This is a genomic window from Maribacter corallii, from assembly GCF_047345415.1.
In the GTDB taxonomy this organism is placed as follows: Bacteria; Bacteroidota; Bacteroidia; order Flavobacteriales; family Flavobacteriaceae; genus Maribacter_C.
This window is the reverse complement of record NZ_JBLFEP010000006.1, coordinates 230,686-346,028: the sequence shown is the minus strand read 5'-3', so window position 1 is coordinate 346,028 and position 115,343 is coordinate 230,686. Positions and strand designations below refer to the sequence as shown.

Below are 115,343 nucleotides of genomic sequence, written 5' to 3'. Positions count from 1 at the left end.
AATAGCCATGAAAAAACTACCAATTGTACTCGCACTGTTTAGTCAAGTCATTGGGGCCCAGGAATCCCTTCACAACCTGGGAAATCTCAAGATACACGAGAACGGGGCTATTGGTTTTCATTCCAACCTTATCAATAATGGTTCCTTCGATGAAAACTTAGGTTTAGCGGGATTTTTCAATGGCACCAGCACATCCATTTCCGGAGCGTTTCGTCCTGTTTTTAATGATCTGGAGGTCATGGTGAGACAAGATCTTTTCCTTGAAGTAGGGATAGGAATCGAGAGGCATCTCAATTTTATCGACGGCACGATTACAACTCCTAGAGCTATACCGGATGTGACCACCGACTTCTTAGAGGAAGCTATCTATTCCGGTCAACGTGACGCCGCCAAGGTAGATGGTTACGCCGCGATGGTCGAAAAACAGCAGTTTCTATTTCCTGTAGGAGATACGGAACGCCTTCGACCCCTTCAGCTAGAGTTAGCAAACGACTCCATAACCGCTACATGTGCCTATTTCTTTGAAAATCCCAATACACCCAAAATCCTGATTGATAACTTTGACACCCAAATTCTAGGCGATAATGTACAGGCCGTCAGTACTGCCGAGTTCTGGCATTTGAAAGGTATCTCCTCCGGTAAGGTAGAGATCCAATGGGATGACCGGAGTACTATCGGCAACTTCGTTGATCGCATTGAACAGCTAACCATAGTAGGTTGGCATGTTGGTAAAAAAGAATGGCATGATCTGGGCATTGCTGCACAAAATGGGGATATGGCTTTCGGCAGAATGGTTTCCGACTACTTCGATCTCGCAGTATATCCCATTCTGACTTTCGGAAGAAATACCAACCCAATGAAACCGTTACGCGACAATTATTTAATTACCTTGAATAATGACGGTATCAACGACTATCTGGTCATACCAGCAGTGGAGCAGTCTCCAAATAACCTGCTTAAAATATTTAATCGCTGGGGCCGAGCGGTCTATATTGACGAAAATTATCGCAACGACTTTAATGGAAAAAATAATACCGACGTAGCACTAAGAAAAAGCAAAAACCTTCCTATTGGCCTCTATTTTTACGTCATTGAACTGAAAGACCTCGATACCTCCCATCAGGGATATCTGTACATCAACGAGTAACCATACCGCGGTTGAGGTCCCATTTTTCCATCTCCGGTAATATTTATTTACCTTTAAAACGGTATCCATATAATACAATACCTTTGCTCGCGTTTTGTATAGGTGACCAGTGAACGAAATTAACATTTATGAAACGTAGATCATTCATTAAAAAAACGGGTATATCGGGGTTTACCTTGGCCCTTGCCCCGAACATTTCCTTTTCATCGAACAAAGACTTCGAGTACTCCATACTAGAGCTAATGGGAAAAACCGATATCGAATTGGTCGGTAAAGGAATCAACCTTAGGCCCTTAGCACATGACGCGTTTGTTGAAATGAAAAAGGCCGCCTATAGTGATGGTATTGACCTTAAAATTGTATCTAGCTATCGTAATTTTGGCAGACAAGAGGCCATTTGGGAGCGCAAATATGAACGATATACGCAAGAAAACGGTATGGAACCACTCGAAGCAATCGATAAGATTATCGAGTATTCTACAGTACCAGGCACCAGTCGGCACCATTGGGGAACCGATGTGGATATCGTCGACGGCTACCGCAAAGTAGAAGGAGATGTTCTGCTACCATCAAAATTCGAATCCGGAGGACCGTATGAAGATTTTAAAAAATGGATGGACGAGAATGCCAATACCTTTGATTTTTATCTAGTGTATACTAATGACCCTAAGAGAAAGGGATTCAAATACGAACCTTGGCACTATAGTTTTGCGCCTATATCAGTACCTATGTTGACCGAATTTCGCCGAAAAAATATCATGCAACTATTGCAACAAGAAGAATTTCTCGGTTGTGAGCATTTTACCAATGGGTTTATCACTAATTATATTCAGAACAACATTTTAGGGGTCAACAAAGAACTTCTTTAAAAACGCTTTTGATTTCTGAGTCTTTTTGTATCTTCCATGACTAACTAAACACTAGTCATCATGAGAAGAGGAAGCTGGAAAATCCGGATCTTTATCGGCTTGGCAATCGTCGCATTCGCCTTCGTCAAAAAGTGTAACAATACCGAAGAAAACCCGTATACCGGCAGATCACAGCATATCACCATGAATGCTGATCAAGAGATTGCCATCGGTCTTGAAAGTGCTCCGCAGATGGCGCAACAGCACGGAGGACTCTACCCGGACGAACGTCTGCAATCCTTCGTCGATGCGGTAGGCAATAAACTGGTTCAGAATAGTCTTGCCAGAGAGACACCCTATAAATACGATTTTCACTTGTTGGCAGATGACCGTACGATCAATGCTTTTGCCCTACCTGGTGGCCAATGTTTTATTACCTACGCTTTGTTTTCACAGTTAAATGAGGCACAACTTGCCGGGGTTTTGGGCCATGAAATAGGTCATGTAATTGGTCGGCATTCCGCGGAGAGAATCGCTTCTAGCGAATTTTGGAGAACGGCCACCATGGGGGCTACCGTAGGTGCTGGGGATATTGGCAATGTTGTTGGTGGAATCGGTCAAAACACCCTACTTAAAAATGGAAGGGGAGATGAGCTAGAAAGTGATGATTTAGGGGTCTTGATCATGATGCGATCGGGTTATGACCCAAATGAAATGATCAAAGTAATGCAAATTCTGAAGACCGCCGCCGGACCCAATCGCGTGCCGGAATTTCAAAGTACGCATCCGGATCCAGAGAATCGCATTCAAAAAATAAAGGAATCCATCGCCAAATACCGCGGTCAGCAATAATGTTAATTCGCTCCAAAAGCTTGTAAATCAGGCATTTTTTCGTAATTTAGGGTATCCCAAGAACTTATCGCGACCCAAATTTAACCCTTGTAGCTTTATATGAATTCAAAATAAATCTATATGGGAGCTCTTCTGCATTTTAAAAACCTCTACGCGCGGGCATTCGAAGATTGCAAGCCTGAAATAGTTGTAGTAGTATTGAAAATATATTCCGTATTTTGTGCGTTGATGATCTTTATGGCAATTTATGCCTTATCCGATAGGGCCTTAAATGGCTGGGATTTCTAAAAAATACCTTTTTTGCTCCTTTACCTGAACACTATATGAAGTGAAAAATGGATTTAAAAAAAGCCCATTCGGGAATTCCCGAATGGGCTTTTTAATTCTCGTCGGTTTTGACAAGGTTGCTTGATTGATGAATTCTTCGTCAGTACTTACGTCTGTGCATTGAGCACTGCCAATACATCTTGGGCATTTGATAGTTTCGCATGTTTTTCAATGCTCCAGCCCTTGTTGCAGCGTTTTTTCAAATCCGCTCCATTTTCAATGAGAAGTTCCAAGATTTCTGCCTTATTGTAGCGTGCTGCAAAAATAGCGGGAGTCATTCCCAAGGATTTCTTGTTCACATCTTCCCCGAGGTTGATCAGTTTCTTAACGGTCTCTAACTCGCCTTTCATAATAGCTTTGCAAAAAGAACTCAATTCGGCTTTGGCGAGCGCAGTGACCGTAACTGCGTTAGTTTCCCTTTGATCGTGATTTGCCTCCACAGAGGCAGTAGCCATTAGCAATAGTGCTGTAGCTACGGTGAGAACAGTTTTTTTCATGATGAGTGATTTAAAATCTGCCAAATGGCAGATAGATTGATGAATAGATTTTACCTATATAAATATAGACGACCCCAATAGCTTTTTGTTTCATGATTAACAGTTAAATAACTAAAGTTTAACAACTTGGGCGATTTTAACTTAAAATATTTAACAGATTGATTCTCCTTTATGAAATACCTAAAAAGGTTTGGCTATTTCTAGTGTTACTTGACAAATCGTACTACTTTTGAAATTCAACCTCATTCGTTTTTGACCATTAAGAAATGAAGGAGACAAACAACTGAAACTCTTTCGACGATTTAAAATAGGCCGATGAAAAAAAAAGTGATCCTAATGATATTAGATGGGTGGGGTAAATCTCCCGACCCAAAAGTGTCTGCAATCGAAAACGCGAATACTCCTTTTGTAGATTCCCTTTACCGCAACTATCCGAATGCCAATTTATTGACCGATGGCATGAACGTAGGATTGCCGGAAGGCCAAATGGGCAATAGCGAAGTGGGTCATATGAACTTAGGGGCCGGTAGAATCGTATATCAAGACCTCGCCAAAATCAATTTGGCCGTAAAGGAGAATACTTTAAGAGATGAGCCGGTGCTTCAAGATGCCTTTGCCTATGCAAAAAAGGAAGACAAGGCCATTCATTTTTTAGGTTTGCTAAGTGATGGTGGGGTACATAGTCATACCTCACACCTAAGAGGCCTAATCGAAGCCGGCGAATCAGCCGGGGTTAAAAAAATGTTCGTTCATGCCTTTACCGACGGACGGGATGTGGATCCCAAAAGCGGTAAGGGATATGTAGAAAATCTATTACAGTTCTGCCAAGATAAGAATGCTTCCCTGGCCTCGGTCATTGGAAGGTACTATGCCATGGATCGGGATAAACGCTGGGAACGTGTGAAACTCGCTTATGATCTATTGGTCAATGGCGCTGGCACAAAGACCACCGATGTTTCTGCTGCCCTTCAAGAAAGCTATGATGATGGCATTACCGATGAGTTCATCAAGCCTATTTCGGTGGTAAATGACTTGGACATGGAATCAACGAAAATCTCGGAAGATGATGTTGTGGTCTTTTTTAATTTCAGGACCGACCGTGGTCGTGAGTTGACCCAAATGCTGAGTCAAGCCGACTTTCATGAACAAAATACCCATAGGTTAAACCTGCACTATGTAACCTTGACCAATTATGATGATTCCTTCGAAAATGTACATGTGGTCTATGACAAGGATAATATTCAAGATACCTTGGGTGAGGTACTGTCAAGTCATGGCAAGAAACAGATACGGATTGCGGAAACTGAGAAATACCCGCACGTAACCTTCTTTTTCAATGGGGGAAGAGAAGTACCTTTCGAGGGGGAAGAACGTATTCTTTGCCCTTCCCCAAAGGTGGCCACCTATGATCTTAAACCCGAAATGAGCGCTTTCGAAATTCGGGACGCCATCATTCCCGAGCTTGAAAAAAGCGAAGTCGACTTCGTCTGCTTGAACTTTGCAAACCCTGATATGGTTGGACACACCGGTGACATGAACGCGGCGATTAAGGCCTGCGAAACTGTGGATAGCTGTGCCGAATCGGTCATTTCGGCCGGATTAAAAAGCGGATATAGTACTATTGTAATCGCAGATCACGGTAATTGTGAGACGATGATCAATCCTGATGGATCTCCGAATACAGCGCACACCACCAATCCGGTACCCCTAATTTTAGTGGACCAAGAATTAAAGGAAATCAAAGACGGCGTACTAGGGGATATTGCGCCTACCATTCTAAAACTTATGGGAATCGACCAGCCCGAATTAATGAGCTGCAAGTCGTTAATTTAGATAACTGATTTCAAATCTTTACCTTTGCGGGCTATGATTATCGTCAAAACAGCAGAAGAAATTGAACTGATGCGCGAAAGTGCATTGATTGTCTCAAAGACCTTAGGTATGCTCGCCAAAGAGGTAAAACCAGGAGTCACGACCTTGCAGTTGGATGCCCTTGCCGAAACCTTTATTCGCGATCATGGCGGCGTACCGGGCTTTCTCGGTCTTTATGACTTTCCCAATTCGCTTTGCATGAGTCCGAATGCCCAAGTGGTTCACGGTATTCCTAATGACACCCCGTTGCAAGAGGGTGATATCATCTCCATTGATTGTGGTGTTCTAAAAAACGAATTCTACGGTGACCATGCGTATACCTTTGAAGTCGGTGAAGTACAGCCAGAAGTAAAGAAACTGCTGCAGGTTACCAAAGAATCCCTCTATGTCGGAATTCGAGAGTTCAAGATAGGCAACCGCGTGGGTGATGTAGGCTATGCCATACAAAAATATACTGAGGACCGCGGGTACGGGGTAGTTAGAGAGTTGGTAGGTCATGGTTTGGGTCGAAAAATGCATGAAGATCCGGAAATGCCGAATTACGGTAGACGAGGTCGAGGAAAGAAGTTTGTTGAGGGCATGGTCGTCGCTATTGAACCGATGACCAATATGGGAACCCGACGTATTAAGCAATTGAATGATGGTTGGACCATTTTGACAGGCGATGGCAAACCAAGTGCACACTTTGAACACGATGTGGCCTTAATCGATGGTAAACCCGAATTATTATCCACTTTCGCCTATATCTATGAAGCGCTGGGCATTGTAAGTGACGAAGAAGAGGAATTTCGGCAGAAAAGCCCGCAATTATAGACGCACAAGGGGATGAAAAAACTCTTTAAGCTCATCCTAAATAGCCTTCCTAGGCCTCTTCTGATCAGGTTAAGCTATTTCATTCGGCCTATACTCGCATTTGCCATGCGAGGAAAAAACCATACCGACCCGATTGACGGCAGAAGATTCAGAAGTTTTCTTCCCTACGGTTATGAAAATCCTAGAGCGAATGTACTATCACCCTCCACACTCTCCTTGGAACGACACCGCTTGTTATGGATTTACCTGAAAAACGAAACCGACTTTTTTACTGCCCGACATAAAGTCCTTCATTTTGCCCCAGAACAAGCATTCTACAAGCGTTTCCGAAAATTAAGGAACCTTGATTACACTACAACCGATTTGAATTCACCATTGGCCAATGTGAAGGCGGATATCTGCAATTTGCCTTTCGATGATAATTCCTATGACGTCATTTTTTGCAACCATGTACTAGAGCATATTCCCGATCATACCAAGGCTATGCAAGAATTGTATCGTATTCTAAAACCGGGAGGTTGGGGTATTTTTCAGATTCCCCAAGATTTGAATCGAAGGGTCACCTTTGAAGACAACTCGATTACCGATAAAAAGGAACGGGCCAAGATATTCGGTCAGTATGACCATGTGCGTATTTACGGTCTGGACTATTTTGACAAGCTTCGAAGTATCGGGTTCCAGGTAGAAGAAGTAGACTATACTTCCGTACTAACACCGGAAGAAGTTTCGCGATATCGATTGGCCAAAGGTGAAATTATTCCGCTGGTAAAAAAGCTTAGTCCAGAATCAACTTCCTAAAACCTTCGGTCATATATTCTTTGGATTCGCCGGCCTCGTTCAAATAAACAATATACGCATCCAGCTCTTTTTCGGTTTCTAACAGATCTATTACCTCATCTAAATCCATGGCCATAAAAGCAGTGGCATAGGCATCTGCCTCTGCGCATGTTTTTGCGAGCACATTCGTTCCCAAAGTGCTGGAGTTTTGGGTAAAACCTGTTTTTGGATTTATGGTATGTACATACTTTTTACCGGTTAGGGAGTCTATTCTGAATTTTCGATAATTACCTGAAGAGGCCAAGGCCCGGTCTTTCAAATGAATGGCACGTTTCAACCTCCTACCCGCTTCTGCTTGGGGATCTTCGATTCCTGCCGTCCAAGGCTTCTTCTTGATCTTATTTTCGCCCTTGGCCACTACTTCCCCACCGACTTCCAGTAGGTAGTTCTCTATCCCCTTTTCGTCCATCAGTACGGCAAGCCTATCGATAGCATATCCCTTGGCGATCGCATTGAAATCAAACCGCAGTTGGGGATCGCTCTTCTGGATCGTACGGGTATCAGTCAGTGTTACTTTCTCAAAACCAACATACTGCATCAGGCTATCCACAACAGTGCTATCCATTTGTAAGCGATTCCCTGGTCCAAACCCCCAGGCATTGACCAAAACGCCTACAGTGGGATCGAAAAAGCCCTTAGTTTTCCCATGTATCTCTTTAGAAAGTTCGAAAACCTCTTTGAACATTATGTCAACTACAATCGTTGAATCACCTTCGTTGATCTTTGATATATCCGAATCAAGTAGGTAGGTCGACAAGGATCGATTTACCACCTCAAAAACGGAATCGATCTCCTTTTGAAAATCCAGCTGGGTTTCAGATTGGTAAATCAGATGATAGGAGGTCCCCAGAGCTCCTCCTGAATTGGCGTTCTGTATGATCTTGGGCGCATCTTCCTTACAAGCGTAGAATGTAGCGACTGCCAACACAAGGGTTAAAGCCATGTTGCAAATACGTAAGACTTCACTGTTGTGCATCAATCGCATTCGCCCTAATCGCGTACTAAATCTTAACAAGTCCATCATAATCCACAATATATTCCTCATTCAGGTATACAGGTAGGTTGTAGTCTGCTGCGTTCACCAAACCGACCCCAGCGTAATAGGTATCCGCTTCGAACTTTAGGGCATGCTCTTTCATCTTGTTCAAGTCGGACCGATACAACTCGATATCCTTAGGATCACCAGGATATTCAATACTTTTTACTACGATGAAATGCAACTTTTTCTCCCGGAGGCAAACAAACTGAGGGTTCTTTTTGAGTTCGCTATTGACTGCCATGAATTCAAACCCCTCAGATTCCAACTGTTTACCGACAATGTTCATGGCCAGGTTATGTAGTTCTTGTTCTGTTAGCGATTGCATTTTATACGTAATTTAATGCCTTTTAGAATATGGCATCGATTCATAAAAAAACCGATAGCACGCTATCGGTTTCAATTCTTATTTGCATCAGGTATGGTCCTAAATTCACCACAACCGGCCTTTAGCCACCGAAATCATCAAAACGGATATGTTCATCTGGGATACCGAAGTCTTCACCCATCTTCTGTACCGCCTTGTTCATTAATGGCGGACCACAAAAATAGAGCTCAATATCTTCGGGAGATTCATGGTGGTTTAAATAGTTGTCAATAACACAATTGTGTATAAAACCAACGAAACCGTCTCCAGGGGCATCTATATCCTCTTTTACCTTCCAATTATCTTCTTCCAAGGGTTCGGAAAGGGCCAAGTAGAACTTGAAATTTGGAAACTCCTTTTCCAACTCATAAAAGTGGTCTAGGTAGAAGAGTTCTCGTTTAGAGCGTCCGCCATACCAGTAAGACACCTTTCGGTTGGTTTTCAACGTTTTGAATAAATGATACAAATGTGAACGCATGGGCGCCATTCCTGCACCTCCGCCTACATATAACATTTCAGAGTCCGATTCATTGATAAAGAACTCACCATAGGGGCCTGAAATAATAACATCGTCACCAGGCTTTAAATTGAAAATATACGAAGAAGCAACACCCGGGTTGACATCCATCCAACCGTTTTTGGAACGATCCCAAGGTGGCGTTGCAATACGCACATTCAACATAATCTCTCGACCTTCAGCCGGAAAAGAAGCCATTGAGTAGGCTCTTTCAACCGTCTCGGGATTTTTCATCACCAAGGGCCAAAGATTGAACTTGTCCCATTCCGCTTGAAATTTATCCGGTGTCTCATGTTCTTCGGGGTGTGCGGTGATATCCATTTCAGAGAACTTGACCTCGCATTCAGGAATCTCAATTTGAATATAGCCACCTGCCTTATACCCCATATCCTCAGGAATCTCAACTACAAACTCCTTGATGAAAGAGGCTACATTGTAATTACGAACTACTTTGGCGGGCCATTTCTTAATTCCGAATACCTCTTCAGGAATGGTGATTTCCATATCTTGCTTCACCTTGACCTGACAGGCCAAACGCGCACCATGTTGCAATTCTTTACGGGAAAAATGTGGTGTTTCAGTAGGTAGCGCCTCGCCACCACCGGATAGCACGTGACATTCGCATTGAATACAAGTTCCCCCGCCTCCACAAGCAGATGGAAGAAAAACTTTTTGATTACCCAAAGTAGACAATAGGGTCGAACCCGAGGCCACCTCGATTTTCTTCTCACCGTTGATCGTTAAGGTCACCGGACCAGATGGAGAGAGTTTTTGTTTGGTAAACAGTAGAATTGCTACCAGTAGTAATGTCAAAATCAGAAACGCAATTACCGTTATTAGAATGGTACCACCGGTACTTGTAGCTAATATCATTTTTATTCGTTTATTACATCGTTATAAGAGACTGCTTTTTCATCGTCTTCAATCCCTTCTTCAATTCGTTCTTTTCCTTCGGTTTCCTCTACTGTGGTAGGAGTCGTATCCTCGGGTGGCTCGTTATCTCCTGTTAACATGCCTCCAAAACTTTGAAAACCAATACCCATCAAGCCCGTAATAATAAAGGTGATACCCAATCCTCTCAGAGGTGGCGGAACATTGGAATATCGTATCTTTTCACGAATCGCGGCAATCGCCAAGATGGCAAGGAACCAACCGATACCTGAACTTATACCGTAATTCAGCGCCAAGCCCAAAGAAGGTATATCCCTAGCCTGCATAAACAAAGACCCACCAAGAATCGCGCAGTTTACGGCAATCAATGGCAAAAAGATCCCTAAGGAATTATACAGTGAAGGTGAAAATTTCTCAACCACTATCTCTACCAATTGCACCATTGTAGCAATCGTGGCAATAAAGAGGATGAAGGACAAAAAGCCTAAGTTATAATCGGCATATTCAGGTCCTAACCATGCCAAGGCCCCATCGCGGAGTAAATACTGATCAAGCAACCAATTTAAGGGTACTGTCACCGCAAGAACGAATATTACCGCAGCTCCCAGGCCGACGGCCGTGGCAACTTTCTTTGAAACCGCAAGGTAGGAACACATGCCCAAGAACACGGCAAATACCATGTTATCTATAAAAATCGACTTAAAAAATAATTCTAAATGTTCTAACATAATCGTATCCTTAAAAGCCTAATTAATTTTCTTCTACCAATGCCGGATTCCTTGAGCGCTGTACCCATATGATAATCCCCACAACGATCAACGCCGCTGGAGGAATAATCATAAATCCGTTGTTTTCATAACCTATGGCATATAGGCCCGTCTTAGCAATAGGATCGCCCAAGACCTGTATTCCGAACAAGGTGCCGGATCCCAAAAGTTCCCTGAAAAACCCAATGATAATCAATATAACACCGTACCCCAAGGCATTTCCGATACCGTCTAGAAAAGATCTCCAGACGCCATTACCTAGCGCAAAGGCTTCAAATCGCCCCATGATAATACAATTGGTAATGATCAATCCCACAAATACCGATAAGGTTTTACTCAACTCATATTGATAGGCCTTCAAAACTTGATCTACTACAATTACCAAAGTCGCCACCACAATAAGCTGCGCAATAATCCGGATCTTAGAAGGAATGATATTTCGCATCAACGAAATAACCACGTTACCTACGCCCATAACAAAAATTACCGATACCGCCATTACCAAGGAGGCCTTTAGCTCGGCCGTAATCGCCAAGGCAGAACAAATACCCAATACTTGAATCGTAATCGGATTATTGTCCGCTAAGGGATCGAGAATCAGATTTGTATCTTTTTTTGAAAGTAATGCCATCTTAATTGTTTCTTATCGTTTCTAAATAAGGCTTGTAGGCTTTTAAAGTCTCCTTGATCATGCTGGAAACGCCGTTGCCCGTTATCGTCGCACCTGCAATGGCATCGACCTCGTTATCTTGTTTATCATCATTTAGGGGGTCATTGTTCGTTTTCGATACAGTGATACCGGAATAACTCTTACCATCTAAAAGCGATTCCCCTATAAAATCATCCATGAAGAAACGCATCTTGATGTTGGCACCCAAACCTGCCGTTTCCGCTTTGTGGTCAAAATAAACCCCTTGAACCACCATTTCCTTATCGACTGAGATAAAGCCCCAAATGGCATCCCATAAGCCCTTACCGTACATTGGCAAGACATAGATCTCTTTCCCCTCTTTCTCACCCACAAAAATCGGTAGCCGAGCTTCGTCTCCGGCTTTTAATGCAGCTAATTGTTTCTTTACATCTATCGCGAACGCCGTCTCGTCTTCGTTTACTTTGCCATTGACCAAAACGTACTGCGTTTTGATTCGCTCGATAAACTTATCTTCCACGACATCGGTAGGTATGAAATTCACACCGCTATCCGGCGTATTCTCGTTCACACCCATGGCATAGAGAATATTCTGCTGTTTCTCAAACCGTTCATTCTCCTTTATTCTTTCACTGAGTCCCGAGGCCAAAAAGGCCAACACAGAACCTACGACGATCACCATGACCACCGCAAACAAAATAGTGTATCCGTTTTTATCCGTATCTATTGCCATCTCTAAACTGTTTCCGCTTTTAGTTCTTTAGCCGCACTGTCACTATCTTTTGGTAAGACGACAGCGTTCTTTAATCTTTTCATTCTTCGTTTTACATTACCTCGAATCACGTAATGATCGATGGTTGGTGCAAAAACGTTCATCAATAGAATAGCCAAGAAAACACCCTCTGGATATCCAGGGTTGAACACTCGGATCATCACCGACATGAACCCGATGAAAAAACCATAGATCCATTTTCCGCGATTGGTTTGTGAACCTGTTACAGGATCGGTCGCCATATAGACGATACCGAAGGCCAATCCACCGACAAGTAAATGCTTCCAAAAATCAAATTGCATCAAGCCGTAAAACTTACTGTACTCCGCAATCCATCCCGCATCGACAATTCCATTGAAGATAAGACCCATTGCCAAAGAACCGATAACGGCACTGACCATAATACGCCAGCTGGCAATTTTTGTAAATATCAAGAAAAGGCCTCCAAGTAGAATCAAAAAAGTAGAGGTCTCCCCTACCGAGCCGGGAATAAAACCGAAAAACATGTCAGAGAGACTATACTTGGCCTGATACGCAGCTTCATTACCTTGGGCCAAATAACCCAATATGGTCTCTCCGGAAATCGCATCCACCGAACCGGCCTGCGTAACCCCATCCTTAGCGCCGTGTACCCAAACCTTATCACCGCTCATCCAAGTAGGATAGGCAAAGAACAAAAAGGCCCGAATCGTCAGGGCAGGATTCAAAATATTCATTCCCGTTCCTCCAAAAACTTCTTTTCCAATGACTACACCAAAAACAACGGCTACCGACAGCATCCAAAGCGGAGTATCTATAGGCATAATCAATGGCACCAACATTCCCGTTACCAGATATCCTTCTTCAACTTCGTGGCCTTTGATCACAGCGAAAATGAACTCCACCAAAAGGCCTACACCATAGGAAACCACCACCAAAGGCAATACTTTGACAATTCCTATCCAAAAATTATCCCAGGTTAAGAAATGTTCCATTACAGAAAAGTTCTCCGGAAAACCGTTGATAGCCGAGTAGTGTTGGTACCCTGCGTTGAACATTGAGAATATCAACACCGGTATCAACGCCATAATTACCGTGTTCATGGTACGCTTCAGATCGTCAGCTCCCTTTACATGGGTACCACCGGCATGAGTGGTTTCGTTAGGAGAAAAAAGAAAAGTATGAAAGGCATTGAAGGCTGGAGCCATTTTTTTGCCCTGATACTTCATCTTCAACTCATGCATTTTGCTTTTTATGCTCATAACTTATCCTATTTCTTGTTGTAGTAAATCCAATCCTTCACGGATAATCTGTTGGTGTGGTTGTTTGGAAACACAAATGAATTCCGTCAATGAGAAGTCCTCGGGGGCGACCTCGTATAAGCCCAATTGCTCCATTTCATCCAGGTCTTTGACCATACATGCCTTCAGCAATTGCATCGGATAAATATCCAGCGGAAAAACCTGCTCGTATTGTCCAGTCAAGACAAATGCACGATGTTCACCGTTCGTGTTGGTGTTTAGATCGTACTTTTTCTTGGGTTGCAACCATGAAAAGGTCAGCGCCCTTGTAGTAGAAATTTTATTGAAAACCGGCTTGTTCCATCCGAACAACTCATAATCATCTCCTTCGGGAATAGCCGTCACGGTGTTGTTATAATACCCTAGATATCCATCAGGACTACTTTTCGCACCGGTAAGCACATCGCCATTGATCACTCTGATATTTTCAGAATGAACGCCACTACCATACAAGAATGTTGAGATTTCAGTCCCGATTTTGGTGGTGTAGTATTTTGGAGTCTTAACGGATGAACCTACCAAAGCAATGGTCCGCTCCGCATTGAAAACACCGGTCAGTAAATATTCTCCGATGATCACCAAGTCTTGCGGGGTAACCGTCCAAACCAGCTCTCCCTTATTAATTGGGTCTATTTTATTAATTTGGGTACCTACAAGTCCCGCAGGGTGTGGTCCGGAAACCTTATGAAGTTCGATTCCCTGAATTCCGGCCAAAGGCGAATTGCCATTTTTACCTATGGAAACATGCACTTTTCCGGCGGTAAGTTTAGAAAGTGCTGAAATTGCCGCTTGTAACTCCGCTTCCTTTCCTTGTAACACATAATCCAAATCGGCAGCTAGGGGTGCGGTGATGTATCCGGAAACAAAAATGGATTTCGGATTGGTATCCGGATCGGCAATGACGTCATAGGGCCGTTGCTTGATAAAAGGCCAACATCCGCCTTTCAATAAATGGGCCTTGATATCCTGCGAGGTCGCTGCCTGGATATCCAGCTTGGAGTGCTCTAAGACTTGTTGCTCTTTATCGGCTAATATTTTCAAAGTCAAAATCCGTCTTCTCGCCCCTCTTTCGATTTCGATCAGTTCTCCACTCACAGGTGACACGAACAACATACCTTCAATGTTTTTGTTGTAAAAAAGGGCTTCCCCGGCCTTGACCTCGGCACCTTGTTTCACCAACATTTTTGGTGTTATTCCATGAAAATCATCAAGTTTGATAGCGTAAACGTTGCTTGAAACAGCTTTGGAAGTAGTCTTTTCGGCTTCGCCGATAAGGTTGATATTCAAGCCTTTTTTAATCCGGATGTCCTTTGACATATATCGTAGACCTTAGGTTAACAAAATTTGGTGCGAAAATAATACTTAAAGGATAGTTTTCATAATAATTGCCTATAAATTTGGGCATTACATCGAGCATAATTTTTTAGGTATGCTTTTTGTTTACCTTTACCGAAAAAATAGGTTTTAAATGCATTTAAATCTTAAACAGATTGCATTTCTGTTCATCACCCCATTGCTTTTTGCCCAAGTCCAGGAGGAAGTCAACCCACCGGATCATATCAGATCTGTAATCTTCGAAGGGCCTACCGGCGACCAGTTTCCAGTCGTTCAACTCAACGAACCCATTTACCTTGAGTTCGATGATACCACGGCGAGCGAACAGGACTATTACTATAAACTAATACATTGTGATTATGATTGGACACCATCACAACTGCTCAAATCACAGTATCTTACCGGGGTCGACAACCAACGCATCATCGACTACGAGAATAGTTATACCACATTGCAACCGTACAGCAATTATCGTCTGACCATACCCAACGACAATGTACGCCTCAAAGTCAGTGGCAACTACGTTTTAGAGATTTACAATTCAACTTACGAATTGCAGTTCTCTAGAAGATTTGTAGTCTTCAAAGATGTCGTAAAAGTGGGTGCAGTGGTTAAAAGATCTCGTGATTTCGAGTTTTTGGATGAAAAACAGGTCGTTCAATTCAAAATCAATTCGGGCAATTTCCGGTTGGTAAATCCGAAAAAAGAAGTAAAGGTCGCCATCATACAAAACTATTATTGGCCCAGTGCCCTTTACAACATCAAACCCCAATTCACATTGGGCAATGAATTGGTCTATAAGTACGACCAAGAAACCAGTTTTTATGGTGGAAACGAGTTTTTGAATTTTGACACCAAAGATTTGCGCGCACCAAGTTCCGTCATTTCGCATATTGAATTGACCGACATTTATCAACATTATCTGTTTGCCGACAGATTCAGAAGTGTTCGTGAATACACTTATTTTCCCGACATTAATGGCGATTATGTTGTTCGCACCTTACAAGGAGATGATGAGTCAAGAGAAGCGGAATACACCAACATTCACTACAGCCTACCCTATTCAGAAGAACTGAATCTCGATGATGTTTATGTTTTCGGAAAGTTCAATAATTACGCCTTTACCGATGAAAACAAGATGACCTACAATGAGGAAAATGGGATGATGGAAACAGCCATTAAGTTGAAACAAGGCTTTTACAACTATAAATACGTCATCAAGAAAGAAGATGGAGCGGTTGATCTGAACACTATTTCAGGGAGTTTTCATTTTACAGAGAATACTTACCTAATTCTGGTCTACTATCGCGATTTCGGTCAAATTTACGATAGCATCATCGGAGTGGGGTCTACAAACTCGCGGGATATTAGTAATTAGGCTATATTTGACCATCAATTGATTTTGATGGACAACAAACCAACACTTCAACACACAGGAAGATACCAGTTAAGATACAGGGGTACCGAATGCGCCAACTGCCAACACCCTCTGGATATCAGCGATCGCTACTGCCCTAACTGCTCACAAGCGAATAGCACAAAAAAACTTACCCTAAAAGATTTTTTCGATGAGTTTTTCTCGAGTCTGATATCCTATGACTCCAAATTATTAAAAACACTTTCGGCCTTATTAATCAGGCCCGGTCGAATCACAAAAGACTATGTCAGGGGCAAAAGAGTCTCGTATACAAATCCCTTTCGGTTTCTATTGAGTTTGGCCATTGTATACTTCCTAATGCTGAATTTTACCGGAGATTTTCAAGCACTGGATAAATTCGGGGCGGATGCAGATGGTGATTGGATCAGAGAAGATGGACCCCTGAATTTCAGCGCAGAATTCAAGGATATTCCGGCTGAAGAACAACAGACATTAGAGACAGCCTTGGACTCCTTAAAGATTTGGGAAAATTTCATGAATAGCGATTCCATATTGCTTAGTGACCCCCAAAAACATTTCAAAAAAACAGAGTCAGATGGATTTATAAACCGATTTTTCGGAAAACGCGAATTTTTTAATGCCGTTTTTAATGAAGATAAAATCTATCAATTTGATGCAATTATAAAGAAGTACGACTTAGAAGATTCAAGAATGAATCGTTCCGCTTTTAGGGCGGCTACCAGTTTTAATCGTTTTAGAAAAGAACCCGGAAGTTTCGTTAGCAGCATGATTTCGAAGCTTCCGTTCGCCGTATTTTTCTTCCTTCCAGCTTTCGCCATTTTCATTTGGTTGGCGTACATCAGAAAAAAATACACTTATACCGATCATTTGATCTTTGGTTTTCACATTACCTCATTGTTGTTTATCTTGCTCATTGTTAGCTTTTTAGTAGACTCAATTTTCGATACGCTCAGTTGGTGGTTTTTCATTTTGGTTTTCGGACTGTACCTCTTTCAAGCAATGCGGAAATTCTACGAACAAGGCATCTTTAAAACTCTTGTTAAATATCTATTTTTAAATTTTGTTTTCTTTATTTTAGCAATGTTGACTATAGCTATTTTGTTTACAGGAGGAGTATTTACCTATTAGACCGAACGACATCATGATCACACAAGTTACTAAAGGCATAAAAGTCTCAGTCAATACCACTTTCGAGGGCACGTTCTTCAAGAACTATAAAATGCATTTCGCATTTGGCTATACCATTACCATAGAAAATCAGAGTCAAGATTCGGTTCAACTCACCGGACGTCATTGGCAGATTTACGATGCCCTCAACGAAATGGAAGTTGTGGACGGGGAAGGTGTAATCGGCAAGAAACCGGTCATTCGTCCGGGTGAATCCCATACATACAACTCCGGTTGCCTACTCGCCTCTCCCATAGGGGCCATGAAGGGATATTACAATATGGTCAATTTCTCATCCACCGAGAAATTCAGGGTCTACATTCCCACCTTTAAGTTCAGCGCACCCTTTGCGTTAAACTAGGTCTTCGTTTAGTTTTTATTCGGGTTCCATTTTAGTACCTTTGTGCAAATTTTCAACACCTAAAATCAGCACTATGGGTAAAGGTTTTTTTCAAGTACCAACCGCAATCAATGAACCGATAAAAAGCTATGCGCCAGGCTCTCCTGAACGAGAAGCGGTATTAAAGCAATATAGCTCCTATTATAACGGCACCGTAGAGGTACCGATGTATATCGGCAAGAAAAAAGTCAAGTCGGGCAAGACAAAGCCCATGTCACCGCCACACGATCATAAACACAAGGTCGGCACCTATCACCTTGCCAATAAATCTCACGTATCGGATGCTATTTCATCTGCCTTAAAAGCACGTGATGCATGGGCAGATCTGACTTGGGAACAACGTGCGGCTATATTTTTAAAGGCTGCCGAGCTCATTGCCGGACCTTATCGAGCCAAAATCAATGCGGCTACCATGATCGCCCAATCAAAAACCATCCACCAGGCGGAAATAGATGCCGCATGTGAGTTTATCGATTTCTTGCGTTTCAATGTGGAATACATGTCCCAGATTTATGAAGAACAACCCGATTCTGCCGAAGGTATTTGGAACCGTGTGGAATACCGGCCCTTAGAAGGTTTCGTGTATGCCATTACTCCGTTCAACTTCACGGCCATAGCCGGAAACCTGCCGGCCAGTGCGGCCATGATGGGCAATGTTGTCGTTTGGAAACCTAGTGACAGCCAGATTTTCTCCGCAAAAGTCATTGTTGATATTTTCAAAGAAGCCGGACTACCTGATGGCGTTATCAATGTGGTATATGGAGATCCCGTCATGATTACCAAAACGGTATTGGACAGTCCCGATTTCGCCGGAATCCACTTTACGGGCTCCACACATGTGTTCAAGGAACTATGGAAGCAAATCGGAACGAACATCCATAAATACAGGACATATCCTAGAATAGTAGGGGAAACCGGTGGAAAAGATTTCATTATCGCCCATCCTTCTGCAAAACCAGAGCAGGTTGCTACAGCTATTACACGAGGAGCATTCGAATTCCAAGGACAAAAATGTAGTGCTGCCTCTCGGGTATATCTTCCAAAATCAAAAGCAAATCGCATTCTGGATTTGGTAAAGAAAGATGTGGAATCATTTAATTCACCTGGGTCACCGGAAGACATGTCAAATTTCATCACAGCGGTCATCCATGAAGGTTCCTTTGACAAATTGGCCAAATACATTGATCAGGCCAAAAAAGACAAGAAGGCAAAAGTATTTGCTGGTGGAGGATACGATAAATCAAAAGGGTATTTTATCGAGCCTACTGTTATCGTTACTACAGATCCAAAATACACCACTATGGAAACCGAATTGTTCGGACCAGTGGTTACGGTGTACGTCTATGATGATAAAGACTGGTCAAAGACATTGAAGTTAGTTGATTCCACCTCTGAATACGCTCTTACAGGAGCGGTTTTATCAACGGACAGATATGCGATCGATGAAGCGACGAAGGCATTGCAAAACTGTGCGGGTAACTTCTATATCAACGATAAACCGACAGGTGCGGTCGTAGGCCAACAACCCTTTGGGGGTGCCAGGGCATCAGGTACGAATGACAAAGCTGGGTCAGCGCAGAACCTATTGCGATGGGTCTCGCCGCGATTGATCAAAGAGACTTTCGTAACTCCTGAAGACTATAGATATCCGTTTTTAGGATAGTACAAACTGAATGAAATGGAGTATTAGGGCGCAACCAATTGGGTTGCGCCCTATCTATTTAAAAATTAAGCGATGAAAACGGTTGTATGTATACTCCTCATAAGTGCATTCTTTCTCGCATGTTCGGGCAAAGGCTCTTCGACCAATGCCGCATGTGGAGTTGATAATCCCATTGAGGATTTGGCGTGGCTGAAAGCCTATGTTGATGAAACAGAGGATAGCTCGGAGGAATTATCCAGGTATTTATACGTACTAAAAGGTATCTACAACGAAGAAACCGTCTTTATTTTTGACAATTGTTGCCCTTTTTGCAATACGATTGTGCCCGTTTATGATTGTGAGGGTAAATCTCTAGGCTTCCTGAACGATAAGGTCAATCGATCGGAAATCAAGCATACTGAAATCATATATCAACCGGATAATTTTGCTTGCTCTACCGATTAGGTGCCGTATTTTTACAAAAGACCGATATTCTTCAAGAGACGTCTTTCAAAAGGTTCTTAATTTCACTACTTTTGAAGGTACCGTTCAATTGTACGGTAGCTATCACTCTAAATACTAACACAATGAAAATGAAATTTTTAGCAGCGTTGGCCCTCGTAGGGTTTGCGTTTACGACACAAGCACAAGACAATTTAGCACAGAGCACGATCCAAGCGGTATTGACTGGAAATCAAGCACAAGTGGTTCAACTGGCGGAAGCCTTTTCGGAAGAACAGTACGACTGGAGACCCATGGAAGGGGTTAATTCAGTTGGGGAAGCCTTAATGCACGTGGCAGGGGCAAATTACTATCTGGCTTCAAAAATGGGATTTCCTCCACCTGAGGGAGTTGACATGATGAAATTAGGAGAAGTAAAGGGCAAGGAAAATATTATTGCCGCACTGAAAAAATCCAATGAATTTGTTTTGGCAAAGATCATGGAGGTAGAAACCGGAGCACTCACGGAAGAAGTGGATTTTGGTTTTGCCAAAATGAACAAGTTAGGCGGCTTATTGGCCATGATGGAACACAACGGAGAGCATAAAGGACAATTGATTGCCTATGCCCGCTCCAACAATGTGGTTCCACCTTGGAGCAAGTAAAGACTTTAATATAATCTTTTTCGAAAACCTTCTGTTATCATAAATCAGGAGGTTTTTTTATGCAATGTAAGTACTATAAATTCGTTAAATCGATAGTAAGACCCGCTCAATACAGGTTTATGATGCCCAGATTCACCATGAAGACGTTTCTTAAAATACTTTTTGCACCACTTTTGTGGTTGCTGCACGCCTGTAGCCCCTTGGGAAATCCCGTTGATGAGGAAAAATCCGATAATCACTATTACAACAACAAAAAAACTGACATCCGTTATAGCCCCATGGGTAATTGGTTTGAACTTGGCAATGCTCCTATGCATGCCGATGTAGAGAGCTTTGAAGTACTCACCCGATTTATCAGTCGTGATAAGAACCGTGCCTATTTCAAAGAAGATGCCTTTGGTTCCGATCAAGTCGACCTCGGAAGTTTTTTTGTCAAAGAGGGCGGTAAAATGGCAGATATCGGTTTTGACAAATCACAGGTCTATGTCTTTACAAAGGTCTACGGAACCCAAAAGAAATCCCCTAAAATAACCATAGTGGAAGGCGCCGACCCAGAAACCTATGTGCGCACCGATTGGGATTGGGCCAATGACAGTAAAAACCATTTTTATCGCAATCAATTAATTTCCGTCGATTTCGATAGCTTTCAAACCCTGTCCGAAAGTTTCAGCAAAGACAGAGACAGCGCCTATTTTCAGCGAAATGGCTTTTTCAGTGCCATCGATGCAGATGTGAAGAGTTTCAAGGTACTGCACAAGTACTATTACGCGCAAGATAAGCATCATGTTTTCTATGCCGTCTTCGCCGAACAGGAAACCGATCCCGAATTACGCCAAATACCGATAAAAGATGATGAAAAAGTCGCCCTGTTGAACGAAGCCTTTATACAAATCGGTAATCAAATATACTTTGGCACCACGCCACTACAACTGGATGCAGCATTTACCGAGATCCTGAGCACCTATTACATCAAGGACAAAAGCAAGGTCTATTATCAAGACCGTTTGCTGGAAGATGCCGATGCCGAAACCTTTGGCACTATCGGGAAATACCAAATAGGGGATAAAAAAGGCCCTTTTAGAGCTGGGGAACGACTTGAAAAGAAAAAAAGCAACCAATAGCCCATACATACGTCTTCCAGGAAAGAAACCAAATGTACCATACACACCGAATCCTTGGAGCTCTCATATTTTGTTGCTTAATTTCCTGTAATGATACAGACGACACCGTAATGGCCGGTTGCGGCTTTGACAACCCCAGACAAGAACTACCCTGGCTCAAAGCACGTATTGATAGTATGGCACGAAGCACTTCGCCCGATATGGTCTACTGCTATGTCGTTCAGGGAACCTATGAAAACAGAACCGTATTTCGCTTTGAAGATTGTAACCCTGTAATCGACAAAGCAATTTTCACTCTCAATTGCGATGGCAATCAAATCGACTCCGACCAAGGCTTCACCTCGAGGCAAGACATCAAAAACCTAAAGATTATCTGGAAGCCGGAAAACTTTGCCTGTCCCATAGATTTTTGACTCTTTACCTACACTTCAAAGAATCTAAGGTAGGGGCTTAAAGACCTTTTCGCTGACGGCTTCCATACCTGCAGATTTAAGTTTTACCTTTGAATGCGTACAATGACCTATGCAACAAACCGAAAAATTTCGTGCTTTTTTCGTAGTACCGCCTGAGGTTCAATTGCTCGACCTCTCGGGCCCCGCCCATATCTTCTATGAGGCAAGAACCTACGGAGCACCTATAGAAAACTATTTCATTGGCCTGAATACCAGTAGGGAAGAACTGTCAAGCGCAGGGGTATCACTAGGAAGGTTGCAAGACTATCAGACCTTTAGCCTCAGTAGCACGGACTGGATTCTCCTTCCCGGTCTAGAATCGCATCTTTTGTTCGATAAAGCATTTGAAACCGGAAACCGGCCCTTTTTCGATTGGCTTAACACACAACACCGATCCGGTGCCAAAATATGTTCGGTATGTACGGGTGCCTATTTACTGGCTCAGGCAGGACTACTCGATGAAAGGGAATGCACTACCCATTGGAAGTATGTTGAAGATTTTCGTGCCCGTTTTCCAAAAGCCAAATTGCAAAAGGACCGCTTGTTCGTAAAAGACGAGCACATTTATACAAGCGCCGGAGTATCTTCAGGCATAGATTTATCTCTTTTTCTTTTAGAAGAATCGTTTGGACCCGATTTTGCTGCCAAGGTAGCCAAAGAGGTGGTTATTTATCTCAGAAGAACCGAAAAAGACCCGCAACTCAGTGTCTTCTTGCAATACCGAAACCATTTGGAAAACCGAATCCACACCGTCCAAGATCTGCTTGCGCAACAGTTGGAAAAGAAAAAAAATATCGAGGAACTAGCCGAATGCGTAACTATGAGCCCTAGAAATCTCACCAGACTTTTTAAAAAGACTACAGGTATTACCATAGGTGAATATCTGGAAAAGCTAAGAGTCGAAAAGGCCCTTTTATTACTTTCTAAAGGGTTCGATGTTGAATCAATAAGCCAAGAGTGTGGATTGAACAGTTCAAATCAACTCAGGGCCTTACTAAAGAAGCACACCCAAAAACTACCCTCGCAGCTGCGCCTCTAATGTCCTTAAGTTGCGCAAGAATGTCCTTTGACCACCTTTATTCGACCATTAGTTTTGTAAAAAATTTAACATGAGAAACATTATTGTCTCCTTGCTGTTGTTCGTTGCAACAGTCTTGACCGCCCAAGAAGTTCAAGTCGATCAACAGTATATATGTCCACCCTGCAATAGCACATGTGATACGAGTACCTATTCGAAACCTGGAGTCTGTAGCCACTGTAATATGGTGCTTGTTCGAAAAGACCTTTCAAAAACCATTGCCTTTTACTTGCAAGATGGTGTAGAAGTATTGGATTTTGCCGGACCTATGGAAGTTTTTGCGTATTCAGGCTACGAGGTTTTCACGGTATCGGAGCACAAAAAACCAATTCAATCACAAGGTATTTTGACCGTGCTACCGGACTATAGTATTGAAGATGCCCCAAAAGCGGATATCTTGGCTTTCTTCGGAGGCAATGCACAAAAAGCTTATAAGAACCCCAAAGTAGTGGAATGGGTACAGAAGCAAACCAACATTCAATATCATTTCTCCGTTTGCACAGGGGCTTTTGCGTTGGCCGAAGCTGGTATCCTAGACGGTCAGGTCGCGACTACCTTTCACAATGCCCTACAAGGACTCAGGGAGAATTACCCAAAAGTCGATGTTCGGAGCAATGTACGTTTTGTCGACAATGGCAACGTCATTACCACTGCAGGCATTTCGGCCGGTATCGATGGTGCCCTACACTTGGTTGCCAAACTCCAAGGTATTAATGCGGCCAAAAGAACGGCATATTATATGGAATACGACAATTGGGGTATGGATAACGGGTTAGTTCTCTCTGGTGACAATCCGTATACAGAAAGAATTTCGATTGAAGATTTGAAGACATACACAGGTTCGTACCAATATAAGAATGAGGCTACCCTGAGCCTTGAGCTAGATTCAAAAGGACAATTGTACGCGATGGTCGACAATACAGTATACCCAATCTATTATGAATCGGAGGACCTATTTTCAGATGTGGGTGGAGAACCTGTCTTTTTTAAAAGAAATAGCACTGGTAAGATTATCGGATATGCCCTGACTTCCGAAGGCAAGCTCTTCAGAAAACTGGAATAAAGGGGTTATCCTTTAAATTTTAACGGTAGGTACACCACCTTTTTTGTCGCAAAGAAATCTTCTTCAAAATAGTCGGCCAGATCAAAAATTTCGGCAGTCTTATATGTCTTTAATTCTTCGTCCAGATCACCTCCCTTTAAGTACAGAATTCCGTTTCGTCTTTCGTGTACCGATTCCTTTTTAATCTTTCCCTTTACCCAAAACGTAAAGGTAGGCATAGCTGCAACGGCCCTGCTTACAATAAAATCGAATCGGTCGTTCACTTCCTCCACTCTAGAATTTATGGGGATAACATTTTTAATTCCGAGACCGTCAACAACTTCCTTGACCACTTTGATTTTCTTACCTATGGAATCTACTAGTGTGAAATGGGTCTCCGGAAATAGGATGGCCAACGGAATACCAGGAAAACCACCACCGGTACCCACATCCAAGACCGTACTTCCGGCCTTAAATCCCTGCACTTTGGCTATCCCCACAGAATGCAGCACATGTCTGAGGTACAACTCGTCGATATCCTTGCGGGAAACGACATTTATTTTCAGGTTCCAATCTTGGTACAACGCCTCTAACTGACAAAACTGCGTGCGTTGCTCTTCGTTTAGATGGGGAAAATATTTGAAAATTATTTCTGCATTCATCGAACGTTCCTTATTCGACAAAAATAGTATATTAGATGCTGTTAAAATTTAGCTTTTTAAGAAAGCTTTCAAACCATTTTAGGCCATTGGCCCTATCTTTACCAAAAATTTGTAATCTATGGATTCTACCAATATCCGATTTTCAAGAAAAGATTCCGCTCAATTTTTTAAAACCCTGAACAAAAGGGTAAACGATTATTTCAAGGAAAATAAAATCAAAAAAACGGGAAACTGGAAATTGCACTTGAAAACGATTGTCATGTTCACCATGTTCTTGGCGCCCTACTTTTTAATATTGACACTTGGTCTTCCAATTTGGGCCAACCTCATGTTGACCATTGTTATGGGCGTGGGCATGGCCGGAGTTGGAATGAACGTCATGCACGATGGAAATCACGGCTCGTACTCCAACAAAAAATGGATCAACAAACTAATGGGTAGTAGCATTTACATTCTAGCTGGCAACGTGTACAATTGGCAGGTACAACACAATGTATTGCATCACACCTATACCAATATTCATGAGCATGATGAAGATATGGAAGCCGGTCGGATTTTACGTTTTTCAAAGCATGCCGAATGGAAAAAACACCATAAGTTTCAACATTTTTACTCTGTTTTCCTATATGGCCTACTCACCTTCAATTGGGCAATTACGACTGATTTTCAGCAAATGTACCGCTACATGAAGCGTAAACTGAGCTACGGAAAACTCCCTAGTCCAGTTGTTAATTGGAGCACCTTGGTCATTACCAAATTGCTCTACATCACCATTTGGATCGTGCTTCCTTTGATTTTTGTGGACATGGCCTGGTGGATGATTCTTTTAGGCTTCTTTATTATGCACTATGTTGCCGGGGTCATTCTGAGTGTTGTCTTTCAATTGGCACATATTGTACATGAGGCTGAGACCCCCTTACCGGATGAAGGCGGTAATATGAAAAACACTTGGGCAATCCATCAATTGTTCACCACAGTGAATTTTGGCACCAAGAACAGGATTGTCAATTGGTTTACCGGTGGATTGAACCACCAAGTAGAGCATCATATTTTTCCGAATATCAGCCATGTGCACTACACAAAGATTTCGAAAATCGTAAAGCAAACGGCAAAGGAATTCAATCTGCCCTACCATGAATACAAGACCACGCGAAAGGCTATTATTTCCCACTTTCAGCATTTAAAGGAATTGGGCAAGCGTCCAGCACTTCAGTATTGATTTTAGCTTTCAGCAAAAAATTATGGAAACCGTCAAGCATGCTTGGCGGTTTTTTAGTCTCAAGCTCTTTCCCTAAAACAAGGTTTCAACACAATGTGATTAAATATTGTAGAATACCTTCTTTTCTTGCTTGAAAGAATAGCAAAAGTTTTAATTTTGAAATCGAAAAATCGAGGCTTGGACCAAAAGTTTCCGCAGAACGGCAAAGGGTTTGTTCATGATGACAAGGAATCTATTGAGTTTGAGAAGATTTCCGCCTTTGCGGAAATAAAAATTTAACGTAACTAAAATGAGCAACCAACTTTCGGACAGAATCAACAGTGTCACTCCTTCGGCAACCCTTGAAATGGCGGCTAAAGCCCGTGAATTAAGAGCAGCAGGAAAAGATATTATCGGGCTCAGCCTTGGTGAACCCGATTTCAACACCCCCGACTATATTAAGGAGGCCGCGATACAGGCCATAAAAGATGGTTATAATTCCTATACACCGGTAGACGGTTATGTTGAACTGAAAGATGCCATCATTACCAAGTTCAAACGGGATAACAACCTCACCTACGAACTTCCACAACTTGTAGTTTCCACAGGGGCAAAGCAAGCCCTTTACAATGTAGCACAAGTAGTTTTGAACAAAGGGGACGAAGTCATCCTACCTTGCCCCTATTGGGTCAGTTACAGTGATATCGTCAAATTGGCAGATGGTGTGCCCGTAGAAGTACCTACGTCAATCGAGAATGATTTTAAAATGACTCCCGAGCAATTGGAGGCGGCCATTACGCCTAAGACCAAAATGCTGTGGTACAGTTCACCTTGTAATCCTAGTGGTTCTATTTACAGCAAGGAAGAATTACGTGGCCTTGCCGATGTACTTCAAAAACACCCACAGATTGTTGTGGTCAGTGACGAGATTTACGAACATATCAATTATGGCGTAACGCCACATGCCTCTATGGCAGAGTTTACCGACATGTATGAGCGTACGGTCACTGTTAACGGTGTGGCCAAAGCTTTCGCCATGACCGGATGGCGCATCGGTTATATCGGAGCTCCTGCATACATCGCACGTGCCTGTAATAAGTTACAAGGTCAAGTGACCAGTGGCGCCAATTGTATCGCGCAGCGCGCCGTGATTACCGCACTATTGGAGTCACCTGAACGCGTGCAGTACATGGTCGATGAATTCAAGGAACGACGGAAAATCATTTTAGGGCTGCTCAACAGCATCGATGGTTTCGTATGCAATGAACCAGAAGGTGCTTTTTATGTATTTCCTGATGTCACCGCCTATTTTGGGAAGACCTTCAATGGCACTATGATCAACAATGCTTCGGACTTTGCCATGTACCTCCTCGAGGCCGCCAACGTTGCAACCGTTACCGGAGATGCTTTTGGCAATGGCAACTGCATCCGTATTTCTTATGCCGCTTCGGAAAAGGAAATCAGGGAAGCCGTTTCAAGAATAAAGGCCGCACTAGCGTAGCTACGTAATTCGAAAAGCACTAATTCCTAAGTATACTCGGAAGCAACTAGAAAAGGTTGGACTTCATCTGGATTGATCGCCAGTCTGCAAGTATTCCACTGATCTATTCGTTTAGAGGCAAATTGTTATTTTTCGTTGTAACTTCCTAGTTATAAAGACAAACGCAATTCTTTAGCCGTGGAGCGGAATTTTATCATTCATCAAGAAGCCAAAACATATCAATGGTCGGGAGAATGTTATCTATCGATTAAATCTTTTCACAAAGGAAAAGCCGATTATGAAGTCAAACAACGGGCTTACGTAGTTGATCAAAAAAACTATCTTATCCTGAACGAATGCACTGCGTATCGATTGACCATTGATAGTAGGGAAACCACTGGCTCTTTCTGTGTATTCTTTTCTCCAGAATTCGTTGCCGAAGTGGTCTCGGAGTGGCATTCTTCAGATCGACAGATGCTAGATCAGAATCCTAAATCATATGGTGGCCTACGCCTTTTCGAACGGAACTACCCGCACCAAGGGCCGGTTTCCTCTTTACTCCACAGCGGAAGGACAAAATCAGAGGCAGGAATGTCGTTAATAGAGCAAGACGAATATTACCTTCGCCTGCTAAATGCAATTCTAGGCCAAAATTACCAAAGTCAAAAAGAAACCTATCGATTGCTTGCCAAAAAGGAATCCACTCGAAAAGAGATCTATCGCAGGATTATTTTCGTTAAGGACTATATCGATGCAAACTATCGGGAAGATCTTCGTTTAAAGGATATTGCCACGATAGGTCTGCTCTCGGAAAACCATCTTTTGCGTAACTTCAGTCGCTTTTTTGGGGCAACCCCTTTTCAGTATATTTCGCAAAAAAGAATCCAGGAAGCGCAACAATTGTTACTGCAAGGCGAAACCCCGATTAAGGATATTGCCATTCAAATAGGGTATACCAGTATGAGTAATTTCAGCACCTATTTTAAGCGGATGACGGGGATGTCTCCCAGTGAATTTCGAAAAAGGTGATATATAGTAACTGATTTTTACATCAGGTTGTTTTCTTTGAAGAAAAGATAGCAAAATGAAACTAGCGATTACCATCGTACTGTATGCCTTGGTCGGCCTCATACCAAAAACAGACAACATGATTGAACTACTGAAAAACCTTATTGAAAAAAATGAAGCGGAGAAAGCCATTGTTTTACTTGAAAAACGTCCTGAAATTCTGGATCTTGAGGATGAGAACGGTAGTTCTGGACTAATGATCATCGCCTACAGCGGAATGGGAGACGTCTTAAAAAAAGGCGTTGAACTCAAAAAAACCTTTTCCTTTTATGAGGCGATCGTGGTTGGCAAAACCGAAAATGTAAAGGGCTTCCTTGACCAATCCGCCTCTGAGATTTGTAATTCCCGTTCCAAGGATGGCTTCAGCCCACTATCCCTTGCGGCATTTTTCAATAGGACCGAAATCGCCAAATTATTGATCGAGCACGGTGCCGACCCAAATTTGGCAGCGACCAACCCTTCAAAAGTCAACGCCCTACACTCAGCGGTCGCCAGAGAGAATTATGAGCTATGCCTATTATTTATCGAGAAAGGTGTTCACATCAACGCGACACAGACCCAAAATGTGACCGCTTTGCATTCAGCAGTGCATCGTGGAAATCTTGAATTGACGAAACTTCTAGTGGAGAACGGCGCGCGCTTAGATTCAAAAATGGACAATGGAGATACGCCGCTGTCGATTGCCAAAAAAGAGGGGCATGCTCATATTGCCGAGTACCTAAGTACAAAGGAAAACTAAAAAAATTGTTCTCGCACTTAGGACATCACACCTTGGCCCTACTTTCTTTAACTCCTCCGCATACTCCAAAAATCAACCGGGATTTCGCATCCAATCCTGTTTTCGATCACTTGCAAGCCTTATATTTACGGTATATCTCCTAAATGACCGTAAAATGAAAAAACACATCTTAGTTGCAGTATTCGTTGTCGCCGGATGCTCCATCATGTTCGCCCAAAAAGATAAAAAAGACCTCATCGAAAGCATTGAGTCCAAAAAAGAACACTATTCAAAAATTGCCATGGAACTTTGGGAAAATCCAGAATTGGGATATCTCGAAGAAAAAAGTTCGATGCTTTTACAGACTGAGTTGGCGAAAGAAGGCTTTACCATAAATAAGGGAGTGGCCAACATTCCGACAGCCTTTACGGCCTCCTACGGTTCAGGTAGCCCTATTATTGGAATTCTTGGCGAATTCGATGCCCTTCCAGGGATGTCACAGGCAGCAACGCCCCTTAAGAAGCCTAGAATCGAAGGAGCACCCGGGCAGGCCTGTGGGCACCACCTTTTCGGCACAGGGTCTATGGCCGCAGCAATCGCGATCAAAGACTGGTTAAATGATTCCGGAAAATCGGGCACGATACGATTTTATGGTACCCCAGCGGAAGAAGGAGGGTCTGGAAAAGTTTATATGGTCCGTGCCGGTTTGTTCGACGATATCGATGCAATTGTTTCATGGCATCCTGGGGATGCGAACGCTTCAAACCCAAGCACCAATCTCGCCACCATTTCAGGGAAGTTCCGCTTTAAGGGAAATTCTTCCCATGCCGCGGCAGCCCCAGAGTTGGGCCGATCCGCTTTGGATGGGGTCGAAGGTATGAACGACCTGGTGAATATGCTGCGGGAACACACGACGGAGTCTACACGTATTCATTATGCAATTACCAAAGGAGGTGACGCACCGAATATTGTTCCGGCGGAAGCAGAAGTCTATTATATTGTGCGCCACGCCAATCGAGAAGAAGTGAAAGCGGTTTGGGATCGTGTCGTGAAAGCAGCGGAAGGCGCCGCCATCGGTACCGAAACCGCAATGACCTATGAAATCATCGGAGGCACCTATGACAGGCTTCCCAACGAAGCATTGGCCTCATTAATGCACACCAATATGAATTTGGTTGGTGGTGTCGCCTATAATGAGGAAGAATTGAAGTTTGCCGAAGAGATTCAAAAAACCCTTGAAACCAGAAAACCCCTGGCCAGTGCAAATACCGTACAACCCATGAAATTCACCTATGGTAAAGCGTCCGCGGATACTGGGGATGTCAGCTGGAATGCACCACTCGCGGCCATCAGGGCGGCTACTTGGGTTCCTGGCACACCACCTCATAGCTGGCAAGCCGTTGCCGCCGGGGGTACCTCCATCGGATCCAAAGGAATGCTGGTAGCGGCCAAAACAATGGCCTTGACCGCATTGGACATTTACAAGTCCCCAAAATTGTTAGATGCCATCAAGGCGGAATTTCAAGAGAGAAGAGGAGCCGATTTCAAATACGTCGCTTTATTGGGGAATCGGGAACCGGCCTTGGATTACCGCAAATAACGAGACCGATTTGTAATGCCAAAAACTGTTTATCGCATCTACGTCATCGAACTACATAAGCGTGTATTTACTGAAAATGCCCGCTTTCGAGCCGCCAATCCTCAATTCAATGGTGTTCTGGAATGTTTGTATGTAGGGATGACAAGTAAGACGCCAAAAGTGCGTTTTGAACAACACAAAACGGGGTACCGCAATAGCAAAGGACATAACCTTTCATCGAATATCGTCCGAAAATACGGCTCCTATTTAAGACCGAGCCTTTACAATCATATCGATCCGATTACCTCAAGAAACGAAGCCCTTAAAGCAGAAGCGGCCCTAGCTTTGGAACTAAGACGAAAACGCTATGCGGTGTGGTACAATTGAAGTATACCATGCAAAGCCGTTTCCAGGCTATTTCTGCACCAAGTACATACGGAACATAAAGCTTTAGGTGCGTTTCCAAAAATAAGGTGTAAGCAAGATCAGGACCGTAAAAAGTTCCAAACGACCGGCAAGCATCAAAAAGCCGCACCACCATTTTCCAATGTCGGGTAGCCCATTAAAATTACTTACAGGATTCAAACTGCCCAGTGCCGGCCCGACATTACCCAAAGAGGAAGCAGCTCCTCCAATAGCAGAGACGAAATCAAGCCCCATTGCACCAAGACCCAAAGCCCCAATAATGAAGAGCAGCATATACAGCACAAAAAAGGCAATAATGTTATAGACGATATGTTCTTTGATGGTCTTGTTATTATAGCGTACCGGAATAATCGCATTCGGATGTAGGGTGCGTTTGAACTCCAACAAACCGTTTTTGATGATCAATAAATGTCGCATGACCTTAATTCCCCCTGCGGTAGAACCGGCCGAACCCCCTAGAAAGAACAATCCGAAGAAAAAGATAGTCAAAAAGGGAGTCCAACTCGTAAAATCAGCCGAAACAAAACCTGTAGTAGTGACGACCGCAATTACTTGAAAAAGCGCATGCCGAAACGCACTTTCGCCTTCCCCGAGTACCATCGGGTGATATTCGGAGACCTGTACATTGGCTGTGGAATAAATGACCAAGCCTGCCAAGACAGTAAACAATAGAATAAAAATGGTATAAAACTTAAATTCCTCGTCCTTAAGAATTCGCTGTACCTTTCCTTTGAATGCAAAATAGCTTAGTACAAAATTCGTTCCGGCCAAAAACATAAAAAGGATAACGATATATTGAATGAGCGGTTGATCGTTCCAGAAGGCCAAACTAGCGTTCTTTGTGGAAAACCCACCTGTAGATAGGGTCGCCAAAGAATGATTGATGGCGTCGAAAAAACTCATCCCCGCCAATTTCAACAACAAAGTTTCTGCGGCCGTGTATCCCACATAGATATACCAAAGACGTTTTGCGGTATCCGTAATTCTTGGGTGTAATTTGTCGGCGCTGGGCCCAGGGGCCTCAGCAGCGAATAGTTGCATACCACCGATTCCCAGCAGGGGTAAAATGGCAATCGCCAAGACAATGATACCCATACCGCCGATCCAATGGGTTAGGCTCCGCCAGAAAAGGATGCCTTCTGGTAGTGATTCAATATCATCCAAAATAGAGGCTCCGGTAGTGGTATAGCCCGAGATCGTTTCAAAGAAGGCATTGGTCACGTCTGGTATGGCCCCAGAAAACAGGTAGGGCAACATGCCGCTAACCGACATCACTAACCACCCAAAAGTCACGATGAGATAGCCTTCTTTTCGCTTTACTTCTTTTTTATGTCCGCGAGTGGTGAACATCGCAAATACCCCAATAAACATGGACACCATAGAGGCAAGAAAAATATCTAGGGTAGCCCCGTCTTGGTAAACAGCACTTAGTACGGCCGCTAGAAGCATGAACCCCCCGTTAAAGAGGAGCAGTAGCCCCATGATATGAAAAATGATTTTTTGATTTAGGCCCATCAGAGGAACAGTCTTTCAATTCTAGGAATCGCCTCCGGTAAACAGCAGACCACCACTCGGTCACCAGCTTGTATGCGAAAGCCTCCAAGTGCAATGATTCCCTCACCATCACGCACTACCCCACCGATTGTTGCCGCTTTAGGGAAATCGAGGTCGCGAATCACATTCCCCGTGACCTTGGAATTCGATTTGACCACAAACTCCAAAATTTCTGCGTTCAGATTATTGATGCGCATTAGGGCAACAACTTCCCCTTTTCTGATATACCTAAAAATATTGTTGGCCGCCAAGAGCTTCTTGTTGATGAGGGTATCAATACCAATGGAATGGGAGAGTTGAAAATAATCCATGTTCTCCACCAAGGCAATTGTCTTCTTGATATGCTTCGATTTAGCGACCAAACATGACATGATATTGGTTTCTGAATTTCCGGTCACCGCGATAAAAGCGTCCATGGATTCGAGGCTCTCTTCCTCCAATAACTCCACATTTCGTCCGTCTCCATTAATGACCAATGCATTCGGTAGCTCATCGGAAAGGTCAAATGCTTTTTCCTTGTTTTGTTCTATGAGTTTCACATTGAATTTTTTTGAGCAGAGGTCGCGGGCCGCTTTATAACCGACTTTGCTTCCGCCCAGTATCATGACATTCTTGATCTCTTCTTTTTTCTTGCCGGTCAATTTATAAAGCTCATCGACCCCTTCCGAAGTGGTAATAAAATATACTTGATCTCCTTCTTTGAAGACCGTATCACCTCTTGGAATGACCGTATACTGTGTACCCAAACGCTGCAAGGCAATGGGCATGAAATGCAGTTCAGGAAAAATAGTGGCTGCTTCCTTGACCATTTTCCCCACGAAGGGTGCAGATTTAGGGAGAGATACCCCCACCATGATCAGTTTTCCATCCTCGAATTCATAGGTATCGTTGAAAGCTGATTTATTCAACAACAATTGAATTTCAGTGGCCGCCAACTCCTCAGGGGAAATCAGTTCATCGATACCCAGTTCCTCAAATTTGACGACATCCCTATTATCGACAAATTCGGTGTTCGATATTCTTGCGATAGTTCTTTCGCACCCTAATTGCTTCGCCAGCATACATAGGGTAATATTGGTCGTTTCGGAAGAAGTCACCCCGATAACCAAATGCGATTGATCAACCTTAGCATCTTGCAGAACGGAAATGGAGGTGGCATCGCCTTTTAGAACACGAATATCTAGATGACCGTCTGCATAGGCCAAACTTTCTTTATTCGTATCGATCAAGGTGATGTCTTGTGACTCGTAAGAGAGTAGTTTTGCTAAATGGAAGCCAACCTCGCCAGCCCCAGCAATTATGATTTTCATCTATTGTAGTATATGGTTGAAAAGAGGTCGGATAAAAATCCAAATCCCCTTTTTGAGAGTGGTGTCATCGGGAACACGATAGTTATGTTACAGCCCATCTATAAAAGATTTGCAACTATTTGGATACAAAATTACACAAATTTATACTGTACCCCTAGAATTACCTTAGTTATAACATTTTGATAAGCGCTTTATTGCACCGCCCCTCAGTAGAAAGCAGTCGTTATGTCGTATCTTTGCCGAAAATTGCTTGAATGTCGGAAAACATCAGACCCTATAAAGACTCCGAACTGGGTAAAAAGGAACAGGTCACGCAAATGTTCGATTCTATCTCGAACAACTATGATGGCCTGAATCGCGTCATTTCTTTTGGAATCGATATCAAATGGCGAAAGCGTGTGGTGGCTATTCTTAAGAAAAAGCAACCCAAGACCATACTCGATATTGCAACAGGAACAGGCGACCTAGCTATCAACCTCATGGAAACGGGGGCTAAAAAAATCATTGGTCTCGATATTTCACCCGGTATGCTAGAGGTCGGGAAAACCAAGGTCGCCGATAAGAAGTTGAGCGACACCATTGAAATGGTCGTAGGGGATAGTGAGCAGCTCCCTTTTGCCGATAATTCATTCGATGCCGTAACCGTGGCCTTCGGTGTCCGCAATTTCGAGAACTTGGAAAAAGGCTTGGCTGAGATCTTTAGAGTGCTTCGCCCAAAAGGTACGTTCGTGGTCTTGGAAACATCCGTGCCGACCAAATCACCATTCAAGCAAGGCTATGCTTTTCACTGCAACTACATACTGCCATTGGTGGGACGTCTATTTTCAAAAGACCGCTCCGCTTATCGCTATCTTTCGGCGTCAGCAGCCGTTTTCCCTCATGGAGAGGACTTCAACAATATTTTGCGTAAAATCGGGTTTATAGAGGTAACGAACAAACCCCAAACTTTTGGGGTTGCAAGTATTTACGTAGCCACGAAGTAAACTATGCGCACTATTCTGATTTTATTTTTGGGCTTACTGTCCCTCTCTAAGCCGTTGCATGCACAATTCAACGAAAGGCCTGTGTTGAATATTGAGAACAAAGACAAAAAGTTCTTGAACTATGGCTATTATTTAGGGTTCAACCAGTATGACTTCAAGTTCGATTACAATCGCGATACCGAAGATATTCTAGTAAATAAAACGCTTGGGTTCACCGTAGGTTTAATCGGTGAAATGCGCATTAATGAGTTTCTAGACGTTCGTATTGAACCCGGTCTGGCCTATAATGCCAGAACATTGGGTTTTCCAGGCTTCACTGAGGAACGCGATGCGGTTAGAGAGGTAAAATCAACGTATATAAATTTTCCCTTACTTCTAAAGGTGAGTACAAGGCGTTTGGGTAACTTCAAACCGTTTCTTGTCGGAGGAGCTTCGGCTTCCTTGAACTTGGGGAGTAATGAAACGGCCTTGGACGATAATGCCTCAGGCACGTTTCGCATGACCAAATGGGTGTACAACTACGAACTGGGTTTCGGTATCGATTTCTATCTCGAATACTTCAAGTTCTCGCCATCCATACGAGGGGTTTTTGCCATTACGGATGAATTGGTACCCGATAACGACCCCAATAGTCCATGGACGTCGAACATCGGAGCCCTAAGAACACGTGGGCTTTTTATTAATTTCACTTTCGAATAAGTACCAGCTACGTTTGATATCCTGATACAATACCTCAAACCACCTTTCAAGCACCACACTTTTTAAGCTAGCAGGCGAGCACTAAGCTCCCCGTCCTTATCTCCTTATCTCGTTCAATAAAATGGCTGTTGCCGTTGCTACATTGAGGCTTTCCGTAGTATGTTTTCCAAATTGGGGAATACTTATTTTTTTGGAAACTAGCTGTTCTATTTCCTTTGATATCCCATGTGCTTCATTGCCCATAATCAAAATTCCGTTCTGGGGTAGTTCTTCCGAATACGCGGAGACTCCGTTCATAAATGCACCGTAAATCGGTGTCGGGCACTGATCCAGAAAATCGGCGATATTCCTGTAAACGATATTTACACGGGTAATAGAGCCCATAGTGGCCTGCAGCACCTTAGGGTTATAGCAATCGACCGTTTTTTGGGAACACACCAAATGTGCAATACCGAACCAATCACAAAGTCTGATAATGGTACCTAGATTTCCAGGATCTCTGACATCGTCTAACACCAGGACCCAATCACTGAAATCAATTTCCTTTTCCTCAGGAACATGAAAAACACCCAATATGCCATTCGGGGATTTCAAAGCGCTCATTTGTGCTAGCTCGCGTTCCGAAACGCGTGTAAAAATGGTATCATCATCAAGTAAATCAGCATTGACACCGTATACCGCATACGGCTTTATGCGCGACCTCAAAACCTCATTTACACCCTTGATTCCTTCAACAACAAAGAGTCCGTTTTGATTTCGGTACTTTTTTTGATGTAAGCTACGTATTAGTTTTATTTGCCCTTTAGCAACCATTCCATTACTGTGTTTTTTAATGTATTTTTGATTTCTATGAGGAGTGTATTGCACGTTACAAACTACACCGCTAAAATAAGCGTATTATTACTAGCTTTTGCAATAACGTCGTGCAACTCACTTCGTAGAGTTGATGAGGATGAACTTCTGATTACCAAAAATACCCTATCGAACAATAGCGAAAAAATCGTTGACGAGTCCATTGAGACCCTGATTATCCAAAAACCGAATACAACCTTACTGGGATACCCCTTGCGACTAAACCTCTATAGTCTTGCAAAGGTCAATCCCGATTCATCATTCAACGATTGGCTCTACCGAAAGGAAAAGAGAAAAAAACGCTTGGATAATTTCTTCTCGGAGAAACAGGTCCATAGGCTGGGGGAATCTTTTCTAGTGAAAGGCTTGAGCGAATGGCTAAAGGAAATAGGTGAACCACCTGCGATTTTAGACACGGTTTTAACCGAAAAATCATTAGAACGCTTAAGTGCCTATTACAGTAGTAAAGGGTATTTTAACAATAGTACCAACTATACCATCGATAGTTTAAAGCGCAAACGGCGAATCGCGGTAAACTATAATATCGATCTAGGGAAGCCCTTTATGTTGGATACCGTTTATAATGATATTTCCTCCAAAGCCATCGATTCCCTGTATAATTTAAATAAATCCGATTCATACGTCAAGCAGGGCCAACAATTCGATATTGATGATTTCAATAATGAACGGGAGCGATTGACATCTATTTTTAGGAACAATGGGGTGTGGAATTTTCAGGAAAGTGCCATTAGCTATGATGTAGTTACCGACACCACCCGGTTGGGCAATGACCAACAAATGAACATCAAGTTGAACATAGATGACCTCAAAACGAGAAATGCCAGTTCGGTGACCACCCAGGAGTATAAAGTGGCCTCTTTTGACAAAATCAACGTCTTTACCGACTTTTTGAACGAAGGGGAAAGCGACATGCAGTTTCAGCGATTTGGGGATTACACCATTTTTTACAAGGGCAAACTACGTTTCAAGCCAAGAACCTTGACCAATGCCATCTTTTTTGAGAAAGATAGCATTTATCGTGATCTTGACCGTATACGCACATTGCGCCAAATAAACAGCTTGAACGTTTTCAAATACCCATCGATCAATATAGAAGAGGATAGCACGCGTACCCAATTGACCGCAAATATCTATTTAACGCCAAAGCCTAGATATTCCTTTCGCGTGAACCTTGATGCGACCCACTCTAGTATTCAGCGTGTGGGTCTGGGCCTGAACCCCTCTCTTCAAGCACGTAATCTATTCAAAGGAGCTGAAAACCTGAGTCTCTCGGGGCGATTGAATATAGGTTCATCCAACGATCAGACGATACAAGACAATCGATTCTTCAATTTATTGGAATGGGGTACCGATCTGAACCTCGATCTTCCCAGAATTTGGTTTCCTCTTGTCAAGACCCGTAAATTGATCCCAGATTATATGCTCCCCAAAACACGGGCGAGTATCGGGGTCAGCTCACAAAAGAATATCGGTCTGGACAAACGTACCTTCAACACGGTTTTGGGTTATAATTGGACACCGAACGATTTTAAAAGACATAATGTTGAATTGTTCAATGTACAATTTGTCAACAACCTAAACACAACGCGATTTTTCAATGTGTATCGCAACAGCTACCAACAACTCAATCAAATCGCCAATGACCCCGAGGTTTTGCCCTTGGTAAATTCGGAGTATTTCAATGAAGAAGGGAATTTGTCGACCCCTAGTGAAGTAGCAGTACCCGAGGAAGCTGGGACGGACAGGTTCATTGCGGATGTCAATACAGGTGTTATCCCCATTTCTAGCCAAGGCCTCTCTATCGAAGATTTCAACAATGTTCAAAGCATAGAGGAGCGACAAAATCGATTGACCGAAAACAACCTTATTTTCGCGACCAATTATACCTTCAACATCAATAACCGACAAGGACCAACTGACAATAAGTTCTACCAGTTCCGTTTTAAGGTCGAAAGTGCTGGAAATCTCCTATCAGCGATATCTTATCTCTTTCCTTTTTCACAGAACGAGGATAAATTGGAGGTTTTCGATGTGGCCTATTCACAATACATCAAGACCGAATTCGATTATGTAAAGTACTGGGATCTTTCACGGGCCAACGTATTGGCGATGCGTAGCTTCTTTGGTATCGCTATACCCTACGGAAATTCAGATAACATACCTTTTGTACGAAGTTACTTTGCCGGAGGCTCCAACGATAATCGAGCATGGAGACCCTACTCCCTGGGCCCGGGAAGGTCGAGTGCCCTGAACGATTTCAACGAAGCCAACCTCAAACTCGCATTTAATTTGGAATATCGTTTTCCTATTGTCGGTAATTTCAAAGGCGCATTGTTCATAGATGCTGGTAATATCTGGAATGTTTTTGATAATGTAGACGACCCCGATTTGACCTTTAACGGGTTCGATTCCCTAAAGGATATTGCCCTTGGTTCGGGTTTCGGGGTCCGGTATGACTTTACCTATTTCGTCTTACGGGGCGATCTTGGCTTCAAAACATATAACCCTGCGGAAGAGACCTCAAAACGATGGTTCAGGGAATACAATTTTGGTAATTCGGTGCTGCAAATTGGTATAAACTATCCCTTTTAGTATCTTAAGAAAAGTTTTTGGATTGCCCCCCAAGTCCAGTACCCTACGTATGCCATACTATGAAATTCTTCTTTCTATCCATCTTGTTTTTCTATGGTATCGTTTCGGTGGCTCAAACCTCGTTAGTCGAAGAATTACACGCCATGCAAACCAGACCGATCTTGAAAGAAAAGGTCTATGTTCACACCAATAAAACAACCTATTTTTCCGATGATGTGATATGGTTTAAGGCCTATGTAGGCGATTCGCTCAACTATCCTTCGGCGGAAACCAGAAAATTGAATGTGCACCTCATCGACCGGGATGGCATCAACATTTTTGGTCGCGATGTACTTATCGAGGAAGGGGTGGGTTTGGGGCAGTTTGAATTGGACAATTCCGTAGCTGCGGGAACGTACTATCTACAGGCACGTACCAAGTATATGCGTAATTTTGGCCAAGACTACCACTACCTTCAAAAAATCAAGATTCTTGGTCAAGTGCCAGCTCAAAATATACAAGAAGGCGTTTCTTATGATGTGCAATTTCTTCCAGAAGGCGGAACCCTAGTTGAAGACCTCGAAAACAACATGGGCATTAAAGCGTTAAAAAACGGTCAAGGCATCGACTTCACAGGAACTATTTTCAATGAACAAGATGAAATGGTTTCGACATTTCAGAGCGAAAATGCCGGTATGGGGAGCTTTCCACTACGCTACGAGAAAAATCAACGATATCGTGCCAAACTACAACTGCAAGATACCATTCTTGATGTAACACTGCCACAAGCGGCTCCTCAAGGAATTGCGCTACAGGTAGACATTACCGACCCAGTTGATCTTCGCGTATATTTAAAGACGAACGAAGCTACATTTTACAACCAAATCTATTCCAATTACTCGATATTGTTTCACCAAGACCGTCAGCTCATCGACTTGGTTTCCATAGCTCGGTTAGATTCGCTAGCTGGCTTGATAAGCCTAAGAAAAGAACGCTTTTTAGAAGGTGTGAACACCGTAACGCTATTCGCTGATAAGCAACCCATAGCGGAGCGTAGATTTTATATCGAAACAGACCGGAAAAAAGTAGCCGTGGCACTGAAAAAATCAATTGAAAACAACGATTCGACCACCTACCACCTTTCCCTTTCGGCACGGGAACCGCCGTCAAATACCAACCTTAGCGTTTCTGTTGTGACGGAGCCCTCCCTGCTTTTGAATCAAGAAAACACCATTGAAAGTGCGTTCTTGTTAAAACCCTATGTTAGGGGGCGGATTGAAAAACCGGCATACTACTTTGATCCCAAAAATCCGAATAGAAAATCCCATTTAGACCTGTTATTGCGGACCCAAGGGTGGACGAAATATAATTTGGATGAATGGATCCAAAGTATCAACCCCGCAGAAGAATATAGCTTTGAACAGGGTTTTGAGCTGAGGGGCACCATAAAGGATGATGCTCGGCATAAAAATCTAGCGCTAATCCCCAACAACTTCCGAATTACAGACAAGGTCAAACTGAAAGGGCAATCTAATTTTATTTTTCAGGACTTGAAGATATTTAAGGGAGATACCGTTAGGGTAGCTTACCAAAATTGGCTGGGTAAAATCATCAAGCCTTCGAATATCGCTTATGACACGATTGAAAAGAAACGTGTTACCAAGTTTCTGGTCCCGAACAGCACCGAAGAGCTGAAAGTTGAAATGAAGACCACTACTATTTCCAACAAAATAAATACCGACAACATGGAAATGGGCGATAACCTCGAATCTGAAAATAATAAAGGAACAATTGAATTGGATGAAGTAACCGTATCGGAAAAAAAGCGTGATGAAAGATCCCTACAGAGAAGAAAAGTCATTGAAAAGTACAAGCCCTTGGTTAGGGACATCGGAAAATACCTCGACCTACCAATTCCAGAATTATCGAATAAGCGCAATAGAAGCCTGATGGACTTTCTCAGAGAAAAAGGGTATACTCTTATAACATCAAATTCTTCTGCGAACTATCTACAAGGCACCAAGAGCTTCGGCGTCTTGTTTATTAACGGCAGGTATATCCAACCGGAAGAATTGCTAGGTAGCTTACAGTTGCAGATGAAAGACATCGCAAATGTCATGGTTCATAATACCAGTATTCTGCGACCTAAACGCCGCATTAACCTTGGCTATTTTCAAGTATTTACTAACGAGAACAGTTCACGGCTTTTTGACAGATTTATCGTCAAAAATGGCTTTGACCGCCCCAAAAAATACTATACCCCCTTCCATGAATTTGTCCGGCCAATACGGATGGATATAAAGGAAATCGATTGGAAACCATTTTTAAGAACCGACAAAACCGGAGAGGTCTTTTTTAAAATAGAAAATCAGCCCACAAATTCGAAATTAGTGCTGTCAATACAAGGCTTCTCCAGCAAAGGCCATTTGATTTCCAAAACAATACGAACGGATTAAGTTGTTTTTATAAAACTACATTTTGAAGCCCTGTTTATTTTAGTACTTTTGCCCTTTCATAAAATAACTAACAAATAGATACTATTCTTATGGCCCACAATATAAAACCTGGCGTTGCCACAGGGGATGAAGTTCAAGAGATTTTCAACTACGCGAAGGAAAAGGGTTTTGCCTTGCCTGCCGTCAATGTCATAGGTTCGAATACCATTAATGGAGTTTTGGAAACCGCTGCTGCTTTGAATGCTCCGGTCATTGTTCAGTTCTCAAATGGAGGTGCGCAGTTCAACGCGGGAAAAGGGCTATCCAATGAAGGCCAAAACGCAGCCGTTCAAGGCGCTGTGGCCGGTGCGAAGCATGTACACCAATTGGCCGAGGCCTATGGAGCGACCGTGATATTACATACCGATCATTGCGCCAAAAAATTGTTGCCTTGGATCGATGGGTTATTGGATGCCAGTGAAAAGCATTACGCAGAAACCGGAAAGTCGTTGTTCAGCAGCCATATGATCGACCTCTCGGAAGAACCATTAGAAGAGAATATCGAAATCTGTAAAGGGTATTTGGAACGAATGGCCAAGATGGATATGACCTTGGAAATCGAATTGGGCATCACCGGTGGTGAAGAAGATGGAGTTGACAATTCAGATGTCGACGACTCCAAATTGTATACACAACCCGAAGAAGTAGCTTATGCTTACGAAGAATTATCAAAGGTGAGTCACAGATTCACGATTGCTGCTGCATTTGGTAATGTACATGGGGTATACAAACCAGGAAACGTCAAATTGACGCCAAAAATCTTGAAGAACTCCCAAGAGTATATCTCAGAAAAATATGGGGTGGAGCACAATCATATCGACTTCGTTTTTCATGGTGGTTCAGGTTCTACCGTCGAAGAGATTCGTGAAGGCATCAGTTATGGGGTCATCAAAATGAATATCGATACCGACCTGCAATACGCATTTCTTTCAGGGGTAAGGGATTATGTTCAGGAAAAAAAGGAGTATCTTCAATCACAGATTGGCAACCCAACAGGTCCGGATGAACCGAACAAGAAATCATACGACCCAAGAGTATGGTTACGTGAGGGTGAAAAGTCATTTGTCGAACGATTGAAAAAAGCTTTCGAAGACCTGAACAACGTAAACACGCTTTAGGTACTTTATAATTAGCTCGTCCAACATAAAACTCCTGAAATTATGACAGCTTGGTTCAAAAGAACGGAAAAAGGAATTCAGACCGCTACTGAAGAAAAAAAAGACACCCCGAGAGGCCTTTGGTACAAGTCGCCTACAGGTAAGATCGTTGAGTCAGAAGAATTGGCGAAGAACTTTTATGTGAGTCCTGAAGACGACTATCATGTGCGTATCGGTAGTAAAGAATACTTTGAGATTCTTTTTGACAACAATGAGTTCAAGGAGCTCGATACCAAACTTACCTCAAAAGACCCCCTCAAGTTCGAGGATACGAAAAAATACTCGGATCGCTTGAAAGCGGCTCAAAAGAAGACCGGTTTAAAAGACGCCGTTCGTACGGCCATGGGAAAATCATATGGTAAAGACCTCACGGTCGCCTGTATGGATTTCGGTTTTATCGGGGGATCGATGGGAAGTGTTGTCGGTGAAAAAATAGCCCGCGCTATTGACCATGCGATTAAGAAAAAGACTCCCTTTCTAATGATATCAAAATCAGGTGGGGCACGAATGATGGAGGCGGCGCTCTCTTTGATGCAACTGGCCAAGACCTCTGCGAAATTAGCGCAGCTTGCCGAGGCCAAACTCCCCTATATTTCCTTGTGTACAGACCCCACTACCGGGGGCACCACGGCTTCCTATGCGATGCTTGGCGATATCAACATTTCGGAACCCGGGGCCTTGATAGGTTTCGCTGGACCACGAGTAGTTAAGGATACTACAGGGAAGGAACTTCCTGAAGGATTTCAATCAGCGGAATTCGTAAAGGAACATGGCTTTCTGGATTTTATCAGTCACCGAAAAAATCTAAAAAAGAAAATCAACCTCTATATCGACCTTATTCAGAACATTCCTTTAAGGTCTGAGGATTAAGACCGACGAATAATTGGAAATCGAATTCGCTAACGGATATTTCCATGAAAACACCCATCACCTCATTACTCCTCCTAATCGTCTTATGGATGAGTTGTTGTGCTTCCGATTCAAACGAATCCATTCAAGATGAAACACAGGAAATGGAAGATTCCACAGAGACTTTGCAAGGTGTGGCGAGTGTGACCGATTTGGCCGTTTCCGGTGAAGAAAATCAATACAGTTTTAACGTCACTATCGCCAGCGACGACCTCGGTTGCCAACAATATGCAGATTGGTGGGAGGTCATCGACACAAATGGCAAGCTGCTCTACCGCAGAGTATTGGCCCATAGCCATGTCAACGAGCAACCGTTTACCCGTTCTGGAGGTCCAATTGCCCTAGACCAAAATACCGAAGTCTATGTGCGCGCCCACATGAACACCACAGGCTATGGTGAAAACGCGTTCAAAGGTTCGGTCAAGAACGGCTTCACCGCTTTCAATCTTGACATTGGTTTTGCCGCGGAAGTGTTAAATGAAGCCCCTTTACCCAACGGCTGCGCTTTTTAGGTCGCCAAAAAGAATTAAGGGGATTTACGGAGAGATACTAAAAAAAGCTGCTAGAACTTCTTTTGTCCTAACAGCTCGTTTACCGATTTTCGTAGCCCTACTTTTTAAAGAAACGCCGCAGTTGCACCTCTGTGGATTCCCCATCAGCAGAAGTCAATACGCCAATGGCATCACAGCTTCCATCGCCAAAGTCAAGAGTTGCGGTGGCATCATTTCTCGTGATGGCCAACACCCCGCTAACAATGAACCTGCAAGACCATTCACGGCGCAAGGGAGTCGTGATTTCCTTTTGGAACACATTGCCCAGCTTTCCTGTAAAGCTTGAACTTCCTGTAATCGAAAATACATTGTCTCCCCAAAATCCAGAGCCATAACCCTCGATCCATTCACGGGTTCTGTTTTTGGTAAAACTCACCGTACCACCATCGGGCCAAACACCGCTGAACTGTCCGGATGCTTCCGATTGCGGATTGCCATTGCCGTTGGAACGGGTGCGAATAATAGTAGCATTACCTTCTACCGCTACTTCGTTATACGTAAAGTTCTCCAATGATAACTGCAACGTTTTGGTCGCCGCTTCCATATCCTTCTCGTAACTTAAATACATAATGCCACTGAGCACATTTCCGTTACGAAGTTCGCAGCCCTCACCAAAATCAATGGTTTTCTCCTTGGTCGTGCCGTTTTCCACTGTAGTAACCGTGGCACAATCGGGCAGATAATCGGATACGTAAAAATGCTTTGAAGTCGCTTGAATCTCATCTACTGCATATAGGTCTTCGGCGATACTTGATACTTCATCGGAAATCAACTCCGCTTCGTCACTCACTTGGAGCTCCGTTGCCGAAATCACTTCGGAACTTGAAATTTCAGAAGTCTCTTCATTTTTGTCACAAGAAACAAGTAATACAATCGATACTACCGACAAACCCATAAGGTTTATCTTTTTGAGGCTTTTTTTCATAACAAAGGATTTTAAAAGGTTATGAACCTAAGACCTCAAGAAACGGAAAAGGTTTAATTCAAAATTTTAAGCCCTGTTCATATGCGCTTATGCAGAAAATATTTTTTATCTTTGCAGCCTGATTGAAAATCAGTCAGATACATAATAATCATTTACAATAATATTAGCATGTACTTAACAAAAGAAATCAAAGCCGACATTTTCAAGAAACACGGCGGAAAAGCAGAAAATACTGGTTCTACCGAAGGTCAGATTGCGTTGTTCACGCACCGCATCAATCACCTCACCGGTCACTTGAAAAAGAACCACAAAGATTTTAACACCGAGCGTTCATTGGTCAAATTGGTTGGTAAAAGAAGAAGCCTATTGGATTATTTGAAGAAGAAGGATATTGTAAAATATCGTGAGCTGATCAAAGAACTAGGTATCAGAAAGTAATAGACAAAGAGGGAAGCTTGGCTTCCCTCTTTTTTTATAAAATTTCAAAGTCCTGAAATGAAAACCCTGTAAAGGGCAGGCAAACTAAAAGCTGCACACAGTTTTTCATTGGTCAACACAACACAACAACTCCGACCAGAAAAAATGGCGGAGTGACCATTGTTTAACGAAATCCTGAAATTAAGGTCAGGTAAAAATCAAATGTATGATTCCAAAAGTATTTAAAGAGGTCATCGACCTTGGTGATGGTAGGGAAATTTCCATCGAAACCGGAAAATTGGCGAAACAGGCACATGGTTCTGTTGTAGTACAATCAGGAAAATGTATGCTGTTATGTACAGTAGTTTCCAATTACAAACAATCAGATGTGGACTTCCTTCCGCTAACTGTGGATTACCGTGAGAAGTTTGCCGCAGCGGGTCGTTATCCAGGTGGTTTCTTCAAAAGGGAAGCGCGACCTAGTGACGGTGAAGTATTGACTATGCGCCTAGTGGATCGTGTGCTACGACCACTATTCCCAAAAGACTATCATTCTGAAACCCAGGTGATGATTCAATTGATGTCTCATGATGAGGATGTGATGCCCGATGCTATGGCCGGTTTGGCTGCATCAGCCGCCATACAATTATCTGATTTTCCTTTCGAATGTGCCATTTCGGAAGCAAGAGTCGGTCGTGTCAACGGTGAGTTCATCATCAATCCGACCCGAGCACAACTTGCTGAATCCGATATCGACATGATGATCGGTGCTTCTGCTGACTCCGTCATGATGGTAGAAGGTGAAATGGGCGAGATTTCCGAAGAAGAAATGACCGAAGCTATTAAATTTGCCCATGAGGCGATCAAAGTGCAATGTGCCGCCCAAATAAAACTGGCCGAAGCCTTTGGCAAGAAAGAGGTTCGCGAATATGAAGGAGAGCGCGAAGATGAAGAGTTGCAGCAAAAAGTACATGACCTTACGTATGATAAAGTCTATGCTATAGCTAAAGCCGGTTCTGCCAAGCATGAAAGAAGTGCTGCTTTCGCAGAAATCAAAGAAGAAGTAAAAGCAAGTTTCTCCGAGGAGGAACTGGAAGATATTGGAGATTTGGTTTCCAAATATTTCTACAAAGCGGAAAAAGCGGCCGTTCGTGATCTTACCTTAAATGAAGGTTTGCGTCTCGATGGTCGTAAGACCGATGAAATACGTCCTATATGGTGTGAGGTCGATTACTTGCCCTCCACTCATGGGTCCGCTATTTTCACCCGAGGTGAGACACAGGCATTGGCCACGGTTACTTTAGGTACCTCAAGAGATTCCAACCAAATTGACATGCCTTCGCACGAAGGTGAAGAGCGTTTCTATTTACACTACAATTTTCCTCCTTTCTCCACTGGAGAGGCACGACCTATTCGTGGAACTTCCAGAAGGGAAGTCGGTCACGGTAACCTAGCACAACGTGCTTTAAAAGGAATGGTTCCAGATGACTGTCCGTACACCGTACGTGTGGTTTCCGAAGTATTGGAATCCAATGGCTCATCTTCGATGGCAACCGTTTGCTCAGGTACAATGGCCTTGATGGATGCTGGAGTTCAATTGAAAAAGCCGGTTTCCGGTATCGCCATGGGACTAATATCCGATGCTGAGACAGGGAAATATGCCGTTCTTTCCGATATCTTGGGTGATGAAGATCATTTGGGAGACATGGATTTCAAAGTTACCGGAACTGCAGACGGAATCACCGCCTGCCAGATGGATATCAAAGTAAAAGGGTTGTCCTATGAAATTCTAGTAAACGCCCTCAAGCAAGCTAGAGATGGCCGTATGCACATCTTAGGAAAACTAACGGATACCATTGCGGCTCCAAATGCAGATGTAAAACCACACTCTCCCAAAATGGTAACGCGTATCATACCAAACGAATTTATTGGTGCGTTGATCGGTCCTGGTGGAAAGGTTATTCAAGAGCTTCAAAAAGAAACGGGCACTACCATTGTTATCAATGAGGATCCCGTTACCGAAGAAGGTATCGTTGAAATTTTAGGAACGGATCAAAATGGTATTGATGCCGTATTATCGAAGATCGATTCGTTGATGTTCAAGCCTCAAATGAATGAATCTTACCAAGTTAAGGTCATCAAGATGCTTGATTTCGGGGCTGTTGTAGAATATCTAGATGCTCCAGGAAACGAGACCTTACTACATGTATCCGAATTGGCATGGGAACGAACGGAAAATGTTTCGGATGTCGTAAATATGGGTGATGAGTTTGAAGTGAAGTATTTAGGTACAGATCCACGTACCCGCAAGGAAAAAGTGTCACGTAAGGCACTCTTGCCAAAACCGGAAGGTTATGTAGAGCGTAAACCACGAAGTAATGATCGCCGTAGAGATGATCGTCGTGGCAGAGACAATAGAGATCGCAAACCAAGAAGGGATTAAATTTCTTCAAAAAGCAACCCCCTTTGAAAAGAATTTTTCAAAGGGGTTTTTTATCTCATTTTCCATAAATCATACAGAATCAAACCAAAAATCCGGTTATAAATTTTCTTGTTTTTCCAGTTCCCAAGTTGCCGGCTCATTCTCAGCAAAGCAATCGTCTATATTCATAGTAAAGGCCAACTCACCATTTTCGTTAAATGTTCCTGTCCCAGTAAATTTTCCCGGACAAGGAGGGTCATCAACGAGATGGTCCAAATCAATTGAGACGTTCATTCCGTCTACTATCAATTCACCTCTAGCATCTGGGGAAACACCATCAGACCGGCGCCTTGGCAGATAGTTATTCGATTCAAAATACTCCACATTATAGCGATTGGCAGCTTCCCCTTGGGTTATTATCATGGATATTAAACCATCACCAAGCTCCCATTTCCAAGCGCCTTTGTAGCGGCCCTCGACAATCGTCAAATCCACTTCTTCCACATCTGGAATTTCATCATCCGAACTATCATTTGAACATGACAACAGTGTAATACATATTGTTAAAAAAAGAACAAGTCTCTTCAAGTGAATCTGATTTATAGACAAATGATCGAACTTGATTTCATTTTTATGGTATTCGGACATACGATAGGTATAAGGGTTAATACTTAAAATTAGTTCATTACTATTCTCAGTGTAACCCGATTTTAAAATAAAAAACCAGCTACTTCATAAGACGTAACGAATTTCATCTATAGAATCTAAATAAACTTGTATAGGATTAACCTCAATTAAATATCCACTGAATATTACTATTTTGTATGGTAGTCAGGTTTTTGAAGAAGATCCTGGGCGGTAGTCCCGTCAATGATTTAAAGCTGGTAGTCATATGAGACTGATCAAAAAAGTCAGCGATATAACTTAATTCGGTTAAGGTGGTTGCTTTTTTGATTGTCCGCATTTCTTCCATCGTCCTTCTGAAACGGAGTATTTTTTTGTATTCCGTAGGAGTTTTACAAATATGATGCTTAAAGTGTTTGATAAGAGTTTTCCGGCTTATATTGAATTCGTTTGCCAGTTCCAAAGTTGAAATTTTAGGTTGTTCTTCTATAATAGAAACTGCGTTATTCAGAAAAGGGTGACGGAATCCTTTTAGTTTAGCTACCCAATATTTTTCCAAAGATTCTGCCAACAATGTATTATCTTCTATTTCTATTATAGTTTTCATTTCCTTTTCATAATCCGAAAATGGTATAAAGGGTCCAAAAAAACTGTTACTGTAGTCTTTTAAGGGGTTATTTAAAAACGCATTAAGTCCCAATGATCTAAAACTAATAGTGATTTCCTTAATATCACCTTGATACTTAAAACAGATAGGATTATTAAATCTACAAACCAAACTGGTATCTAATTGTCTTAGTTGAGAAGGTTTTACGCTAATGTAGTCTTGTGAAATAATATTCTCCGCATTGTTAACAACACTTACAATAGAGCAAATTGAGGGAAATGCCAGGTAACTTATGTTAGTCTCCTCTTTTGAATGTTTTAAAATGTAATAACTTTCAATATACTTTTGAAGTTCTCGATTTTTCGGTCTGAAAGTTTCAATATGCATTCTGCAATATGATTTTACAATTACACCTTAAATATAAAAGGTTTTGACCTATAGTGAGGGGAAAGCCCGTAAATGCAATATATCTATAGTACGTTGCGATTCATCTTCATTGGTAGACATTATTTTACCATTTAACCTTAAAATAAACTTTTTTTAGTCGTTTTGTAACTTTTCTGTCTTTTTTACGTATAAGTATATGCAGTCTGTTGAATTATCAATTTAATCCCCTTACATGAGACAGCTTAAGATTACAAAACAGGTCACTAATAGAGAGACCGCATCTTTGGACAAGTACTTGCAAGAAATCGGCAAAGTAGACTTGATTACCGCTGATGAAGAAGTAGAATTGGCACAACGTATCAAGGCAGGCGACCAGATCGCTCTTGAAAAACTAACAAAAGCCAATCTTCGATTCGTGGTATCGGTCGCCAAGCAGTACCAGAACCAAGGCCTTACTTTGCCGGACTTGATCAACGAGGGAAACCTTGGGTTGATTAAAGCGGCACAACGTTTTGACGAAACACGTGGATTTAAATTTATTTCCTACGCCGTATGGTGGATTCGTCAATCGATTTTACAGGCATTGGCGGAACAATCACGTATTGTCCGTTTGCCCTTGAATAAAATCGGTTCTATTAACAAAATCAACAAAACTTTTGCTTTTTTGGAGCAAGCGCATGAACGTATGCCTTCTGCTGAAGAAATTGCAAAAGAATTGGATATGACCGTTGAAGATGTCAAGCAATCCTTGAAAAACTCAGGTCGCCACGTATCTATGGATGCTCCATTGATCGACGGGGAAGATTCAAACCTGTACGATGTACTTCGTAGTGGTGAGTCACCCAACCCTGATAAAGAATTGCTGCATGAATCCTTACGTACCGAAATCGAAAGAGCTTTAGAGACTTTAACACCTCGAGAAGCTGATGTGATACGTTTATATTTCGGTTTGGCAGGACAACATTCGATGACTTTGGAAGAAATTGGGGAAACTTTCGACCTAACAAGGGAAAGAGTACGCCAAATCAAGGAAAAAGCCATTCGACGGTTAAAGCATACCTCAAGAAGTAAAATCTTAAAAACCTATCTAGGATAGGCCATAAGAGCATATGAATACAGTAAAATGCTGTTAAAATCCCCTTAAATTGGAAATTTGGCATATATATTGTAATTTTAAAGGCAACAACAGTTTATCATGACTGTTCGTTTTTTGATTGATGAATAAACTCCGGCTGATTACCGGAGTTTTTTCATTTAATGCTTTTCGAGTTCTGTCAAGAAAATTGACAGTAATGCCCTATGACGGTTCATGAGCTTCAATCACAAATTGAATACAGTTTAAACAATGGATAATTCAAAAGAACAACCCAACAACCCATTGCACGGTGTAAAACTGGCGGATATTTTGACCTACCTTACCCAGAACTACACATGGGAAGATTTAGCGGGGCAGATCAACATCAATTGTTTCAAAAAGGACCCTTCGATAAAATCAAGTTTGAAATTTCTTCGAAAAACACCCTGGGCTCGAGAAAAGGTCGAATACCTTTACCTGCAATCCATTAAAAACAAATGAGCTTTAACATCGTACTTATTGAACCTGAAATACCCAATAATACCGGAAATATTGGCAGGTTAGCCTTGGCCACAGGCTCACATTTACATTTGGTCAAGCCATTTGGCTTTGAATTGAGCGATAAACGTCTGAAACGAGCGGGATTGGACTACTGGCAACATCTGCCACTAACAATCTATGAGGATGCCGAAGCCTTTTTCCGTATACATACTGACAAAAACATGGCCTTCTTCTCAAGTCATGCCTCTCAGGACTATTGGTCTATCGCGTATGAAGAGGACCTTTTTTTGGTGTTTGGGAAGGAATCGGTGGGTCTTTCCACTGAAATCACTGAAAATAATCCGGGCAAAAGCTACAAAATACCCATGTTCAGTCCGTACATCCGTAGTTTAAATTTAGCAAACGCCGTAGCTATCACGGTATACGAGGGCCTCAGAAGGCTTGGTTAACGCCTAGGTATCGATCTCTTTTTATAACTATAGTTAACGTTACCGTAGTACAGTGGTTTTTAGTATTTTTATGGGAAACCACCTATTGTTCCATATTATGCAAAAAACCTTCATTGCCCTGTGTATTTTAAATCTCGTTCTATTTTCCTGTAAAGAGGAGGTGACCTCCGCCGAATCAGCGGAAAATACAGAAGAAATTACATTCAATCTTCCAGAGGGCTTTGTCTTGGAAGATCTGTATCAACCCAGTGCGAATGAACAAGGGTCTTGGGTCGCCATGGCGCAAGGACCAAAAGACATCATTTATGCCTGCGATCAATATGGTAAAATCTACTATTTCAAAGCTCCTGCCATAGACCAAACCTTGCAACCGGAAGATGTCATGCCCCTAGACTTGGAAATAGGGGAAGCCCATGGCCTCCACTGGTCGCACAACAGCCTCTATGTAGCCGTTAATAAAAGATGGAATGACGACGTTCCCGATGATCAAGAAGTAGGCAGTGGCATCTATCGCGTTACCGATAACAATCATGATGGCATGTTGGACAAGGTGGAAATGTTGCTGAAATTGGATGGGGCCGGAGAACATGGCCCACATAGTTTTGTAACCGCTCCGGACGGAAAGGAAATTTATTTTATTGCTGGTAATCATACGCTGGTTCCCGACAAAGTCAAAGAAAACAGCCGTCTACCAACAAATTGGGGCGAAGACAACTTGTTCGAACCTTATTTGGATGCACGGGGTCATGCCAATGATATCAAAGCCCCGGGAGGTTGGGTATGCAAATTCAATCCGGAAGGGACCGAATGGGAACTCATATCCGCAGGCTATCGCAACCCGTTTGACATCGCTTTTAACGAAGATGGGGAATTGTTCACCTATGATGCGGATATGGAATGGGACATCGGGATGCCCTGGTATCGCCCTACCCGAATTTGCCATGTGACCAGTGGAAGTGAATACGGCTGGAGAACAGGATCGGGCAAATGGCCCGCTTATTATCCTGATGCGCTACCAGCGGTACATAATTTGGAACAAGGTTCTCCGACCGCTGTACTTTCCGGCGCCGAATTAGACTTTCCGGGCAGTTACAAAAATGGCATATTCGTAATGGACTGGAGCTTTGGAACCCTATACTTTGCCGACTTAAAACCGCAAGGAAGTAGTTATACCGCGGAACGAAAAGAGTTTTTGTCAGGCACCCCCCTACCCTTGACGGATATGATTGCCGGTGCCGATGGCCATCTGTATTTTGCCTCAGGCGGTAGACGCATCGATTCACATCTCTTTCGCCTTCGGTATACGGGATCCGATTCCAAGGAAAGACCAGCAGTTTCAAATCAAGAGGCCGAACAACTTCGCGCATTACGACAGCGTTTGGAAGCGTTCCATACGACGCAATCTCCCGAAGCCATCGCACTGTCATGGGAGAATTTAGACCACCCTGATCGTTTTGTGCGCTATGCGGCACGTATTGCCTTGGAACACCAACCTGTTGCGCAGTGGTTCCCTAAATTTTTAGCGGAGAAAGAGTCCAAAAAAATCATTGAAGCGAGTATTGCATTAGCACGGCAAGGGGACAACACCATGCAATCGAAAATACTTCAAAAACTGCGACCCATTACCTTGGAAACCCAATTGGAGGAACAGCAACTGAACATGCTGCGCAGTTACGAACTACTTTTTATTCGGATGGGCGCTCCTAGCCCAAATGACAAAATAGCCACCGCCAAAAAACTGAATGCCTATTTTCCGCATATGAGGGATGAAATGAATCGGGAACTAGGGCAGCTCTTGTTGTACTTGGAAGCGGATGGCGTTACCGAAAAGTTGGTAGCCCTCTTGGAAAGGCACACCCAAGAAGGTACTGCTCGTAAAAGTGAGTTTCTTTCAGAGGAAATCACCGAGCGCAGCGAGCAATATGGCCCGCTCATTCGGGAAATCCTCGACAAGATGCCCCCTACGGAAGCCATCTATTACGGGGTACTTTTGAGCCATGCCGACACGGGTTGGACGACGGACGCCCGAGAAAAGTACTTTGCTTGGTTTTACGACGTCCTGAATTCAAAAGGCGGATTGAGCTTTAAACCTGGCATGGAGAATATCCGCTTGGCGGCTATGAAAAACGTACCGGATACGGAGAAGGAGTATTTTCAAGAACTATCGGGCGTCTATTCCCCGGAAACCGCTATTGCCGACTTGCCCCAACCCATTGGTCCGGGCAATGAGTATGGCGGTCGTGAAATCGGTCAGCTCGTTTGGGGCGATGAACTGGCGGACTATCAGGTGGACTATGACAAAGGAAAACGCGCCTTTCAGGCCGGTATGTGTATCCTGTGCCATCGTATCAAAGGGGAAGGTGCAGGCGTAGGTCCAGATCTTACACAAGCCCATACGAAATTCAACAACTACGAAATGTTGTTTGCCACCTATAGCCCGAACGACGAGATTTCAGACCAGTACGCCAACACACTTTTTCACCTGAAGGACGGGAAAAAGATCTCGGGACGCATCAAATCCGAAACCGAGGAAACGGTTACGTTAATGCCCAATCCCTTTAACGAAAGTTACATCGTCGATGTGGTAAAAACGGAGGTAAGCAAAAGGGAACTTTCACCCCTCTCCCCCATGCCATCAGGACTCTTAAATCGTCTGAACCCCAAAGAGATCAAAGATCTTTTTGCGTTTTTACAAGCGGGTGGAGATGCTGGTCATGAGGTGTATAGTCAGGGAAAATAGCGGACAAAGACCCGGCATTTAAAATTGATACGATCAGCTTTTGGATGAGGCAAAAATTCCTTATTCATATGAGCACCCGTCACAGACGGGCGCTAGCGGGGTTTTCCGGTGCATCCTGTTAAATCCAAAATTCTTTTTGACGCTAAAACTCCCTATCATAAGACGAAATGGGAATCTGGCGTCCTAAAATAGTGAAGAGCTCCCTAAAATGGCGCTGGAAGTATTACAATCTGGATTGCGGACTTTGTTCCAAATCACCATAGCTAACACAGGCCCCGAAATAGAATTCAATTTAGTACATTTAGTGGAAATCTAAAGACCGTGTCTCCCCCTCCTATTTAGATTTTCAAAACCACACTTATGAAAAAAAAATACCGGCAGCTACGCGCCTGGTGCCAAACCAAGATCAAATCGATTACCCCGGGTAAAACAGCAGTAAAAGGGGCAACGCTAGGCCTTTTGAGCATCACTCTCGTGCTTTGGTTACTCTATAGTATACTGTTTGCCAAAAATATCAAAGACCCTTGGGTCCTTCTTTTATTCCTCGGTTTTACCTTGGCGGCCCTACTGGTCTCCTATCTTTCGTTGCGCCTTTTGCGGCTCCTTCACAACATTCCTAAAAATTACCTGTTCGCGTTGCTCATAAGCGTTCCGCTCCTATTCTTACTAAGTTTCGATACCCTACTGCCCCTTTTTGCGGTGCTGACGGCCTCTCTTCTCGGCGCGTCGGTTTTAGTACTAAAGCATACCGGGCTTAAAAACTTATCCGTACCTAAAAAGGTGGTAACCCTACTAGGGCTGTTATTAGGATTAGGCGGCCTTATCGGAGGCTTGGTTTCGTACATCCCATCTGGTTTTGACGTTGACCCCATTGCGAATGCCGCATTGGAATCCAGTTCAAGTCCGGAACATATCACTGCCGAGTCGCCGGCAAAAAAAGGACCGTATGCAGTAAAAAGTATAACCTATGGCAGTGGCACCGATCTTCATCGGACAGGGTTCGGTGCCGCGGCCGATATCAAAACCGAACCGGTCAACGGTTTAGCGTTCATTGATGATTGGGATGGTTTTGGCGGTTGGTGGCGTGAAACCTATTGGGGGTTCGATGCAAAATCACTGCCCTTGAATGCGCAGGTCTGGTATCCCGAGGGAGAGGGTCCCTTCCCATTGGCGCTGATTGTACACGGCAATCATAGCATGCAAGACTATTCCGATATCGGCTATGCCTATCTCGGCGAATTGCTGGCCTCAAGAGGGATGATCCTGGCTTCCGTCGATGAGAACTTTATCAACGCCTCTTGGTCCGATATTTTTGGAGGTTTAGATGAAGAAAACGACGCAAGGGGCTGGTTGTTACTGGAGCACCTAAAGCTGTGGCATCAATGGAACGAAAAAGAAGGCCATCTATTCCAGAACAAGATAGATACCTCTAAATTGGCCTTAATCGGGCATTCGCGAGGAGGTGAAGCGGTAGGTCATGCCGCCATGTTCAATAGCTTGCCGTTCTATCCAGATGATGCCTCCATACCATTCAATTACAACTTTGACCTTAAATCGATTGTAGCGATAGCACCGGTAGACGGGCAATACAAACCCGGAGATAGCGGTACCGCCTTTACCAACGTGAACTATTTTGTATTGCACGGCGCGCAAGATTCAGACGTGAATTCTTTTGCCGGTGCACAACAATACGAACGTGTTTCCTTTCAAGATTCCCTATACCATTTCAAATCGGGACTCTACATCTACGGTGCTAATCATGGGCAGTTCAATACCAGTTGGGGCAATAATGATGTCGGCAATCCATTTACAGGATTGTTGAATTTAAAGCAACTGCTCCCAGCGGAAGACCAAAGAAAAATCGCGGAAGTCTATATCAGTGGATTCCTCGAGGCGACCTTGCGCGAAAAGCACGAGTATCTTCCTATGTTCGCCGATGCTAGGACCGCGAAGGATTGGCTTCCGGAAACCATTTACCTCAATCAATTTCAAGATTCCAACACCGAACTACTCTGCACCTTTGATGAGGATTTTGATGTGACCACTGCAAGCGACGGGCAAAGTACGCTTTCCTCAGAAAACCTTACGGTTTGGCGCGAACAGGAAATACAACTGAAATGGGAGAAAAAAGGAAGTCGTGCGCTGTTTATCGGTTGGGATTACGATTTAACCGAAAATCAGACCATCGATAGTGTTACCGACTCGCGAATGGCGAGTTATTCCATTGAAATACCCGCAACGCTGCAGCGAATAGACTCCACCGCTACCCTCGTCTTCTCTATGGCCGAATCAACAGAAAGTACTACTCCTAAAAAAGAAGGAAAATGGATCGACGACAATGCGGCCGATGAAACAGAGGATGAAGAGGAAAATGCAGCGAACGAAACGGATGCAGAGGCAGATGAAACGGAAGACGAAGGGCCCAAAAAACCACTCGATTTTTCCATTTCAGTGAAAGATAGTACGGGTCAAACGGTGCGTTTTCCCCTAAGCAAATTCTCGGGCCTCCAACGTGAAATAGAACCCGTACTATGGAAAATGGAATTCTTGACCGGTGACACCTCGTCGGAACAGGTGTTTCAACTGTTCTATTTTCCGGTGGACGACATGGTTAAAATCAATCCGAGTTTCGATCCTAAGAGCATTCAGACCATTAAATTCGTCTTCGATAAAAGCGAAAATGGAGTTGTGGTCATCGATAATATAGGTTTTATGAAAAGCCTTTAAAAAGACCTGATCATTTCATTACATTTATACAGCTAATTCGATTTTACCCAACCTAAAAATTACGATATGAAGTATTCCGTCGCGTCCCTATTGGTGCTCCTTCTTTTTTGTAGTGCTCCGCTAGCTTTTTCCCAAAAAAAACAACAATCGAATTCCAACACGCCTGACCTTTTGGGCAACTCCTTTTACGAAGGGTTAGAATGGCGAAATATCGGCCCCAACCGGGGCGGCCGTTCGTTAGGTTGCGCGGGTAGTCCCGGCAGACCCAATGAATATTATTTCGGCGCCACAGGCGGTGGTCTATGGAAAACGGTAGATGGGGGCACAGAATGGAAACCCGTTACCGATGGGCAGGTGACCAGTTCTTCCGTAGGTGCCGTGGCCGTAGCCGAGACCAATCCGGATATTGTTTATATCGGTATGGGCGAAGTACAATTGCGCGGAAGTATCACGCAGGGTGATGGGGTGTATAAGACCAAGGACGGCGGTAAGACCTGGCGCCATCTAGGGTTAAAGGAAACTCAGGCGGTCGCTCGTATTCGCATACATCCAACCAATCCCGATATCGTCTACGTCGCAGCCTTGGGGCATCCCTATGGAGATAACGAAGAACGTGGTGTGTTCCGTAGCCGTGATGGAGGAAACTCTTGGGACAAGGTACTGTATGTGAGTCCGAAAGCAGGGGCAGTAGACCTCATCATCGATCGCAATGACCCGAACGTACTCTATGCCAGTACTTGGGAAGTACAACGCAAGGCCTGGAAAATGTGGGGCGGAGGTGGCGATTCGAAACTCTGGAAATCGACCGATGGAGGAGACACTTGGACAGACTTGACCAGCAATACCGGAATGCCGGCTCCACCTATTGGAAAAATAGGTGTTACGGTTTCCCCGGCCGATTCCAATAGGGTTTGGGCTATTGTGGAAGCCAATGAAGGCGGTGTATTTCGATCGGACGATGGTGGACAAACTTGGGAACGCACAAATGATGAACGGAAATTACGCCAACGCGCGTTCTACTACTCCAGAATCTATGCTGACCCTTGGGACAAAGAAACGGTGTATTGCCTAAACACGGGATTCTATAAATCGACCGACGGCGGAAAGACTTTTGACACCACCATCAAAGTGCCTCATGGGGACAACCATGACCTGTGGATCGACCCGAACAATCCGGATCGTATGGTCAACTCCAACGATGGTGGTGGTAACGTCAGTATCAATGGGGGCAAGAGTTGGACGGAACAAGATTATGTGACCACCCAATTCTATCATGTCATGACCACAAGCGATGTTCCGTATCATGTCGCGGGGGCACAACAAGACAATAGTACGCTTGCAATGCCTAGCGATGGCTGGGGTCACCGACAAGCACGAGGTCCAAATCATGGGTGGTATTATGCCGTTGGAGGAGGTGAAAGCGGATGGATTACCCAACATCCTGAACAAAAGGATATTTTTTACGCCGGTAGTCAAGGCGCACTATTGACACGGTATGATCGTAGCAATGGACAGACTAGGGATATTCAAGTGTATCCGCGTTTCTTTTCCGGGGAACCGGCCAGTGCGCTTCCTGAACGTTGGCAATGGACCTTTCCCATCATGTTCGCCCCGCAAGATTCCAAAGTGATGTATACCTGTTCGCAACATGTGTGGAAAACGACCAACGACGGACAGTCATGGGAAAAAATAAGTCCTGATCTGACCTATGCGGACCCTGAAACTTTGGGCAAGACCGGTGGGGTTATTACCATGGATATGAACGGACCCGAAATTTACGCGACCGTTTTTGCCTTGGCGCCCTCATTTCATGATATCAATACCATATGGGCAGGTTCCGATGATGGTAAAATACATATCACCCGTGATGGAGGACAAAATTGGGACGATATTACTCCTAAGGACCTTCCGAAGTTCTCTCGTGTCAGTATCATTGACGAATCAAAACATCGGCCAGGTACCCTTTTCGTTGCGGCCAACCGATATCAAGTAGATGACCGACAACCCTATGTCTTCAAGACCCATGATTACGGAAAAACATGGACAAAGATCGTATCGGGCATTGAAGACGGGCATTTTGCCAGAGCGGTCCGTGAAGACCCAGTACGCCAAGGGCTTTTATTCTTGGCAACCGAACACGGGGTGTATTTCTCGATAAACGATGGAGCGCAATGGCAAAGTTTGCAGCTTGAATTGCCCGACACGCCTATTCGTGACTTGGTGATCAAAGACAACGATGTGGTATTAGGTTCCCATGGAAGGGGTTTCTGGATTCTGGACGATATTCAGCCCCTACGTCAGTACCGTCCGGAAATGAAAAACCAATCCGCCGTACTTTTTGATCCAACCGATGCCATTCGCGGAATTTCGGATGCCTCCATCCAGTATTACCTCAAGGAACAAATCGATTCGATTACTTTCGAAATTTCGGATGCCAACGGCATTCTTATCGATACCTTCACCGGCAGCAAGCCAAAGTACGAAGTGGATCCCGACCTGCCTTGGTGGCAAAAAGGGGGTTCGTCTAAACCGACGACCGCAAAAGGACTCAATACCTTTACCTGGGATTTACGCTATCCCGGAGCTACGGAATTCGATGGTATGATCATTTGGAGCGCCCGTCCGCAACGTGGACCTAAAGCACCCCTAGGTCGGTACACGGTGCGTATGAAGACCAAGGACTATGACAAGAGCTTTTCCTTTGGCATCCAAATGGATCCGAACCTCAAAGGCATTACCAAAGAAGACCTAGACGAACAGTTCAGTCTGGCGAACAAAGTGATGCAAAAGACCAGTACTGCCAATGAGGCCGTCATTCAAATTAGGGAAATCAAATCACAGATCGATTCCGGTAAGGAAAAGATAGCTTCCTCTGATATGAAAAGAGTGGTCGCTCCATTTTTGAAAAAACTATCGGTCATTGAGGAAGCATTGTATCAGGTGAAAAACCAGTCGAATCAAGACCCCCTGAACTTTCCCATTAAATTGAACAACAGATTGGCTTCCTTGCGAAGGAGTATCGAATCGGGCGAGGCCAAGCCGACCGATGGGGCCCACAAGGTGTTCAAAGAGCTATCCGCTGAATTGGATCAACAGTTGAACGATTTGAAATCGGTCATGCAGAGCGAATTGCCGAAACTCAATGCTGCATTGAAGAAAAACGGTATGGAAGAAATTTCGGTCTCTGAATAAATAAACGATGATGATGATGATAGATGTTCCATCTCGTATTTGGCTTTGTTCAATCGTCGCCCTGCTATTCCTTACCAATTGTAAAGAGAGCAAAAAAAAGGCACCGGCACAACCAGGGAAGGCGGTTGTAGAAACAGATACCTTCTCCACTCCTTTGGGCAAAGTGTACCAGCTTTCAGCACCTTCACCGAAACTGTTAGCTGCCTATGTGAAAGCGAAGAAAACCTATGAGGCAAATCCTAAAGATCTGGATGCGCTCATCTGGTATGGCAGAAGAACGGCCTATTTAGGAAGATATGCCGATGCTATCGACATCTATTCGAAAGGTATCGAAACTTTCCCGAACGAACCTCGCCTATACCGTCATCGGGGACACCGGTTTATTTCGATCCGCCAATTCGATAAGGCAATAGTTGATTTAGAAAAAGCGGGACAACTGATCGCGGGTACTGAAAACAAGATCGAACAAGATGGCATGCCAAACGCGCAAAATATTCCCGTAAGTACCTTGCACGGCAATATTTGGTACCATTTAGGACTTGCCTATTATCTCGTGCATGACTATGAGAAGGCGTACACTGCCTATCTTAACTGTAGAGCATCAGGCGAACTACCGGACAACATCGTTTCAAGTACCCATTGGTTGTATATGATTCAACGGCGCTTGGGCAATTTGGACATGGCAAACGAAATGCTGGAACCAATCTCAGACGAAATGAAGGTCATTGAAAATCAAAGTTACTACGAGTTATGTAAATTATATAAGGGAATGATTCCCAAGGACTCTCTCATTCAGACAACGGGCAGTCCATCAAACGATGCGGTAGCATACGGCCTCGCGAATTGGTATTTCTACAACAATAAAGAGGAGGAAGCCAAAAAACTGATGGAGCAATTGGTCGAAAGTCCTTCATGGAGTTCTTTCGGATACATCGCTGCCGAAAGTGACCTTATCCACTATTTTCAAAAAGCAGATCAATAAGGCATCAGTAGTTTTGAACAAACTCAAATCATTACTTTTGTACGCAACAGCCTAAGTAAAGATGCATATGCAACAAACAAAAATAGCCCCTTCCCTACTTGCCGCCGATTTCGGAAATCTGCAACGCGATGTTGAAATGGTCAACGCCAGCCAAGCAGATTGGCATCATATCGATGTCATGGACGGCGTATTTGTTCCCAATATCTCCTACGGCATGCCGGTGGTCAAAGCAATTGCCCAATATGCTACGAAACCCTTGGATGTACATTTAATGATCGTTGATCCAGATCGCTATATCAAGACTTTTGCAGACTTGGGGGCGAACGTGCTCAGCGTGCATTATGAAGCATGTACACATTTGCATCGAACGCTACAGGCCATTAAAGCAGAAGGTATGCAAGCTGGGGTCGCACTGAATCCACATACCGCTGTACATCTTTTGGAAGACCTCATTCAAGATATCGATGTGGTCTGCTTGATGAGCGTCAATCCGGGTTTTGGAGGGCAATCATTTATAGAAAACACCTATGAAAAGGTTAAAGCGCTCCATACATTACGACAAAGAAAAGGAGCCCATACCTTAATCGAAATCGATGGTGGTGTCACTTCCTTGAATGCGAAGTCCTTGACGGATGCCGGTGCGGACGTACTGGTCGCCGGCAGTTTTGTGTTCAAAAGTGCCAATCCTACCCAGACCATTGCGGATTTAAAAAAAATAGCCGGCTAGTTCCCGTCACTTCAAAGAATTACAAAGGGTGACAAAATCGATGCTTTAAAAAGCACTCATTTGCCACCCAATGATTCACTAGCTAAGTCGTATCAATACTGTTCCAATAAATAGTTGATCAAGTCAGTGGTAGTCACGATACCGACCAAATTGTCATTTTCAACAACCGGCAAGGCATGAAACTCATTTTCGGAGAGAATCTCCGCCACTTCCTTAATTGTCGTATTCGAAGAAACATGCTTCAGATTTTTGGCCATTACCTGAGGAACCGTAAACATATTGTAGACAATGGTCTCTACTTCACTCTCGTCTTCATAGGCGCCATCGGCGAAACTGATTCGTAATAAATCCGTTAAACTGAGCATCCCGATGATCTTATCATTTTCCACTACGGGAATGTGGCGAATCTGATGCTCTTTAAAAAGTCTTTCAGCGGTGTCTAATTGATCGGTACTGTTCAAGGTAATCAGATTCTTCGTCATAATCGTAGAAACGGGTACTCTATGTCTTAAGCTCATAATTTTCGTGTTTTAAATTATACCTTAAAGTTCAAGGTTTCAGTCCGGCAAAAGAATGATAAAAGTCATACTCCGGTTTCGAGAAAACCCAGAGTCCTTCGATAGAAGGTATATTTCACAAATTGCCCAACGGCAGTCAGGCATAGCGCTCGATTATCGTGTAAATTAGCTAGCTTTGTGCTCACACAATATGTAGTTTACGCAGTATAAATTATACGAATGGATAAGTTGGATATCATCATCATCGGAGGAGGGCCCATCGGTATTGCCTGTGGTCTGGAAGCACAGAAAGAAGGCTTATCGTACCTTATTTTAGAAAAGGGACCCATTGTCAATTCACTATTCAATTATCCGTCGAACATGCAGTTCTTTTCTTCTTCGGAAAAACTGGAAATCGATGAAATACCCTTCATCAGTAAGGAAGCCAAACCAAAACGCAATGAGGCCTTGGAGTACTACCGTCGCATTGTTACGTCCAATAAGCTGCGTATTCATCTTTTTGAAACAGTCAACGGTGTTACCAAAGGTGGAGATCATTTTTCGGTGACCACAGACAAGACAGTCTACCGGACCACAAAAGTAATCGTCGCAACGGGTTTCTATGACCTACCAAATCCGCTGAACGTTCCGGGAGAAGAATTGGCCAAGGTGTCCCATTATTATAAAGACCCCCATTTTTATGCCAGCCAAAAATTGGCCGTAGTAGGTGCCAGCAACTCGGCCATCGATGCGGCACTTGAATGCTGGAGGAAAGGCTCTGAGGTAAGCCTTATCATCAGAGGGCCTGAGGTAGGCCAGCGTGTAAAATATTGGGTGCGCCCCGATATCATAAATCGTATCGAAGAAGGCAGCATCAAGGCCTATTACAATGCAACGGTAAAAGAAATACGGAAAGACAAGATTCTTATCGACACCCCCGATGGCGAAGTTATTCTTGAAAACGATTTTGTTCTGGCCCTGACCGGTTATATGCCCAACTTTGAATTTTTGGAGAAAATGGGTATCACCTTTTCCGATGATGAGAAAAGACTCCCTACTTATAACCCCAAAACCATGGAAACAAATATTTCAGGCCTTTACCTGGCCGGGGTCATCTGTGGTGGAATGGAAACCCACAAATGGTTCATTGAGAATTCGCGTATTCATGCAAAAATCATTATCGGTCACGTAACGGAAACCTCTGCTAGCGAAATCGATTCTTAGGTTTTACCCCTGTTTTCAGGGGGTGTAAATTCACTATTATCGGTATTCTGACGTTATAAATGGTGCATGACCTTTGTAACACCAACGAAAACCCAAAAATTGTGAAGTTTCAAAATCCCTTTTTCTTTTGCCTCATTCTCGCTGCTACACTCTTTCTCTATAAAAAAGAAGAGCATAGCACACCTAAAACGACGAAGACCATCGCAAAGGACTTTAAGTTAGTGGTGGAGCGTGGCGCATTTCATTACGATCGCTTTGAACTAACGGCTACTTCGCTGACCTATTATCCGGAAAAGGATGCCCAACATCCGCTAGAAAAATATAATTTGCAGTCGAAAGTGACACTGAATCGTGAAAAGATTCAGCAATTTATTGAGCATATTGACAACAAAGGGTTTTGGAACCTAAAGAATCACTATACAACCCCTGGTTCTTGTACCAGTCAAGTAAAAGTCACCTTGACGATGAACGGAAAAACCAAAACGGTTGTATGTGATGATTTTGAACGGGGTTGTTCGGAATTGATCCATTACATCGACAAAAAAGTTATTGAATGGGAAGGCAATGACCTCAAACGAATCTATCTTCCGGGATAAGTTTTCCACTTCGGAAGCGCTATCAACCATGTACCAAAAACAGTTTTGAATTATACCACTACATCATTTTTTTCATTTAGCAGGATGCCCCTTTTGGGGTTCATCTTATTAGTGCTTACCCCATTTTTTGGCCTATCGCAAGACGAGACAACGCAAACCATTCGATTTGGCACAGTACCGAACGAGAAGCAACTATCTCTAGAACCCTATTACGAGGCCTTGAATCAGGCAGAATTTGGCAAAGAGCGGTTTTCCATTTTCGAACAACTGGCTGCCGAATACACTAAAAAAGGAGATACCGATTCGGTGCTGAAGTATGGGAATTTATTCGAAAAAGAACTCGGCAATTGGGATACGCCAGATACTGAAAAAGATCGGTACTATGCCAAGGCCCATTACATCATGGGTGTGGGCAACTACATCAACGGGGTTCCTGAAAAATCGATCGAGTGGCATATCAAGGGGATTCAGGCTGCCGAAAAATCCAAGCTTAGGGAATACGAATACAGAAACAAGATCGGTCTGGCAAAAGGAAATTTGGTACGAAAAAACAATGCGAAGACCATAGAAATCGTTAACGAAGCGCTTGCCGAGTTTTCCGGGGAATTTAGTGAAATCACTACGGAAGCCTTAAGGATATCGGGCCGTGCCCATTTACAAAATGAAGATTACGAAAAAGCGGAGGTGTACTATGAGGAGGCCTTGAACATGGCAACAAAGTTCGAGGATGTGGAAATGGAACTGACCATGGCCCTTGAAAAAGGAAGACTTGCAGAAGCCAAGGGAGATTTAGGCGCAGCATTTCAAGCGTACGAAGATACCCGTAACAGGGCGCTGAAAGAAGGGTATACGGCTATTTATTTTGAAGGATCTTTACTCGCCGCTAAATTATATTTTAAAGAGGAAATGTATGACACGGCAAATATCGCCTTGACTTTTGCCTACATAAACGCTGTTGACCGTGAAAACCTGCAATTTCAGAGAGAGGCCTTGGAAATTCAGGCGCGATGCTTTGCCAAACTTGACGACTATAAGAACGGCTATGCTGTCATTACCCAACTCTTCGGCGTCATAAACCAAATCAATGCAAAACAACAAAAAGCGCTCATCAAAGAGCTTGAGATTCAATATGAGACCCTAGAAAAAGAGCAAGAAATCTCAGACTTGGAGGAGGACAAATTACTTAGGGCAACCGAACTTCAGCGTCAAAAGACCATCAAAAATGCGTTCTTGATCGGATTTCTCATCGTTCTCATTCCAGTACTCGCCCTACTCTATGTCTACTATCAAAAAATACAGGCGCAAAGCGAATTGGCCAAAAAACAAGAGGAAATCACCCAACAAAAAGTGGATGCCCTCAAACAACAACAAGAACTGAATTTGATCAAGGCGGCCATAGAGGGTCAAGACGAAGAGCGGAAGAGAATCGCCCAAGAACTGCACGATAGCATCGGCGGTAATTTGGCAGGAATCAAATTACAACTTTCCAGCTTAACACAAGGAGCCCAAAACTATAAGACGATCAGTAATCAAATCGATGAAACCTATCAATTGGTACGCAACATTTCCCATACCTTGATTCCGAAAAAGTTCAGGCAAAATGCGTTTACCGAATTAATCGAAGGCTATATAAAATCCATTTCAGGAGCAAGCGAACTGAAAATAGGTTTTCACCCTCATCCTGAAAAGGAAATAAACGAAACGGAAGAAAAGGTTCAGATGGAACTTTTTAAGATCATCCAAGAATTGATGACCAATACCTTGAAACACGCCGATGCGACCCAAGTGGATATCCATCTAAACCGCATTGACAATGAACTGTCATTGCTCTTCGAAGACAATGGAAAGGGATTTCATAGCTCGGGCACCACTACTGGAATAGGTTTTGAAAACATTAAAAATCGAGTTGCCGAACTATCCGGTGAACTGAACGTTGATTCAACCGTGGACAGGGGAACCGTCATATCCATTACTATACCTAAAACATAAAACCAAAGAAATGAACTATAAGCTGATCATTGCAGACGACCATAAGATGTTTATCGACGGACTCATGAGTATATTACAAGATGCTCCCGAGTTTTCTGTGGTCACGACGGCCAAAAATGGCGCCCAGGTCATTAAATACCTGGATATTAATGGGGTAGAAAACCTTCATCTATTGATTACGGATTTGACCATGCCGGAACTAGACGGGATCGAACTCAATGAAATCGTAAAGAAAAAATATCCGAGCCTAAAGACCTTGGTAGTCAGCATGCATATCGATGGTGCGATGATCGATAAGCTCATTCGAAACAATGTGGACGGCTATGTCCCCAAAAATGCCGAAAAAGAAGAGCTTTTGGAAGCCATTAGAACGATTGTCAAAGGAGAAAAGTATTTCTCCTCAGAAATCAAACGGGCCTATACCGACGCGATGTTCGAAACCAAAAAACAAGCCGAAATCAATCTCACGGAGCGAGAAAAAGAAGTCTTAAAACTCATTGCGGAGGAGAATACTACCCAAGAGATCGCGGACCAACTCTTCTTGAGCAAGCATACGATTGAAAGCTATCGGAAGAACCTCATTTCAAAACTACAAGTAAAGAACTTGGCCGGACTCACCAAACATGCCATAAAAATGGGCCTTCTTGACGATTAACCCCCTGAAAACAGGGGAGTCATTTTCACCGATTCGGGCGTATGTCGCCGGTGGTCATTGAATCATCTTTGTACTGTTCAATAAAAACAATACACCTATGAAACTAAAATTGACCCTTATCGCCCTCGCCCTGTGCTTCACCTCATGCAGTACGAATGAAGAGACCACGAAGGTGCCCATGAAAGAATCGACCCTGACCTCTGATATGCTGATTCAGAGTGTAGCCGATAAACCGTTTGCCCGAGCGAATTCCAATGATCAACAGTCGCTAACTTTAACTGGGGAATCATTACTCAAGGCAACTGCTACCTTTAAAGTAATCGATGAAAATGGTACGGAAATCTATTGTGAGACCTTCCCATCAACGGCACTCCTGCAACCCGATTACAGAACGGCAAACTCTGTTTTAAAAGAAGCCCATCTTCGGGATGTAGTCAAAGGCTACTTTGTTGATGAAGAGACCAAGGCTGTAATTCAGCAAGGGTCATATGCGGGGCTGTAGCAATATTGGCACAGACAAATAGTTATATAGAAGTCCATTAGTACTAACCTAAATCAATAATATGATCATATTCGGAAGTGGGTCGGCCCACATAAAAACTGCTACTGCCAAAAACGCTACCTGCGAAAATTGTGGAAATCAAGATACCCTATCCTTTAGTATCTATCGCAAACACGCACATATTTTTTGGATTCCGATATTCCCCCTAAACAAAACCGGCGCGTCGCAGTGCAGTCACTGCCAACAGGTCTTGAAACCGAAGCAAATGCCCGACAACCTTAAACGGAAATATGAGGATTTCAAAAGCGATGCAAAAGGACCGATTTGGCAATTTGTCGGTTTGTTTTTGATTGCTTGCCTCATCGGCTTTGCAGGATATTCAAGTGGTCAGGACAAAGAAAATACAGCCAAATATTTCGCTGAACCCGCCATCGGCGATGTTTATGAATATCGAATCGAAACCGGAAGTTATTCTACCATGAAAGTGATGGAGGTCACCGAAGATAGCTTGTATATGTCCTTCAATGATTATGAGATCTCCAAATCGTCTCGTATCTATAAAATCGACAAGGAAGAGAACTATCCAGAAGAGGCCTATGGCGTTTCACGACAGGATTTACAAGCCATGAAGGCCGATGGGGATCTTTTAGAAATTCAACGGGACTAACCCTATGGAGGTGCCCATGCGTTCGAAGACTATCCGACCTTGGCAGTGCTCCTATTTCAAAACCTAATAGATTTACCTCAACAGTCTTTGGAAATGACAAGGATATCCAAATCCCGCGAGATTCGGCCAGTAACGGTTAATTTATCGTTCAAGAAAAAAGGGTGCCTTATCGCGCAGCTATCACGGCTACATCGTCAAGGAGCACCTGCCCTAGTTGGTCCGTAAATTCTTTTGCAATTGCAAACAGCTTGAGGTAGTGTCCGATCTTCTTTAATTGCTATTCCACGTCTTGCGCGCTTTCGTTCCAATACACGTACACAAAGGGGAGAAACGAAAAGGCTAAAAGCACAATGGCCACCCGTTGAAATACAGGATGAATTAGGTTGCCCAGCAATACCAGTAACCAATTCACCAAAAGGATCGTACGAACACTCCATGGTATGTGCTTGACCCCAAGCAGGGTGCAGCTCAATATGAACAAGGCTAAAAAGACCAGGTTCGGGAGTTTGTAGAACAGACGGTCGATTACAGGAGTCTTGAACAATAGCCCATGTACCTGTAATGCATCTCCACCCACCTCGATGAGTAGCGGCATCACAAAATCGATGGCGTATTGCCCGGCCAGTAAAACGGCGGTAAGCGCAATGATGATGATCATAGCAGTGCCTAGCGCACCAACTATTTTTGATCGTAAGGCAAGACGAATGCTCAGTGCTGCCGGCACCAAAAATACAGTGCTTAACAATAAGAGTAGATGTGCACCCAACCAATTCGTTCTATGCTGCCCCAGTTGTTCGAAAAAGGAGCCTGGTGCCTGCTCTACCTGCAATAGCCAAAGCATGCCTATACCTGCCAAGCTAAAGGTAAGCGGAATGGATACTAGGCCAAGTCTTCGAAGTGTTTTCATCTGTTGCCTTAAAGACAAAGCGGTCGGGTATTTGTTACAGTTTTTTGGAATAGTTCGGGGCAGCAGAACATGCAACGAAAATGCGTTCTGAGATCGAACCCCAAACGCCAACTAGTTCAGCTGCAACTAGTATAGCCTAAATCGATAGCTGAGACTCTTATCGCGGGCATCAAAGATTTTCTATCTTAGTTCCTGCTATAGAAGAACTATAGTTCATAACTATATCCAATTGTTGTAACCAATTATGGGAAAGTATTTTCACAAGTTAGTCTTATTAGCAATTTTATCCGTTTTCATTTTAAGTTGTGGAGAGAAAAAAGACACTCCAAAAAACATTAGAATTGTAACGAAGAATACAGAAAAATTTCCTGTTTCTTTACTGGATAATGTAAGACTAGCCATAAATACAAAATTTCAAGACTGGGTACTTTTTGAAAATGGTACTTATATTATTTTCGACGACGTCAGTAAAATTGAAAATATTGAAAAGATGGCCATTAGATTAATGAAAGAATTTGGACCAGTTGCTGCGGGAGGTCCTGCGGGAGATTTTAATGTTACATCTTTGAATCTAACTAAAGGATGGATTGTTTCTGGTCACGGATACGGAATGTATACTTATGTAAATCCAAAAGAGCTTGAGTCAAATTATCCTAGCGATATGACTATTGGAATTTATGGACGTACAAAACGAAATGCGGATGGACTAAATCCTGTAATCATACACGTAAATACGGCGGAAAACTAACTGGTTACAACACAACCTCCTATGAAAAGCCCTAGTCCTATTTCTTTAAAGTTAATTACTATTTCCTTTTTTGTTTAAACACTATTTCACTTAAACGAAAAGGCCACAAATTGATTGCCGGAATAAGTTCGCATACCAAGAAGCTAAGGGTTCGAACTGAAAAGTGATTCCCTAAAAATGCGTTACTTTTATTAAAAAGGTGCCATAGGACCTCTAAACCATTCAAAATTATAAATCGATGAAAATTCTATTCCACACCATTCTTTGGGCATTGCCCCTATTCGTAATGGGTCAGAACGCCTCAAGCCCTTCCGTTATTACTTCAGGACAACTTATCGAAACGATCATTAAAGAAACAGATGCTGCCGTAGTACCCAACACAGTCGATGTCATCAAAGAAGGAAATCCGGAAACGCCGGTGAAAGGTATCGTCACCTGTATGTTCGCCACAATGGATGTTTTGAAAAAGGCCGTTGAAAAAAATTGCAATCTTATCATCCCACACGAGCCGCTCTACTACAATCATTTGGACAATACCGAACAATTTCAAAGTGATTCGGTCTATCTGGAAAAAAAGAAATTTATCGATGACCATAAGCTCGTAGTTTGGCGATTTCACGATTACGTGCATCGCATACCATCCGATGGAATCATTTCGGGAATGGTGGAAAAACTAGGTTGGGAAGACCAGCAGGCAGCCGACAACCCCTACCGCTTTACCTTCCCGAACACCACCTTAATGAATCTATTAAAAAACTTGAAGCACACCTTTCCTGAAAACAATTTTCACGTCATCGGGGACCCTGACATGCAACTATCGCATGTTCTATATGTGCCCGGGGCGTCTGGTAGCGCCGCTCATATCAAACAATTGCAAAGCAGTACTGTTGATGTGGTAGTTGCTGGGGAAGTACCCCAGTGGGAAACCTACGAATATGCCAGGGACGCGGTGTTACAAGGAAGAAAAAAAGCGGTCGTTTTTATAGGGCATATCAATTCAGAAGAATATGGAATGAAATTTTCCGCCGATTGGCTGCGCAAATTCGTTGGGGACATACCTGTACACTATATTGAATGCGGCTCCTCGTATTGGTCTTATTAATAACCCGCAGGTATTAATGTCCTACTAAGGCTTCTAAACCGTTTATGGGCTCTTGGCTTGTATATTATTTGCACCGCTCGCTTCAACGTCAAATCAAAAATTACACAAACCATATAATTTAGGGCAATTCCATACTAGTAACTTGATTAAGAAACGACATGAATGGAGGAAAAAGAAAAGCCTAGGCTTTTGCACTTAATAGCAAGCATACCCTACTGTAATTTGTATGGCTAGACAACCGGTTAAAAAGCATAGGGTGAGCGTGCGAACCATATACCGCGAAATTTGCACCCTTGAAAAATCTGGTTTGCCAATTATCACAGAAGAAGGAAAAGGGTATTCCATTGTGGAAGGCTATCACTTTCCTCTGTTATTTTTACCGAAGATTAGGCCAATGTCTTCATCACTATGGAACAATAAGCAGTCAAGTTTGATGTTTCTAGGTTTTGACCTGGGAAGGCTCATAAGTCTTAATGTCAACGGTGAACCCAGGAAGCAACACCCAAGGCATTTGGTTTGAAATTGTTTTGTGGGTTGCTAGCCCTTTGTTCTTGGCAACTATTTTGGGACACTCTTAAAAGAAGACTTTTGATTTATAGGATATTTGAATTTAGAGGTTTGGGTTCTACGAATTCACACGTCAATTACAATAGAGAAGTTATTTTGAAATATTTACATGATTCTTTTAAAGCAAATGCCTATAAATTCTTTCAGTTTTTAATCCTAAAATATAGATGAAGTAGATTAATTAAAAAGAAGAAGTCTCCAGTTCAAACCGATTCATTCAATTAATTATTACCATTCGATATATACAATTTAATACTATACAACACGTTGATTAAATACTAAATGAACACGTCGAAATTTCAGTGATATGGTCTTGATTCCATAAATTGTAAACTACGTCCTAAAAAAAAGAATGAAAAAAGTTATATCTATCATTGTCTTATTTTCGATTATCTTGGGTTGTAATAATGACGATGACCAGCAGAAAGAATCTCAACTCCAATTTAATCAAATTTCAGGCTATATTCAAAAGGGGCCCTTTTTAAACGGAACTACAGTTTCGCTATCAGAATTAGATAAAGAATTGAAACAAACTGGGCGAGCTTTTAGTTCTCAAGTCATCGACAACTCCGGAAATTTTACGTTCGAAGACTTGAGTCTCGAATCATCCACCGTCATTTTAAATGCAAATGGTTTTTATTATGATGAGGTCGCTGGAAGAAATTCCAATGCAAGCCTGAGCTTATCCGCTATTGTGGACCTAGAGAATAAAGAACAGATTAACGTTAATCTTCTTACCCATTTACAAAAAGGGCGTATTGAATCACTTCTTAACGATGGTATTTCTTTTCAAAAGGCTACAGACTCAGCTCAAACGGAGTTACTCAATGTCTTTGGGATAACCGATAAAGCCATATCTCAATCAGATCAGCTTAATATGTTTATAGATTCAAATGACAATGCCATACTTATTGCCCTGTCGGTAATCCTTCAAGGAAGAAAAGACGTTTCCGATTTCTCTGAATTTCTCGCGAATATCAATCTTGATTTCAAGGATGACGGCCAAATTCAGAACGAGGCTCTAAAAACAGAATTGTATAAAAACGCGCAAGATTTATATCCCGATGGTATAGAAGCAAATTTAAATGAAAGGTATGAAGCGTTGGGTTTTGGTTCGGAGGTTCCAGATTTTCAAAGAATCATAGCCGAATTTTTAATCACAAAAATTCCTTTTGAAATCGAGTATGAAGTTCGAAATGTTTCTTGTCAAGGACTTGAAGACGGCGCTATTGACCTGCATATAACGGGTGACAACGGACCTTACAAATTCAATTGGTCGAATTCCGCTGAGAGTCAAAATTTAACCAATATACCCAGCGGCACCTACTCAGTGTGGATTAGTGACAAATATTCCAATGCCATAAACGTCAAAGAAATCGTTGTAGGAGTACCGGAACGTTTAACAGTAAATTCTACAAGTACTGCAACCGATCTAAACGCTTCTAATGGAAACATAAATTTGACAGTCATTGGGGGTACATTACCATATACCTTTTCATGGTCTAACAATGAAACAACCGAGGATATCCAAGGTCTCGAAAAAGGAATCTACACGGTTACGGTAACTGATGCTAGCGGATGCGCTATTCAACAAGAGGTAGTCATACAGGAAAAAATAGAACTTGTCTTAGAAGTGCTCGACACTCCCTGTTTTGACGCGTCAAACGGTTCCCTTGACCTTACTATAAATGGAGGTTTAGCCCCGTACACCATTCTTTGGTCAAACCAAGAAACTTCCGAAGATCTCGAGAACATAGCGTCAGGTATTTACGGCGTCACGGTAACCGACGCTTTAGGGTACACCAAAACTGGCGAATTAGAACTTATCTCAAGACCTGAAATTATCCTCGAATCTCAAATCAATCGACCTACGCCCGGTATGAACGACGGATCTATAAGTTTGGTAATAACCGGAGGCGCCTCCCCCTATCAATACCAATGGAAAAATGGCTTTAATGGATCGCAGCTTTCCAATCTCGCATCTGGTGAATACGAGGTGACCGTTACAGACGCCAACTCCTGCTCCATAGTCCGCTCCATTAAAGTATATGGGGAATTCGTAGATAGCAGGGATGGCAAAAGTTATAAAACGATACAAGTAGGTGCGCAGACATGGTTTGCGGAAAACCTCCAATCCACTGCCGATAATATGGGCAATAGCATCAACTATTATTGTTTTAATTTTCAGTCATCGGAATGCGAAACAAAAGGTCATTACTACCCCTTTGAAGATGCGCAAAAGGCATGTCCGTTTGGCTGGCGAATGCCTGTTGAAAATGACTGGCAAGAACTCGAACTATATTTAGGTATGCCAGCAAATGAAATTGAAACAGAAGGTGCAGACAGAACAAATGTAGCCCCGCGACTAAAAGTAGGTGGCGATTCACTACTTGACATAGCGTTGAACGGTGCTCTTTTCGTACTAATGGATGGCACACCAAATGGCTTCATATCAATGGATGAGCAGAGCATTTTCTATTCGAACACAAAAGTCAATAGTGAAGAGGCGCGAATCAGGTCACTAGACTATAATACTGATGGTGTTTACCGCTCCATTCTTTATTCCTCCCAATTTGCAACTTGCCTCAGATGTGTAAAGGAATAATGTTAAAACCCAGAAGTGGTACCATAATCCAATTGGTCTTAGGCCTTGAAATACTGCCAATGAAAAAGGCCCTTTCCGAAGAAAAGACTTTGTTCTCTAGGTGACCCCGGCAGGATTGTATATCCCAAATGAGCTCCCCTTTGCAAATAGAAAACCACAGGCTATCGCCTTAATTCTTTGCTTTTTCCAAAATTTTGAAGCTCTGACTTCAATTTCTCCAAAAACAAAGAACCACGCCAAAAAGGCGTGGTTTTCTGCTTGTAGTGACCCCGGCAGGATTCAAACCTGCAACCCTCAGAGCCGAAATCTGATGCGCTATTCAGTTGCGCCACGGGGCCTATTGTTCTCTTAGCGACGGCTAAGATAATTTATTCTTGACAATCGTGGAAATTGTTTTTCCATCTGCTTGTCCTGCCAATTGTTTAGACGCCATCCCCATCACTTTACCCATGTCCTTCATGCTAGAAGCACCGGTAGATTCAATAATCTGTACGACTACTTTCTCAATCTCATCTTCTGAAAGTTGCTCAGGCAAAAACTGCTCTATTACGGCTACTTGCGCCAGCTCAGGGTCTGCCAAGTCTTGTCTCCCTTGTTCTATGAAAATCGCGGCACTATCCCTACGCTGTTTCACCAACTTCTGAACCAATTTCACTTCATCGTCCTCACTCATTTTTTCAGAAGAACCGGTTTCGGTCTGCGCCAATAACAAAGCTGATTTAATGGCACGTAATGATTCCAAAGCCACTTTGTCCTTTGATTTCATGGCTGCTTTCATCTGCTCCATGACCTGTTGTTGTAACCCCATAATCGTGATATTTTAAGGACCCCGAAGATAAAAAATAAACCCGAAAACAACTGCCGTTTTCGGGTTTAACTTAGTTTAGCAAACTTTGAGTTAGTCTACATTGTCATGTAGAAAAGAATTATTGGACCGTAACTGAATCTCGTCATTGCTATCTTCACTTAACGAGGTCCGTGAAGCCTTGCTTTCCGATGCGCCTTCCGATAAATTGACACCTTGTCTTTTATAAGCAGGCTGTTTTTCTATTTCGTCGATATTACTCAAACTATTCTGAAACTTATAGTTGAAATCTTTCAACTTTCTTCTACGTTCATCCGCGCGTTCCTTTAGCAATTCCTCTAAGGGAGTCTCCATGGGGTCAATGTCTTCTAAAGGTAAGGCGTTTTCAGCTTCTTCAGCAGCCAGGGTCTTTCTTTCGAACACCAATTCATCTTCCACTATTTTGGGTTCGAACTCTTCCGCCTTTGACTTGGCTCCCGTCAATTTATTTTCCAACTCCATATAATCATCAAGGCTATATCGCGTTTCGCCATCCTTGTTGTACTCCAAAACGGGGATTACTTCAATATGGTCTTTCACATCAAGATCATGAACCTCCTCGTCTAAATCAAAAGTGATGACGTTTTCTTCCTGCCCTTCATTGTCAGTTACTAAGGGAAGATCAAAACTCATCGCAAATTGATCTTCCTCTACTTCCTTTGGAGAAACCACTTCTGGATCGATTACTTCAATAGAATTCACAGGGTCGCTCGAATCGATAATAATAAAATCGTCTTCCGAAACATTCTCCGCGATTACCTCTTCATAAAAGACATTGAAATTCTTGATATAATTAGTCGTGGGAATCAAATCAAGGTCATCTAAATCATCGATAAGGGTGTGCTTCAAGATCGGTTCTTCAACGATGTCTTCTTCTACCAACTGGTGTACAATACTCTTCGGGGTCAAATCTTGACTGGCACGTTGCTCGTCATTAAGGGTATGAATGATTTTTTTTGCCTCACTGTTGACAATATCATCTTGCTGATCGATGTTAAATCCGGTCGCAATAACGGTCACGGCCACAGCTTCACCCAAATCTTCATCTTCGCCTACACCCATGATGATATTGGCTCCGTGACCTGCTTCGGTTTGGATATGATCATTGATTTCACCGATTTCATCAATCGTAATTTCTTGGGAACCTGAAACGATAAGCAACAAGACGTTTTTCGCACCCGTGATTTTATTGTCGTTCAATAACGGGGAGTCCAAAGCTTTCATAATAGCTTCGCCCGCTCGAGAAGATCCGGATGCAATAGCAGACCCCATAATGGCCGTTCCACTATTCGACAAAACCGTTTTTGCATCGCGAAGGTCAATATTTTGTGTGTAGTGATGGGTAATTACTTCAGCAATTCCTCGAGCTGCGGTAGCCAAAACTTCATCAGCTTTCGAAAAGCCTGCCTTGAAGCCTAAATTACCGTATACTTCCCTCAATTTGTTATTGTTGATTACAATCAGCGAGTCTACATTGGCACGTAATCTTTCAATCCCCAGCTGCGCCTGATTACAACGCATTTTTCCTTCAAATTCAAAAGGCATGGTTACAATTCCCACGGTAAGAATGTCCATTTCCTTTGCCAGTTTGGCGATAACGGGAGCAGCACCAGTACCTGTTCCCCCTCCCATTCCAGCAGTAATAAAAACCATTTTGGTAGTCGTGTCCAACATGGTCTTGATATCTTCCATACTTTCGATAGCGGCCTGTTCACCCACTTCAGGGTTTGCACCCGCACCTAATCCTTCAGTCAGGGAAACCCCTAATTGAATTTTGTTAGGAACCGAACTATTGGTCAATGCCTGTGAATCTGTATTCAAGATGACGAAATCTACCCCGTTGATACCGGCTTGAAACATATGGTTGATGGCATTACTACCGCCTCCACCAACGCCGATGACCTTTATAACGTTACTCTGATTCTTCGGTAAATCAAAAGCTATTCCATCAAATTCCGTGTTGTTGCTCATACTATATTTATTACTGGTTTATGAATATTCTATTTTTTGATTGTGTGTCTTACTCGGCGTTGTCCAAGAAATCCTTTAGCTTCTCAGACCATTTATCGAAAACCGATTTTCGCTCTTTTTTTGCCCCGGCCATCGCCGTCTGTTCTTCTTCATGACCGGCCAAGACCGGTTCGGGCTCTACCATTTCCGGTGCTGGACCTTCGTCGGAACCTTTATTTTCATTGCGAATAGCGTTCATCAACAATCCAACGGCAGTAGCATATAAAGGGCTTGCTACCTCAGCATCCGAATCACCTGCTAGGTGCTCGTTCGGGTATCCTATTCTGGTATCCATGCCTGTAATGTATTCCACGAGCTGCTTCAAGTGTTTTAATTGACTTCCACCACCCGTCAGCACGATTCCCGCAATCAACTTTTTCTTCTGTTCTTCATGCCCGTAGTTCTTGATCTCTACATATACCTGTTCGATAATTTCCACTACTCGGGCATGGATGATCTTCGAAAGGTTTTTCAGGGTAATCTCTTTCGGTTCACGACCACGGAGACCGGGTATAGAGACAATCTCATTGTCCTTATTCTCCCCTGGCCATGCGGAACCGAATTTTATTTTCAATAATTCAGCCTGCTTTTCGATTATCGAGCAACCCTCTTTGATATCTTCGGTGATGACCCCACCTCCAAAAGGAATTACGGCCGTATGCCTTATGATACCATCTTTAAAAATGGCCAAGTCAGTGGTACCACCTCCTATGTCGATCAAGGCTACCCCAGCTTCTTTCTCTTCTTGGCTTAAAACAGCGTCGGAAGAGGCCAATGGTTCCAAAGTGATATTTCCCAAATCAAGGCCGGCACTCTTAATGCATCGGCCAACATTCTTTATAGAAGATACCTGACCAACAACAACATGGAAATTTGCCTCTAATCGCCCGCCATACATTCCGATAGGCTGCTTGATCTCAGCCTGACCATCTACCTTATATTCTTGGGGCAAAACATGAATGATCTCTTCACCTGGAAGCATGACCAGCTTGTATACTTGATTGCACAATTTATCGAGGTCATCTTCATTGATTACTTCTTCCGAATCTGCTCTGGTAATGTAATCGCTGTGATGCAAACTACGGATGTGTTGCCCTGCGATACCTACCACAACGGAACCGATTTTCAGCCCAGAGTTCGCTTCCGCTTCTTCTACGGCCTGCTGAATCGATTTTATGGTTTGGGTGATATTATTTACCACTCCTCGGTGTACTCCGAGACTTTTTGATCTACCAATTCCCAAAACCTCGATTTTTCCGTATTCGTTTTCACGACCGATAATCGCTACGATTTTGGTGGTACCTATGTCAAGACCTACTGAATATTTCCCCTGTTCCATTTGCTGACTGATTTTAAATTTTTGTGCACACTACTTGATTGTTAAACTCCAAACTGACTACGTTGTATTCTTCGAGCGTCTTGTCTTTGTTCGCTTTGGCGTAGAACGCCTTAAAATTGTTGAACTTCTCTTCAAGACTCTCGATACCACCCAAATTCACAACAAATTGCTCCATCCTGAATCTTAACTGGTAGTCGTCTTCCGCCTCAACATGTATTCCGATTACATTTTTGCGAAGAAACTCGTCTTCGTTGATGTACTTCAAAATCTCATATACATCCTCTAAGCTTTTGCCCGTAATGTTGCCAGTGATAATTGGCACACGCGCAGAATGACTCATAGACAAAGGCATTTGCTTACCCTCATCGTCGAGATAAAACTTAGAACTCCCCTCAATACGTCCGATTGGTTTGCGCTGAACAATCTTCGTTGCAAGTCTTCCGTTCACAGTCAAGTAAACTTGAGCGCTTTTCACCATTTTATTGGCTTCAATGACCTTCTCTATAGAATTCAAAACTAATTTTTCTTTGGGCACATTGTTGAGACTACCGTAATTTTGTATTAACAATTTATTAACCATGCCCTCTGTGATGTAAAGGTTCTGATCCCCAATGAATTCTATTTGAATTTCATTGATTTTTTTCTTTGCACTCCGTTGGTTCGAGAAAGCGTAAAGCCCTATTACTGCTACTAAAAGCGTAAATACCTTGATATAGTTCCAATTAATTCGCATACTCAAATTCCTTTTTTATTTTTTCCACTTCCAACCCGATATCACCGGCCCCCATAGTGACCAGAATTTCAGGATTTTGACGTTTTATTTCTTCGATCAACTCTGCCTTTTTCAGTACCTTTTTATTCGGGTTTTCAATTTTATCCAATAACCAGCTAGAAGTGATTCCGGGCATCGGTTTTTCCCTTGCGGGATAGATATCGAGTAAGACGATCGCATCGAATTTCGATAGGCTTTTGGCAAATTCATCCACAAAATCCTTGGTTCTTGAAAACAGATGTGGTTGAAAAATCGCTAAAACCTCTTTACCTGGATGCATCTCGGAAATGGCTTCATGAACGGCCATTATTTCTGTTGGATGATGGGCATAGTCATCGATAAATATCAAGTCATCTTGCTTGATTTTATATGAAAATCTTCTTTGAACCCCCTTAAACGTCTCCAATGCTTCAGCTAGGCGGTGAATGGGGGATTTCGTTTCCACCGCCATTGCAAAAGCTACCAAACCATTGAGCAGGTTATGCCTGCCCGGCTTATTGAACTTAACACCTGTGAGGGTCTTTTCAGGTGTGTTCAAATCGAATATGTAGGTACCATGTTCTACTTTTATATTTCGGATGCAGTAATCCGAATCATCCTCTATACCATAGGTTATCCCTTTCAGAGGTAAACCATTTCTAACGAATAGTTTACCGTTGGGTTTGATACGACCCACGAAATCCTCAAACGATTCGCACAAGGCATCAGAATCTCCATAAATATCAAGATGATCCGCATCCATTGATGTTACACACGCAACGGTAGGGGTCAACCGTAAAAAAGAACGGTCGAACTCATCGGCCTCAACTACGGAATGCTCGGTTCCACTGAAGAAAAAATTACTATTGAAATCTTCCGATATTCCACCTAGAAAAGCGGAAAAAGGAGTGTTGGTCTCACGCAATAGATGTGCCAGTATACTGGAGGTCGTAGTCTTACCATGCGTACCCGCCACCGCCATACAAAAGGAGTCCTTCGTAATCAGCCCCAAAACTTCGGACCGTTTCATTATTTCAAAACCATTGGTCAAGAAATATTGGTATTCTTTGTGGTCAAGGGGTACGGCAGGAGTGTAAACAACTAAGGTGCCAGCAACATCATAATTGTTTTTTTCGACCAAATCAGGGTTGTCATCATAATGGATATCAATACCTAAAGTAGCTAACTCAGCGGTCAAAGGGGAAGCTGTCCTGTCATACCCGGCCACATTTTTGTCAATAAACTTGAAATAGCGTGCCAGGGCGGACATACCAATACCTCCGATACCTATAAAATAGACGCTATGTATAGCATTCAAGTTCAAAATAAAAGTTTTAATTACAACTCAAAACAACTTGAGTTTTCATTTTTATATTTCTTATTTAGGGCGCAGTCACTACGCCCTATTTCTAGTATTTCCTACTAATTTTTCTATTTCGTCAGCAATATCCTTCGTGGCATTGGGCATGGCCATCTTTTTGATATTCACCTTCAATTCTTCTTGTTTTTTCGGAGATTCGAAAACCTCGGAAAATAAATTCCTAAAATCCGTATTGAGGTCCTTCTCCCGAATCATGATCGCCGCATTTCGATCGACCAGGGCCAAGGCGTTCTTTGTCTGATGATCTTCAGCGACATTAGGCGACGGTATAAAGATTACCGGTTTACCCACGATACATAACTCTGACACCGAACCGGCCCCTGCACGTGATATCATGATATCACCGGTGGTATATGCTAAATCCATTCGGGAAACAAAGTCCAACACCTTTACGGTATCGGAATCATACTTTTTATACTCCTCATAGTATAATTTGCCACATTGCCAGAGTAGCTGAATACCTTTTTCTTCGAAATAACCCAGTTCCTTTTCGATAAGTTGATTGATGCGTCTCGCACCCAGACTTCCCCCTAAGACGAACACCGTGGGCTTGCCCAGCTCAAGACCAAAGAACTCAAGAGCAGCTTTCACATTTCCATGGCTCTCGACCAAATCACCCCGAACGGGGTTACCGGTTTTTATAATCTTATCGGCCGGAAAGAACTTTTCCATACCGTCATAGGCCACACAAATTTTAGCCACCTTATCTTTCAGCAGTTTATTCGTAATACCCGCATAAGAGTTCTGTTCTTGCAAGAGACAAGGAATACCTCTACCTGAAGCCACCTTTAACAGCGGGCCACTAGCAAAACCACCCGTTCCCACGACGGCATCCGGTTTAAATCGTGATACTATTTTACCTGCTCTTATCAAACTACTGATCAGTTTAAAGGGAAACATTAAATTTTTAAGGGTCAGTTTCCGTTGCAACCCTGTAATCCATAATCCTTCAATTTCATATCCAGCCTTTGGCACCTTTTCCATCTCCATTCGGTCCTTCGCACCTACGAACAAGAACTCGGCTTTCGGATATCTCCTTTTCAATTCGTCGGCAATCGCTATAGCCGGATATATATGCCCCCCAGTGCCGCCGCCCGACAGAATAAATCTATAGTTGTCCACTTAACACTTCTAAGGGATTGTTCTCATTCACTTTTTTGGATGACTTGCGCCCCCGATGCCCTTTATTACTTGCACTCAATATGATACCAATGGCAAGACACGTCATCCAACTAGAGGTACCTCCACGACTTATCAAGGGTAAATTTTGTCCTGTTACGGGAAACAATTCTACGGCAACCGACATGTTTATAAGAGCCTGAAAAACGATGGGAAGTCCGACTCCCAAAACCAACAACTTGCCAAAAACACTTTCACTTCCATTGGCCACTACCACAATCCTAAAAAGCAACAAGAGGTAGAAGAACATAATGGCGAATCCCCCGATCAGCCCATATTCTTCTATGATAATCGCATAGATGAAATCCGATTCGCTTTGTGGCAAGAAATTCTTTTGGACACTTTTGCCCGCTCCCTTGCCCAACAATCCGCCGGAAGCAATCGCTATTTTAGCCTTTTCGATTTGATAGTCGGCTTCCGTATCTTCTCCGTTCCAGAAATTTTCCCATCGATTTTCCCATGTATCCACCCGATTCGAAAATGCGTCGGGCATCGCCTTAGCAGCCAAAATGAATAGAACCAAAGAGAGTATCCCAGCAGCTACAATAGCTCCAAGATATTTCAAGGGGTATCCGCCAATAAAAGCCAATAACAACACCATGGAAAATATAATCCCGGCCGTTGAAAAGTTAGCAGGTAAAATGAGAATGATTACCAGAAAAACGGGTATCCATAACGGAACGATGCTTTCCTTAAAAGTGATGGTCTTGTCCTTGATCTTGGCAAGGTAGCGGGCGACGTAAATCATCAATACCACGGCTGCCAAATTAGACGGTTGAAAGGAACCTACGAGGGGAACACTGATCCAACGGCTGGCATTGGCCCCCTCAATTGTGGCGCCTTGCGCCAAGGTGTACATCAGCAGCAGCAATACAATGGGCATAGCGATCAATGAAAGGCCTTTAAAATAGTGGGTCGGTATTTTGTGTACGCCGTAAATGATTCCAAAACCGAGTATCAACAACATGGCATGCTTCACCAGATGCCCCATAGTAGTACCATTACCGATGACGTATACCAAGTTACTACTTGCGCTATACACCGGCAAAAACGAAAATAATGCCAATAGGGCCACTACTGCCCAAATCGCTTTATCTCCTTGTATGTTCTTGAAAATCGATGGCACCTTATAAGTTTTTTATTGCTTCTTTAAACTGATTTCCCCTATCCTCATAATTCTCGAACAAATCGAAACTTGCACAGGCTGGTGACAACAATACCATATCACCACGTTCCGCGATTTTATAGGCCACTTTTACTGCCTCTGACATTGCAAAGGTCTCGACCATCAATTCAACGACATTCCCAAAAGCATCCTTTATTTTTTCATTGTCAAGACCTAGGCATACGATCGCCTTTACCTTTTCCCGGACCAAGGGCATCAACTCTTTGTAGTCATTGCCTTTATCCACACCACCGACAATCCATACAGTAGGGGCACTCATGCTATCCAGCGCAAAATAGGTGGCATTTACATTAGTAGCCTTTGAATCATTGATATATTGCACATGACCTATTTTAAGCACCTTCTCTAAACGGTGTTCCGCACCTTGAAAATTGGCGATACTCTGTCGAATGGTCTCTTTTCGAATACCGATCAATTTAGCCGCCATTGACGCTGCCATTGTATTCTTCAAATTGTGTTTTCCTTCAAGTGCTAGGGCGTCAGTTGTCATCGTTATGGTATTAGTATCAGTTGTTATATGTATGTTGTTGTTCTTGAGATAGGCTCCTCTTTCAAATTCTTGCTCCAATGAAAAAGGCATTAATTGAGATTTTACGGGATGTGTGCTTAACCAGTTCACTATCACTTCGTCGTCGGCATCATAAATCAGATAGTCCGATTCGGTCTGGTTCATCGCTATGCGAAACTTGGCTGCGATATAGTTTTCGAAGGTATAGTCATAGCGGTCCAAATGATCTGGTGTGATATTGGTAAGAATCGCAATGTGCGGTCTAAATCCGTCAATACCATCCAATTGAAAACTGCTGATTTCCAGCACGTAATACGCAAAATTGTGCTCTGCGACCATCTTGGCATAACTATCACCAATATTACCGGCCATACCTACCTTCAAATCTGCCTGTCGTGCGATGTGATGTGCGAGCATGGTCGTCGTGGTTTTTCCATTGCTACCGGTAATTCCGATAATAGTGGCATCAGTATATTTCGATGCAAATTCTATTTCCGAAATCACGGGTACGCCTTGAGCAACTAGCTGCTTGACCAATGCCACCGTGTCTGGTATACCCGGACTCTTCATCACGATATCGGCGTTCAGGATCTTGGCATCGGTATGCTTTTCATCTTCCCAATCAATCTCAAAATGTTCAAGAACTTCTTTATACGTTTCTTTAATCTTTCCTTTATCGGATACAAAAACCTCGTATCCCTTTTGTTGGCCCAAAATGGCGGTTCCAACTCCGCTCTCCCCTCCTCCAAGAATAACCAGTCGCTCCATTTTAGCGTACTTTCAAAGTCACTATGGTCACGATGGCCAGCATAATTCCTACAATCCAAAAACGGGTCACGATCTTACTCTCGTGATACCCCTTTTTTTGATAATGATGGTGTAGGGGTGACATCAAAAAAATGCGTTTCCCTTCCCCCAGTTTTTTCTTGGTGTATTTGAAATAGCCTACCTGCATCATCACGGAAATCGATTCCGCAAAGAAGATTCCACATAGCAGCGGAATGAGCAGTTCTTTACGGACGATTATTGCGATAACCGCAATGACCCCGCCTATGGTAAGGCTTCCGGTATCCCCCATAAATACTTGAGCAGGAAATGCATTGTACCATAAAAATCCGACCAGAGCTCCGACAAATGCGGTAATGAAAACCAGTAATTCGCCAGACTTCGGTATGTACATGATATCCAAATAGTCAGAAAAAATCACATTACCCGAAACCAAGGCGAAAACCCCCAAGGTGAATACGATAATCGCCGAAGTTCCTGCGGCGAGCCCATCAATACCATCCGTTAGGTTGGCTCCATTTGATACCGCTGTCACGATCAATATGATAATCGGAATGAATATCAACCACGAGTATTGCTTGGCACCTTCTCCGGCCCACCCCAAAAAGTCAGCGTAATCGAATTCATTGTTCTTAAAAAACGGAACGGTGGTCATCGTAGATTTCACTTCTTCACCTCGTACTTCCTCAACGGTAAACTGTTCCGTAATCGTGGTTCGATTATGATCCCGCATGGTAACCTCTGGATGAATATAGAGTACCGCCCCTACAATCAATCCTAAAACTACTTGGCCTATCACTTTAAATCGCCCTTTGAGGCCCTCTTTGTTCTTCTTAAAGACTTTGATGTAATCATCTACAAAGCCGATAATGCCCATCCATATGGTCGTAAAAATCAAAAGGATGATATAGATATTATCCAGACGGGCGAACAGAAGCACTGGTATCAGCGTGGCCAGAATTATTATGATTCCACCCATGGTCGGAGTTCCCGCTTTTTGCTTTTGACCTTCAAGACCCAACTCACGAATGGTTTCCCCTACTTGCTTTTTTTGTAGCAGTACGATGATGCGTTTCCCATATGCCGTAGCAATAATCAACGAGAACAGGATAGCCATACCCGCACGAAAAGTGCTGAACTGGAACAGACTCGCGCCAGGCACTTGATACTCTTTCTCTAAGTATTCAAATAAGTAGTACAGCATTATTTGTCCAATTCTGATAATAAGTCCTTAATGATTTTAAAATCATCGAAATCGACTCGTTTTCCATTCGTTTCTTGATAGGTCTCATGCCCTTTACCGGCAACCAGTATAATGTCATTGGCCAAGGCCAGTTGGCAAGCGGTTTTGATTGCTTGCTCTCGATTTTCTATCGCAAGTATTTTTTTGGTATTCTGTGGTTCCACACCATCGACCATTTCTTCGATAATGGCAGCAGGCTCTTCGGATCTGGGGTTATCAGAAGTAAAGATGGCCTTGTTGCTCATCTCGGAAGCGATATGACCCATAACCGGGCGCTTTGATCTGTCTCTATCGCCACCACACCCCACAACGGTGATGACGTTTTCATTTCCAGTTCTCAACGTGTTGATAGTTTCAAGCACATTTTTAAGCGCGTCCGGCGTATGGGCATAATCGACTATAGCCGTTACTTTTTCTTTTGATATGAAATATTGAAAACGCCCATCGACGTTCTCGAGTTCACTTAATAGACGAAGTGTCTCCAATTGTTCGAGACCCAATAAGTCAGCTGTGGCGTAAATCGCCAACATATTGTAAGCATTAAAATGACCGATCAGCTTTGACCAAAGTTCATTATCATTTATTTTGAGCAGTTGTCCGTCGAATTGATTCTCCAAAATCTGGGCTCTGTAATCCGCGTACGTCTTCAAGGCGTAGGTATATTTTCTTGCCTTGGTATTTTGAAGCATTACCAGCCCGTTCTTATCATCGATATTGGTCAAGGCGAAGGCCTTTTTTGTCAGGTTATCGAACAGTATTTTTTTAGTATCGCGATATTCCGCAAAAGTCTTGTGGTAGTCTAGATGGTCATGCGAAAGGTTGGTAAAAATAGCGCCCTCAAACACAAGGCCTTCCGTTCTTTTCTGATGAATTCCATGTGAGCTCACTTCCATAAAGCAGAACTCAACTCCGGCCTCATTCATCAATTTCAAGTGTTTGTTGATGGTTAAGGCATCAGGAGTGGTATGGCTGGTTTGATACTCGGTATCGTCTACCATTATCTTGATCGTTGAGATCAAACCGACCTTATAGCCTGCCTTTTTAAACAATTGAAACAGAAGGCTACTTACCGTAGTCTTACCATTGGTTCCGGTCACCCCGACCAATTTTAAATTCTTCGAGGGATTTTCATAAAAGTTGGACGCCATTATCGCCAAGGCGGAGTTGCCATTGCGCACTTCCACATAGGTGATTTCATTGACTATCTGTTCTGGCAGTACCTCGCATACGATAGCTTTCGCACCCGAGTTAATCGCCTTTTCAATATAATCATGGCCGTCGCTCACTAGACCTCGTATCGCCACGAACACATCATCCATAGCAACTTCTCTCGAATCGAATTGCACGGCATTTATCATGACGTTGGTCGACCCACTCACTGCCGTGAGACCTACTCCATATAATATGTCTTTTAAGAGCATCATGAGAGTTCCAAAATTATTTTAACCACTTTTTTAATATCCGTTCCTTTGGCGATAGACTGTTTTTTTACTTTTCCATTGCCTTTTACCACGACTTCCAGTCCCATGTTTTCCAACAACGATATGGCGTCCATACCGCACATTCCTTTGACATTGGGCACTTGATCATGCTTCTTTTGTGCCTCGGCGTAATAGCTTTGGTATGCTTTTTCGAGGTTTTCATCTTTGACGTCCAAAGTTTCCACTTCGTCAATTAATGGGTTATTGGCATATACCTTTTGGGCGATGGACTTAAAAACGGGACCGGAAACGTCCGCACCGTAATATCCCACACTTTTATCGGGTTCGTGAATGACTACGATACAAGAGTACTTAGGGTCTTCCGCAGGGAAATATCCTGCGAAAGTGGAGATGTATGTCATCACATCGGGGTCCTTATTGACATAATTCTTCTGTGCCGTCCCCGTTTTTCCGGCCATCGAAAAATTGGGCGAGTACATTTTATGTCCCGTACCGTGTTTTTTCTCCACCACATTCTTTAAGAGGTCTTGCACCTGAAGTATCGTTTCGGGCGAGCAGATCGACGGATTGATAACTTCCTTATCGAATTTGAAAACCGTGCGGTTCAGTTCTTTGACTTCTTTGATCAATCTCGGTTTTACCATTTCCCCATCATTGGCAATGGCATTGTAAAATGTGAGTATTTGCAAAGGGGTCATGGCAATTTCATAACCATAGGCCATCTGGGCCAGGGAAAGTCCGGACCAACCTTTATCTCCAGGAAAACGAAGCACTGGTTTCCCCTCCCCTTTTATGGGCAATCCGATTTCCTTTCCGAGATTCATACCCATCAAGCGGTTCACATATTTTGAGGGCTCTTGCTTGTACCCATCGTGAATCATTTGCGCAAACGCCGTGTTTGAAGACACCTCAAAAGCTTTGGCCATAGAGATTTTTCCATAGCCTCCATGCTTTGAATCCTTGACGCGATGTCTGTATATTTTCCAATATCCTTTTCCAGTATCCTTGACCGTACTGGTATCGATGATTCCGTCTTCAAGCGCAGCCACAATATTCATCAACTTGAATGTGGAACCTGGCTCGTGCGACTCACCTATGGCGTAGTTCAAGCGTTCATAATACTTGCCTTTCTTCGTCTTACCTAAATTTGAAATGGCTTTGATCTCGCCTGTCTCGGTTTCCATCACGATTACACAACCATGGTCGGCATTGTATTTTTCTAACTGTGCGAGTAGGGCGTGATGGGCAATATCTTGAATATTGATATCTATTGTGGAAATGACATCATAGCCGTCTTTTGGCTCTATAATGTTCTCTTGGCCGACCGGCTTCCATTGTCCTTTGGCTATTTTTTGTTTTAGACGCTTACCCTCTTTTCCCCTTAGGTACTCCCCAAAAGCACCTTCTAGGCCAACTCGGGTTCTGTACCCGTTTTCATCAACGCGCTCATAGCCTACGCTGCGCTCTGCGATTTTGCCCAAAGGATGCTCGCGAACCGTTTTTTGCTCAATGATCAATCCGCCTTTGTAAGGCCCCTTTTCGAAAAGCGGAAATTGACGTACTTCCATGTATTCGGAGTAATCGAGGTTTCTAGCTACCAGGGTGTAACGATTTCTATTCTCCTTGGCCTTTCTAAAAAGCTGCACATATTCTGCAACCGGTTTGCCGGTCAAGTTCGACAGCGCCTGAGAGAGGGGTTTGAGATTTTCCTGAAAATTTTCCTCGCTCACCGTCACGGCATCAAAGCGAATGGTGTATCTCGAAACCGAAGTAGCCAATAAACTACCGTCATCGGAGATAAGGTCTCCCCGATTAGGAGCAATAGTGAACATTTTAGATGTGCGCTGTTCGGCCAATTCACGGTACTTATCGCCATTGACCACCTGAATGCTCACCAACTTAAAAAGTACTGCGCAGGAAAAAAGAAAGAGGCAACCTGCCACGAAATACAATCGATTCAATATGTTCTTATCGTTTACTGCCACTATTCTTTCTGATCTGACTTTACTTTTATTTTCTTTGGTGGTTCTTCTGAGGGATACAATTCGTCTTCTGCAACAATTTCGGTCACCTTAGACTCTAACCGTAATTTCTGAACATCCGAACGCACATCGACGAACTCACTCCTCAGCTCTTTAACCTGTTCGTTCAGCGCTGCAATCTGATGCACTTTCTTGTCGGCACTATGCGAGCTACCGATCATTACGGTTGCCAAAAAGGATGCGAAGAGAATAAACAACCAGTTTTTCGGTGCATCACCACTCACCAAGAATTTTCCTTTTAATATGTCTAAAATTCCTTTTCTCACTATTTTCGGTTTTATCAACTTTTATATGCGCTTTGCAATCCGCAGCTTGGCACTACGGGCGCGATTATTTTTCGCTACCTCTTGGGCCGTTGGAACGATCAAACCACCTACTTTTTTAAAAGGCACCTCGATGTTTCCATAGAAATCCTTTTCAGGCTCTCCTTCAAATTTTCCAGCTCTTATGAACCTTTTCACCAAACGGTCTTCCAATGAATGGTAACTGATAACACTTAGCCTTCCTCCACCTACAATCAAATCAGGAGTCTGCATAAGAAACTCTTCGATTACCGCTATCTCTTGATTGACCTCAATTCGGATGGCCTGATAAATCTGGGCCAATATCTTATGCTCCTTCGATGCTGGTAAAAACTGGCGCAATACCTCTTTCAGCTGCTGAGTGGTTTTAATCGGATTCGCTTCACGTTGCGCAATCACGACCTTGGCCATAGCATTTGCATTTCGCAAATCGCCATATACAAACAACACTTTCCTCAAATCATCATAAGTGTACGAGTTGACCACATCATAGGCTGAGACCGTATTCTTTTGACTCATTCTCATATCGAGCAACGCATCAAAACGGGTTGAGAAACCACGCTCCGCTTTATCGAATTGATGTGAGGAAACCCCGAAATCCGCTAAGACCCCATTTACCTTCCGAATGCCATAGAACTTTAAAAACTGCGTGATATATCTGAAATTCTCATTGATCAATGTGAACCTTGAATCGCTCAAGGCATTTCCCATGGCCTCCTCATCTTGATCAAATGCAAACAACTTTCCATAAGGGCCAAGTTGTTTCAATATTTCTTTGGAATGTCCTCCGCCTCCGAAGGTCACATCCACGTACACTCCATTTTCCTCAATAGCGAGTCCGTCAACGGACTCTTTCAACAACACCGGATTATGATACATCGGGTGCATCTTCACCTACTTCGCCCATAACATCTTCGGCCAATGCCTCAAACTCATCATCCGGCATGCTCACAGCTTTTTCGTATCGCTCCTTATCCCAAATCTCCATGATATTGATGGCGGGGCTTAAGGTGATTTCTTTTTTGATACCGGCGACAGCAATTAGATTCCTCGGAATCAAAAGCCGGCCGGTACTATCGATATCGATTTCTTTGACACCTGATAGAAAGATCCTGATGAAATCGTTGTTCTTTTTTACGAAACGGTTGAGTTTTTTGATTTTGGCCATCTCTACTCGCCACTCTGCCATGGGCCATAATTCCAAACATGCTCCACTGATTGCCCTCTTGATGACAAAACCATCTTTCAATACTGGCAATAGCTTATTTTTTAGGGCAACAGGCAACATTACCCTACCTTTGGCATCAGCTTTACAATCGTATTGCGAATCGAAATCGATCATGTTAAGATGGTTGGTTTCGCTTTAATAACTCAAATATATAAATATTATTACCACATTTTACCACTTTTTACCACTTTGTTGATAAAACAAGGGCATTTTTCCTATATCCTTCTCCCAGACTCCACCGAACACCTTTAAAAAAAGGATGTGTCACACCTTCGAGAAATTGACATTGAAGGTTAAAAAAGGGGGCTATTATCAAAAAAACAGATAACTTTAAACATGGTGGCCGGTTTTTCTCTAAAACAGTGCGGACGGACACCACAAACCAAAGAAGACACCATACATCAAACCGACATTATCACTTACCAGTTCCTTCATATCGTCAATTCTTTTATTCTGTTGTGCGCTTGGCCCATGCTCGTTTCAGGACAGACAGACCAGAGTCAAAAAGAGGTGTATCTGCTCTTTGATGAAATCATCGGAATTGAAAATTCAGCCTTGCACTATGGCACTGTGTATGAAGAAGCGCATCGTGTAAAAAGCAAGAGGACAAAATTCTTTCCCGGACCGGAATTCGTTTCGGGATCATTGGTCTTCGACGGCCAATCTTATTTTGATCTTCCATTGAAGTACAATGTCTATGATGATGAACTCTTGATGCGGGTCGAACAAAAGCTCGGGGGAGACATCTTACAGTTGTACCAACCCTCGATTACGAGTTTTATGGTAAACGATCATCTTTTTTTCAACCTCAACAGCCCTGAAGTTGAACCAGGGTTTTATGAACTGATGGTTGAGAAACCTTCTTTTTCCCTTTTTAAAAAACACCGTAAGTCGCTGAGGCAGTCGCTCGGTGAAAAGCTGGTCTTTTATGAATTCCTGGAAGAGGACGCCTCCTATTTTTTACACTACCGAAATAAGTATTCGTCTATAACAACAATAGAAGCACTAACCGCTCTATTCCCCGAGCATGAAATCGAACTAGGCACCTTTACTAAAGGTTTGGACCCTAAACTACCTTTTGAACAACGCCTAAGCGAACTTTTGGAGTATCTGGACACCTTGACAGTTAGGGAAACCCATAAAACGCAGAAAAATTGAAGTTTCTACTTATCATAGCAGCACTTCTTCTCAGCATACCTGTTGTATCTGCGCAAACAGAAACACCACAAATCTCCATTAGTTATGAGAACAGCTCAAGACAGGAGGTGATTTCGCAACTTGAACAAACCTCAAAAATCAGTTTCTACTACAATGAGGAGTGGCTTGGTGATGATTTGGTCTCCGGGGTTTATGAAAATGCCTCTTTGTCCGAAATACTAGGTGACCTATTTGAGCAAACTACGGTGAATTTTTTCTTCCTCGACTACAGAATCATTGTCTTAACGCAAAATGTGGTCATTAAAGATACCCTACATGAAAGTTTTTATCGAGATTCATTAGGCAGTTCAAATCAAGAAACAACGGAAGCCCTGCCATTTTATTTAGCGGAAAAGGAGAGCGGTACCTCAGCGATCGAGACCGTACGTATCGGAAAGCAGCAACAAGCTGGCACCCAAGAAAAGTTCACCTTATCAGGAATCGTCCGCAACAGTAGAACCGGGGAACCTATTCAAAATCTGGCGATCATCGAGAAAAAAAACGGCAAAGGTGTAAGCACTGATATTGATGGGCGCTATCAAATAGCGCTATCGGCCGGACCGAACCTCTTACAGACCAAGGCCTTGGGAATAGAGAGCATGGAGAAAAGAGTCATCATGTACAACGATGGTCAATTGGATTTCAATCTGGAGGAAAGTATTGAACAATTGGATGAGGTCATCGTTGAAAGTAATAGCCTGAAAAATGTAGAAACCGTTGTCACGGGCGTAGTAGAGCTTAACGTGGCCGAAATCAAGACCATTCCCTTAGTTCTTGGCGAACGTGATATTCTCAAAACCGCTATTACCTTGCCTGGCATCACCAACGCCGGGGAAGGTGCTGCGGGCTATAATGTTCGTGGAGGAGGTACCGATCAAAATTTGATTTTATTGGACGATGCCGTAATTTACAATCCATCTCACTTTTTTGGAATTTTCTCTGCTTTAAATCCCTTTACAACAGGCGGAGTAACCATATATAAGGGAAGTATTCCTGCAGAATACGGTGGGCGCCTGTCTTCGGTTTTTGACATTAACACCAAAGATCCCAATACCGATAAATTCTCAGGCGAAGCCTCTTTGGGGCCAGTCACCAGTAATTTGACCTTGGAAATACCCATTGTAAAAGAAAAATCGGGTATTCTTCTAGGCGGTCGAAGTACCTACTCCAATTGGATCCTAAATTCTTTGGATGAAGAATCACTGAAAAACAGCAAGGCATCATTCTTCGACATTGTTGCTAAATATAGCAACCGCCTTAATGAGAATAATACTATTTCCGCTACGGGTTATTACAGCCGAGACGCTTTCAGCATTACTTCCGACTCTGTATATAGTTATAGCAACCGTTTGTTTTCTTTAAAATGGAACCGAAAACTTAACGATAAGAATTCTATGAATACCATGTTGGCAAATAGTCAATATGGCTTCAATATTGATTTCGAAGGTAATTCAGATAAAAACTTTAATCTGGGCTATAGAATCAACGAGACGGAATTGAAATTAAAATTTTTGAAACTTTTTAGAAATAATCATAGGATCAATTATGGTCTTTCAAGTAAATTGTATATCGTAAATCCTGGTGAGGTAGAACCAAGAGGCTCGGCTTCAATAGTCGCGCCGTTAGAAATACAACAGGAAAAAGGATGGGAATCGGCATTATTCATATCAGACAATATTAAGTTGAATGATAAATTGTCGGTTGATTTGGGCCTGCGGTATTCTTTCTATACAGCTCTCGGAAAATCTTCTCAGAAAATCTACGAAGAAGGAGTTCCAAAAAACGAAGGCACATTGACAGAAATCAAAGAATTCGACAATAATGAAATCATTAAAACCTATGACGGACTTGAGGTCAGGGCCTCTACGCGGTATTTTTTATCTCCAAGTTTATCTGTAAAAGCAGGATACAATAACACTTTTCAATACATTCATACGATATCAAGCAATACGACTGTTTCGCCAACCGATACTTGGAAACTTTCCGACATCAATATTGCACCACAAAGAGCGAATCAAGTATCACTGGGGTTTTTCAAGAATTTTGGCGATAATGCCTATGAATTGAGTTTGGAGAGCTACTATAAAAAATCGAATAATATTTTAGATTATAAAGTAGGTGCTCAATTATTGCTAAACGAATCGATAGAAACAGAAGTACTTCAAGGCGAGGGAAAAGCATATGGCGTAGAATTACTTCTTAAAAAAACCGAAGGCCGATTAAACGGTTGGCTGGGGTACACCTATTCGCGAACCTTCACAAAATTGGATAGCGATTTTATTGAAGAACAAATCAATAATGGGGACTATTTTCCATCGAATTTTGACAAACCACATGACATTAGTTTGGTTACGAACTATAAGTTTACAAAGCGCTTTAGCTTTTCGGCGAATTTTGTTTATCAAACGGGAAGGCCCGTAACCTTTCCGGTAGGTTCTTATTTTTTAGATGGAGCGGAATATGCACTGTACAGTGACCGGAATAAATTTCGTATTCCTGACTTCTATCGGTTGGATTTCAGCTTCAATATCGAAGGCAATCATAAAATCAAAAAGTTCGCCCATAGTTTTTGGAATATTTCGGTATATAATGTCTTGGGAAGAAATAATCCCTACTCTGTGTTTTTCGTTACCGAAGATGGTTCATTAAAAGCCCTACAAAGCTCCATTTTTGCCATTCCCGTGCCTACGATAACCTATAATTTTAAATTTTAATGAAGAGAGAAACAGGCACATATCACTCCTATATTCTGGTATTTCTATTATTAGGAAACCTTTTTAGTGGATGTACTGAACCTTTTTCTCCTGATTTATTGCCGCAGACAGAAAGTGTTTTGGTCGTTGATGCAACGCTATCCAACGAATCGAAAAATCATGAGATATTTCTTAGTAAATCTTCTCAAGAGGCAGGTGAACTGCTAGTTGAGCGGAATGCCGCTGTTCGAATTTTAGATGACAATCAACAGGCCTTCACTTTTACTGAAACAGAACCCGGAAAATACATTTCTGACATTCCTTTTGGCGCTGAACCCGGTCGAACGTATCGATTGCTGATAACAACTGAAGATAACAGGTCGTATACTTCAAGTGCCGAATCGTTGCCTCAAACCACACTAATCGAAAATGTTGCTGCCCAAAAAACGACCACTGAAAGTGGAAACGAAGGTATAGCGATCACTGTCGACAGTTTTGACCCGACCGGTAACTCTACTTACTATAAGTATGAATATGAAGAAACCTATAAAATCATCGCGCCTAAATGGGGACCTCTTGAACTGGTGGCCGGCCCGGAAGAATTCCAGACCGTTGGCGTTGTCAATAGAGACCCCGATAAGGAAGAAAGAACATGCTACGCTACCGACAAATCGAACTCCATTATTCTAACAAAAAATTCCGTTGCCGGCGAAGACCGAGTAAGTGATTTTGAGGTGCGGTTTTTAAACAAAGACAATTACATTATCTCACATCGTTACAGCATTCTGGTAAAACAATTTGTACTATCGCAGCAAGCCTATACTTTTTATGAAAAACTAAAGGATTTTTCAGGATCTGAGAGTCTTTTTTCTCAAAGCCAACCCGGGTTTATCAATGGAAACATTTTTCCAGACGACAATAGCAACGAACGAGTGGTTGGTATTTTTGAAGTCTCCTCAGTTTCCGAAAAACGTACTTTTTTCAATTATGTTGACTTTTTTCCTGATGAAGATCTGCCACCTTTTATTGATGAATGCAAGCGAACGACAATTGCCAATGGTGACCCATCACTATACGAACCTGTTAAATCAAATCGAGTAAGCTACGTGGGCGAGGTTACAAATCCGACCACAGGTGGAATAGAAGCCTATATCGTCGTACCCCGACTATGTGGTGATTGTACGGTTTTAGGCAGTGCTACCATACCTGATTTTTGGGAAGAATAAGAATTAAATGAAAAGAATAATTCTACTTGCTTTTTTAGTACTCACATTACCTAAAAACACCTTGGGGCAATACCGCTTACAAACTAATGGAGAATTGGAGAGTTTCAGTGCTATTCCAAAAGAAGAGGTCTATATCCATTACAATGACAACCTTCTACTCAGCGGGGAATATCTTTATTATAAATTCTACTGTCTTAGGGCAGAAAATAGAGCCCCTAGCGAAATCAGCAAAATTGGCTATGTAGAGCTAATAGGAAAAGATGATGAACTCGTATTTCAACATAAAATCAAACTGGTTGATGGATTAGGACAGGGTGATTTTTTCGTTCCTGTAGATATTGCAACCGGACATTATAAATTAACAGGTTTCACACAATGGATGCGCAACCAAGGTGAACAATCGTTTTTCATTGCTGATTTGGTTATTGTAAATCCGTATCAAGCGCTGCCAAAAGTCAACAATCAATTATTATGCGAAGAAATTGTTCACTCAAAATTCGATAGTTTAACGAATGTTTCCTTATTCAAGGAAAAAACACCCTCCTTCAGAATCAACTTGACCCAACGAAAATTCGGCAAAAGACAACTGGTCAAATTTGATATCGAAGAACTCATCGAACAAGGGTCAAGTAATATATCTATTTCCGTACGCAAGAAAGACTCGGTAAAAATCCCGTTTCAAAAGAAAAGTTCGACGATTGTAAAAGAGAATTCGATTTCAGTCAAGAAACACAGATTAAAGCCTAATGATTCAATATACTTGCCCGAATTGCGTGGCGAACTGATTTCAGGTCGCATAGCTTCTCGAAATTTAACGCAATCTATTGAAAACAGACACATTACCCTTTCTATTGCGGGAGACAATGGTTTGACCAAGGTTTCACGTACCAATCAAAATGGTGATTTTTATTTCAATATCGATACTGGTTCTAGAAGCAGCAAGGCCGTTTTTGATATTTTGGGCGACAGTGAAAATGAAATCGACATCATTCTGGACCAAACAAGGATAAGCCAGGATTCTTTTGATTTTAAAGAATTAGTCATTTCATCAGATCTGAATCCCTCGTTTGAGCAACGAAGTATCCACAATCAAATTGAGAATGCATTTTTTGAGCAAAAGGCGGATAGCATTATTGCCGCAACCTATGTTAAGCCAGCGTATAAAGATTTTCAAAAAGTTTATAACCTTGATGAGTATACCAGATTCAAGACCTTACAAGAAACCATAGTTGAAATTATAGAAGATGTACTGGTTAAGAAACGTAAGGGCAAATACACTATTCAAGTTAGAGGATCTGATGAGTTTTTTATTGATTCGTATGACGCTCCCTTGATATTGGTCGATAATATTCTTGTGCAAGATGCCAACGCACTATTTGACTTCGGTGTAAAAAGAATGCGGCGAATAGGTATATCTCGAAGTGAAATTTATATCGGGCCTAAAAAGTATCAAGGTGTTTTTTCCGTTGAAACCAAAGACGGAAACTATTCAGAAACAATGGCGGTTAAAGAACCTTTGATTTTCGACATAAAGGGGCCGCTTGCGATGAGAAAGTATTATGAACAAGAATATTCTTCAAGCGCATCAAATGACACCGGGCATATCGCGGATTTTAGACGGCAATTGCTTTGGTTACCGCAACATAAAATCAAAGCGACCGAAACCTTTGAATTTTTTACTTCGGACAACTTGGGCACCTATGAAATTTCAGTAGAAGGCTTTACGGAAAACGGAAAACCCATTTCTCTTTTGGCCCAAATACAAATCGAATGAAATTGCAAGAATATCCGCTCATTTGCGCTTCCTTGCAATACGTTCAAATTGTTTCTTGTAATATGTAAATGCCTATATTTGCGCATTATCAGATTCGCTAAGGAATGGATGAAAAAATAATCGTTGACGGGAAATTCAAGTATATGGAGAAGGGGGAAGGCACCCCCATCATCATTTTACATGGCCTCATGGGCGGACTGAGTAACTTTGAGGGCGTAATGAACCATTTTCCCAAGAAAGGATACAAGGTTCTGATCCCAGAGCTACCCATCTACGATATGCCCATGCTCAAGACGACCGTCAAACAATTTGCAAAGTACCTTGAAAAATTCATCGAGTTCAAAGGACTGAAAGATGTGATTCTATTGGGCAATTCCCTAGGTGGGCATATTGGTCTACTACACACCAAAATGTATCCTGAAATGGTAAAAGCATTGGTGATTACAGGTAGTTCAGGATTATACGAAAGTGCCATGGGTGATGGCTATCCGAAACGCGGCGATTATGAATTCATCAAGAAAAAGGCTCAAGATGTTTTTTATGACCCCGCAGTGGCCACTAAAGAAATTGTAGATGAAGTCTTTGCTACCGTAAACGATCGCATTAAACTTGTAAAGACCCTAGCCATAGCCAAGAGCGCTATACGGCACAATATGGCCCAAGATTTACCTAAAATGCAGACACCAACCTGCATTATCTGGGGAGAAAACGATGGTGTCACGCCGCCCGACGTTGCAGAGCTTTTTCACGAACTGTTGCCCGACTCTGATTTATTCTGGATCAAAAAATGTGGGCACGCCCCGATGATGGAACATCCGGAAGAATTCAACACCGTACTTGACGCTTGGCTTGAAAAGCGAAATTTCTAAAATCTTTTTCAATGAAGATAAAGTCGGCCGACTTTGTAATCAGTAATTCCGACGTTACCAAATGTCCGAATGAACCGCTACCCGAATACGCGTTTATCGGAAGATCGAATGTGGGCAAGTCCTCATTGATCAATATGCTCATGGAACGGAAAAACCTGGCCAAGACGTCCGGACGACCAGGAAAAACGCAACTGATCAACCATTTTAAAATCAATGGGAATTGGTTTTTAGTCGATTTGCCGGGTTACGGCTATGCCAGAGTATCGAAAAAGAGCAAAAAGACCTTTCAGAAATACATTACCAATTATTTTGAACAGCGCGAACAACTGGTCTGTTCTTTTGTTTTGGTCGATATACGCCATGCGCCTCAAAAAATCGACATGGAATTTATGGAATGGCTCGGTGAAAAGGGCATTCCTTTTTGTATGATCTTTACCAAAGCGGACAAGTTGAAACCCAAAGTCATTGAAGAAAAAGTGCAGAATTATATTCAAGCACTATTAAACGGGGTTTGGCATGAAGCGCCACAGCACTTCATCACCTCTTCGAGCAAGACCATAGGCCGTGATGGGTTATTGCGTTTTATTGAGGCAATAAACAATCAATTTTTCGAGGAACAGCGAAAACAACTTTAGATTCTTTTTGTAATTAAATCCATCAGATTTTCCGTTTTCTTCAATGCGTTCAACTCTTCGGTCGTGACACCCACTTCTAGACCACTACGGGTTTCCGCCAAAACTATTGGAAAGCTAAATTTATGTCCAAACTTAGAGGCATACTGTTTGTTGAATTCATCTTTGTGTAAAAACACCATTTCCACCGGATGCGCCTCCCTGAATCTTTTCCATGTCGCCTTCTCGGTAAAGGCCCCAAAAGTCAGACTGCACAAACTGCAGGCATAGGTACTAGGTTGAAGTATCTTATGAGCGCCATCCAAGAGCATGTTTCCCAAACCTGAATCCGCATTGTAAACAAATATTAATTTTTCAGGTGTACCACGTTGTTCATCCATAAGCTAAAATCATATCTTTATGGAGACAGACTCCAATATGCTCAAAAATTCAAAATTACTACTCCTTTTCCTATTGGCACTTGCACAATGTAAGTCTTATAAAGCGAATTCAGCTTACAGTACGGACAGTTTAAAGATCATACCCCTCAGTAAAAACAGCTACGTACATATTACATATCTACAGACCGAGTCTTCGGGTAAGGTGGCCTGTAATGGTTACATCTTCATGAATAAGGGAGAAGCGCTCGTTTTCGACACCCCGTCGGATCCAGAAAGCACACGCGAGTTACTACGCTGGCTAGAGGACATCAAGGGTCAAAAAGTTATCGGCCTTGTCGCTAACCATTTTCATATAGATGCGTTAGGGGGCATCTCGGAATTCCACAAAAAGGGTATTGCGACCTACGCCCACGAAAAGACGAGCAAATTAGTCGAGATCCCTGAAAAGAAACCCCAAAACACTTTCGATGACCAACTGATTCTTAAAGTAGGCGACAAGGAGGTTATCAACCAATACTACGGAGAGGCACATACGGTCGACAATATCGTGAGCTATATACCTGAGGAAGAACTGATTTTCGGTGGTTGTATGGTCAAGATGCTGAACGCAGGTTACGGTAATCTTGACGACGCCAATGTGTCAACATGGAGCGCCACCGTACAGAAAATCAAGGAAGCCCACCCCAAATTAAAGACCGTGATTCCCGGGCATGGGCCACATGGAGGTCCAGAACTACTCGATTATACTATTGCGCTATTCAAAAATAAATGATATGAAATATACGCTTCTACTTGTTTTTATCGTCCTACTACTGGGATGTAATGAAAAAGCAGAAAAGAAAAGAGTTCCGCTGACCATTGCCCCTTTCTCTACGGTTGACACGCTCGCTATCAATGATTGGTGGAATCGTGCGGAGAACCCCATTATCAATTTGAAAATCGCTCGCGATAGTGTTATCGCTTTCGGCATTTATACCGTTTCGAACGAGACCCTCAAACTTTCCGCGCAACTGTATCCCTTATACCCTGAGGAAGCACGCAACGTACGTTTAGAAGTGGAGGAAGCGGGTAATTGGAAAGAAATCCAAACAAAAACCATTAATGACATTGGCTGGTCCGCCCTGTTTCGAATCGAAGATTGGGATACCACAAAAGACATCAAATACCGCATTCGTCATGGCGAAAAAGCCCAATTCGAAGGATTGATACGTAAGGACCCCAAAACTGAATCCGAGATTTCCATTGCGGCTTTGTCCTGCAACTCCAACAAAGATCGGGGTATGCGCGAAAACTATGTTCGAAACATAAATCATCAAGATCCCGATGTCATCTTTTTTGCGGGTGACCAATCATACGACCATACCGAGCATACGGCGGCCTGGTTAAAGTTCGGACTTCAATTTCGTGAGACCTTTCGCAACCGACCGGCCATAACCATCCCGGATGACCATGATATCGGACAAGGAAACCTATGGGGCGAAAATGGCAAGGTATCCAAAACGAACGGGAGCCCTGACGGGGGGTACAAATACCATCCAGAGTACGTCAAAATGGTTGAACGTTGCCAAACGGCACACTTGCCCGACCCATATGACTCCACCCCTATTGAACAAGGCATCGGAGTTTACTATACCAATTTAACGTTAGGAGGAATCGATTTTGCCATTATCGAAGACCGTAAATTCAAATCAGGTCCGGAAGGCAAAATACCGCAACAAGGTCCTAGGCCTGATCATATTCGCAATCCGGATTACGACCCTTCCTCTATCGATTTGCCTGGACTCACCTTATTGGGGGAACGCCAACTCGACTTTCTTGAACAGTGGGGCGCCTCCAATGCCGATGCCCTAAAAGTAGTACTCTCCCAAACCGGTTTTTGTGGTGGGGCGCATATTCACGGTAATCTGGAAAATCGCCTGCATGCAGACCTGGACTCCAACGGTTGGCCGCAAACCGGCCGAAAAAAAGCCCTAGAGTTAATTCAAAAAGCGGGAGCCATACATATTGCTGGTGATCAACACCTAGCCACGGTCATCAAACAGGGTATCGATGAATTCGGTGACGGCCCGTGGGCATTTATCGTACCCGCAATTGTCAATGACTACTACAGTCGTTGGTGGTGGCCCGAAGATGAGAAGGCAGGCCCCAACCCCAATCGGAACACTACTCTTCCATGGACCGGGGATTACCTAGATGGTTTTAATAATAAAATCAGCATGATGGCCTACGTGAACCCAGAAAGCAACTCAAAAGGTGGAGGTTACGGATTGATTCGTTTCAACAAGACCAGTGAGGAAGCGACCTTTGAATGTTGGCCTCGATATGTAGACGTAACCCAAGCGAAAGCCCAGCAGTTCGAAGGGTGGCCCATTACTGTTTCCCTAAAACCCTAATCTTAAAAATTTGCTAATCAAACTAGTGAATTACAACACTATTTTAAGACAGTATAATTGTGATTCTTGTGTTTTTATGGGATTTTAGAGGCTTAGGTCGATGCTTAGACTATTTCTCATTTCAAGAAAGCATCCGTTCTTCATCCAAATCGGAAACTCGTGCGGAAACAGTTCAGGTTTTTCTTTACATTACTTGCAATATCCTCATTTTCAGGATTTGGTCAAGAAATCACCACAGCGCTAGAAGGCAGGGTTAGGAGCCTTAGAAACGATGTGTCCAACATCTTAATCGTCAACCTGAATTCTAAAGAATCAACGATTACCGATAGCCTAGGGCAATTCACCATCGAGGTGAGATTAAAGGATACCCTACAAATTACCGCTGTTCAATATGTAACCTCGAAAATTACAATAACCGACGCGATCTTCGCCAAAAATTCAGTTGTCATTACCCTTCTTGAGAACGTCATCAATTTAAAGGAGGTCACCGTTACGCCCTATAATTTAACTGGTAAAATAGATTTGGATATTGAACGTCTAGGACTTGAACCCACTGTTACCTCATCATCACTGGGGCTTCCAAACGCCGATATAGAAGTGATGTCACAGAGTGAACGTCTGCTTTTGGAGGCCGACCGAGGCAAATACGTTAGGTTGGGTACCATGGACGACCATGGAAAGTTAATTCAGATTCTCGGTTACGCCACCATAAGTGTGATCATCAATTCACATAAAATCATGAACCGGGCATCCGGGAGAACTAAATCATTAGAGGAAAGGGTTGCCCGTGATGAACAGATGACAATGGAAAAAGAAATCATTACCAAATTCTCAAAACAAACCATAGTCGAGACATTCGATATTCCCTTAACCCATGTGGATGGATTTCTTACGTATTGTATGTCACAAACGGATTTCTTAGCAGTAGCACAACAAGAAAATTCCATCGAGATTTGGGAATACTTGAAGGCGAGAAGTATTGAATTCAAAGAAACGAACAGCTCAAAAGAAAAGTAAATGTGCGAGCACATTCAGAAAAAGAAACAAGAGGTGGCCTAATCCTCGAAATATTGGTATTTATACTATGGACATCGATAGAGGAATCAATCCTTACGAACACTTAGAATGAATAGCACTCGCTTCACCCCTGCAATTCTAACTTCTCTGCGAAATAAGCACAGAAATCTTTCATGGTAGCCGTCATCTTTTCATCTTGGGTCGCCTTCATAAACGTGTCGCTCAGAGAAACCAACGTCTGGTGAAAGAAAATCTTCATTTCATCTACGGGCATATCCTTGGTCCATAGATCGATTTTCAGTGATTCTTTGTTCTTACTATCCCAGACCGAAAGTAGCATGGCCTTCGCCTCTTCATTGTCTACTCCACCATCTTGTGCGGACCAATGGAGGGTTTCCGGCACACGATTCTCATCGAGGCCTACGGTCAAGGTGATTTCTGAAGTATGCAGTTTTGTCATTTTATTTTTGGGGTTTGAAGTTTGATTTTTTGAACAGTTCTTCAGCCGGTATACTCAAAAGCTCTTGCACCGCAACTTCATTTCTCTCCGTAAATGAGCGAACGATCTGCCAACCAATATAGCGCCCAATCCTACCTGGAGACTCGTTATCGATCAGCTCCAAACCGAATTTTGAAAATGGTGCCGGATCTAAAAAACGTGCCGCCAACTGCCTATCTGTGCTGTACAAATGCTCTTGTTCGATAAAGTTGCGCCAAATAGGTTCTTCATTGGCAACCGCCCAGTCAAACTCCTCTTGTGAATATCCAATCTTAATAGGGTCGGAAGCATTTGGCATCAGCTTGTCTTTCAAGTACAATTGCTTGCCATAATAAATCATCTGTGCCAAAAAGCTACGATCTTTCGGCCGGGGGACTACTTTATTCGCAAATGCACTCGCGACATCGCTTACCAGAAATTTCGATTCCAAACTCGTAGCGATATACTTAGGAATACGCTCATAAAAATGATGACCGGACCCCAAATAATTGTCCAACCCCAAAAGCAAAAGACTATCGACCAAAACCACCCGGGTATCATATTGCACGTCGGAAGTCAGAGTAACCACTTTAGGCACCGATACCGAGGGAAAATAATAGGCTATGTGTCGAAAGAGGTCGGTCAAATCGGCCTCTTTCTCCGAAAAATCAGGGAAGGCTTTTTGTACTTCCAAGAACAATTCCCGTTGAACCGTGTCCTTCAATTTTTCCTCCCAAATACTATCAGGATACTGCTCTGGAAATAGATACGGATAACGCTGTTTCAAGTCCGCAAGATTCTCAGGTTGTGCTTGTGCGAATTCCTCATCAAATCTTGAGACATTGAGGTCTAATTCTATCTTTGAAATCTCTTCCTCGATCTTATTATTTTCATTACAGCCATAAAGCAGGCAAAAAACTAAGAATACAATAAAAAAGGTCGGTCTCATAGAAAGTAGTCTTCTGTAAATTTTATTTTTAATGTCTTCCGCTTTATTTTAGGGGCAAAGTTAATCGTTTTACCTAATACCCTATCCCATGCAAACGGAAAAAGTAATCGAGCATATCGTAAATTGGCTACGTGATTATGCCACCCAAGCCAATATCAAAGGTTTTACCATTGGTATTTCAGGGGGTATAGATTCTGCCGTGACTTCCACACTATGTGCAAAAACAGGCCTTGAACTCTTGTGTCTAGAGATGCCCATCCATCAAGCGGCGAATCAAGTCAGTCGGGCATCAAGGCATATTGACTGGCTACTATCGAATTTCGATTCGGTCGCTAGACAAGAAGTACAGCTGACACCCGTTTTCGATAGCTTGGTCGCCAGTTTACCTCCCGTCGAAAATGAGGAGGAACGATTCATGTCATTGGCCAATACCAGAGCACGTTTGCGAATGACTACTTTGTACTACTTTGCGGCCCTAAGAGGGTACTTAGTAGCTGGTACAGGAAATAAAGTTGAGGATTTCGGTGTAGGATTTTTCACCAAGTATGGTGATGGAGGTGTTGACCTAAGTCCAATTGCCGATTTATTGAAGACCGAGGTGTACGAGATTGCAAAATTCTTAGGAATCAACGAAGAAATCATACAAGCTGCACCCACAGATGGACTTTGGGGAGATGACCGAACGGATGAAGATCAAATCGGCGCCTCTTATCCAGAATTGGAATGGGCCATGGAAATGAAGGACTTAGGAAAGACAGTCGATGATTTTAATGGGCGAGAAAAAGAAGTTTTTGCTATATTTAGAAAATTTAATACGGCAAACCATCATAAAATGATTCCAATACCCGTTTGCGAAATTCCCAAGGAACTATTATAGCATTTTAACCTAAAAAGTCGTAATATAGACGAATAAAATGATGTAAATCAGGTTTTTTGTGAAAAAAAAGCGAGTTTTGCTTAAGTATTACCTATTTTAACCTTACATTGCATGTCAGTATTTAAATACATGCCAAACCTAACGTCTCTCTAATCTAGAAAAAAACAGAAATGATTAAAGTTTTAATTGCCGATAACCACCCCATAATCCGTATGGGAGTGAAGCACGTTTTGGATTCTGCTTCAGGTATTAAAGTTGTAGATTCCGCCTCGACTACTGAGGAGCTTTTCCAAAAATTAGAAAAAGTGACCCCAGACGTTGTGATGCTCGAAATGGATATTCCTGAAATCAATGGAATTGCTACATTACGAAAAATCAAGAAAGAATTTCCAGATGTTAAAGTTTTGATGTACAGTGGACAATCAGAAGATGTTTATGCCCTGAGTACAATCAGAGCAGGAGCTTTCGGGTATCTGTCAAAAACCTCCGACATTGATTATCTAATTATGGCGGTGAAAAAAGTTAGCGAAGGTAACATGTTTATTACCAATGAGCTAGCTCAACGATTGGCCTTCGATGAAGGAACTCAGAAACCACGTCGATTCTTCAGAAAATTATCTTCCCGCGAGGTAGAAGTGTTGAAGTTACTCGCTAGTGGTAAACGAAATAAAGATGTTGCATTAGGTCTTAATCTCAATGAAAAGACGGTAAGTACCTATAAAGCAAGATTGATGAAAAAGTTGAACGTCGACAACATGGTCGATTTATTGCAACAGGCGAAAGCATTAGAGCTTTACTAGAGCAGTAAACTCTGCCGACCAAATAGTTCTAAATTAAAACCCCGAAGATTGAAAAATTCTTCGGGGTTTTTTGTGTCTTGTTTCTTGGGCCTGTCAAGAAAGCACACGATTCAGTTTTTTATTCAACAAATTATTCAATTGCAAATAGTTCATAATCTCCTCAAGTGTTTCCTTATTATCTTCATGACTATTCTCCGTATGTTTTTGGAGGGCCAGCATGCGTTTTTTAATTAAAAAACAGCGTAAAGTGAGTATCGTTTCACTGACCAATTGGGCAATGACGGTTTTCTTTTCTTTCGGATAAATATCTTTACGCTCCCAGTTATGCAACACATATTTTTCTTCCTCCATCAGTATACCGGAAATCTCGGAAACCATATCTTGATTTAAGTCAGACAGAAAAGTACTCACCGAAAAATCTTCCTTTTCGTTCAACGCCTCGATCAGTTTTAAATAGACCGCTTTGAATTGCGCATTCGTCAGTTCGATCTCATCTTCTTGGAGGTCGAGATAAATTTTCTCATATACTTTAATGTGCAACGACTCCGGTTCTAGTATCAATTCACCCTCTTCATTTTCCTTCAAGACCAAATCTTCGAACTCTTGTTGTTCTTTTCCGTACAACAAAAGCATTTCGATGATCTTCCGCTCCAGTTCGTATTGCACATCGACTTTTTCGACCTTCACCTCATTCTTTACGACATCAAATGCCTTTTGCTCGGGTTGCGCACGTTTGTTCGCATCAGTTTGGTTCTTTTTACCGATTTGGGCCAGTGTACTAAACAGTACGCCTTCAGATACGTTCATAATCTGTGCACATTCCTGTACATATATCTCCCTTTTGATCGCATCGGGTATCTTGGCAATACTATTGACAATATCCCTAACCGTATCTGCTCTTTTAATCGGGTCATCGGCGGCTTCCTCGGCCAAAAGGCCTGCCTTGAATTGAATAAAGTCTTTTGAATTAGACCTAAGGTAATTCAACACCTCTTCCAACTCATTGTTTTTAGAAAAGCTATCGGGATCCTCACCGTCGGGAAAAGCGCAAACCTTTACGTTCATGCCCTGTTCTAGAATCAAATCGATTCCGCGTAGGGAAGCACGGAGTCCAGCAGCATCACCATCGAACAAAACCGTAATATTCTTGGTCAAGCGATTGATCAACCGAATCTGTTCTGGGGTCAACGCCGTTCCACTTGATGAAACCACGTTATGAATGCCCCTCTGATAAAACTGAATCACATCGGTATAGCCTTCCACCAAGTAACAGGTATCCTCCTTGGCAATTGCCTGTTTCGCAAAATAGATACCATAGAGCACCTTACTCTTGTGATAGATATCACTCTCAGGAGAGTTCAGGTATTTCGCGGCCTTCTTATTATTGGTCAAGATACGCCCCCCAAAGCCTAACACCCTTCCGCTCATCGAATGAATCGGAAACATGACACGACCTTTAAAACGGTCGAACTTTTTTGAACCTTCAGCATTGGAGGCATCTTCCTTAACTATCGTTAAGCCTGTTTTTTCCAAGTAGGTAAGTTGATAGCCACTTTCTAGAGCAGCTTTTGTAAATCCGTCCCATTGATCCAAACAATACCCCAAACCAAATTTGGTGATCGTTTCATCAGTAAACCCCCTTTCCTTGAAATAGGTCAATCCGATTGCCTTTCCCAACTCGCTTTCCCAAAGCATTTTGGCAAAATAATCTTGTGCATATTCCGAAACCAAATACATGCTTTCGCGCTCGTTGGCCTCTTTTTTCTGTTCATCGGTACGCTCGGTCTCCTCTACTTCAATGTTGTACTTTTTTGCCAGGTATTTAATAGCTTCAGGGTAAGTGAAGTGCTCGTGTTCCATCAAAAAAGCAACCACATTGCCTCCTTTACCACTACTAAAGTCTTTCCATATTTGTTTCACTGGGGAGACCATGAAGCTTGGAGTACGTTCATCGCTAAACGGACTCAACCCTTTGAAATTGGACCCAGATTTCTTCAGTTGTACAAAATCACCGATAACCTCCTCTAATCGGGCAGTCTCATATACTTGATCAATTGTTGATTTCGAAATCAATTTTGCGTATTTCAGGTGTTAAAGAAGTAGCCTCACAATATCGCAAAGATAAATCTAAAAGCGAAAGGTTTGTTTAAAAAAGCATCGAGCCTATCCATCTCTGGTACTGCATACCCGTTTTCAGGGATTCAAATTTCACTAGCTATAGGGTAACGCCCCGATTACAATCTACGCAACTTTGTAGTGTATAAACTTAACAGCTGAAAATCAGCGATACAACAATTAATAACTTTAAAAACCATATTATGATCTGGGGAATTACATTAATTCTATTAAGTATTATCGCAGTACCGTCGTTACTGCTTTCAAAAAAACCAAACGCCAAGGAATTACTCGAAAAAATAGAACCCTATCAAGGTTGGATTGGCATTGTCTTTTGTTTCTGGGGTGTTTGGGGCCTTATTACGGCCATTTTAAACCTAGGCTGGTTACAGGTCGCACCCATTTGGTGGATTACCTTTTTGGCCGGCAACCTGATTTCAGCCATTCTTGGCTTTATGTTAGGGTCGGGACTTATCAATAAGCTGTTCTTGTCAAAGAACGAAATCGCGAAGGCAAAAGCGGATGAATTTCGAGCTAAAATCGCCCCAAAACAGGGTAAACTCGGCATTTTCGGAATCATTGTCGGCATATGGATGATTGTCGCTTCATTTTTGTTCACCATATCATAAGTTTAGCCGTTTGCCTGCGTTACCTAAATAAGTCGATTTAATTTGAACTCAACCAATATTTCCTGGTCAAAGGAAAAAAATCAAATAACAATTATCATGAAAAAAGCAGTTTTAAATATCATTATGGTCTTTATGACCGTTGGAGCCTTCGCTCAAAACTTTAAAAACAACATTACAGTAAGCGGCCATCACACCTATTCGATTTCCCCCGAATACAGCAGCAAGATGATCCTCAGTATGAACAACGTCTATTATGACGCCCAGACGATGAGCTTGTCAGAAGTCAAATCGACCTATTTGGATAAATTGGCCAAAGTGGGTATCAGCAGTGACCGCTTGAAAGAGGATCCCTTGCACTATGCACTACTAGGATACGAAAAGGAAGGTCTAATACTTGAATTCAAGACCACTTCACTTGAAGAAATGCAAAAGTTCCTAGGCGTGAAATCCATAGGAGTAACCCGCTCGGATACCACACTTAAAGCTGAATTATCGGATGCACAAATGGCTACCTATGCCAAAGCCGCATTTGATGACGCCAAGAAGAAGGCCCAAGGTATTGCGGACAAAATAGGCAGAAAAATAGCCAAGGCTATTTACGTGAGCGATACAAACGCTAAAAAGATATCAGAGTCGATGTACTATGGCAACACGAATGACGAACGCGATTATTACATGTCCGTTTCCTTCGAGTTGCACTAAGAATCAGTTGGTTGTTTATTGAGAAGTCCCGTCAGCCCTATTACATTTGTCCATGTTTCTAGTTTGGCAGGCGGGACCTATCTTTAAAAGCCTTATGTTGTCGTATCTCTTCTAAAAAGAGCGTGGAAACAAAATAATACAGGCATGTATAAAAATGTAGTCTCGGTAGTATTCTTGCTTCTTATCGTTCAAGCCTGTGGTGGGCCCACTCCGAAAGACAACGAAACAGCTGCAAAAAACAAGGAAATCATACACCCTGCCGTCGACCAATTGTCCTACCCTATGGAAAACACCATCGAAAAAAGGTTTTCCACACCTGATGGTTATCGAAGGTCCGAAGTAGACTCAGGTTCATTTCAACACTATTTAAGGCAACTTCCTTTAAAGAAGGTGAATTCAAAAGTGACTTATTTTGACGGTTCTTTCAAACCTAACAGCAATGTCTATGAGGCCGTTATCGACTTACCGATTGGAAAAAGAGATCTTCATCAATGTGCCGATGCCATTATTCGTTTAAGGGCCGAGTACTTTTTCAAAGAAAAGAAATACGATAGTATCGGCTTCAATTTCACCAATGGCTTTCGTGCGGATTATATTCCATGGAGGAACGGAAAACGGATTAAAGTTTCGGGGAACCAAGTTCGATGGACCAACGGTACAACGCCTTCTACTTCCTATATCGATTTTTGGAAATACCTTGAAATGGTCTTCAGCTACGCGGGCACCGCTTCTTTGGAAAAAGAGATGAAACCAATTTCATTAGATGCCATAGACATCGGCGATACCTTTATTAAAGGTGGTTTTCCTGGGCATGCCATCATTGTTGTCGATATGGCCATCCATCAAGAAAGTGGGAAAAAAATAGTGCTGTTGGCGCAAAGTTATATGCCCGCCCAAGAATTGCAACTTCTCAAAAACCCAAATGACAGTGTTATGAATCCGTGGTACGGTATGGAACTAACCGATACGTTGTATACGCCGGAGTGGACATTCGAAATCCACCATTTAAAACGGTTTTAAAGATCCATTCACGCGCATACAACCCGACTATCAAGAGAGGGTGCCGGATATTTGAACCCTATGTATGGTAAAATCGGACATATTTTCGTTCATTTTGAATAGCTATCCATGGGCAATAGCCCCATCACCCTTATTTATTTTATTGGTGCCGACCCCCTTGATGAGCAGCCATAAACAAATACCTATTTCCCCTACACTAGCCGGTATTCCGGCTATATCGGAAACTAGGCTCCCCCCATATCCTTCAAAAAGAAAATAACCCAAAAAGTCGATTAGATATCCGATGCATCCGAGCATGAGCATAACTCCAAAAAATTTCGGTAAAAACCCAGATTGATACACGAGATATCCAAAGGGAAAGAGCCATAAACCCCAAAAAACATGGGCCACTAGAGTACCGTTATTAAACGATTCAAGTAGTAACATCACTTCAGAATTCAAGCTATCGACCCCGTGTATGTTTGCGTATTGCACATTGTCTATAAGGGCAAGAACATCCATATGATTTACGATATTCAAATAAGAAATCGGCACACTTGTTAGTGCGAAAACTACCATGAGCGCGGCCTGCTCTTGTTTTACTGACCGCAATAACCTAAATAAGACAACCGGCACCGCTATAAAGCAGGTAAAACATACCAAATTACCCAGTATACCCAATTTAAATAATAATTGTGAACTGGTTATGTTCTGCACCGTCTCAGCGGCATTATCCCACAGTATTAATTCGGAGGGAACATAAAGTATGCTGAAAATACCACTGACAATGAGCAAGAGGTAGAAAAAACCGGCTATTCTTGCCGTTCTATTTGTTGGTTCCATACGACTGTTTAACTATTAGACTCTTCCATTATTTTATGTAATTTGTCACGATATACAAATGCTTGATCATGATATTGTTCTTCGGCACCCGACCTGGAAAAACAGAAATCAAATCACTTCATGGAGTGAAATGTCCTTATTGTGCACAACCGGACACCTTAACCCTTTCACAGACCAGTAATTGGTTTCACCTCTTCTGGATAAAGATTTTCAGGTTCTCAAGACATACCATTGCCGAATGCGAACATTGCAAACGGGTTTATTTTGAAAATGAATTCACCGAAGAAATGCAACGGAACGCTCAGGTGGATTGAGGCTGTACCCCCTTATCCTCTAACCGATTTCAGTAGCTCAGTTGTCTTCCATGACAGCCTTTAATTCAACGACCGACCAAACCGTATTGTCATCTATGAAATCCTTGAACATTGCCGCATGGCTGGCCCCGGCCAAGATCATTATTCGTCTATCGTCATCCGTAGCACTTTTTTGAACTAAAGACCACATGTATAGATTGCGTCGGTACCACTCCGAAGTAAGATACGGACCGATAAAATTATCCTTTGGCCCCACAAGTAAGGGTATTTCGATATGAAAACGATTACTCATTGCTCTGAACTTCTCCGTATTCAAATAATAGGTCAAGTCCAATAAAGATTCCCCATTTTCAATCTTCTCATCAAAGTCGGAGGTGAAAACCTCGACTATTTTTCCAATTCTGGATTGAATATCCACTTGCTCGTGTTTCTCAAGGACCACCATAAGGCTGTCGAATGGGAATTCCGTTTTATAGTCAAAACCGATTATCTCCTCTATTTCCCCCAATTTGGCGGCTCTAAACGCTAATTGAAATATTTCATTCTTTCTATAAAAATCACTTAAACTATCATCCGAAAAATAGGTGTTATCTGCATAGCGCTTACGAAGGGAGTCTAGTTGCATCTGCTCATCGTGCTCCCATTCCACAAAAATCTTAGTTGGATTGAATTCGGAAATCCGATGTGCTATATCGTCGAGCTCCTGCTGTGAGTCATCATTCAGAATGTCGAATGACTTGGTTTTGGCCACGTCTGCACCTGGGTTGTTATAGTGAAAAGTGCCGATCAACAAAACTTCTTTTTGACTCTCCTGTTGCGTCCCAGGATCGGCCTCGACTTTCGATCCGGAATCTTTGCAGTTATACAACCAAAAGGCGGTCGTTAGCAGAATGATATAGGGGCGTATTTTTTTTATGCTCGTTTTCATTTCAAGTAGATTAATCAAGGTCTAACCGCATTCCCAATGAAACGTTTCGCTGCTCGACAGTGGCATTTCTAAAAATGGGATTCAGGTCATACTTTGCATACAGCTGCACCCCGTCAAAACCAATATAAGCACTTAAGCCATATATGAAGTTAGAGGTATTATAACCTCTTTTCAATTTATCCTTGACGTTTTCACCCTCACGACGGTACTTTAGTTTTTGCCTTGTTCCTAGGTTAAATCCTCCATAGCCCCCGATACCAAATCGAAATTGATTGCGAATGGAGTATCGGATCTTGTTTTCACTCTCGATGTACCTTGAAGGCCCAAATTCGAAATGTACTGGAAAGACCAAATTATCCATTCGGAATTTCGATTTTCTCAATTCAAACTCAAACTCCTGAAGTTCGGTTTGCCCATTTTCAACCGTGAAAAACTGATTGTTTTTCGGTTTCAGCCCATTGAATTGAAAGGACACCCCGTAGCTCAAACGCAGCGCATTGGAATTCTTTAACACACGTGTTCTCCAGGCCCATCCCAGCTCAAGAAAACGACTTCCTCCTAGTTTATAGGGAGAATCTTCAAGCGACTGGCCATCGATTATCGCATTGTTCAGTCCAAAGGCGATCACTGGGTCGATATAGGTGCGGCGATCATATTTCACATCGACCTTCCAATCTCTAGAATTGAAAGACAACACCCGCTCCCCATTGATATCGATTTTGAACATGCCGTCATCGTATTCTTCCGACTCGGATAGAATAAAGGTCTCTCCTTCGTTTCGTTCTAGTAAGAGAATTTTGTTGTCGATTATAGCCATGCTGTTTTCGATATTCAGCGCATGTTTTTTCGCTGCCGCCTCTTTTCGGGTTTTTGCCTGTTCGAAAGAAATATCATCATTCTTCAGTTGTTCGTTGATAGTTTCAATTTCTTCTTTTAAAGCTTCTTTTTCTTGTTTAACAACATCTTCTTTCAAACTTTGAAGTACCTCTACTTTCTTTTGGTAGTCTTCATGTTGGGCATTCAGGCGCTGTGAAATAAATGCAACGAGTGCAAGTAAAAAATAAAGTGTAATTGTTCTCATAATGATTTTGATTTGCTCAACCCTCACCCTACCCCTTCCGAGGAAGGGGGCGAATGGAGCATGTATTATTGATTGATGAATATTAATTGTTGCGATCTGCAACGGCTGTACGAACTTTTAGGAATCCACTTTTTAAAGATTCGAAAATTTGATCTCGGAATGATTTATCAAGCTCATTCTCCACTTCGGACAATAAGGCCATAGCATCTACACTTTGATCGTTACGGAAAAGGGGGCCCGTCAACAACTCTTCTTGAGCCTTACGCAATAACGAGTCTACTTCAGCATCGGTTATTTGCTCTTGGTTTTGTTCTAGAGCGTCTACTTGGGCAAGTACTTCCATGAGTTTGGTCTTTATGATCTCCTCGGAAGGATCACTCAAGGGAACTTCGACCTTTTCCGAGGAATCGGCAAGTTGGGTATTTGCATTTTCCGTTTCAAGAATTTCCTTCTTTTCTATAGTCGGCTTTCTTTCTACTTTCTGCTTGGGCGCTTCTTCATTGATTACTACTTCAACCGGTGGGTGCGGAGTAGTGTCCTTTGAAAAATCCTCGACCTCTTCACCACTCTTGGTTGCATCTTCGACCACCTGAATTGCAGGTTCGGAAACTGGAGCAGTACCTTTAAAGAAAATGGTAGAAAGAACAATCAGGCCTATGAAACATGCTGCTACGGCGTACCATAAATATCCTTTTTTTCTCGGCTGTTCAGCGGACGTATCATCTAGCCTATCGCTCAACTTTAGCCAAGCATCGGATGAAGGTTGTATCTCTCGATTTTCGAGTTCTTTTTTGATATGTTTTTCAAATTTATTCGGTGCCATATCCTATAATATTTTGCTTCTTTAATTTCTCTTTTAACATTTTTCGTGATTTGAACAATTGAGACCTTGAAGTACCTTCTGAAATGTTGAGCATTTTTGCTATCTCGGTATGGGAATAGCCCTCTACTGCAAATAACACGAATACCGCTCGATACCCCTCAGGCAGTCCATCGATAAGACCCTGAATATGAGCTACATCCAATTCAGAGGAGACCGTCACACTGGGTGAGGCCGTTTTCTCAAAAACAGTATCATCAAAGACCACGAACTGTTGTTTTCTCAAATGCGATATGCTTTCACGTACCATTATCCTTCTTACCCAGCCTTCAAAACTACCATCGAAACGAAAACTGTCAAGGTGCTTGAACACCTTTACAAAACCGTTGATCATGACGTCTTCAGCAAAATGCACATCTTTGACATATTGCCGACACACACTCAACATTTTTGGCGCATGCTTTTCGTATAGCCGCTTTTGCGCCTCACGATCACCTGATACCGATTTCTTGATCAGTTGCTTCTCGTTACTATAAAATGGTATGATTTTCAAGGTCTTTATCGTTGTCTTCTATTAGCATAGACGCCACAAATCTTCATTCTGTTGCCTGAAGTTAAAAAAATCTATTTTTTTCTTTCGACCACATAGTTGACCATGAGTTCAAGAGCGCTTCGGTAGCTTGAGGGCGGATAGGCTTCCAATAATCGCAATGCCTGTTCTTTGAACACTAACATTTTTGAAACCGCATAATCCAATCCGCCACGATCTTTCACAAATGAAATAACCTCTTTGACGCGTTTCTTGTTCTGATTATGGTTTTTTACCGAATTGATCAACCACTTTTTCTCCTTGTTTGAACAGTTGTTCAATACATGGATGAGCGGCAACGTCATTTTTTGTTCTTTGATATCGATACCTGTAGGCTTGCCGATTTGTTCGGTGCCATAATCAAAAAGGTCGTCCTTTATTTGAAAGGCCATTCCGCAAAATTCACCAAATTTTCGAAACGTTTCCACGTCTGAAGACCCTGGCTTCACCGAACAAGCTCCAAGAGCGCAGCAGGCTGCTATTAAGGTAGCCGTCTTTTGTCTAATGATATCATAG

At 42.7% G+C, this 115,343-nt stretch carries 107 protein-coding genes and 1 tRNA gene (1 of these 108 running past the window's edge); 65 read left to right on the top strand and 43 right to left on the bottom strand.

Annotation, left to right across the window (positions count from 1 at the left end; all coding sequences use genetic code 11):
• The first annotated feature begins 7 nt into the window (after positions 1 to 7).
• The 4 genes from ACKWCA_RS21365 (at position 8) to ACKWCA_RS21350 (ending at position 3,135) form a co-directional block, all read left to right on the top strand.
• Positions 8 to 1,147: a gliding motility-associated C-terminal domain-containing protein gene (locus ACKWCA_RS21365; protein ID WP_413980283.1), complete on the top strand. Its 1,140-nt coding sequence runs from the start codon at positions 8 to 10 to the stop codon at positions 1,145 to 1,147.
• Positions 1,148 to 1,275: 128 nt separating this feature from the next.
• The gene (locus ACKWCA_RS21360) at positions 1,276 to 2,016 is read left to right on the top strand and encodes a M15 family metallopeptidase (protein ID WP_413980282.1); all 741 of its coding nucleotides are present in this window, start codon (positions 1,276 to 1,278) and stop codon (positions 2,014 to 2,016) included.
• A 60-nt stretch (positions 2,017 to 2,076) separates the two neighbouring features.
• Positions 2,077 to 2,847 (top strand): M48 family metalloprotease, encoded by a 771-nt coding sequence (locus ACKWCA_RS21355; RefSeq protein ID WP_413980281.1) that lies wholly within the window; start codon positions 2,077 to 2,079, stop codon positions 2,845 to 2,847.
• Positions 2,848 to 2,967: 120 nt separating this feature from the next.
• Positions 2,968 to 3,135: a DUF6747 family protein gene (locus ACKWCA_RS21350; RefSeq protein WP_413980280.1), complete on the top strand. Its 168-nt coding sequence runs from the start codon at positions 2,968 to 2,970 to the stop codon at positions 3,133 to 3,135.
• A 146-nt stretch (positions 3,136 to 3,281) separates the two neighbouring features.
• On the opposite strand, the gene ACKWCA_RS21345 is transcribed toward ACKWCA_RS21350, so the two are convergent.
• On the bottom strand, positions 3,282 to 3,671 hold the full coding sequence (locus ACKWCA_RS21345) for an ankyrin repeat domain-containing protein (protein ID WP_413980279.1): 390 nt from the start codon (positions 3,669 to 3,671) through the stop codon (positions 3,282 to 3,284).
• Between the two features lie 315 nt (positions 3,672 to 3,986).
• On the opposite strand from ACKWCA_RS21345, the gene gpmI reads away from it, so the two are divergent.
• From gpmI to ACKWCA_RS21330, 3 genes are read left to right on the top strand one after another with little or no spacing between them, the layout of a single operon-like run.
• A complete protein-coding gene (gpmI, locus tag ACKWCA_RS21340) occupies positions 3,987 to 5,504 on the top strand; it encodes a 2,3-bisphosphoglycerate-independent phosphoglycerate mutase (RefSeq protein ID WP_413980278.1) in 1,518 nt (505 codons plus the stop codon).
• 33 nt (positions 5,505 to 5,537) lie between these two features.
• A complete protein-coding gene (gene map / locus ACKWCA_RS21335; RefSeq protein ID WP_413980277.1) occupies positions 5,538 to 6,356 on the top strand; it encodes a type I methionyl aminopeptidase in 819 nt (272 codons plus the stop codon).
• 12 nt (positions 6,357 to 6,368) lie between these two features.
• Positions 6,369 to 7,154: a class I SAM-dependent methyltransferase gene (locus ACKWCA_RS21330; RefSeq protein ID WP_413980276.1), complete on the top strand. Its 786-nt coding sequence runs from the start codon at positions 6,369 to 6,371 to the stop codon at positions 7,152 to 7,154.
• Here the strand turns inward: ACKWCA_RS21330 and ACKWCA_RS21325 are convergent.
• The 8 genes from ACKWCA_RS21325 to ACKWCA_RS21290 form a co-directional block, all read right to left on the bottom strand.
• Positions 7,132 to 8,136 carry an FAD:protein FMN transferase gene (locus ACKWCA_RS21325; RefSeq protein WP_413980275.1) on the bottom strand — a complete coding sequence of 335 codons (1,005 nt, stop codon included), beginning with the start codon at positions 8,134 to 8,136 and terminating at the stop codon, positions 7,132 to 7,134. The two genes, ACKWCA_RS21330 and ACKWCA_RS21325, sit on opposite strands and share 23 nt — an antisense overlap.
• 58 nt (positions 8,137 to 8,194) lie before the next feature.
• Positions 8,195 to 8,557 carry a Na(+)-translocating NADH-quinone reductase subunit F gene (locus tag ACKWCA_RS21320; RefSeq protein ID WP_413980274.1) on the bottom strand — a complete coding sequence of 121 codons (363 nt, stop codon included), beginning with the start codon at positions 8,555 to 8,557 and terminating at the stop codon, positions 8,195 to 8,197.
• A 121-nt stretch (positions 8,558 to 8,678) separates the two neighbouring features.
• The gene (gene nqrF / locus ACKWCA_RS21315; RefSeq protein WP_413980273.1) at positions 8,679 to 9,986 is read right to left on the bottom strand and encodes an NADH:ubiquinone reductase (Na(+)-transporting) subunit F; all 1,308 of its coding nucleotides are present in this window, start codon (positions 9,984 to 9,986) and stop codon (positions 8,679 to 8,681) included.
• Positions 9,987 to 9,988: 2 nt separating this feature from the next.
• Positions 9,989 to 10,732 (bottom strand): NADH:ubiquinone reductase (Na(+)-transporting) subunit E, encoded by a 744-nt coding sequence (nqrE, locus tag ACKWCA_RS21310; RefSeq protein WP_413980272.1) that lies wholly within the window; start codon positions 10,730 to 10,732, stop codon positions 9,989 to 9,991.
• A 22-nt stretch (positions 10,733 to 10,754) separates the two neighbouring features.
• Positions 10,755 to 11,402 (bottom strand): NADH:ubiquinone reductase (Na(+)-transporting) subunit D, encoded by a 648-nt coding sequence (locus ACKWCA_RS21305; protein WP_413980271.1) that lies wholly within the window; start codon positions 11,400 to 11,402, stop codon positions 10,755 to 10,757.
• Position 11,403: 1 nt separating this feature from the next.
• Positions 11,404 to 12,153 carry a Na(+)-translocating NADH-quinone reductase subunit C gene (locus tag ACKWCA_RS21300; RefSeq protein WP_413980270.1) on the bottom strand — a complete coding sequence of 250 codons (750 nt, stop codon included), beginning with the start codon at positions 12,151 to 12,153 and terminating at the stop codon, positions 11,404 to 11,406.
• A 2-nt stretch (positions 12,154 to 12,155) separates the two neighbouring features.
• Complete coding sequence (locus ACKWCA_RS21295; RefSeq protein WP_413980269.1) at positions 12,156 to 13,433, bottom strand: NADH:ubiquinone reductase (Na(+)-transporting) subunit B; 1,278 nt, start codon at positions 13,431 to 13,433, stop codon at positions 12,156 to 12,158.
• A gap of 3 nt (positions 13,434 to 13,436) precedes the next feature.
• Positions 13,437 to 14,789: a Na(+)-translocating NADH-quinone reductase subunit A gene (locus tag ACKWCA_RS21290; RefSeq protein ID WP_413980268.1), complete on the bottom strand. Its 1,353-nt coding sequence runs from the start codon at positions 14,787 to 14,789 to the stop codon at positions 13,437 to 13,439.
• 151 nt (positions 14,790 to 14,940) lie between these two features.
• Here ACKWCA_RS21290 and ACKWCA_RS21285 point away from each other — a divergent pair, with 151 nt between their 5' ends.
• The 10 genes from ACKWCA_RS21285 (at position 14,941) to ACKWCA_RS21240 (ending at position 24,235) form a co-directional block, all read left to right on the top strand.
• The gene (locus ACKWCA_RS21285) at positions 14,941 to 16,185 is read left to right on the top strand and encodes a type IX secretion system plug protein (protein WP_413980267.1); all 1,245 of its coding nucleotides are present in this window, start codon (positions 14,941 to 14,943) and stop codon (positions 16,183 to 16,185) included.
• 27 nt (positions 16,186 to 16,212) lie between these two features.
• Positions 16,213 to 17,334, top strand: a complete 1,122-nt coding sequence (locus ACKWCA_RS21280) for a DUF3667 domain-containing protein (protein WP_413980266.1) — start codon at positions 16,213 to 16,215, stop codon at positions 17,332 to 17,334.
• A 13-nt stretch (positions 17,335 to 17,347) separates the two neighbouring features.
• Positions 17,348 to 17,734, top strand: a complete 387-nt coding sequence (apaG, locus tag ACKWCA_RS21275; protein WP_413980265.1) for a Co2+/Mg2+ efflux protein ApaG — start codon at positions 17,348 to 17,350, stop codon at positions 17,732 to 17,734.
• A 73-nt stretch (positions 17,735 to 17,807) separates the two neighbouring features.
• The gene (gene pruA, locus ACKWCA_RS21270; protein WP_413980264.1) at positions 17,808 to 19,436 is read left to right on the top strand and encodes an L-glutamate gamma-semialdehyde dehydrogenase; all 1,629 of its coding nucleotides are present in this window, start codon (positions 17,808 to 17,810) and stop codon (positions 19,434 to 19,436) included.
• Between the two features lie 72 nt (positions 19,437 to 19,508).
• Complete coding sequence (locus tag ACKWCA_RS21265) at positions 19,509 to 19,880, top strand: hypothetical protein (protein WP_413980263.1); 372 nt, start codon at positions 19,509 to 19,511, stop codon at positions 19,878 to 19,880.
• Between the two features lie 128 nt (positions 19,881 to 20,008).
• Positions 20,009 to 20,521 carry a DinB family protein gene (locus ACKWCA_RS21260; protein ID WP_413980262.1) on the top strand — a complete coding sequence of 171 codons (513 nt, stop codon included), beginning with the start codon at positions 20,009 to 20,011 and terminating at the stop codon, positions 20,519 to 20,521.
• A gap of 119 nt (positions 20,522 to 20,640) precedes the next feature.
• The gene (locus tag ACKWCA_RS21255) at positions 20,641 to 21,642 is read left to right on the top strand and encodes a DKNYY domain-containing protein (protein ID WP_413980261.1); all 1,002 of its coding nucleotides are present in this window, start codon (positions 20,641 to 20,643) and stop codon (positions 21,640 to 21,642) included.
• A gap of 32 nt (positions 21,643 to 21,674) precedes the next feature.
• Complete coding sequence (locus tag ACKWCA_RS21250) at positions 21,675 to 22,055, top strand: hypothetical protein (RefSeq protein ID WP_413980260.1); 381 nt, start codon at positions 21,675 to 21,677, stop codon at positions 22,053 to 22,055.
• Between the two features lie 109 nt (positions 22,056 to 22,164).
• The gene (locus ACKWCA_RS21245; protein WP_413980259.1) at positions 22,165 to 23,133 is read left to right on the top strand and encodes a GlxA family transcriptional regulator; all 969 of its coding nucleotides are present in this window, start codon (positions 22,165 to 22,167) and stop codon (positions 23,131 to 23,133) included.
• Positions 23,134 to 23,203: 70 nt separating this feature from the next.
• Entirely contained in the window at positions 23,204 to 24,235 is a 1,032-nt protein-coding gene (locus tag ACKWCA_RS21240; protein WP_413980258.1) for a DJ-1/PfpI family protein, read from the top strand.
• A 5-nt stretch (positions 24,236 to 24,240) separates the two neighbouring features.
• Here the strand turns inward: ACKWCA_RS21240 and rsmG are convergent, their stop codons facing one another.
• Entirely contained in the window at positions 24,241 to 24,876 is a 636-nt protein-coding gene (gene rsmG / locus ACKWCA_RS21235) for a 16S rRNA (guanine(527)-N(7))-methyltransferase RsmG (protein WP_413980257.1), read from the bottom strand.
• 118 nt (positions 24,877 to 24,994) lie between these two features.
• On the opposite strand from rsmG, the gene ACKWCA_RS21230 reads away from it, so the two are divergent.
• The 6 genes from ACKWCA_RS21230 to ACKWCA_RS21205 all read left to right on the top strand — a co-directional run bounded on the left by ACKWCA_RS21230 (position 24,995) and on the right by ACKWCA_RS21205 (position 31,306).
• The gene (locus ACKWCA_RS21230; RefSeq protein ID WP_413980256.1) at positions 24,995 to 26,095 is read left to right on the top strand and encodes a fatty acid desaturase family protein; all 1,101 of its coding nucleotides are present in this window, start codon (positions 24,995 to 24,997) and stop codon (positions 26,093 to 26,095) included.
• A 289-nt stretch (positions 26,096 to 26,384) separates the two neighbouring features.
• On the top strand, positions 26,385 to 27,575 hold the full coding sequence (locus ACKWCA_RS21225; protein WP_413980255.1) for a pyridoxal phosphate-dependent aminotransferase: 1,191 nt from the start codon (positions 26,385 to 26,387) through the stop codon (positions 27,573 to 27,575).
• 177 nt (positions 27,576 to 27,752) lie between these two features.
• Positions 27,753 to 28,583 (top strand): helix-turn-helix transcriptional regulator, encoded by an 831-nt coding sequence (locus ACKWCA_RS21220; RefSeq protein ID WP_413980254.1) that lies wholly within the window; start codon positions 27,753 to 27,755, stop codon positions 28,581 to 28,583.
• 55 nt (positions 28,584 to 28,638) lie between these two features.
• Positions 28,639 to 29,361, top strand: a complete 723-nt coding sequence (locus ACKWCA_RS21215; protein WP_413980253.1) for an ankyrin repeat domain-containing protein — start codon at positions 28,639 to 28,641, stop codon at positions 29,359 to 29,361.
• Positions 29,362 to 29,515: 154 nt separating this feature from the next.
• Positions 29,516 to 30,940, top strand: a complete 1,425-nt coding sequence (locus ACKWCA_RS21210; protein ID WP_413980252.1) for an amidohydrolase — start codon at positions 29,516 to 29,518, stop codon at positions 30,938 to 30,940.
• 15 nt (positions 30,941 to 30,955) lie between these two features.
• A complete protein-coding gene (locus ACKWCA_RS21205; protein ID WP_413980251.1) occupies positions 30,956 to 31,306 on the top strand; it encodes a ribose-5-phosphate isomerase in 351 nt (116 codons plus the stop codon).
• Between the two features lie 63 nt (positions 31,307 to 31,369).
• Here ACKWCA_RS21205 and ACKWCA_RS21200 read toward each other — a convergent pair whose 3' ends face one another.
• Positions 31,370 to 32,860: a TrkH family potassium uptake protein gene (locus ACKWCA_RS21200; RefSeq protein ID WP_413980250.1), complete on the bottom strand. Its 1,491-nt coding sequence runs from the start codon at positions 32,858 to 32,860 to the stop codon at positions 31,370 to 31,372.
• The gene (gene trkA / locus ACKWCA_RS21195) at positions 32,860 to 34,209 is read right to left on the bottom strand and encodes a Trk system potassium transporter TrkA (protein WP_413980249.1); all 1,350 of its coding nucleotides are present in this window, start codon (positions 34,207 to 34,209) and stop codon (positions 32,860 to 32,862) included. The genes ACKWCA_RS21200 and trkA overlap by 1 nt, the downstream gene beginning before the upstream one ends.
• Positions 34,210 to 34,463: 254 nt before the next feature.
• On the opposite strand from trkA, the gene ubiE reads away from it, so the two are divergent.
• On the top strand, positions 34,464 to 35,192 hold the full coding sequence (ubiE, locus tag ACKWCA_RS21190; protein ID WP_413980248.1) for a bifunctional demethylmenaquinone methyltransferase/2-methoxy-6-polyprenyl-1,4-benzoquinol methylase UbiE: 729 nt from the start codon (positions 34,464 to 34,466) through the stop codon (positions 35,190 to 35,192).
• A 3-nt stretch (positions 35,193 to 35,195) separates the two neighbouring features.
• Positions 35,196 to 35,891 carry a type IX secretion/gliding motility protein PorT/SprT gene (gene porT / locus ACKWCA_RS21185; RefSeq protein ID WP_413980247.1) on the top strand — a complete coding sequence of 232 codons (696 nt, stop codon included), beginning with the start codon at positions 35,196 to 35,198 and terminating at the stop codon, positions 35,889 to 35,891.
• 96 nt (positions 35,892 to 35,987) lie between these two features.
• Here porT and ACKWCA_RS21180 read toward each other — a convergent pair whose 3' ends face one another.
• Positions 35,988 to 36,704, bottom strand: a complete 717-nt coding sequence (locus tag ACKWCA_RS21180) for a TrmH family RNA methyltransferase (protein WP_413980246.1) — start codon at positions 36,702 to 36,704, stop codon at positions 35,988 to 35,990.
• Positions 36,705 to 36,740: 36 nt separating this feature from the next.
• On the opposite strand from ACKWCA_RS21180, the gene tamL reads away from it, so the two are divergent.
• The 5 genes from tamL (at position 36,741) to ACKWCA_RS21155 (ending at position 44,408) form a co-directional block, all read left to right on the top strand.
• Entirely contained in the window at positions 36,741 to 39,356 is a 2,616-nt protein-coding gene (tamL, locus tag ACKWCA_RS21175) for a translocation and assembly module lipoprotein TamL (RefSeq protein ID WP_413980245.1), read from the top strand.
• A 59-nt stretch (positions 39,357 to 39,415) separates the two neighbouring features.
• A complete protein-coding gene (locus tag ACKWCA_RS21170; protein WP_413980244.1) occupies positions 39,416 to 41,791 on the top strand; it encodes a hypothetical protein in 2,376 nt (791 codons plus the stop codon).
• Positions 41,792 to 41,880: 89 nt separating this feature from the next.
• A complete protein-coding gene (gene fbaA / locus ACKWCA_RS21165; RefSeq protein ID WP_413980243.1) occupies positions 41,881 to 42,948 on the top strand; it encodes a class II fructose-bisphosphate aldolase in 1,068 nt (355 codons plus the stop codon).
• Positions 42,949 to 42,990: 42 nt separating this feature from the next.
• Positions 42,991 to 43,857, top strand: coding sequence for an acetyl-CoA carboxylase, carboxyltransferase subunit beta (gene accD / locus ACKWCA_RS21160; RefSeq protein WP_413980242.1), 867 nt, complete (start codon positions 42,991 to 42,993; stop codon positions 43,855 to 43,857).
• Positions 43,858 to 43,901: 44 nt separating this feature from the next.
• Positions 43,902 to 44,408 (top strand): hypothetical protein, encoded by a 507-nt coding sequence (locus ACKWCA_RS21155; protein ID WP_413980241.1) that lies wholly within the window; start codon positions 43,902 to 43,904, stop codon positions 44,406 to 44,408.
• A 97-nt stretch (positions 44,409 to 44,505) separates the two neighbouring features.
• Here ACKWCA_RS21155 and ACKWCA_RS21150 read toward each other — a convergent pair whose 3' ends face one another.
• The gene (locus ACKWCA_RS21150) at positions 44,506 to 45,372 is read right to left on the bottom strand and encodes a hypothetical protein (protein WP_413980240.1); all 867 of its coding nucleotides are present in this window, start codon (positions 45,370 to 45,372) and stop codon (positions 44,506 to 44,508) included.
• Positions 45,373 to 45,540: 168 nt separating this feature from the next.
• Between ACKWCA_RS21150 and rpsO the strand changes: the two genes are divergently transcribed.
• Both rpsO and ACKWCA_RS21140 read left to right on the top strand, forming a co-directional pair.
• Positions 45,541 to 45,810 carry a 30S ribosomal protein S15 gene (gene rpsO, locus ACKWCA_RS21145; RefSeq protein ID WP_413969965.1) on the top strand — a complete coding sequence of 90 codons (270 nt, stop codon included), beginning with the start codon at positions 45,541 to 45,543 and terminating at the stop codon, positions 45,808 to 45,810.
• 205 nt (positions 45,811 to 46,015) lie between these two features.
• Positions 46,016 to 48,232, top strand: a complete 2,217-nt coding sequence (locus ACKWCA_RS21140) for a polyribonucleotide nucleotidyltransferase (RefSeq protein ID WP_413980239.1) — start codon at positions 46,016 to 46,018, stop codon at positions 48,230 to 48,232.
• Positions 48,233 to 48,328: 96 nt separating this feature from the next.
• On the opposite strand, the gene ACKWCA_RS21135 is transcribed toward ACKWCA_RS21140, so the two are convergent.
• Positions 48,329 to 48,859, bottom strand: a complete 531-nt coding sequence (locus tag ACKWCA_RS21135; protein WP_413980238.1) for a hypothetical protein — start codon at positions 48,857 to 48,859, stop codon at positions 48,329 to 48,331.
• Between the two features lie 142 nt (positions 48,860 to 49,001).
• A complete protein-coding gene (locus tag ACKWCA_RS21130) occupies positions 49,002 to 49,829 on the bottom strand; it encodes a helix-turn-helix domain-containing protein (protein WP_413980237.1) in 828 nt (275 codons plus the stop codon).
• Between the two features lie 232 nt (positions 49,830 to 50,061).
• Between ACKWCA_RS21130 and ACKWCA_RS21125 the strand changes: the two genes are divergently transcribed.
• The 8 genes from ACKWCA_RS21125 to rpe all read left to right on the top strand — a co-directional run bounded on the left by ACKWCA_RS21125 (position 50,062) and on the right by rpe (position 62,222).
• Positions 50,062 to 50,925, top strand: a complete 864-nt coding sequence (locus tag ACKWCA_RS21125; protein ID WP_149277351.1) for a sigma-70 family RNA polymerase sigma factor — start codon at positions 50,062 to 50,064, stop codon at positions 50,923 to 50,925.
• Between the two features lie 249 nt (positions 50,926 to 51,174).
• Entirely contained in the window at positions 51,175 to 51,405 is a 231-nt protein-coding gene (locus ACKWCA_RS21120; RefSeq protein ID WP_413980236.1) for a VF530 family protein, read from the top strand.
• Positions 51,402 to 51,854: a tRNA (cytidine(34)-2'-O)-methyltransferase gene (locus tag ACKWCA_RS21115; protein WP_413980235.1), complete on the top strand. Its 453-nt coding sequence runs from the start codon at positions 51,402 to 51,404 to the stop codon at positions 51,852 to 51,854. The genes ACKWCA_RS21120 and ACKWCA_RS21115 overlap by 4 nt, the downstream gene beginning before the upstream one ends.
• 97 nt (positions 51,855 to 51,951) lie before the next feature.
• The gene (locus tag ACKWCA_RS21110) at positions 51,952 to 54,594 is read left to right on the top strand and encodes a c-type cytochrome (protein ID WP_413980234.1); all 2,643 of its coding nucleotides are present in this window, start codon (positions 51,952 to 51,954) and stop codon (positions 54,592 to 54,594) included.
• 360 nt (positions 54,595 to 54,954) lie between these two features.
• Positions 54,955 to 57,321, top strand: a complete 2,367-nt coding sequence (locus ACKWCA_RS21105) for an alpha/beta hydrolase (protein ID WP_413980233.1) — start codon at positions 54,955 to 54,957, stop codon at positions 57,319 to 57,321.
• A gap of 66 nt (positions 57,322 to 57,387) precedes the next feature.
• Entirely contained in the window at positions 57,388 to 60,513 is a 3,126-nt protein-coding gene (locus ACKWCA_RS21100; protein WP_413980232.1) for a VPS10 domain-containing protein, read from the top strand.
• A 7-nt stretch (positions 60,514 to 60,520) separates the two neighbouring features.
• Entirely contained in the window at positions 60,521 to 61,495 is a 975-nt protein-coding gene (locus tag ACKWCA_RS21095; protein WP_413980231.1) for a tetratricopeptide repeat protein, read from the top strand.
• Positions 61,496 to 61,562: 67 nt separating this feature from the next.
• Complete coding sequence (gene rpe / locus ACKWCA_RS21090; protein ID WP_413980230.1) at positions 61,563 to 62,222, top strand: ribulose-phosphate 3-epimerase; 660 nt, start codon at positions 61,563 to 61,565, stop codon at positions 62,220 to 62,222.
• Between the two features lie 92 nt (positions 62,223 to 62,314).
• On the opposite strand, the gene ACKWCA_RS21085 is transcribed toward rpe, so the two are convergent.
• A complete protein-coding gene (locus ACKWCA_RS21085) occupies positions 62,315 to 62,740 on the bottom strand; it encodes a CBS domain-containing protein (protein WP_413980229.1) in 426 nt (141 codons plus the stop codon).
• 219 nt (positions 62,741 to 62,959) lie between these two features.
• Here ACKWCA_RS21085 and ACKWCA_RS21080 point away from each other — a divergent pair, with 219 nt between their 5' ends.
• The 6 genes from ACKWCA_RS21080 to ACKWCA_RS21055 all read left to right on the top strand — a co-directional run bounded on the left by ACKWCA_RS21080 (position 62,960) and on the right by ACKWCA_RS21055 (position 68,352).
• Positions 62,960 to 63,943: a YpdA family putative bacillithiol disulfide reductase gene (locus ACKWCA_RS21080; protein ID WP_413980228.1), complete on the top strand. Its 984-nt coding sequence runs from the start codon at positions 62,960 to 62,962 to the stop codon at positions 63,941 to 63,943.
• Positions 63,944 to 64,044: 101 nt separating this feature from the next.
• On the top strand, positions 64,045 to 64,539 hold the full coding sequence (locus ACKWCA_RS21075) for a hypothetical protein (RefSeq protein WP_413980227.1): 495 nt from the start codon (positions 64,045 to 64,047) through the stop codon (positions 64,537 to 64,539).
• A gap of 45 nt (positions 64,540 to 64,584) precedes the next feature.
• The gene (locus ACKWCA_RS21070; RefSeq protein WP_413980226.1) at positions 64,585 to 66,528 is read left to right on the top strand and encodes an ATP-binding protein; all 1,944 of its coding nucleotides are present in this window, start codon (positions 64,585 to 64,587) and stop codon (positions 66,526 to 66,528) included.
• 10 nt (positions 66,529 to 66,538) lie between these two features.
• Positions 66,539 to 67,183 (top strand): response regulator, encoded by a 645-nt coding sequence (locus ACKWCA_RS21065; protein WP_413980225.1) that lies wholly within the window; start codon positions 66,539 to 66,541, stop codon positions 67,181 to 67,183.
• 97 nt (positions 67,184 to 67,280) lie between these two features.
• A complete protein-coding gene (locus ACKWCA_RS21060) occupies positions 67,281 to 67,685 on the top strand; it encodes a hypothetical protein (protein WP_413980224.1) in 405 nt (134 codons plus the stop codon).
• Positions 67,686 to 67,746: 61 nt separating this feature from the next.
• Complete coding sequence (locus ACKWCA_RS21055; protein WP_413980223.1) at positions 67,747 to 68,352, top strand: hypothetical protein; 606 nt, start codon at positions 67,747 to 67,749, stop codon at positions 68,350 to 68,352.
• A 277-nt stretch (positions 68,353 to 68,629) separates the two neighbouring features.
• Here ACKWCA_RS21055 and ACKWCA_RS21050 read toward each other — a convergent pair whose 3' ends face one another.
• Positions 68,630 to 69,259, bottom strand: a complete 630-nt coding sequence (locus ACKWCA_RS21050) for a hypothetical protein (RefSeq protein WP_413980222.1) — start codon at positions 69,257 to 69,259, stop codon at positions 68,630 to 68,632.
• 244 nt (positions 69,260 to 69,503) lie between these two features.
• On the opposite strand from ACKWCA_RS21050, the gene ACKWCA_RS21045 reads away from it, so the two are divergent.
• The 4 genes from ACKWCA_RS21045 to ACKWCA_RS21030 all read left to right on the top strand — a co-directional run bounded on the left by ACKWCA_RS21045 (position 69,504) and on the right by ACKWCA_RS21030 (position 74,281).
• Complete coding sequence (locus ACKWCA_RS21045; RefSeq protein ID WP_413980221.1) at positions 69,504 to 70,007, top strand: hypothetical protein; 504 nt, start codon at positions 69,504 to 69,506, stop codon at positions 70,005 to 70,007.
• 238 nt (positions 70,008 to 70,245) lie between these two features.
• Positions 70,246 to 71,109, top strand: coding sequence for a Nif3-like dinuclear metal center hexameric protein (locus ACKWCA_RS21040; RefSeq protein WP_413980220.1), 864 nt, complete (start codon positions 70,246 to 70,248; stop codon positions 71,107 to 71,109).
• Positions 71,110 to 71,335: 226 nt separating this feature from the next.
• Positions 71,336 to 71,629 carry an HTH domain-containing protein gene (locus ACKWCA_RS21035; protein ID WP_413980219.1) on the top strand — a complete coding sequence of 98 codons (294 nt, stop codon included), beginning with the start codon at positions 71,336 to 71,338 and terminating at the stop codon, positions 71,627 to 71,629.
• A gap of 399 nt (positions 71,630 to 72,028) precedes the next feature.
• Complete coding sequence (locus tag ACKWCA_RS21030; protein WP_413980218.1) at positions 72,029 to 74,281, top strand: FISUMP domain-containing protein; 2,253 nt, start codon at positions 72,029 to 72,031, stop codon at positions 74,279 to 74,281.
• A gap of 264 nt (positions 74,282 to 74,545) precedes the next feature.
• Here ACKWCA_RS21030 and ACKWCA_RS21025 read toward each other — a convergent pair.
• From ACKWCA_RS21025 to ACKWCA_RS20955, 15 genes are all read right to left on the bottom strand, one after another.
• A tRNA-Arg gene (locus ACKWCA_RS21025) sits at positions 74,546 to 74,619 on the bottom strand.
• Between the two features lie 20 nt (positions 74,620 to 74,639).
• Positions 74,640 to 75,089: a GatB/YqeY domain-containing protein gene (locus tag ACKWCA_RS21020; protein ID WP_413980217.1), complete on the bottom strand. Its 450-nt coding sequence runs from the start codon at positions 75,087 to 75,089 to the stop codon at positions 74,640 to 74,642.
• A 90-nt stretch (positions 75,090 to 75,179) separates the two neighbouring features.
• Complete coding sequence (gene ftsZ / locus ACKWCA_RS21015) at positions 75,180 to 77,096, bottom strand: cell division protein FtsZ (RefSeq protein ID WP_413980216.1); 1,917 nt, start codon at positions 77,094 to 77,096, stop codon at positions 75,180 to 75,182.
• A 49-nt stretch (positions 77,097 to 77,145) separates the two neighbouring features.
• Positions 77,146 to 78,474, bottom strand: coding sequence for a cell division protein FtsA (ftsA, locus tag ACKWCA_RS21010; protein ID WP_413980215.1), 1,329 nt, complete (start codon positions 78,472 to 78,474; stop codon positions 77,146 to 77,148).
• Positions 78,475 to 78,487: 13 nt separating this feature from the next.
• Complete coding sequence (locus ACKWCA_RS21005) at positions 78,488 to 79,207, bottom strand: cell division protein FtsQ/DivIB (protein WP_413980214.1); 720 nt, start codon at positions 79,205 to 79,207, stop codon at positions 78,488 to 78,490.
• The gene (gene murC, locus ACKWCA_RS21000) at positions 79,197 to 80,549 is read right to left on the bottom strand and encodes a UDP-N-acetylmuramate--L-alanine ligase (protein ID WP_413980213.1); all 1,353 of its coding nucleotides are present in this window, start codon (positions 80,547 to 80,549) and stop codon (positions 79,197 to 79,199) included. Before murC ends, ACKWCA_RS21005 begins: the two co-directional genes overlap by 11 nt.
• A 72-nt stretch (positions 80,550 to 80,621) precedes the next feature.
• Entirely contained in the window at positions 80,622 to 81,728 is a 1,107-nt protein-coding gene (gene murG / locus ACKWCA_RS20995) for an undecaprenyldiphospho-muramoylpentapeptide beta-N-acetylglucosaminyltransferase (protein ID WP_413980212.1), read from the bottom strand.
• Positions 81,715 to 82,911: an FtsW/RodA/SpoVE family cell cycle protein gene (locus ACKWCA_RS20990; protein ID WP_413980211.1), complete on the bottom strand. Its 1,197-nt coding sequence runs from the start codon at positions 82,909 to 82,911 to the stop codon at positions 81,715 to 81,717. The genes murG and ACKWCA_RS20990 overlap by 14 nt, the downstream gene beginning before the upstream one ends.
• Position 82,912: 1 nt before the next feature.
• Positions 82,913 to 84,247, bottom strand: a complete 1,335-nt coding sequence (gene murD / locus ACKWCA_RS20985) for a UDP-N-acetylmuramoyl-L-alanine--D-glutamate ligase (protein ID WP_413980210.1) — start codon at positions 84,245 to 84,247, stop codon at positions 82,913 to 82,915.
• Position 84,248: 1 nt separating this feature from the next.
• A complete protein-coding gene (gene mraY / locus ACKWCA_RS20980) occupies positions 84,249 to 85,469 on the bottom strand; it encodes a phospho-N-acetylmuramoyl-pentapeptide-transferase (protein ID WP_413980209.1) in 1,221 nt (406 codons plus the stop codon).
• A complete protein-coding gene (locus ACKWCA_RS20975) occupies positions 85,469 to 86,932 on the bottom strand; it encodes a UDP-N-acetylmuramoyl-L-alanyl-D-glutamate--2,6-diaminopimelate ligase (protein WP_413980208.1) in 1,464 nt (487 codons plus the stop codon). The genes mraY and ACKWCA_RS20975 overlap by 1 nt, the downstream gene beginning before the upstream one ends.
• On the bottom strand, positions 86,929 to 88,935 hold the full coding sequence (locus tag ACKWCA_RS20970) for a penicillin-binding protein (protein WP_413980207.1): 2,007 nt from the start codon (positions 88,933 to 88,935) through the stop codon (positions 86,929 to 86,931). Before ACKWCA_RS20970 ends, ACKWCA_RS20975 begins: the two co-directional genes overlap by 4 nt.
• A complete protein-coding gene (locus tag ACKWCA_RS20965; protein ID WP_413980206.1) occupies positions 88,935 to 89,258 on the bottom strand; it encodes an FtsL-like putative cell division protein in 324 nt (107 codons plus the stop codon). Before ACKWCA_RS20965 ends, ACKWCA_RS20970 begins: the two co-directional genes overlap by 1 nt.
• A 21-nt stretch (positions 89,259 to 89,279) precedes the next feature.
• On the bottom strand, positions 89,280 to 90,182 hold the full coding sequence (rsmH, locus tag ACKWCA_RS20960) for a 16S rRNA (cytosine(1402)-N(4))-methyltransferase RsmH (RefSeq protein ID WP_413980205.1): 903 nt from the start codon (positions 90,180 to 90,182) through the stop codon (positions 89,280 to 89,282).
• Positions 90,163 to 90,636 (bottom strand): division/cell wall cluster transcriptional repressor MraZ, encoded by a 474-nt coding sequence (locus tag ACKWCA_RS20955; protein WP_413980204.1) that lies wholly within the window; start codon positions 90,634 to 90,636, stop codon positions 90,163 to 90,165. Before ACKWCA_RS20955 ends, rsmH begins: the two co-directional genes overlap by 20 nt.
• A 222-nt stretch (positions 90,637 to 90,858) precedes the next feature.
• Between ACKWCA_RS20955 and ACKWCA_RS20950 the strand changes: the two genes are divergently transcribed.
• From ACKWCA_RS20950 to yihA, 6 genes are all read left to right on the top strand, one after another.
• Positions 90,859 to 91,680, top strand: a complete 822-nt coding sequence (locus ACKWCA_RS20950; RefSeq protein WP_413980203.1) for a hypothetical protein — start codon at positions 90,859 to 90,861, stop codon at positions 91,678 to 91,680.
• Positions 91,677 to 94,433 carry a TonB-dependent receptor gene (locus ACKWCA_RS20945; RefSeq protein ID WP_413980202.1) on the top strand — a complete coding sequence of 919 codons (2,757 nt, stop codon included), beginning with the start codon at positions 91,677 to 91,679 and terminating at the stop codon, positions 94,431 to 94,433. Before ACKWCA_RS20950 ends, ACKWCA_RS20945 begins: the two co-directional genes overlap by 4 nt.
• Positions 94,433 to 95,638, top strand: a complete 1,206-nt coding sequence (locus ACKWCA_RS20940; RefSeq protein WP_413980201.1) for a DUF4249 domain-containing protein — start codon at positions 94,433 to 94,435, stop codon at positions 95,636 to 95,638. The genes ACKWCA_RS20945 and ACKWCA_RS20940 overlap by 1 nt, the downstream gene beginning before the upstream one ends.
• A 7-nt stretch (positions 95,639 to 95,645) precedes the next feature.
• The gene (locus ACKWCA_RS20935; protein ID WP_413980200.1) at positions 95,646 to 97,412 is read left to right on the top strand and encodes a hypothetical protein; all 1,767 of its coding nucleotides are present in this window, start codon (positions 95,646 to 95,648) and stop codon (positions 97,410 to 97,412) included.
• A 104-nt stretch (positions 97,413 to 97,516) separates the two neighbouring features.
• Positions 97,517 to 98,281: an alpha/beta fold hydrolase gene (locus ACKWCA_RS20930; protein ID WP_413980199.1), complete on the top strand. Its 765-nt coding sequence runs from the start codon at positions 97,517 to 97,519 to the stop codon at positions 98,279 to 98,281.
• A gap of 11 nt (positions 98,282 to 98,292) precedes the next feature.
• On the top strand, positions 98,293 to 98,916 hold the full coding sequence (gene yihA, locus ACKWCA_RS20925; protein ID WP_413980198.1) for a ribosome biogenesis GTP-binding protein YihA/YsxC: 624 nt from the start codon (positions 98,293 to 98,295) through the stop codon (positions 98,914 to 98,916).
• Here yihA and ACKWCA_RS20920 read toward each other — a convergent pair.
• The gene (locus ACKWCA_RS20920; protein WP_413980197.1) at positions 98,913 to 99,293 is read right to left on the bottom strand and encodes a GTPase; all 381 of its coding nucleotides are present in this window, start codon (positions 99,291 to 99,293) and stop codon (positions 98,913 to 98,915) included. The genes yihA and ACKWCA_RS20920 overlap by 4 nt on opposite strands.
• A gap of 19 nt (positions 99,294 to 99,312) precedes the next feature.
• Here ACKWCA_RS20920 and bla point away from each other — a divergent pair, with 19 nt between their 5' ends.
• The 3 genes from bla to ACKWCA_RS20905 all read left to right on the top strand — a co-directional run bounded on the left by bla (position 99,313) and on the right by ACKWCA_RS20905 (position 102,703).
• Positions 99,313 to 100,065 carry a subclass B1 metallo-beta-lactamase gene (gene bla, locus ACKWCA_RS20915; protein WP_413980196.1) on the top strand — a complete coding sequence of 251 codons (753 nt, stop codon included), beginning with the start codon at positions 99,313 to 99,315 and terminating at the stop codon, positions 100,063 to 100,065.
• Position 100,066: 1 nt separating this feature from the next.
• A complete protein-coding gene (locus ACKWCA_RS20910) occupies positions 100,067 to 101,686 on the top strand; it encodes an alkaline phosphatase D family protein (RefSeq protein WP_413980195.1) in 1,620 nt (539 codons plus the stop codon).
• A gap of 159 nt (positions 101,687 to 101,845) precedes the next feature.
• Complete coding sequence (locus ACKWCA_RS20905) at positions 101,846 to 102,703, top strand: hypothetical protein (RefSeq protein WP_413980194.1); 858 nt, start codon at positions 101,846 to 101,848, stop codon at positions 102,701 to 102,703.
• 124 nt (positions 102,704 to 102,827) lie between these two features.
• On the opposite strand, the gene gldC is transcribed toward ACKWCA_RS20905, so the two are convergent.
• Together gldC and gldB are read right to left on the bottom strand one after the other, a co-directional pair.
• Positions 102,828 to 103,163 (bottom strand): gliding motility protein GldC, encoded by a 336-nt coding sequence (gene gldC, locus ACKWCA_RS20900; RefSeq protein ID WP_413980193.1) that lies wholly within the window; start codon positions 103,161 to 103,163, stop codon positions 102,828 to 102,830.
• Position 103,164: 1 nt separating this feature from the next.
• Complete coding sequence (gldB, locus tag ACKWCA_RS20895; protein WP_413980192.1) at positions 103,165 to 104,130, bottom strand: gliding motility lipoprotein GldB; 966 nt, start codon at positions 104,128 to 104,130, stop codon at positions 103,165 to 103,167.
• Positions 104,131 to 104,218: 88 nt separating this feature from the next.
• Here gldB and nadE point away from each other — a divergent pair, with 88 nt between their 5' ends.
• Positions 104,219 to 105,007 (top strand): NAD(+) synthase, encoded by a 789-nt coding sequence (gene nadE, locus ACKWCA_RS20890; RefSeq protein ID WP_413980191.1) that lies wholly within the window; start codon positions 104,219 to 104,221, stop codon positions 105,005 to 105,007.
• 170 nt (positions 105,008 to 105,177) lie between these two features.
• Positions 105,178 to 105,807 carry a response regulator gene (locus ACKWCA_RS20885; RefSeq protein WP_413980190.1) on the top strand — a complete coding sequence of 210 codons (630 nt, stop codon included), beginning with the start codon at positions 105,178 to 105,180 and terminating at the stop codon, positions 105,805 to 105,807.
• Positions 105,808 to 105,900: 93 nt separating this feature from the next.
• Here the strand turns inward: ACKWCA_RS20885 and dnaG are convergent, their stop codons facing one another.
• The gene (dnaG, locus tag ACKWCA_RS20880) at positions 105,901 to 107,880 is read right to left on the bottom strand and encodes a DNA primase (RefSeq protein WP_413980189.1); all 1,980 of its coding nucleotides are present in this window, start codon (positions 107,878 to 107,880) and stop codon (positions 105,901 to 105,903) included.
• 245 nt (positions 107,881 to 108,125) lie between these two features.
• Here dnaG and ACKWCA_RS20875 point away from each other — a divergent pair, with 245 nt between their 5' ends.
• From ACKWCA_RS20875 to ACKWCA_RS20865, 3 genes are all read left to right on the top strand, one after another.
• Positions 108,126 to 108,551 (top strand): hypothetical protein, encoded by a 426-nt coding sequence (locus ACKWCA_RS20875; protein ID WP_413980188.1) that lies wholly within the window; start codon positions 108,126 to 108,128, stop codon positions 108,549 to 108,551.
• Positions 108,552 to 108,647: 96 nt separating this feature from the next.
• Positions 108,648 to 109,253, top strand: a complete 606-nt coding sequence (locus tag ACKWCA_RS20870; protein ID WP_413980187.1) for an SIMPL domain-containing protein — start codon at positions 108,648 to 108,650, stop codon at positions 109,251 to 109,253.
• A 144-nt stretch (positions 109,254 to 109,397) separates the two neighbouring features.
• A complete protein-coding gene (locus ACKWCA_RS20865) occupies positions 109,398 to 110,273 on the top strand; it encodes a DUF4846 domain-containing protein (protein ID WP_413980186.1) in 876 nt (291 codons plus the stop codon).
• Between the two features lie 102 nt (positions 110,274 to 110,375).
• On the opposite strand, the gene ACKWCA_RS20860 is transcribed toward ACKWCA_RS20865, so the two are convergent.
• Positions 110,376 to 111,095 carry a DUF4386 domain-containing protein gene (locus ACKWCA_RS20860; protein WP_413980185.1) on the bottom strand — a complete coding sequence of 240 codons (720 nt, stop codon included), beginning with the start codon at positions 111,093 to 111,095 and terminating at the stop codon, positions 110,376 to 110,378.
• A 68-nt stretch (positions 111,096 to 111,163) separates the two neighbouring features.
• Between ACKWCA_RS20860 and ACKWCA_RS20855 the strand changes: the two genes are divergently transcribed.
• Positions 111,164 to 111,409 (top strand): zinc-ribbon domain-containing protein, encoded by a 246-nt coding sequence (locus ACKWCA_RS20855; protein ID WP_413980184.1) that lies wholly within the window; start codon positions 111,164 to 111,166, stop codon positions 111,407 to 111,409.
• 37 nt (positions 111,410 to 111,446) lie between these two features.
• On the opposite strand, the gene ACKWCA_RS20850 is transcribed toward ACKWCA_RS20855, so the two are convergent.
• From ACKWCA_RS20850 to ACKWCA_RS20830, 5 genes are all read right to left on the bottom strand, one after another.
• Positions 111,447 to 112,337 (bottom strand): DUF5694 domain-containing protein, encoded by an 891-nt coding sequence (locus ACKWCA_RS20850; RefSeq protein WP_413980183.1) that lies wholly within the window; start codon positions 112,335 to 112,337, stop codon positions 111,447 to 111,449.
• A 10-nt stretch (positions 112,338 to 112,347) separates the two neighbouring features.
• Positions 112,348 to 113,418, bottom strand: coding sequence for a porin family protein (locus ACKWCA_RS20845; RefSeq protein WP_413980182.1), 1,071 nt, complete (start codon positions 113,416 to 113,418; stop codon positions 112,348 to 112,350).
• An 82-nt stretch (positions 113,419 to 113,500) separates the two neighbouring features.
• A complete protein-coding gene (locus ACKWCA_RS20840; protein ID WP_413980181.1) occupies positions 113,501 to 114,241 on the bottom strand; it encodes a hypothetical protein in 741 nt (246 codons plus the stop codon).
• Positions 114,228 to 114,791 (bottom strand): RNA polymerase sigma factor, encoded by a 564-nt coding sequence (locus tag ACKWCA_RS20835; protein ID WP_413980180.1) that lies wholly within the window; start codon positions 114,789 to 114,791, stop codon positions 114,228 to 114,230. Before ACKWCA_RS20835 ends, ACKWCA_RS20840 begins: the two co-directional genes overlap by 14 nt.
• A gap of 71 nt (positions 114,792 to 114,862) precedes the next feature.
• Positions 114,863 to 115,343, bottom strand: partial view of a polyprenyl synthetase family protein gene (locus ACKWCA_RS20830; RefSeq protein WP_413980179.1) — the 3' portion only. It continues 497 nt past the right edge of the window; 481 of the gene's 978 nt are visible here — the last part of the coding sequence; its start codon lies beyond the right edge, outside the window — the gene reads right to left on this strand; its stop codon occupies positions 114,863 to 114,865.

What these genes read in the sequence shown, in the direction of transcription:
- ACKWCA_RS21365 (WP_413980283.1), top strand. Translation starts at nt 8, where the DNA reads ATGAAAAAACTACCAATTGTACTCGCACTGTTTAGTCAAGTCATTGGG.
- ACKWCA_RS21360 (WP_413980282.1), top strand. Translation starts at nt 1,276, where the DNA reads ATGAAACGTAGATCATTCATTAAAAAAACGGGTATATCGGGGTTTACC.
- ACKWCA_RS21355 (WP_413980281.1), top strand. Translation starts at nt 2,077, where the DNA reads ATGAGAAGAGGAAGCTGGAAAATCCGGATCTTTATCGGCTTGGCAATC.
- ACKWCA_RS21350 (WP_413980280.1), top strand. Translation starts at nt 2,968, where the DNA reads ATGGGAGCTCTTCTGCATTTTAAAAACCTCTACGCGCGGGCATTCGAA.
- ACKWCA_RS21345 (WP_413980279.1), bottom strand. Translation starts at nt 3,671, where the DNA reads ATGAAAAAAACTGTTCTCACCGTAGCTACAGCACTATTGCTAATGGCT.
- gpmI (WP_413980278.1), top strand. Translation starts at nt 3,987, where the DNA reads ATGAAAAAAAAAGTGATCCTAATGATATTAGATGGGTGGGGTAAATCT.
- map (WP_413980277.1), top strand. Translation starts at nt 5,538, where the DNA reads ATGATTATCGTCAAAACAGCAGAAGAAATTGAACTGATGCGCGAAAGT.
- ACKWCA_RS21330 (WP_413980276.1), top strand. Translation starts at nt 6,369, where the DNA reads ATGAAAAAACTCTTTAAGCTCATCCTAAATAGCCTTCCTAGGCCTCTT.
- ACKWCA_RS21325 (WP_413980275.1), bottom strand. Translation starts at nt 8,136, where the DNA reads ATGGCTTTAACCCTTGTGTTGGCAGTCGCTACATTCTACGCTTGTAAG.
- ACKWCA_RS21320 (WP_413980274.1), bottom strand. Translation starts at nt 8,557, where the DNA reads ATGCAATCGCTAACAGAACAAGAACTACATAACCTGGCCATGAACATT.
- nqrF (WP_413980273.1), bottom strand. Translation starts at nt 9,986, where the DNA reads ATGATATTAGCTACAAGTACCGGTGGTACCATTCTAATAACGGTAATT.
- nqrE (WP_413980272.1), bottom strand. Translation starts at nt 10,732, where the DNA reads ATGTTAGAACATTTAGAATTATTTTTTAAGTCGATTTTTATAGATAAC.
- ACKWCA_RS21305 (WP_413980271.1), bottom strand. Translation starts at nt 11,402, where the DNA reads ATGGCATTACTTTCAAAAAAAGATACAAATCTGATTCTCGATCCCTTA.
- ACKWCA_RS21300 (WP_413980270.1), bottom strand. Translation starts at nt 12,153, where the DNA reads ATGGCAATAGATACGGATAAAAACGGATACACTATTTTGTTTGCGGTG.
- ACKWCA_RS21295 (WP_413980269.1), bottom strand. Translation starts at nt 13,433, where the DNA reads ATGAGCATAAAAAGCAAAATGCATGAGTTGAAGATGAAGTATCAGGGC.
- ACKWCA_RS21290 (WP_413980268.1), bottom strand. Translation starts at nt 14,789, where the DNA reads ATGTCAAAGGACATCCGGATTAAAAAAGGCTTGAATATCAACCTTATC.
- ACKWCA_RS21285 (WP_413980267.1), top strand. Translation starts at nt 14,941, where the DNA reads ATGCATTTAAATCTTAAACAGATTGCATTTCTGTTCATCACCCCATTG.
- ACKWCA_RS21280 (WP_413980266.1), top strand. Translation starts at nt 16,213, where the DNA reads ATGGACAACAAACCAACACTTCAACACACAGGAAGATACCAGTTAAGA.
- apaG (WP_413980265.1), top strand. Translation starts at nt 17,348, where the DNA reads ATGATCACACAAGTTACTAAAGGCATAAAAGTCTCAGTCAATACCACT.
- pruA (WP_413980264.1), top strand. Translation starts at nt 17,808, where the DNA reads ATGGGTAAAGGTTTTTTTCAAGTACCAACCGCAATCAATGAACCGATA.
- ACKWCA_RS21265 (WP_413980263.1), top strand. Translation starts at nt 19,509, where the DNA reads ATGAAAACGGTTGTATGTATACTCCTCATAAGTGCATTCTTTCTCGCA.
- ACKWCA_RS21260 (WP_413980262.1), top strand. Translation starts at nt 20,009, where the DNA reads ATGAAATTTTTAGCAGCGTTGGCCCTCGTAGGGTTTGCGTTTACGACA.
- ACKWCA_RS21255 (WP_413980261.1), top strand. Translation starts at nt 20,641, where the DNA reads ATGATGCCCAGATTCACCATGAAGACGTTTCTTAAAATACTTTTTGCA.
- ACKWCA_RS21250 (WP_413980260.1), top strand. Translation starts at nt 21,675, where the DNA reads ATGTACCATACACACCGAATCCTTGGAGCTCTCATATTTTGTTGCTTA.
- ACKWCA_RS21245 (WP_413980259.1), top strand. Translation starts at nt 22,165, where the DNA reads ATGCAACAAACCGAAAAATTTCGTGCTTTTTTCGTAGTACCGCCTGAG.
- ACKWCA_RS21240 (WP_413980258.1), top strand. Translation starts at nt 23,204, where the DNA reads ATGAGAAACATTATTGTCTCCTTGCTGTTGTTCGTTGCAACAGTCTTG.
- rsmG (WP_413980257.1), bottom strand. Translation starts at nt 24,876, where the DNA reads ATGAATGCAGAAATAATTTTCAAATATTTTCCCCATCTAAACGAAGAG.
- ACKWCA_RS21230 (WP_413980256.1), top strand. Translation starts at nt 24,995, where the DNA reads ATGGATTCTACCAATATCCGATTTTCAAGAAAAGATTCCGCTCAATTT.
- ACKWCA_RS21225 (WP_413980255.1), top strand. Translation starts at nt 26,385, where the DNA reads ATGAGCAACCAACTTTCGGACAGAATCAACAGTGTCACTCCTTCGGCA.
- ACKWCA_RS21215 (WP_413980253.1), top strand. Translation starts at nt 28,639, where the DNA reads ATGAAACTAGCGATTACCATCGTACTGTATGCCTTGGTCGGCCTCATA.
- ACKWCA_RS21210 (WP_413980252.1), top strand. Translation starts at nt 29,516, where the DNA reads ATGAAAAAACACATCTTAGTTGCAGTATTCGTTGTCGCCGGATGCTCC.
- ACKWCA_RS21205 (WP_413980251.1), top strand. Translation starts at nt 30,956, where the DNA reads ATGCCAAAAACTGTTTATCGCATCTACGTCATCGAACTACATAAGCGT.
- ACKWCA_RS21200 (WP_413980250.1), bottom strand. Translation starts at nt 32,860, where the DNA reads ATGGGCCTAAATCAAAAAATCATTTTTCATATCATGGGGCTACTGCTC.
- trkA (WP_413980249.1), bottom strand. Translation starts at nt 34,209, where the DNA reads ATGAAAATCATAATTGCTGGGGCTGGCGAGGTTGGCTTCCATTTAGCA.
- ubiE (WP_413980248.1), top strand. Translation starts at nt 34,464, where the DNA reads ATGTCGGAAAACATCAGACCCTATAAAGACTCCGAACTGGGTAAAAAG.
- porT (WP_413980247.1), top strand. Translation starts at nt 35,196, where the DNA reads ATGCGCACTATTCTGATTTTATTTTTGGGCTTACTGTCCCTCTCTAAG.
- ACKWCA_RS21180 (WP_413980246.1), bottom strand. Translation starts at nt 36,704, where the DNA reads ATGGTTGCTAAAGGGCAAATAAAACTAATACGTAGCTTACATCAAAAA.
- tamL (WP_413980245.1), top strand. Translation starts at nt 36,741, where the DNA reads ATGAGGAGTGTATTGCACGTTACAAACTACACCGCTAAAATAAGCGTA.
- ACKWCA_RS21170 (WP_413980244.1), top strand. Translation starts at nt 39,416, where the DNA reads ATGAAATTCTTCTTTCTATCCATCTTGTTTTTCTATGGTATCGTTTCG.
- fbaA (WP_413980243.1), top strand. Translation starts at nt 41,881, where the DNA reads ATGGCCCACAATATAAAACCTGGCGTTGCCACAGGGGATGAAGTTCAA.
- accD (WP_413980242.1), top strand. Translation starts at nt 42,991, where the DNA reads ATGACAGCTTGGTTCAAAAGAACGGAAAAAGGAATTCAGACCGCTACT.
- ACKWCA_RS21155 (WP_413980241.1), top strand. Translation starts at nt 43,902, where the DNA reads ATGAAAACACCCATCACCTCATTACTCCTCCTAATCGTCTTATGGATG.
- ACKWCA_RS21150 (WP_413980240.1), bottom strand. Translation starts at nt 45,372, where the DNA reads ATGAAAAAAAGCCTCAAAAAGATAAACCTTATGGGTTTGTCGGTAGTA.
- rpsO (WP_413969965.1), top strand. Translation starts at nt 45,541, where the DNA reads ATGTACTTAACAAAAGAAATCAAAGCCGACATTTTCAAGAAACACGGC.
- ACKWCA_RS21140 (WP_413980239.1), top strand. Translation starts at nt 46,016, where the DNA reads ATGATTCCAAAAGTATTTAAAGAGGTCATCGACCTTGGTGATGGTAGG.
- ACKWCA_RS21135 (WP_413980238.1), bottom strand. Translation starts at nt 48,859, where the DNA reads ATGTCCGAATACCATAAAAATGAAATCAAGTTCGATCATTTGTCTATA.
- ACKWCA_RS21130 (WP_413980237.1), bottom strand. Translation starts at nt 49,829, where the DNA reads ATGCATATTGAAACTTTCAGACCGAAAAATCGAGAACTTCAAAAGTAT.
- ACKWCA_RS21125 (WP_149277351.1), top strand. Translation starts at nt 50,062, where the DNA reads ATGAGACAGCTTAAGATTACAAAACAGGTCACTAATAGAGAGACCGCA.
- ACKWCA_RS21120 (WP_413980236.1), top strand. Translation starts at nt 51,175, where the DNA reads ATGGATAATTCAAAAGAACAACCCAACAACCCATTGCACGGTGTAAAA.
- ACKWCA_RS21115 (WP_413980235.1), top strand. Translation starts at nt 51,402, where the DNA reads ATGAGCTTTAACATCGTACTTATTGAACCTGAAATACCCAATAATACC.
- ACKWCA_RS21110 (WP_413980234.1), top strand. Translation starts at nt 51,952, where the DNA reads ATGCAAAAAACCTTCATTGCCCTGTGTATTTTAAATCTCGTTCTATTT.
- ACKWCA_RS21105 (WP_413980233.1), top strand. Translation starts at nt 54,955, where the DNA reads ATGAAAAAAAAATACCGGCAGCTACGCGCCTGGTGCCAAACCAAGATC.
- ACKWCA_RS21100 (WP_413980232.1), top strand. Translation starts at nt 57,388, where the DNA reads ATGAAGTATTCCGTCGCGTCCCTATTGGTGCTCCTTCTTTTTTGTAGT.
- ACKWCA_RS21095 (WP_413980231.1), top strand. Translation starts at nt 60,521, where the DNA reads ATGATGATGATGATAGATGTTCCATCTCGTATTTGGCTTTGTTCAATC.
- rpe (WP_413980230.1), top strand. Translation starts at nt 61,563, where the DNA reads ATGCAACAAACAAAAATAGCCCCTTCCCTACTTGCCGCCGATTTCGGA.
- ACKWCA_RS21085 (WP_413980229.1), bottom strand. Translation starts at nt 62,740, where the DNA reads ATGAGCTTAAGACATAGAGTACCCGTTTCTACGATTATGACGAAGAAT.
- ACKWCA_RS21080 (WP_413980228.1), top strand. Translation starts at nt 62,960, where the DNA reads ATGGATAAGTTGGATATCATCATCATCGGAGGAGGGCCCATCGGTATT.
- ACKWCA_RS21065 (WP_413980225.1), top strand. Translation starts at nt 66,539, where the DNA reads ATGAACTATAAGCTGATCATTGCAGACGACCATAAGATGTTTATCGAC.
- ACKWCA_RS21060 (WP_413980224.1), top strand. Translation starts at nt 67,281, where the DNA reads ATGAAACTAAAATTGACCCTTATCGCCCTCGCCCTGTGCTTCACCTCA.
- ACKWCA_RS21055 (WP_413980223.1), top strand. Translation starts at nt 67,747, where the DNA reads ATGATCATATTCGGAAGTGGGTCGGCCCACATAAAAACTGCTACTGCC.
- ACKWCA_RS21050 (WP_413980222.1), bottom strand. Translation starts at nt 69,259, where the DNA reads ATGAAAACACTTCGAAGACTTGGCCTAGTATCCATTCCGCTTACCTTT.
- ACKWCA_RS21045 (WP_413980221.1), top strand. Translation starts at nt 69,504, where the DNA reads ATGGGAAAGTATTTTCACAAGTTAGTCTTATTAGCAATTTTATCCGTT.
- ACKWCA_RS21040 (WP_413980220.1), top strand. Translation starts at nt 70,246, where the DNA reads ATGAAAATTCTATTCCACACCATTCTTTGGGCATTGCCCCTATTCGTA.
- ACKWCA_RS21035 (WP_413980219.1), top strand. Translation starts at nt 71,336, where the DNA reads ATGGCTAGACAACCGGTTAAAAAGCATAGGGTGAGCGTGCGAACCATA.
- ACKWCA_RS21030 (WP_413980218.1), top strand. Translation starts at nt 72,029, where the DNA reads ATGAAAAAAGTTATATCTATCATTGTCTTATTTTCGATTATCTTGGGT.
- ACKWCA_RS21020 (WP_413980217.1), bottom strand. Translation starts at nt 75,089, where the DNA reads ATGGGGTTACAACAACAGGTCATGGAGCAGATGAAAGCAGCCATGAAA.
- ftsZ (WP_413980216.1), bottom strand. Translation starts at nt 77,096, where the DNA reads ATGAGCAACAACACGGAATTTGATGGAATAGCTTTTGATTTACCGAAG.
- ftsA (WP_413980215.1), bottom strand. Translation starts at nt 78,474, where the DNA reads ATGGAACAGGGGAAATATTCAGTAGGTCTTGACATAGGTACCACCAAA.
- ACKWCA_RS21005 (WP_413980214.1), bottom strand. Translation starts at nt 79,207, where the DNA reads ATGCGAATTAATTGGAACTATATCAAGGTATTTACGCTTTTAGTAGCA.
- murD (WP_413980210.1), bottom strand. Translation starts at nt 84,247, where the DNA reads ATGGAGCGACTGGTTATTCTTGGAGGAGGGGAGAGCGGAGTTGGAACC.
- mraY (WP_413980209.1), bottom strand. Translation starts at nt 85,469, where the DNA reads ATGCTGTACTACTTATTTGAATACTTAGAGAAAGAGTATCAAGTGCCT.
- ACKWCA_RS20975 (WP_413980208.1), bottom strand. Translation starts at nt 86,932, where the DNA reads ATGATGCTCTTAAAAGACATATTATATGGAGTAGGTCTCACGGCAGTG.
- rsmH (WP_413980205.1), bottom strand. Translation starts at nt 90,182, where the DNA reads ATGCACCCGATGTATCATAATCCGGTGTTGTTGAAAGAGTCCGTTGAC.
- ACKWCA_RS20955 (WP_413980204.1), bottom strand. Translation starts at nt 90,636, where the DNA reads ATGATCGATTTCGATTCGCAATACGATTGTAAAGCTGATGCCAAAGGT.
- ACKWCA_RS20950 (WP_413980203.1), top strand. Translation starts at nt 90,859, where the DNA reads ATGGTGGCCGGTTTTTCTCTAAAACAGTGCGGACGGACACCACAAACC.
- ACKWCA_RS20940 (WP_413980201.1), top strand. Translation starts at nt 94,433, where the DNA reads ATGAAGAGAGAAACAGGCACATATCACTCCTATATTCTGGTATTTCTA.
- ACKWCA_RS20935 (WP_413980200.1), top strand. Translation starts at nt 95,646, where the DNA reads ATGAAAAGAATAATTCTACTTGCTTTTTTAGTACTCACATTACCTAAA.
- ACKWCA_RS20930 (WP_413980199.1), top strand. Translation starts at nt 97,517, where the DNA reads ATGGATGAAAAAATAATCGTTGACGGGAAATTCAAGTATATGGAGAAG.
- yihA (WP_413980198.1), top strand. Translation starts at nt 98,293, where the DNA reads ATGAAGATAAAGTCGGCCGACTTTGTAATCAGTAATTCCGACGTTACC.
- ACKWCA_RS20920 (WP_413980197.1), bottom strand. Translation starts at nt 99,293, where the DNA reads ATGGATGAACAACGTGGTACACCTGAAAAATTAATATTTGTTTACAAT.
- bla (WP_413980196.1), top strand. Translation starts at nt 99,313, where the DNA reads ATGGAGACAGACTCCAATATGCTCAAAAATTCAAAATTACTACTCCTT.
- ACKWCA_RS20910 (WP_413980195.1), top strand. Translation starts at nt 100,067, where the DNA reads ATGAAATATACGCTTCTACTTGTTTTTATCGTCCTACTACTGGGATGT.
- gldC (WP_413980193.1), bottom strand. Translation starts at nt 103,163, where the DNA reads ATGACAAAACTGCATACTTCAGAAATCACCTTGACCGTAGGCCTCGAT.
- gldB (WP_413980192.1), bottom strand. Translation starts at nt 104,130, where the DNA reads ATGAGACCGACCTTTTTTATTGTATTCTTAGTTTTTTGCCTGCTTTAT.
- nadE (WP_413980191.1), top strand. Translation starts at nt 104,219, where the DNA reads ATGCAAACGGAAAAAGTAATCGAGCATATCGTAAATTGGCTACGTGAT.
- ACKWCA_RS20885 (WP_413980190.1), top strand. Translation starts at nt 105,178, where the DNA reads ATGATTAAAGTTTTAATTGCCGATAACCACCCCATAATCCGTATGGGA.
- ACKWCA_RS20875 (WP_413980188.1), top strand. Translation starts at nt 108,126, where the DNA reads ATGATCTGGGGAATTACATTAATTCTATTAAGTATTATCGCAGTACCG.
- ACKWCA_RS20870 (WP_413980187.1), top strand. Translation starts at nt 108,648, where the DNA reads ATGAAAAAAGCAGTTTTAAATATCATTATGGTCTTTATGACCGTTGGA.
- ACKWCA_RS20865 (WP_413980186.1), top strand. Translation starts at nt 109,398, where the DNA reads ATGTATAAAAATGTAGTCTCGGTAGTATTCTTGCTTCTTATCGTTCAA.
- ACKWCA_RS20860 (WP_413980185.1), bottom strand. Translation starts at nt 111,095, where the DNA reads ATGGAACCAACAAATAGAACGGCAAGAATAGCCGGTTTTTTCTACCTC.
- ACKWCA_RS20855 (WP_413980184.1), top strand. Translation starts at nt 111,164, where the DNA reads ATGATATTGTTCTTCGGCACCCGACCTGGAAAAACAGAAATCAAATCA.
- ACKWCA_RS20850 (WP_413980183.1), bottom strand. Translation starts at nt 112,337, where the DNA reads ATGAAAACGAGCATAAAAAAAATACGCCCCTATATCATTCTGCTAACG.
- ACKWCA_RS20845 (WP_413980182.1), bottom strand. Translation starts at nt 113,418, where the DNA reads ATGAGAACAATTACACTTTATTTTTTACTTGCACTCGTTGCATTTATT.
- ACKWCA_RS20840 (WP_413980181.1), bottom strand. Translation starts at nt 114,241, where the DNA reads ATGGCACCGAATAAATTTGAAAAACATATCAAAAAAGAACTCGAAAAT.